Source organism: Ochrobactrum chromiisoli (genome assembly GCF_026241335.1).
GTDB lineage: Bacteria > Pseudomonadota > Alphaproteobacteria > Rhizobiales > Rhizobiaceae > Brucella > Brucella chromiisoli.
The window spans coordinates 56292-171634 of record NZ_JAPHAV010000006.1; the positions used below are offsets into that span (position 1 = coordinate 56292).

Consider the following 115343-nt stretch of genomic DNA (forward strand, 5'->3'; position numbering starts at 1 on the left):
CGATGGCCGCCAATCTGGTGAAAGCCGGGCATAAGGTCATTGGTTTTGATCTGCTGCCTGCTCATCTTGAAGAAGCGAAAGCCAATGGCCTTGAGATCGCAACCAGTGCTGCGGGCGCCGTTCAAACCGCAGATGCAGTGATCACCATGCTGCCCGCAGGCAAACATGTTCTTTCGGTTTATGAAGACATCATGCCTTATGCCCGAAAAGATTCCGTTTTTATCGACTGCTCGACAATTGATGTCGATTCTGCACGCAAGGCCCACGAGATTGCAGCAAGAAACGGCCAGCTTTCTGTTGATGCGCCTGTATCAGGCGGCACAGGCGGCGCTTCTGCCGGCACGCTGACCTTCATGGCAGGCGGCAGCGACGATGCCTTTGGCAAGGCCGAACCGCTGCTTCAGCCTATGGCCGGTAAAATCGTTCATTGCGGCGGTGATGGTGCAGGACAGGCTGCAAAGATCTGCAACAATATGATCCTCGGCATTTCGATGATCGGCGTCAGTGAAGCCTTCGTACTGGCTGAAAAGCTGGGGCTCTCGCATCAGGCGCTGTTTGATGTGGCTTCAACCTCATCAGGCCAGTGCTGGTCACTGACAACTTACTGTCCTGTACCGGGACCGGTCCCGGCATCGCCCGCCAATCGCGAATATAAACCCGGATTTGCAGCAGCCCTGATGCTCAAGGACCTCAAGCTTTCACAGGAAGCGGCAAAAAGTTCGGGTGCTGCAACACCATTGGGCGCACATGCAGAAGCGCTTTACAGCCGTTTCGACAATGAAGGCCATGGAGGGGAAGATTTTTCAAGCATCATCAACTTCCTTCGCGCAACAAAGACGGTTGATGAAAACAAAGCCTGATGCATTTTCTCTGAAGAAAGTTGAAAAAACTTCACTTGTTTAGATTTGCTTAAGTGTCTGATAACGGTCCGGTAACAATGTTGCGCTAGAAAGGAGCAAGAGACGGTTTACACCTTCTCGACGCTCCGGATCTGGTACTGCGTACCGGAGCTTCAGTCTCTTCCGCCTGTGTATTGTTTGGTGGAAGCGCCATGCGTATTTGGCAAGACCGTGCACCTGACGAGGCAGCGCGGTTTTCTGCCGTTGCTGATAATTCATAAATTATACGTGATGATATTGTAAGTTTTTACTTCCGTGATTGAAATCAGGCCATAATCCTGTGAGAGGTATTTCAATTGGAGTACCGTTCGGTCTATTTTGCCAGCTAGACTCCAAGATCTATCGAATTTAAGCATCGTATTTCTTGAAATGCGATTCAGATTTTGGGCAACAGCATTTTGACCACCCTCAAAGCAACCACAGCGCACACTGCAAATAAGTCACTCTTTGGCCTGCCTTTGGCAGTGGTCTTTGTGCTTTGCTATTTTGCTTTTCAGGCAATTCTTGTAACTCTTGTTTCCAATGGCGCTGGCCTTGATGATGCCGAACAGCTGGCCAATATCGGCTATCTGGACTGGGGATATGGCGGATCGCAGCCGCCTCTCTACACATGGATAACCAATATTGCAGCCTCCGTGCTTGGCACATCGATGCTCACGCTGCAAATCGTCAAATTCAGCATGCTTGCCAGCCTGTTTCTGAGCGTCTTTGGCGGAATGCGACTTTTGGGCTTCTCCCGTATGGTCGCTTCAGCATCCATGCTGGGACTGTTCCTCATTCCGCAAATCGGCTGGGAATCACAGCGCGCGCTGACCCATTCCATTGCAGGCACTGCGGGATGCGGCTGGGCATTTCTGGCTTTTGCATGGCATATGCGTGACCGACATGCCGTTTCCGCAGCAGCACTCGGCATTGCAATGGCAGCGGCCATTCTCGGCAAGTTCAACGCATCGCTGTTTGTGATTATGCTGATCGTCACCGGATTATCGGTTGCAGACTATCGCAAGGTCCTGCTTTCAAGGCTCTCTTTTATAACGATCACTGCATTTGCAATTTGCTTCACGCCAACAGCGAACTGGATGCTTGCACACAAGTCGAGTGTGATTGCGCGTTCCGAAAAGCTTCAGATCGGTGCATCCGGCAGTCTGATCTTCGATCGCCTGAATGGTGTGGGAAGCTTCATCGAAGCAGCTTTTCTCTTCGCTGTCGTGGTACTTGCAATCGCGGGCATCATATCTCTTGTTCATCGCTCCAAACGCACCGCGCCAAGCAGACCATTCACCAATGGTGAAGCGTTCATGCGGCGTCTTCTCGTAGTGGGAATGCTGATCGTTTTGGTGGGCGTGGTCGTTGCTGGCGTCAGCAACATAAAGGATCGCTGGCTGCAACCGGTGCTCTTCCTTACGCCAGCGGTCATGGCATGTCTTTTTGAACAATATCGCCGGAACACGCGCGCGCTTACCGAATTCGCGGCCATTAGCATTGCGCTATCGCTCGTTGTACCGCCTGTTCTTGGCTATTATCTGACCTATGGCTCTAGCACTCCGCCCTATGGTCAACTGGATTATCAAAGCCTTTATCAAGAGATACGCAAAGATGGTGATTTTAAAACAATCCTGACAGACAACGCGCAGATTGGCGGGAATTTCAGGCTCTTCGATCCATCAATCGAAGTGATCCACCCCGAAACACCTTATGGTGCATCACGCGCCTCAAAACCTGTACTGGTGATGTGGTTTGGTGATACTGCCCCAAATGCACGTGTATCCACGCTTATGCGTGAAGCAAATATCATGGCACCCGATACTGGCATCAAGACTGCAAACATCATCTACCTAACGCGTCCCGATCAGCATATGACGGTGAGCTACTTCTTGCAGAAGTAAAAAGGTTCGGGAGAACCCGAACCTTTTTTATCACTCAACGGTTTCCTGAACAGCGTGAGCCGTGCTCTTAACATCGCGCCCCACGCCGCGAACCGTATTGGCGCAGGATGCAAGTGTGAAAGCACAAAGAACGATAGCAACTGGAACAATACGAGATAGCTTCATAGGTGTCTCTCCATTTAGATGCAGTTCTAACAAGATGCCCCCAAACAATAGTCCCGCCTTGGCCAACGTCCTGATGGCGAGGCCATATTTTGGCTCTCACATTGGTCATTTAGCGTAGCTTTTCCTCCCGGCAAGAGCAGCGATTTAGCCGCACGCAACAACACTGCCCCACCCCGAACGCAACGTCTCAAACCGGCCGCTACGGCGATACGATTCAAAGACGTTACGCAGATGATCAGCAACCACCTGAATATGTTGCCTTGCATCGGGTTTAATGATCATGCCAAGCTGATAACGGCCAAGCTGCGGCAAATTATGTTCAGGGCCAAGAGGCACGATACCTTCCCCCAATAAGGTTTTGCCAAAAGGAGCGATCGCAAGATCCGCCTGTATCGCGGCGCGCTGGCCCGTAGAATGCGAACTCATATAGGCAATGCGGTAGGCCCGCCCCGATTTCTCAAGCGCCTCAAGTGCATTTCCGCGCCAAGCGCAGCCCTCTTCCCATATGGAAAGCGGCAAGGGATCACGGCGATAAGCAGTGCCGCATCTGGCACCCGCCCAAACCAGCTCCTCATCGAGCAATATCTCAACATCACCTTTGCTTGGGACTGTGTGTGAGAGATTGACCAGCGTAACATCAAGCCGTCTTTCATCAAGACGCTTGCGCAGATTAGCGCTCTGATCGATCACGACATCGACCGTAACACCCGGATGCGTTTCTGCAAAACGCTTCAAAACGAGCGGCAACACACATTCACCAATGTCATCAGGCGATCCGAGCCGAACAACACCAGTCACTGTCGGCGCGACAAATTTCGCCACAGCCTCACGATTGAGCGCCAGCAGTCGCCGCGCATAACCAAGCAGCACTTCGCCATCGCTGGTCAGCCTCACCGAACGCGCATCCCGTTCAAAGACCGCAGCGCCCAGTTGCTCTTCAAGCTTCTTGATCTGCATGGAAACAGCAGAAGGTGTGCGAAACACCACATTGGCAGCCGCCGAAAAACTACCCGTATCGGCAATGGCTGCAAATGTCCGCAGCACATCTATATCAAGCATTGGCAGAGGATGCTGTACGGGCGCTGTCATCGTGGGCTCCACATGAAGTTAGTTCAATTTTTCTGACTTTATACCTTTCTATATTTCGTTTGATTGAACGTCAAGATCGCGGCAAGCTTCAAGCATAGAGGTCAAGACACGTCAGAAAACACTTGATCTCAATTCTGCCTGGAGAACAAAAATGAGCATTCAGTGTGAACCCCTGCAAAGAGAATGTATCGCGCGCCCATTCATCATCACGCACTGGCTGCAAGCGAGCATGGCATCGGTCAGCGCATTTTACACCAACTGGACATATCAGCGGCGCATAAAGAAGAGCCGCAGAATTCTCGAAAGCCTGCCCGAGCACATTCGGCACGACATCGGCTGGCCTTGCGTGGATGACCGCCTTCCCGCCCCCGCGAGGAGAGGCCAAATGCAGTAAGGCATATTCGAATTGCGAGTTGGAATTTTCCGCCTTCAATTTAGCGACATATAGGGACCAATATACGGCAGGCATTTAGCCGCACTATTCAACCCGAAAGTTCTATGTCTCAATACGCCTATCCTGTTTGCGCCATGACCTATCCCCTGTAAAATAGGGCAGGAGCAATGGGACTACCGGTCAAAAAGCGACCGGATGACTGGGCCTTCTATAGTCCCGGTGTCATGACGGAGGCACAAAGCCGGAAACTGCGTCGGGAACCGCAGTTCGGGCTTTTGAGAATGGGAACGATCAGGCTATGAATCCAGCTTCATCGATTAAGCGGTCTATTGTTTTTTTTCTTGTCCCTGACTTCTCGATGATCGCATTTGCGACAGCGATAGAGCCACTGCGCATTGCCAATCGAATGCTGGGTTATGAAGCCTATCACTGGCGTTTGACGTCCACCGATGGCAAGCCGGTCAAGGCTTCAAATGGCGTGGAATGCGCGGTCAATGCGTCACTGGAGGATGAACGCCGCTATCTTCAAAGCGAACAACGCCCATCCATGGTCTTTGTCTGCTCAGGCGTCTATGTCGAGGATTTCCGCAACAAATCTGTCTTTGCCTGGCTGCGTGAAGAATATAACCGCGGCGTTGCGGTTGGCGGGCTCTGCACCGGTGCGCATATTCTGGCGGCTGCGGGCCTTCTCTCGGGCAAACGCTGCGCCATTCATTGGGAAAACCTGCCAGGCTTTTCGGAAGCTTTTCCGAAAGCTGAAGTCTATGCCGATCTTTTTGAAGTGGATAGCAATATCTTTACATGCGCAGGCGGAACCGCTTCGCTCGACATGATGCTGAAGCTCATCGGCGATGACTTCGATGATAATCTGGTCAACCGCATTTGCGAACAAGCCCTCACCGACCGGGTACGCAACCCGCACGACCGCCAACGCCTGCCACTTCGCGCCCGCCTTGGCATCCAGAATTCAAAGATTCTGACCATCATCGAAATGATGGAAGCCAACCTTTCCGAACCGGAAGCACTCATTAACGTAGCCCATAATATCGGGCTTTCGCGCCGTCAGGTCGAACGCCTGTTCCGTCAGGAAATGGGCCGTTCTCCGGCACGATATTATCTGGAAATACGCCTCGACCGGGCCCGGCATTTGCTGTTGCAATCCTCCTTGCCGGTGGTTGAAGTTGCCGTCGCCTGCGGGTTCGTTTCCGCGTCGCATTTTTCCAAGTGTTATCGCGAGCTTTATGGTCGCTCACCCCAGCAGGAACGGGCTGACCGGAAAATGCTGATTGCGGCATAATCCCGAGGATCATAACAAAACCCGCGCACTCAGAACGCGGGTTTTTCTTTTAAATCATAGTGATAGCCCTGCGTGATGAATCAAATCATCAACATGGAGCCACGATCTACCCTTCACGCACCAGCGCCATTTTGCAACGAAGATGTTTCGGTCGTCTCGTGCCGTGATTATGTCGTAGAATGACAATTGTGGGCCGGGCGCAGCCACTATGATTCCATCAAATACAAAATGGGATCGCATGAAATGGCAGAGTTTCCTAAAAAGGCAAAAGTGGTCATTGTCGGGCTTGGTGGAATTGTCGGAGCATCCGTCGTCCACCACCTGATCGAACGGGGATGGGACGACATTGTCGGCATCGACAAATCCGGCATCCCCACGGACATTGGTTCCACCGCACACGCATCTGATTTCTGCTATGCGACAAGCCATGATTTCCTGTCATGCTGGACGACGCTCTATTCCATCGATTTCTATGAAAAAATGGGCCATTACGCCCGCGTCGGCGGTATTGAAGTTGCCCGCGTCGGCGACGATGCCCGAATGGAAGAGCTCAAGCGCAAGGTCGCATCCGGCAAAGCCTTTGGTACGCGGGCTCGCCTGATGGAGCCATCCGAAGTCAAAGAAAAATTTCCACTGATCGAAGAAAGCCTTGTTCAAGGCGGTTTGTGGGACCCGGATGCAGGCCTTGTTATTCCACGCTCGCAAACAGTTGCAGGCAGATTGATTGATCAGGCGGAAAATGCGGGAAAGCTTAAAAGCTTTGCAAACACACCCGCTCAGTCGCTCATCGTTGAAAATGGACGCATCAAGGGCGTTGTCACCCATCGTGGTACAATCGAAGCCGACTATGTGGTGGTTTGCGCCGGTCTCTGGGGCCGGCTGATTGCCGAAATGGTTGGCGAAGACCTGCCCGTCATGCCCATTGATCATCCGCTGACCTTCTTCGGCCCCTATAATGCGTTTGCCGGAACCGGCAAGGAAATTGGCTGGCCACTTTTGCGCGATCAGGGCAATTCGGCCTATATGCGTGACACCGGCGACCCAAAGACCGCCGAAGGTGGTCAAATTGAGTGGGGCTACTACGAGGAAACCAATCCGCGCCTCTGCCACCCGCGTGACCTTCTTGAAAAACATGAAGCCCGTTTGTCGCCATCACAGCGTGATCTCGACATGGAGCAGGTTCTTGAACCACTCGAACGCGCCATCGAACTAACCCCCATTCTCGGCGAGCTGGGCTATAATGAAAGCCATTCCTTCAATGGTTTCCTACAGGTAACAACCGATGGCGGACCTTCAATCGGCGAAAGCCAGAAAGTCCGTGGCCTCTGGTATGCGGTTGCAATCTGGGTCAAGGACGGCCCCGGCATGGGTAAACTCATTGCCGACTGGATGACCGATGGTCGTACAAAAATCGATCATCACGCCATCGACTATTCGCGCTTCTATCCGCACCAGATGACCGAGCAATTCATCTGGGATCGCTGCACCGAAACCGCAATGAAGGTTTACAATCCGGCGGTGCATCCGCGTGAGCCCTTTTCCAAAGGCCGCAATATTCGCCGTTCACCGTTCTATGAACGGGAAAAGGAACTGGGTGGCCACTTCATGGAACTGGGTGGCTGGGAGCGTGCGCACGGCTATGCAGCCAATGAGCATCTGCTGGAAAAATATGGCGACCGTATTCCGGTGCGGGAAAATGAGTGGGACAACCGCCATTTCTGGCGCGTTTCCAATGCCGAGCACCTGGCATTGAGTGAAGATTGCGGCATCATCAATCTCTCGCATTTTGCGATGTACGACATAGAAGGCCCGGATCATGTCGCGCTGATGGAGTGGCTGTGTGCTGCAAAAATCGGCGGTGACGCCAATATCGGAAAGGGCATTTACACCCACTTTCTCGATGATGAAGGCATGGTGCGCGCCGATTTCACCGTAATGCGCATGGCTGACAGTATGCGTATGATCAACGGCGCCGATGCCGGTCCCCGCGACTTCCATTACATGCGCCGCGTTGCTGAAGATAAGGGTTTTGATGTCACCATCACCGATGTTACAGAAAAATACGCCACCATCGGCATCTGGGGACCAAACGCCCGCGATAATCTCAAGAAGGTTGTCGAAAATCCGGAAGGTCTTGATATTGACAACTTTGCCTTTGCCGCCATCAAGCCGATCCGTATTGCGGGCAAGGATGTAACCGCCTTCCGCATTTCCTATGTCGGTGAACAGGGTTGGGAATTGCACATGCGCTATGAAGACGGCCTCGCCATATGGGATGCGCTGCGTTCAACCGGCGCAATTGCGGTTGGTGTTGAAACCTATGCCAATAGCCGCCGGATGGAAAAAAGCCTGCGTCTCCAAAATGCGGATCTGCTCACCGAATATAATCTTCTTGAAGCGGATCTCGCTCGCCCAAAGGTCAAGGAGGCAGACTTCCGCGGCAAGGCAAAGCATCTGGAGTATAAGGCCCGCGATCATCAACCAGCCATGCTCTGCACGCTGGTTATGACAGAAAATGTCGATTCCAAAGGCGTCAAACGCTATCCGGTCGGCATTCTACCGGTCCTTGATCCTGAAACGGGAGAAACGCTGATCGATGAACTCGGTCGCCGGTCCTTCACCTCGTCCATCGCCTACGGCCCGAGCATCGGCAAGAACATCGCGCTTGCTTATCTGCCTTGGTCCTATTGTCAGCAAGGGCGAAAGCTGAATGTCGAATATTTCGGCGAAACGTATCCGGTGGAGGTTGTATCGATTGGCTATAAGCCACTCTACGATCCAGAAAATCTCAAGCCGCGAAGCTGATATAATCATTTAAAAGGTGCAAAAAGCCGGGGCAAACCCCGGCTTTTTATCAACGTAATCTGAACTTATTGAAACGATGCCTTGCCGCCAGAAATAACGATCTTTTCATCGCCCTTCAGCGCCTCACGGTCACCGTTCGGGAAGGTCACAAAGCAACCACCATCGCAAAAATCGACTGTTTCGGCTGGTGCTATCAGCATTTCACGCTTTGACGCGCCTTCAGTGACGACGATGGTCTGAGCGGCGCTATCATTGTTCGATACGGTTGCAGCATAAAGGCCTGGCATGGAAAACGAAAGTGCGAGCACCGCACCAAGCGCAACCTTGCCAGCATAATTGACCTGAGTTCTGTTCATATCGTTTCAGCGCTTCCGCTGCTCCCGCTATAAGCCGAAAATTCGGCCCCCTTGCTCTGAGACAGTTCAACTGCCTCTTTTCACGACCACTTATAAGACTTCAAAGCTGAACTGCAACTGAACGCACCTTCATACCTTGTCGTCATGCTGCGGCTTATCACCCTCGCCCGGCTTGTCCTTGCGCAGTTTTGCGCCGCGTGATCTGTCCTTCTCGATAATCTCGGAAACTCTTTCGATTTCAGAAACGCCAAGCACCAGATTGGTTGCAGACGACGAAAATGGAATTCCTTCAGCATGAAAACGTTCGACAATCTGGAATCGCAACTCGTTCTTGATGGAACCCGTAGACGTAATATCTGCGACATGCGCATAAACGTCGAAAATCATTAATGAATCCGTCACACTCTGAAAGGCCACAAACGGCTCCGGATTTTTCAAAATGGACGGATGACCGCGAATAATTTCAGACAGAAGTGCGTGAACACGGCGAGGATCGTCAGTGTAAGCGGCCTGCACATTGATATCAATGCGACCAAGCTTGTTGCGTAGCGTCCAGTTACCGACATTACCGTTGATGAGCGTAGAGTTTGGAACAACAATCGACTGCTTCTGGAAAGTTTCCACTTCCGTTGCGCGAACGCTGATTTTCTTGACAATACCGCTGACGGTACCCGCCTCGACCCAGTCACCAACCTTAAAAGGGCGCTCTGCAAGAAGAATAAGGCCGGAAACAAAATTCTGCACGATGTTCTGAAGGCCAAAACCGATACCAAGCGAGAGACCGCCGGCGATCAGGGCAAGGCTTGAAAGATTAAAACCCGCAGCCGACACTGCAATCAGCGCCGCCAACACCAACCCGACATATCCGACAACAGTACGGATCGAGTTACGGACGCCCGAGTCAACACGTCCACGCGCGAGAACTTTGCTATCCAGCCAGTTCTGAAACCAGTGGGTCAATAGATAGACGATGAAGAACAAGGAAATCCCGGTCAAAATCCCCATAAGTGATATGGAAATGCTGCCGATCTGGAAACCCGTCATCCAATGATAGAACGTGTTCTTAAGCTCGGACCACTGGAATCCGAACTGCATCAACACCAGCGGAATGCCAATCAGCGCCACCGCGAGATTGATGAGGATACCAACAACAAGACCGAGTTGGTCAAGCTTTGCCTCATCAAAATGAAACCGTTCGCGCAAAATCCGCCCAATGGGGCTGGATGCGAAAGCCTGCTCTTCGGAAATGGCGCGCCCCGTGAGAAAACCAAGATACATCGTCACAAGAAATGCGCCGGTAACCACAATCTGTTGCGCCATAAACCGGGCCAGGCCGATAAAGCCAAGTCCGGCCGCAACAATTGGTACAAGACCAAGAAGCAACAGAAATATCCTGAATGCTTTAGGCCAGGGACGAACAGCTTCTCCGGGGATCTTCTCAATCGGCTTGAGAAACGCAATAACCAGTATCAATACGCCAATAACAACAGTCGAAAGCAGGCTTTTCGCCATCGTCAGTGACAAGGGTGACGACAGCACCTGATTAACTTTGCTGAAAAACGAATCCAGCCCATTGATCAGTGCTATGCCGGTAATCAGCCAGACCAATGCCCGGCCCGGACGCGGAGCGATAGGCACCAAACGCCATGCAGGCGTATAAGGACTGATACACGCAAATGCCAACCGGCTGATAAAGAAGACAATGCCCAAGACGATAAACAGCGATTGCAGGAGTGCACCAATATCAGGTCTGAGCACATTAAAATAATCGAGACAAAAATAGGTCGTTGCAAGAAAAACAGCGACCGCCCCCGAAGGGATAGCGGTGGACCAGAAGGCAACCGATAAGCGGCTCAGATAAGAAGGGGCTTCATTGTTGACGTCACGTTCATAAAGCGAACCCAGAGCCCGCCGCGCGCCAAGCTGAATAATCAACGCCGCGATGAGCGCAAAGAACGCGGCAGCCAGAAATGAATTCAGCTTGAAGGTAAAAACGAAACGCCACCATGATTTCACGATGCTCCACAGCGAAATCATCTGATTCCCGGCAGCGGAAGACACTTCGGAGCCGAGTGTAAGATCAAGGTTGACACGCTGGGACAATGTTTGCGTGAAAAGATCACGCCGCATATTGCTGATTTTTGCCGACATCTGATTGACGGCCAGCGATGCATCTTCGGTTTCACCGATAACCGCGTTGATTTCGGCCTTTTCTGCAACCAGTCGCGCCCGCTCTTCAGCAACGATTGCAGGCTCTGCCGGTTGATCGCCGGAAGGTGCGGCACCCAGTTGCTCAAGACGTGTGTTGATTTCCGTCAGGCGAGGACGAAAAGCGACACCGGCATCAAGCAACTTCTTCGAAAGCGCATCGAGCTGAAGCTTAAAATTCGCAAGCGATTCATCGTTGGTTGCAGATTTCTGCAACTGATCACTGATCGTCTTCGTCTGCTGTTTCAGATCATTGATAACAGGCTTTTGCTGCTGAACGACACTGGATACAGGTGCACCACTATCCACCGTAGGGGCGGATGCGGGTGCGGACGATGGTGCCGTTTCGGCCTGCTCCGCTTGCGGCTGTTGCAGCTTGCTATCCTGAGCAAGAGCGTTATCGAACGCCCCAAGCAGAAAGGCAACACCAGTCACGGCAAAGGCAAAAGCACGGAACGTCGATAAATATGCCAATTTAGAACTCTGCTGTTTTACAAACACGGGGGAACAAAAAGCGTGCGATCGTGGAAGCGATACTAATGCATAATCCGACCGAAGTGAAACAAGGATCGATAAGATTATGCATCAAATAAAAGGGTTTAGAGCGCCGATTTGATTCAATCGACCAAACGCGCTCTCAAGCATGCATGCCCAAAGTGAGAACCGTTTTGGAACAAAGATATGCAAAAAACAAAAGCCAAACCGTGTCATCTTATCACCATAAAATACGGCGCGGATTGGGCCTTATAAAGAGTATGGCATTGGGCAGAAACAGAAAAGGATTCCAATTTGTGAAACGATGCTGTAGTTGTCTGGGCGAAGTCCCCAAAAGTCGGCAGACTTTTCAGGGTTGAGATTTACGGTAAAGCCGCTCCGGCACCAGGTCATTTTTGCGGAAAGACTTAAAGGGAAAGTCCAGGCATTTTGATAAAGGGCATGAAGAACAGGATTGAGCATATTGATCGTTACAAGCAGCATGGCTTCATGCTATTTGTAACGTGTGTCCTGTCATTTACTGCCTTTATTTTTGCTGTGGACCTCTCAGCGCTCGCCGATGACGCGGGGCAGAATACGCCAAAAAGCATGGCAGCACAGCAGGTTGCAGACGCACCTGCCATACCCACGCGCCAGCAATCGACGCCGGCGCCGCAGCCGATGCGCGCTGTCCTTGCTCAAGCAGCCGCGGCAAAAATTAAAGCAGCCCATTCCAGCGGCAAAAGCGCAGCGCTAGCGGCTCAGCCAAACCAGCTGGCCTTTTTTGACGCAAAACCCGTCGAAGCTGCAAGCGCCTCCAAGTTTTTAAGACTTTCACGAAGCACATATTCCCAAGTGCGCGCGCCACCACAAAGCGCCTGAAAACCATCATGGCGATTGGCAATATCCAATCCTGAATCATTTACGAAGAAATGCGCGCTAGGCTTTTGTATTCTATACGAAATTTACACGTGCTCAATATCTGGAATTTCAACTCATGCGTACTTCTAAATGGGTCGCTGTGCTTTATGGCCTGATCGTTTTGATCGGCGTCATCATCGCCTTGCCCAATTTCTTCACAAAGCCACAACTTGAGGCGTTGCCGTCGTGGTTCCCAAAGCGGCAGGTGACGCTTGGTCTCGATCTGAGTGGTGGCTCCTATCTCGTCCTTGAAGTGGATGCGGCCAGCCTCAAAAAAGATCGTATGCGGGCGCTGCTCGACGATGCACGCAGCAAGCTGCGCGCTGAACGCATTCAACCACAATCGATCCGTGCCGTTGGTGATGCGGTTATTGTCACAATCCCTGATGCCGATCAGCGTGCAAAAGCCGATACAGCGCTTAAAACACTGATTTCACAGGTCAACACCACAGGCTTCGGAACTGCGATCAACGATATTGATGTTACCACCAGTGACAATCAAATCCGCCTGACGCTGACAGAGGCCGGCTTCACCTATCGTCTTGATGCGGCATTGCAGCAGAGCCTTGAAATCATTCGTCAGCGTGTGGATCAGGTCGGTGTTGCCGAACCTTCAATCCAGCGCGTTGGCTCTGACCGTATCGTTGTTCAGCTTCCGGGCCTGCAGGACCCGGCCCATCTTCGTCAGCTTCTTGGAAGCACTGCGAAGATGAGCTTCCATATGGTCGCGGACGTCAATCCGAATGATCCGCCACCACCCGGTGTCACCATTCTGCCGGATTCCAAAGACCCGAACATCAAATACCCGATCGAAGATCAGATCGCACTTTCTGGCGAACGCCTGACCGATGCGCGTGCAGGCTTTGATCCGCGCACCAATGAGCCAATCGTGTCGTTCCGCTTCGACAGCCTTGGCGCGCGTCAGTTTGCGGACATCACGACCAAGAATGTGGGCCGTCCATTCGCCATCGTTCTTGACGACAAGGTCCTGACCGCACCGCGTATCAATGAGCCGATCACCGGCGGTTCAGGCCAGATTACCGGCAATTTCACGGTTCAGGACAGTGTCGTTCTGTCGGCGCTGCTGCGTGCAGGTGCTTTGCCTGCTCCGCTGACCGTGATTGAAGAACGCACCGTTGGTCCTGACCTTGGCGGCGACGCCATCAAGATGGGGCTTGTTACGGGCATCATCGGCTTCGTCCTCGTAGCCGTCTTCATCCAGCTCCTCTATGGCGTCTGGGGCACCATCGCCAACGTAGCACTGCTGCTCCATACCTTGTTGACGTTCTCGGCATTGAGCCTGATCGGAGCGACGCTGACACTGCCGGGTATCGCAGGTATCATTCTGGGTATCGGTATAGCGGTCGACGCGAACATTCTGATTAACGAACGCATACGAGAAGAAACACGCAGAGGTCTGGGCGCTATGGCGGCCCTCGACAAGGGCTTCCATGCGGCTTTCTCAACCATTGTGGACGCGAATGTCACCTCGCTGATCTCTACCGTGCTTCTCTTTACATTCGGCACAGGTCCGGTACGCGGTTTCGCGGTTACCATGATGCTGGGTATTGCGATTTCCATGTTCACCGATGTGACGCTCGTTCGCATGGCGATGGCCTGGTACGTTCGCAAACGTAAGCTCAAGACCCTTGTCATCGAACCATTCCTGAAATTCGTTCCTGAAAAGACGAATATCAGCTTCATGAATGCGCGTTTTATCGGCATCGCAGTCTCTATCGTGCTTTCGATTGCTTCCATTGGCCTGTTTTTCAAGCCGGGGCTCAATTACGGCATCGACTTCAAGGGCGGTATTCAGGCTGAAATCGTAACCTCTCAGCCAGCCAATCTGGCACAGTTGCGTGAAAAGCTCAGCGCACTCGGACTGGGCGAAGTTGCCCTTCAGTCTGCGGGAACTCCGAATGATGTCCTGATCCGCATCCAGCGTCAGGATGGTGGCGAAGAAGCGCAAACCGTTGCAGTCAACAAAATGCGCGATGCTGTGATGGAACTGGACCCTGGCACAAAGATCGAACGCAGTGAGGTTGTCGGACCGAAAGTCTCCGGTGAACTGGCACGTTCCGGCTTTATTGCCGTGATCTTGTCAGCGCTTGGAATGCTCGTCTATCTTTGGTGGCGCTTCGAGTGGTTCTTTGCGATGGGTGCGATCATCACGCTTATCCTCGACACCACAAAAATGGTCGGTTTCTTCGCGCTGTTCCAGCTCGATTTCAACCTGACGGCCATTGCAGCGCTTCTGACAGCGATCGGTTACTCGGTAAACGATAAGGTCGTGGTTTATGACCGCATGCGTGAAAACATGCGTCTTTATAAGTCAAAGCCTCTGCGCGAAATCGTTGACATGAGTATCAATCAGGTGCTGGTGCGCTGTGTTTATACCTCGATGACAACATTCCTGTGTATGCTCCCGATGGCAATCTGGGGCGGCAGCGCCGTTCATAATTTTGCCGTGCCTATGCTGTTCGGTATCTTTATTGCGACTTCATCGTCGATCTTCATCGCAGCACCAATCCTGCTGTTGCTCGGCAACTGGTGGCAGCATCGTCAGCACGCCCATCAGGCGATTGAAGACAGCGCCACAGCGCAGAAATAAACAACGTGCCGGGCATGGTCTCAATCATGCCCGGCATCTTGCAAAGCTTAATCAAACTGAAACCGCAAAGACATTCCTATGCCCCATGACACGCCTTTGATTGCAGCAATTGTCATCGGGTTATGTCTGGCATTTCTTTTCGGCACGATTGCCACGCGTCTTAAAATTTCTCCTCTCGTCGGTTATCTGCTGGCCGGTATTATTGCCGGACCCCATACGCCCGGCTTCGTCGTCGATCAGGATCTCATTCTTCAACTGGCCGAAATCGGCGTTATTCTGCTGATGTTCGGCGTGGGCCTGCATTTTTCCCTCAAAGATCTGCTTTCGATAAAGGCCATAGCGGTGCCCGGTGCGCTGGCACAAATCGCGACAGCCGCAGCCCTTGGGACCGCTCTTGGTTTAGCACTTGGCTGGGATGTAAAAGCCGGACTGGTTTTTGGCCTGGCCCTTTCCACTGCCAGCACTGTGGTGCTTTTACGCGCCATGCAGGACATGCGTCTCATCGATACAGACCGGGGCCGCATCGCAGTCGGCTGGCTGATTGTTGAAGACCTCGCCATGGTTCTGGCGCTGGTGCTGCTGCCAGCACTTGCCAGCTTAAGCAGTGAACAAGGTCACGCAGTCGCCAGCGATCCCATCGCCCAATGGCTGGGGCTCGGCATCACCGGCATCATTGTCTTCACCATTGCCAAGGTCGCGGTGTTTGTCGCTCTCATGCTGGTGGTTGGCCGCAAGGTCATTCCATGGCTGCTGAATGTCATTGTGCAGACCGGATCACGCGAATTATTTCGCCTTGGTGTTCTTGCAATAGCCCTCGGCGTTGCTTTTGGTGCGGCACATCTGTTCGGTGTGTCTTTTGCACTTGGCGCATTTTTCGCTGGCATGGTGATGAGCGAATCCGAACTCAGCCATCGCGCTGCCGAAGAATCCCTGCCTTTGCGCGATGCGTTCGCCGTTCTGTTCTTCATTTCAGTGGGTATGCTGTTTGATCCAATGAGCCTCATTCGCGATCCCCTGCCCCTGATCGCGACTCTTGCCATCATTCTGGTGGGTAAATCGGTTGCAGCTTTCTTTATCGTACGCGCGTTTCGCAGGCCAATCGGAACCGCCTTGACCATTTCTGCAAGCCTGGCCCAAATCGGTGAATTTTCTTTCATTCTGGCCGGATTGGGTGTCAGCCTCAATCTGCTGCCGCCCGATGCCCGTGACCTGATCCTTGCCGGTGCAATGCTTTCGATCTTTCTCAACCCATTGATGTTCATTGCTGCGGAGCGTATGCGGCCATGGCTTGAAAAGCGGCTGGGTGGAGAAATAGCTCATGACGAAAGCGTCCCATCCAGCGGCGATACGGATCGCTCCGAACCCCGGCCAATAAGCCCCCTCAAAGGGCATACGATCATCGTCGGCTATGGCCAGATCGGCAAACACATCGCTTCAAGTTTACAGGAAAGGCAGTTACCTTTCCTCGTTGTCGAAAATTCGCCCAAGATTTATTACAAATTGAAAGAAATCGGCATTGAAGCTATTGCGGGAAATGCCTCGGATGCTGAAATATGGGAAACGACGAATCCGGAATTCGCTCAACATATTGTCATTGCAATAGCCAATGCCTTTGAGGCAGGACGCATAACAAGTCTTGCCCGATCCGCGAATCCCGGCATCCGTATCATTGTGCACGTCTGCTCACCAGCAGAAGCGAAATATCTGGAGGACCTGGGTGCAGATGAGGTTATTCTAGGGGCTGCAGAAATTGCCAGCGCCATGGAACGCGCGATAAGCAGCGAGGCCAGCGCCACGCGGAAGCAATCGGTTAGGACACAGTCCGACGCCACGACAGATTTGAATGGGAATGCACCGGAACTGTCCTGAAAGGTACAACCGATGCGCCAAAAGGGGATGACATGCGAAATAAAGGTGCGGTGGCCAGTTAATGAAGTTTAAGGATTATATCTGGCCAATAATAGGCATTTGTGCAGTCGCTATTTCAGCATGGCTTCTCTATCGTGAATTGCGCAGTATCTCGCTTGATGACGTTCTGGACAGCCTTTACGCGATCCGCGCTCATCATTGGCTTCTTGCAACCGCCGCAGCACTCCTCGCCTATAGCTCGCTCGCTGGCTATGACCGCATCGCACTTCTTCATCTGCGCAGAAAAATATCCTGGCTCTTCATCGCGCTGTGCTCGTTCACAACTTACGCCTTATCGCACAATATCGGAGCCTCCGTTGTGTCTGGCGCTGTCGTGCGCTACCGCGCCTATTCCTCGCAGGGCATGCCCGGCAGTGAAATCGCCGTCCTCATCGCTTTCTGCTCTTTCACATTCGTGCTGGGCGTCATCATCACATCAAGCATCGTGCTTCTGCTCGAACCGCATATTCTCATGCGTTTCAACGAAGACCTGACGCCGACCGTTTCCACCATCATTGCTTTGCTGATGCTGGCATTCGTGTTGCTCTATATTTTTGGTAGCTGGCTCCAGCTTCGCCCATTGCAGATCGGTAAATTCCGTCTGGAATATCCGCGCCTTCCCGTGGTCACACAGCAGCTTATAGTGGCGCCACTCGAACTCATCGGCGCTGCAGGCATCATCTATTTTGCACTCCCAGAAGCGGGCAATCCCGGCTTTCTGATCATCCTTGGCATCTTTCTGGTATCGTTCTCGGCGGCGCTTATTTCGCATGCACCCGGTGGGCTTGGTGTGCTGGAACTGGTGTTTCTCACCGGCTTGCCGGACATGAATCAGGCTGATGTTCTCGCCGCACTGATTGTTTTCCGTCTCCTCTATCTGCTGATCCCTTTTGCCATCTCGCTCTTTGTGGTTCTGATTTTCGAAAAATCACAATTCGTATTGCGGTGGAACGAAAAGCAAAAGAAGTGAGACAGCGAGGCGGGTATAATTTTTACATATCCGCCTCAAATTGAATTCATTTTTCTTAAAAATAGGCATAATCACCCCTATCTTGGAAATTGCTTCGCATAACCTCCCAATGCAAAAGCAGAAACAGCCTTATCCCAAGGCACTTCCAAGAGGAACTTACGCATGCCTGCGACATTGATCATCCCCGGTTACAAGGGATCGGAAGCAGGCCACTGGCAGCGCCAATGGTTGCATGACGATCCGTCAGCAGTGCTTGTCGAACAGGACGACTGGCACTATCCGGTGCTATCCGACTGGATGCACGCGCTCGAAGCCAAACTCGCCGAGAATCCCGGTGCGGTTCTGGTTGCCCATAGTTTAGGTTGCATTCTTGTTTCGCATCTCGCAAGCCGTCCGGCTGCAGCTCACGTTGCTGGCGCACTTTTAGTCGCCCCGGCAGACGTTGAAACCATGTCCCGCCGCGACAGCCGCTTTGAAAGCTTTGCGCCGCTGCCGCGTCATGAACTGACTTTCCCGTCCATCGTCGTTGCCAGCCGCACTGACGACTATATGAGCTTTGCCAAGGCGGAAGCCATCGCCAATGTCTGGGGTGCAGGCTTTGTCGACATGGGTGACGCCGGACATATCAATGTGGAAAGCGGCTTCAGCCGCTGGCCGGAAGGCGCGATCCTCGCCTCGTCCCTGCATCGTGAACCCATAACACACACGCTCTCCCAAGCAGCGTGACCGCAAACCGCCCGCTTTTTTATAAGTCGGGCGGTTTCTTTTAACTATGCTGTCTGCGTTCCAGCCAGACTTTAAGAACGAGCGTCAACAACGCAATGCCCGCCAATGTCGAAGCCGCAGCAAAAGCCCCGGCAACATTATAATCGTTGAACAGAAGTTCAACCTGCAAAGGCAGCGTATTCGTCTTACCGCGAATGGCACCCGATACAACGGACACAGCGCCGAATTCACCCATCACGCGTGCATTGCAAAGGACTGCGCCATAAAGCAGCGCCCATTTGATATTGGGAAGCGTGACATAAAAAAATGTCTGCCACGCATTGGCTCCAAGCGTCAGAGCCGCTTCTTCCTCATCACTGCCCTGCACTTGCATCAATGGAATGAGTTCGCGCGCCACAAAGGGCGATGTCACAAACAGGCTCACCAGAAAGATGGCTGGAACGGTGAACATGATCTTGATGTCATACGTTTCAAGCAGCGGCCCGAGCAGCCCTTGCGAGCCATACAAAAACAGATAGGTCACACCCGCAACGATAGGCGACACGGAAAACGGGATCTCGACGAAGGTAATCAGCAGCCTGCGCCCGGGAAAGCGGAATTTCGTGACCAGCCATGCAACACAAATGCCGAATGCCATATTGATCGGCACAACGACAATTGCGGTCAAGACCGTCAACCACACTGCATGCAGCGTATCAGGCTTGAGGATTTCTCCAAAGAAGACATCCACGCCCTTGCTGAAAGCATAGGAGAAGATGACGGCCAGCGGCGCGCCAATGCAAATTGCCGACAGAATTGCAGCAAGCCCGATCAACAGGCTGCGCACAGGACCCGGCGCATTGCGCGCCTGTAAACTCGCACTACCGCTCTGCATAACGAAGCTGCCTTGCCTGAATGAGGTTGGTTATGAGCAGCATGAAAAACGCCATCACCAGCATAACAAAAGCAAGTGCGGCGGCTGCCGGATAGTCATATTCATCCAGCCTGATAAAAACGAGAAGCGACGTCACTTCCGTTTCAAAAGGCAGGTTGCCGGAAATGAAGACGATAGAGCCAAATTCTCCAAGACTACGTGCAAAGGACAATGATGCGCCGGCCAGAAAAGCGGGAAAGATCGTCGGCCAGATAATAAGCGAAAAAATCTGCCAGGGTGTAGCGCCAAGACTGCGCGCCGCCTCCTCCACATCCGCACTCATGTCCTCAAGCACCGGCTGCACCGTACGAATGACAAACGGAATACTAGTGAAAAACATGGCAATCATGATACCAAGCGGCGCGTAAGCAACTTTAATACCGATGGGTTCGAGAAAACGTCCAAACCAGCCATTTGGGGCAAACAATGTCACCAGTGCCAGACCGGCAATCGCCGTTGGCAGCGCAAAAGGCAAATCAACTGCCGCATCAATCAACCGCTTACCCGGAAACTGATAACGCGACAAAACCCACGCCAGCAGCAAGCCGAAAAGACCATTCAACACGGTGGCCACCGCTGCGGCACTGATTGTGATGCGAAACGTCGCCAGCGCACGATCGGAGGTAACAATTCTCCAGAAATCGCTCCAGCCGAGGCTGGCAGTTTTCAGAATCATAGCCAGAAGCGGCAAAGCGACAATGACCGCCAGATACAGCAAAGCGCAGCCGAGGGTCAGCCCGAACCCCGGCAACACCGAATTGCGTTTCATGCTCAGAAGCGACACTGGATTTTCCAAATGAAAGGCGAGCGCTGACTGCTCTCGCCGGATAATTGTTTTTACTTGGCAGTAAAGAGCTTATCGAGCACACCGCCTTCGGCGAAATGATCTTTCTGAACCTTCTCCCAACCGCCAAAAGCATCTTCAACCGTTACAAGACGCACATCTGGATAAATATCCTTGTGCTTTGCAATCACGTCCTTGTCATGCACACGATTAAAGTTCTGCGCAAGAATTTCCTGCCCTTCCGGCGAGTAAAGGTAATTCAGATACGCTTCGGCAATCTTGCGTGAACCGCGCTTATCGACGACCTTATCAATCACTGTCACCGGAAACTCAGCAAGCAGGCTGACTTCTGGCACAACCACATCATATTTATCTGCACCCAGAACCTTCTCAGTGCCGCGGGTTTCCGCTTCAAACGTCACCAGAACATCGCCAATGCCGCGTTCGGCAAAGGTCGTCGTTGCACCACGACCGCCCGTATCAAACACTGGAACATTCTTGAAGATTTTACCGATGAATGCGTGAACCTTTTCCTGATCACCCTTGAACGCTTCATTGGCATAGGCGGTGGCTGCGAGATAAGTGTAGCGCGCATTGCCGGAGGTCTTAGGGTTAGGGAAGACTACCTTCACATCGTCGCGAGCCAGATCGTCCCAGTTCTTGATGCCCTTTGGATTGCCTTCACGCACCAGAAACGCCGGGAATGAATAATAAGGCGAGGAATTATTCGGCAAACGCTTCTGCCAGTCAGCGGGGATCAAACCACCCTTGTCATGGAGAACCTGCACATCGGTTACCTGATTAAAGGTCGCAACGTCCGCTTCAAGGCCTTCCAGAATGGAGCGTGCCTGCTTGGATGAACCGGCATGAGACTGATTAACGGTGAGATCTTCCCCCGTCTTGGTTTTCCAGTCAGCCACAAAGGCCTTGTTCACCTGCTCATAAAGCTCGCGCGCAATGTCATAAGAAACATTGAGAATATCATGAGGCTGCTCTTGTGCCTGAACCGGGGCAGCACCCAAACCAAGCGCAACCGCCGCATATAGAATAATTTTCTTCATAATCCGCACCCTTCTCCCTTTGCGTACACAAAGGACCCATAACTCGGTCTTTATTGGGAAATAAATCTACATGGAGAAGAGCAATAAGCAACCTAAATCATTGATTTAAATATATAAACTACTTTTAAAACCATTCTTGGAAATCTTGCCTCTATGCAAAAAACGCATGAGAAAAATTTTCCATGAAAGCAACAAGAGGCGAAACAGAAATAGAGAAGCCGGAAGCTTTCGCCTCCGGCCTTCGAAATTTTTTCTTGGTTGAGAGCGCATCTGAGCCAAGGACTGTTTCACACTTTTCGGGATCTGCTCTCAATCTCACCAAAAACCGCGATGCTGCCAGCACCACAGAAAACTTTGCTCCCCGCGGTCAAGGCGATGGCGACGGCGTTCAGCAATTTCCTCAGCATTCAACTTCATCTTACCCCAGGGCTGTGCGAGACCGGCCGCCACGCCCAGCACAGCATTTTCTAAGCTTTGAGCCAGCAAGTTTAATTTGCGCTTCATAAATCCTCCAGTTCGCGCCCATTTCGCGAGCAGCTATTCAAAGCAGCGACTTGGAACTTACGTCCTATCCGAACGAAGCGAAGATCTGATTCAATCAGATCAAATCGCGCTCAAGCCGCAACAATGAACAATGTGTTAATTTTGAAGGCTTGCGCATTAAAGTCAATATCATACTGATTTTATCGGAGTTTACAGAACGAAATATTTTGCAAGCATCGCGAGGATGCCCGCAAAATTATTCCGGCTTACAGCGTATAATCGTCAACCGGCCTGATCCGTACTTTCTCGATGTGCCGCCCCGTCATGGCTTCAATAGAGAACTCATATCCATCTGCCACAAAATGTTCACCGCCAAGCGGCAAATGACCAAGGTGCCAGAGAATATAGCCGGCAAGCGTGGTGTAACGATCGCTGTCATCAACGAGATCACGCTGAAGTATGCTGCTAAGGCGGCGAATATCGGTAAAGCCATCAACAAGATAGCCGCCCATTCCGTCCGATTCCGCCACCGCGGCTTCCTCGTCCTCATCAGGGAATTCACCCGCAATGGCTTCCAGCACATCGGTCGGTGTCACCACGCCTTCGAACGAACCGTGCTCGTCGACCACCACGGCCAACTGGACCGGCGAAACACGAAGCTGCTCCATAACCCGAAGCACATTGGCATTTTCATGCACAACAAGCGGCTGCTTGACCACATTGTCCCAATTGATTGGCTTGCGATCGCTCATGTCGAGCAGCAAATCTTTCACCAGCACCACACCAACAAATTCATCGACCTGTCGGCGCGCCACCACAACACGCGAATGCGAAAGTCCACGGATCGCCTGATGCAGTTCATTTTCGTCTTCATCCAGATCAAGCCATTCGACTTCATTGCGCGGCGACATGATCGAGCGCACGGGACGATCAGCAAGATCGAGAACACCACGGATCATTTCCTTCTCTTCGGGCAGGAAAACGTCACTGGCAGCCGTTTGCTGGGCGATGACATCGACCGTATCCGAGAGCGGATTGTCATCGCGCTGACCCCCGAGCAGACGAAGCACAGCACCAGCGGTTCTCTCACGCAAGTCGTTGGTTGTCACCAGCTTCTCGCGGTTCTTGCGTGCCATCTGGTTGGCGGCCTCAATCAGCACCGAGAAGCCAATAGCGGCATAGAGATAGCCCTTTGGAATATGGAAGCCGAAACCTTCGACAACGAGGCTGAAACCGATCATCATCAAAAAGCCGAGACAGAGGATGACAACGGTCGGATGCTTGTTAACGAAATCCATAAGCGGACGCGAAGCCAGCATCATCACACCAATAGCGATAACAACGGCAATCATCATCACCGGCAAATGCTGCACCATACCAACAGCGGTGATCACGCTATCAAGCGAGAAGACGGCATCAAGCACGACGATCTGAACGATAACCTGCCAGAAGATCGCATGCACAACACGCGTATTCTTCGGACCATGCGCGCCCTCAAGCCGCTCATGCAGTTCCATTGTGCCCTTGGCGAGCAGGAAAAGACCACCAATAAGCATGATAATATCGCGACCGGAGAAAGAAAGCTCCATTACGGTAATCAATGGCTCGCGCAGCGTCACGATCCAGGAAATGGATGCAAGCAGCACAAGGCGCATCACAAGCGCCAGCGTGAGGCCGACAATACGCGCACGATTGCGCTGATGCGGCGGAAGTTTATCGGCCAGAATTGCGATAAAGACGAGATTGTCGATGCCAAGAACAATTTCAAGCACCACCAATGTCACCAGACCTATCCAGGCATTGGGGTCGGCAATCCAGTCCATGGACCAGTCCATGATGTGTCGGCTCCTATAAAATCAACGAAAAGAAAAAAGAGAAAAAACGCCGCATGCATTTCCCTTCCGAACCGCTGAAACGCAGAACGGTATGAGGAAATTGCAAACGGCGTGAATAAGTTCAAAGCCTTTTAGGTCCGATGCTCCCGGAATGGGAGCGGGACTTCGTGAAGACGAATCGTCAGGACTGTCGCCGGGCATAAAGCGCGATGAACCTTTTAAAAAGACATGAACCGGACACGTTGCGTGCCCCTCAATGCCATGTTGTCATTTGAACGTATGAGCGCTGTATTATGCAGACACAAAGCGCGCACGCAAGACCATATCTATTCAGCAGGAGAAACCTGCACGCCACGCTTACGTTCACGGCGTGGACGCGCCTTGAAGAATCGCATCCCGATCACCGTCGCGACAATCGTAACGGCGGTGATGCCAATAACGAACCAGAACATATGGTCACGGTCCATTTTGGCAAAAATACCCATTCCACGACCAGCCAGCCAGCCCGGCAGAAACATGAGCGGAGCCCAAACCATCGCAGAAAGCACATTCGCCGTCTGAAAACGTTTCTGATCCATCGACATCATGCCCGCCACCATCGGAACGGTACAACGCACGGGGCCAAAGAAGCGCCCAAGGAACACGGCAGAGAAACCATAGCGGCGGAACAGCAAACGCGCACGCGCAACACCGCTGCGGTGTTTATTCAATGGCCACTTATGAATAACACTGCGACCAAGCCACCAGCCAAGAAAATAGGAAACAATATCACCAATTACGGCACCGATGATTGCACCGATGATGATTGGCCAGGGTTCGACGATACCAGCGCCAACCAGACCGCCAATTGCGAGCATGATTGGCGTGGCCGGAATGAACATTCCAATAATAGCGAGAGACTCGCCGAAGGCTATCACGCCCACGATCGGACCCGCCCATACCCGATGATCGGAAATGAACTGTCCGAGATCGCTAATTATGCTTTCCATTCCGTCCTCAAAATGCCGCGAACCGGATTTTGAAGCACGCCCCGATCTTGGGGGCACTTCGAGTTTTCTGAAACGAGGATAACCCGGTGCATGAACCCCTCGCCTGCCTGCGCGTCACAAACGCTTTCGGCATTTTGCTCAATGATAAAAATCATATCAGTCAATCAAGTCTTTTATATCCTTAAGCATCCAGACAAACATCAAAAATTGATGACATACGTGCGACATTTGCAGCGAAAATCATGCCTGTTCTGCTTTTGAATAGCCAGATTGAGCCTTGTGGATATGGAAACTCCGCAGCGACGTTACAACGCCCGATCAAAAAAATGTTTCAAAACAGAATCATAACCAAATTGATTCCGCATAAAAGTCCGCTTTCAGCAATCAAGGCGATTGTTTATCATCTATACGCGAAATACGTGTAAGCCTAACCGATCACAAAACCGCGCATTTCCGGGCTTTCTAAAACCAAACCAATTTTTTTTCGATTTTTTTCGATTGAAGGCTAGACACAGACAAAAGCGGCCTTTATAGAACCGCTCACCTCACCGGGGCCGCTGCCTCGGAGAAGCGAGTGGGTGATTAGCTCAGTTGGTAGAGCAGCTGACTCTTAATCAGCGGGTCGTAGGTTCGATCCCTACATCACCCACCATTTTCTCCTCTTCTTTCAAAGAGTTACCGCTGATTACTTAAGTCACGAAAGTGTCTGAAGGTCATACTGTCGGAGCGCTACTCCCCTTTATATTTCTCGTTCTATATTCGTTATCCAGCGCCCCCTGAACCACGACCTCAGCCAGGCCTGCTTCCACAGCCATGGCAACAAGATCGCCAGAAATTCGAATTGATGGTTGAAACACGTCATTATCCAAAGCTCGCATGGAACCAGATCTGCCCGCAATCTTTTGCTTCCAATGAACAATTATAGGGCATGCACCTTTCGGCGCGATGCTATCAAGGAATACAGACGCGCCGGACACGAGCAGTCGTATCGACACTTTTCAACGCCTCACGCAATCCGCCAGCGAACAGTCCGCTGTGGTCGAAAGGTGGATTACAACAATTAGCCAGCTCGCCACCAAACGTATAAATTGAGCATTTCAAATAATTCAAAAATAATAAAACGTACTTACTTAAAACATAAACTTATCGACCCCCATTTCACTCTGGCAAGACTTATGTTTTAAAATTGCACGTCCACTGTTTTCACCCCAAAAATGCGCTTTAGCGCCACACAAGCAGAGTCCACATGGAGCAGCAAAACTCAGCCCCTTGCGATGATCGGCATCCGAACCAGCCGGCCAGTTTTCTGCGCGTTTTGGGGCCGGGACTGGTAACAGGGGCAGCAGATGATGACCCAAGCGGGATCGCAACCTATAGCCAGGTAGGGGCACAGTTTGGCTATTCACTCGGATGGACCATGTTGTTCAGCTATCCTTTAATGGTTGCAATGCAAGGTGTGAGTGCAGGTATTGGCGTTGTCACCGGACAAGGCGTTGCGCAAAACTTGCGCCGACATTATTCGCCGTGGCTATTGCGTGGCGCAGTTATGTTATTGTTCGTCGCAAATTTCATCAACATTGGGGTGGACCTTGCAGCGATGGGAGCCGCTGTCCGGCTGTTTGCCGATGGCCCCGAGATCCTCTACACTTTGGCTTTCGCAATTCTATGTGTAACGCTCGAAGTATTTGTGAGTTACAGGCACTACGCATCCGTTCTCAAGTGGCTGACGCTCTCACTGTTTACATACGCCGCTGTCGTAATGACGGTGAATGTACCGTGGACAACTGCCCTGCAAGGTGTACTCATTCCCCGATTTGTTTTCGACAAGGAGCATGCGATGGCTCTTGTCGCGATATTTGGTACAACGATCAGCCCTTACCTGTTTTTCTGGCAGGCGGGGGAAGAAGTTGAGGAATTGCATCGCAGACATGTCCGGCGGTTGATTGTTTCACCCGACACTGCTCGCACCGAACTTACCAGGATCAAAACCGACACTTTGATCGGAATGGCGATCTCCAATATCGTTGCGTTACTCATTATTGTAGCCACGGCATCCACACTCAATGCCAGCGGTATCACCAAGATAGAAACGTCTGCCCAAGCTGCGGAGGCCCTGCGACCCATCGCGGGAGAGCTCGCATTTGTCGCCTTCGCGATTGGTATTATCGGCACCGGATTGCTCGCAGTTCCCGTACTGGCTGGCTCCGCCGCCTATGCCGTTGCGGAGATGTTTCGATGGCCGGAGGGGCTGGATCGTCGGCCTCGCGAGGCAAAGGCATTTTACAGCACGATCGCGGTTGCAACGATCGGCGGTGTCGTTCTCAGTTTTAGTGCAATCGATCCGATACGCGCTTTATATTGGGCTGCATTTATCAACGGAGTACTGGCTACGCCACTGATGATAATTCTGCTGGCAATGGCTACCAACCGACGCATTATGGGACGACTGACAGCCCCCTTATGGATGGTTAGTCTGGGATGGCTGGCGGTTGTGGTTATGTCATTGGCGACAATCGGATTTCTGCTGCTATGATCCGGTTTACCATTTCTGTCTTGAAGACGGCCGGTTTTTCATTGAGCAGGCACAAATTGCCACAACCGTGGGGCAGCCGCGAATAGGTGTTCATTCCGGCGTCGCCTGCCCCACCATGAAAAACTGCCAGTTCCAGAGTTAGCCGATACCAGTCCAGTTACGATATAGGATATATGCGGCGACGATGAAGATTACCGCGGCGAATATGCGATTCAAGATGTTCCTGTATGCACTCAATCGCGTGGCAAGCATCATCCCAAACACCCCTCCTATAACGCCACCTCCAATAAACTCGGCGGCAAGCCACCAGTCCACCAGACCGGAACTGGCATAGTTCAAAGCCGTGGCCAGTCCGAAAGCACCTACCGAGAGAAGCGATGTTCCGATTGCATTGATCATCGGCATACCCGTTGCCAGCATCAGACCGGGCACAATCAAAAAGCCGCCGCCGATACCAAAGAAGCCGGATGCCGCACCGGAAGCGAGCGCTATGGCTGCCGTGACGAGGCACATTCTTAAGTCTATCGGACGGCTTTCAACGTTTGCTTTCTTTTTGGGCTTCAGCATGAATAGCCCAACAACGATCATGAGAATACCGAACAGAAAGATCAGACGATCGCCATCCAGCGCCTTGCCAAGGCTGGAACCTATCAGTGCACCGATGACGCCGAGCATGGAAAAGACGAGGCCGCAACGCCACCAGACATGCCCTTTTAACGCATGGCTCACAAAATTCGCGAATGCGTTGACGGAGACAGCAAGGGCACCGGTGCCAATGGCCACATGCGGCTGGCTTACACCAACAACATACAGGAGCAACGGCGTTGCAAGGATAGAGCCGCCGCCACCGAGCAACCCCAACATAAAGCCGACAACGCCACCGGAGCCTACTGCCGCAAAGATAGAATTACTCAACATATGCGCTCCCGATTCTGTCACGCATGATCAGGTCTGCTTTTTCTTGTCTGCGCAGAAGATTTCAAAAAGGCAGACGACCAATTGCGCTGCCTTTTCTTCTGTGAGCCGATAGCTTCCCGGATATTGCGGTGATCGACATTTTTTCTACAATATATAATTATATAAAATATAATAATTTATAATATTGGACTTTTCAACCCCACCCTAAAAGATTGTTTCCATGCCCTTCCCCGAAACGTTATCGAGAAGAATGAGGCGCTAGGTCATGATAAAGAATTAACTATTTGATTCAAACAACGATAACAGCGAGTCTGTCACGCAGAAGCGTCTATATCATAACCCCTGCCTGCCAACACAGCATTGGCCTCAATACCGCCCGCCGATAAGAGCGTGAGCGAAGGCAACATCATTACACTGGCCGGAACCTGCGATCAGGCGGATGGGAAGGCCTGGCGCTTCGGTGGTGAGACGTAGGTTTTGGTGCTCAAGCCTCCGCGAGACCGCCCCAGACCCCGCGCATCCGTCCCCGACTTTTGATCTTGCATGAGCCGCCGCGTGCAGGTGAGTGCACACGATAGTGCTATTGATCATCGGCCATTCATTCCAGATCGGTTTCTTGGGCAAGGGCTGAGAGCATATTGTCCAGAACAACCATCTAAATCCAGCGATAATAGCGCCGCTTTGCCGAACGCTATCCTCACCCAAACACGCCATCCCATAAAGAGCGTCCAGAAACGTTCGATTGTCAGTGCGGGAGCCACGCCTACCTTTTGTTCTGCCCGGCACAAAACCTTTGATCCGGTCCCATTGGGCACCACGATGCACGCAATTCCATCTTTAAAATGTAAACCAAAATAGAAGCAGCCGCGCGTAAATAGACATGGCGAAAACTGCGCTGTGGTATTATGAGTGCCGCATGACATCCAAAAGCCTCGGCTACACATTCACGCTTCTCGCGGTCACCATCTTTGCGACGCAGGATGGTATCTCGAAATATCTTGGAACACACTACTCGCCCATTTTCATAACGATGGTGCGGTATTGGGTGTTTGCGGCTTTTGTGATTCTGATTGCTATGCGCTCCGGAGGCATCGCGCGCGCGACATCAACCAAACACCCATTCCTGCAAATCCTTCGTGGGGTTTTGCTCGCGGCCGAAATTGTTATCCTTGTCTATGGCCTCAGCCGCGTCGGCATGGCCATGACGCAGTCCATCTTTCAGGCAGCCCCTCTGTTGATCACAATGCTCTCTGTGCCGCTGCTTGGCGAAAAGGTTGGCTGGCGCCGCTGGGTCGCCATCTTCGTCGGCCTGTTTGGCGTTATGCTGATTATCGACCCGACCCATGTCGAGTTTGGGTGGGAACTCATGCTCCCGATAACCGCTACGATCATGTTTGCTTTTTATGCCATCGCGACGCGTGCCGTAAGCAAAACGGACAGCTCGATGACCAGCTTCTTTTACACAGGCGTAGGCGGAGCGACTGTTCTGACCATGGTCGGTATCTTTCATATGGAGCCGCTTGCACCGCACGACTGGCCATGGATGGCTGCCCTCTGCGCCTGCGGTATGGCGAGCCATTACTGCCTCATACGCGCCTATGACATTCTGGAAGCGGTTGAAGTACAACCGCTCACCTATTTGCAGCTCGTTATAGGTGCTTTGATTGCTGTCGTCGTCTTTCATGAGAAGCTGAGCTGGAACATCATCGTAGGCGCGAGCATCGTCGTGGCAGCAGGCCTCTTTTCCATGTTCAGGGAAAGACTGCGTTCAAAGCGAGCATCATAACATTACGAATTATTAATTGGCCTGTTCACATCCAGTTCACCTAATATACCTCACATTACTCACACGCCAATCAATGGTGTTAAGTATAGAGTAATGGAGTCAAAAAACATGAAATCGAAGACATTGTATATCGCAGTAATTGCTTCTGCATTGCTTTCCACATCTGCCTTCGCTCAGGAAAAAGCAACAGAGGCGACAGACACGTCCGCGATGGATACTTCCATTACACAGAATGATGGACCTAAAGGCAAGCGCGAGCCTATCGACTTTGAAAAATTCTCCCGCATGGACGAACTGAAAGCTGCCGACACCAATGGCGACGGCGTGCTCTCGCGTGATGAAATCGAAGCGCTTGCGCTCAAGCGTATGGTCAGCCGTGCAGCTGATCGTATGGAGCGCCGTCTCGACGTCAATGGTGATGGAAAGATAACGCTCGAAGCCGTTGAAAAGCAGCGCCAGAAGGAATTTGCCGCTTTGGACCGCAACGAAGATGGCAAACTGGATCGCAAAGAATTGCGCGCGGCCAAGAAGTTCAATCATCATGGCCCCAAAGGACCGCATCATCACGACAAGGGCAAGATGGAGCACCATCAGCCCAAGCCACAGCAATAAAATAGCCATTAACAAAAGCCCCGCATTGCGGGGCTTATTTATTTTCAGTTACGAGCGAATAACGCCCTTCTTGAAAATGATATTGCCGTACAGGCGCTTTTCACCGGAACGAATGACGGCATAAGCACTGCTCGCACGGTCGTAAAAAGCAAAACGTTCAATCGGATCGACTGCAATCTTACGACCTTCAGCCTTTTCAATGATAGCCTCAAACTCGCTAAAGATCGCAGGCGTTTCGTTCGGTGCCTGCATCACGGCTGCTGGCTTATCAACAAAATCATCAAGCGGCAGAAGCGAAAGCACAGCCTCCGCCACATCGGTAGCGCTGATACCTGGAAGGTCGATCACTTGCACGCCGGAAGCCTGTGCAGGGTAATTGGCGTCAACAATCACCAGATCGTCGCCATGGCCCATATCCGCGAGCACTTCAAGAAGCGATCCGGTCAGCAATGGATTTATGTTTTTAAGCATTGAATGAATTCCGAATGATGGAGTTTTAAGAACTTTACCCTATCTGAAAACATTCAGAAAATGCAAACGCCGGCTGAATTCAGCCGGCGCTTTGTTTCTATCAAATGCAAAAGACTGTTAGTCAGCCTTAGCTTCGATATCGATCTTGTCGAGGATTGAAAATGGGTCTTGAGAAATCGCGACCATTTCCAGCGCACCAATTCCTCTCTCAGACTTTGACTTCGCGCTCATTTCAAAGACATTCGGTTTCGCAATGAATGCGTTAAGCGCTGTGACCACCGCATCCAGCTTGGGTTGATCAGCGGCCAATTCCTGCAAAACCGCACTCGCGATCAAAGTCAGCGTGCTACGTGCTTCTTCAACAGTCATGTTGTTTTCATCAGCGTAGAATTTAAGGCTCTTTTCAGCGAGGCCTTCATTTTCAATCTTGAGCTTCACTTCACGTGCCTTGAGACCAAGAAGTGCAACCTGGGCCAGCACCTTGTCACCGGAGAAAAACTCCTTGGTAAAGCCTCCCATCAGCCCGGACATAGTAACCTTGCCCATATCTTTGCCACTTAGCGAGAGATCCTTGATAATGAGGCTCTGACTCGCCTCGTCCCAATTGGCTTCAAGGTTGGATGAAAGCGTCACACGATCATAACCAAGCTTGCGCAGCTTCTGATAGGCCTCTTCGTTGCTGTCTGTAGGAACAGGCAAGGATACGTCTTCATAGGCAATGCGTATATCGGTTGGAATGCCGTTATAAGGATTTTTGAGCGCAAGCTCATAGCTCTTCAGACCAAACTTCAAGCGATGCGGCAACCCATCAGGCTTAGGCGCAGGATTGCCATCCTCGTCGGTGATGTCAATGTCATCATTGACATTGTTGTCATAGGGAAGATCGGCATCAATGCCTTTCAAGACCATTGTGCCGAATTCAGGCAACATGGTCGTGAATGGAAAGCTTTCCATTTCTTCCCTGCTAAGGCTGGCAAACTTTTTAAAGGCTTCAGCGGAAGGCGCCCAGTTGAAGCCTTTGAGTGAAAACTCGTCCAGCTTCACATAATCAGTGCCATTGCCCGCAGAAAATCCGTTCAAAGTCATATCGAACGTCTTATTATCGAACAGCATCGACATCTTTTCGATGTTGCTTTCACCCTTCTCAGGATCGCTCGGTTGAATCTTCATGCCGAGCAGTTCGACATCGCCCTTGCCGATCATATCAAAGATGCCGATCAGACTTGCAAAAAACTCTTTCCGCTCTTCAAGCGGAAGGGCATCGAGATCCTGTGTCGTCTCCAGCTTGCGCAATGTTTCCGTAAACGACTGCGCAGGCAGGCGCATCGTAAAGCCATTGCTGCGAACCTCATCATAGCTAAAGCTCGAATTGGTTCCCTTCACGACGATGTCTTTGGCAAAAAACGGCCCGTAAACCGGCTTCGCTTCGGAATCATTTGAACCTGCGGCCTCGGTATAAAGGCGGGCCATGAAAACGCCGTCGATATCCTTGCCTTCTGAAGTGCCTATGGTTCCCACCATACGCTCTTCCTTTATTTCCCCATTTTCACCGGGCAGCGAAAGATCGAGATCAAAGGTTGCGCCGCTCGAAGCATAGCGGGAAACATGACCATTCACGATATCTTCCAGTGTGACATCCTTATAAGACGTCTTCTGTTCCTTATCGTTCAATGTCTGAACAACATTGATTTCAGGAACTGAAACGCGCTTTGCGGAAAAACGGCCAACGCGCTCTGCAAGGGTCAGCTCACTATTACCAAACGTATCGCGCAGCATGCCGATATCGAAATTTGCATCCTCAATGCGCACACTTGGAAGCGCAATTTTGAACTGTGCAATCTCGGTCTTGACGTCCTTGGCATTCAACATACCACTCAGGAACAAAATTTTCGGGCGACCTTCAATCGAGCCAATTGTAATATTGGTGCCATCTTTCAACGGCAGAACAACGTCGGTCAGTTGAATATGGCCAAGAAAATCAGCATTAACAGAAGCCGCCTTTCCGCCACGTCTTTCAAGCTGAGCATTAACCGTCTTCTCGAGTGTGATCTTATATCCAACTGCACCTGCAGCGGCGATGGCGATGAGCGCTACAGCTGCCCAAAGCGCTTTACGTCCGCCTTTGCGTTTTCCGCTCGTTGCTTGCTCCACGATTTCTCACCCTTTCAGCGCAATTTCAACAGTATCTGATCGCTGATTGGTTAATCACAAGAAATTGTAAGAGCAAGCAGGTTTGATTAAAATTTGAGCTTTTTGGCTGTTCGGTGGAAAAACCCCACAGTTCCAAAAAGTTTTTGGAAAAAAATAGAGAGAACTAACGCATACGCTTGCGTGTGTGCAGCACAAATTCATCGTCTATCTTCATCAGTTGCGCATCGATTCCATAAACATCTTTCAGAAGTGAGCGATTGAGAACCTCTTCCGGCGCACCATCGGCAACAAGCTTGCCCTGATTAAGCACGATCAACCTTGTGCAATATTGCGCAGCCAAACCAAGATCATGCAACGAGGCGATCACTGTCTTCTTCTCGTTGGCCAATCCGGCAAACAGTTCCATCAATTCCAGCTGATGGGCTGGGTCCAGACCGGCGACCGGCTCATCGGCAAAGATGACGGGCGTGTTTTGCGCCAATACTCGCGCAATCAAAGCGCGCGCTCTTTCACCACCCGATAATTCATTGGCAGGACGCGACGCGAGCTCAACCAAGCCCATGCGCTGCATCGCGGTCTCAACCGCAGCTTCATCATCATGATCCAGCGCTACAAACACGGGCTTCAGTGCTGAGCGTCCAAGCGACACCAGCATTCTAACCGTTACCGGCCACGCCACATCGCGTTCCTGCGGCAGATAAGAGATTGTTTTGGCGCGATGCGCGACATGCATTCTTCTGAGGTCAGAGCCATCCAACAAAACATTGCCTGTTGAAGACGTCAGCCCCAAAAGCGCGCGCAGCAGTGTTGTTTTGCCTGCACCGTTCGGACCGATCAGACCAATAAATGCGCCCTCACCTGCCTCAAAACCAACGGCTTCAAGAATGGTTTTTCGCCCCAACGACACATCAAGATTGTGGACTGAAAGTGTGCTCATACCAGCCGCCTCCGATATTTGAAGACCAGCCCCAGGAAGAAGGGAGCCCCGATAATGGCCGTGAGAACACCCAGCTTCAACTCGCGCCCCGGCATCAATATCCTGACAAAAACATCGGCTGCGAGCAAAAGAGCTGCCCCGCCAAAGCCACTTGCAATCAGCAATCGCGATGGTCGCGCACCGACCAGCGGACGCAGAAGATGCGGCACCACAAGCCCAACAAAACCGATAGCACCCGCCACAGCCGTTGATGCGCCAACGCAAGCCGCAGTTCCCAGCACCGCCAGCATCTGCACGCGTGAAAGATTAACCCCCATACTGGCCGCGGCATCAGCCCCCAGTGTCAGGCTATCAAGCGCACGGCCGAGCGCCAACAGCATGACCCAGCCAATCAGAATGAAGGGGGCCGCAAGCCACACATGCGTCATCGAGCGATCCGCAAGCGAACCAAGCATCCAGAAAACAATTTCCATCGCGGCAAAAGGATTGGGCGAGAGATTAAGCGCCAATGCCGTCAGTGCGCCCGCAAGACTGGTAACGGCAACACCGGCCAGAATGACCGTCAAGGTTCCGGCATGACGTCCGGCAAGTGTCTTCACCAGGAACACCGAGATAAAAGCACCTATCAGTGCCAGCAACGGCAACGCCAAGGGAAAAACCTGCGAAAATCCGGTATAGATCGCAATCACAGCGCCCAGCGATGCCGAAGAACTCACGCCAAGCAAACCCGGTTCGGCCAGCGGATTGCGCAGATATCCCTGAAGAGCAGCCCCTGAAAGCCCCAGTGACGTACCGATCAGCAATGCGAGAATTGCACGTGGCAAGCGGATTTCACGCATCACCAGCACGATCACATCGCCCTGCCCCGTTAACAGCGCCTTGATGCTCTCGCCCACACCGATGGATGCTGGACCAATCAGCAACGACACGACAAACAATGCTGCCACCAACAAGCCAAGCAAAAGCAGCAGGAGATAAAAGCGAGCATTTTCAGTCACGCGCAGCCTCCGAAAGCTCTGTCACCGCATCAACGCTGAATGGCCCACCGCAGACTGTCAGATTATCGTTCAATGTTACGATTCTCGTCTCTTTCTCCAGAGCCCGCAAAGCCGGATGTTCAAAATTCTCAAAGGCCAGTGCGGGTGGTCGCCCGCGTGATCCCCGGACCAGAATATCTGGCTTATTCATGATCAGCATTTCCAAAGGCAGCATGCCAGAACCACGAATACCAGCTTTGTCTGCAAGATTATCAAGACCCGCAAGGCGTATAGCTTCGTCGATCAACGTGCCACGCCCCGACGTATAGCTATTGGCATAATAGAGGGCGACCGTTTGCCGATGCGCAGGCTTTGGAACTTCTGCCAAAGCGGCATTCATGGCCGCAATCTGCCTATCCGCCTGCTCTTCCCGGCCCAACAATGCCCCCATCCGCTTCATATGCGCGCGAATATCTTCAAAAGACCGTGCAGGGGCAAATTCCTCAACCCGAACACCCAGCTCGCGCAACAGTCCAACAGTCGCGCGCGAGGAAAATGTGCCTGCCAGCACCAGATCGGGTTTCGCAAGAAAAACCTCTTCCGCCTGTCCGTGATTGACCGGCAATTGCTGCGCTTTCGCGGTCATCACCGACAGAAGCGGATCACGCGAAAGATAGGATACCGATTGCAACTGCGTATCATCCGCCAGCAACATGGCGAGCTGATCTGTGCAAACATTGATCGACACCACGCGCTTGGGCTTCTCCTGTGCCAACGCCGGATGAAGGCCAGCCAGAAACAGGCCGGCCAACAGACCGAGCCTGATTTTCGATGCCAATAGCCGTTTATTCGCCCACATGATCCGCAATCAGAAATTCCGCGTCAGGCCAATAGTAAGGCTGCGCCCCGGTGCATTGTAACCCGACGTCGTCTGATAATCCTTGTTAAAGATATTTTCGACCGAAACTTTAAGCTGAGACTGGGTATCGATGTCATAGAGTGCGATGAAATCTCCCGTCACATAAGGATCAAGCTTTTTGGTATTCGCGGCAGTTGTGTAGCGCGAGCCACCATAAAGCAACCGAGCCGTCAGATCGAGCTTGTCGATGGGCTTGAAATTCACTTCGGCTGTTGCTTTGACACGCTCACGATATGGCAGATCGTTGTCGGTATCCTCATCAATTGGCTTCTTGAGGTCGAGCGAGCCTTTCACCGCCCAAACCTCGTTAAAACGATGAGACAGTGCCGCTTCAAACCCCGTCACTTCTGCACGCGCGATATTGTAGGGCAGATAAGACGGTGCCGTGCTCATAATCGCATCGCGCAGCCATGTTTGATAAAACGCCATATCAACGGTTGTTTTGTCTGTGACCTGCCAGTTCAGACCAACCTCGTAAGAGCGGGATTTTTCCGGTTGCAAATCGGGATTGGCATAGCCGGGATAATAAAGCTCATTAAATGTCGGCGCACGGAAACCCGTACCGAATGATGAGCGCAGCACCAGATCAGGCACAATTTCGTAGCTCGCGCCAAGATTATAAGTGACGACATCACCGAACTGCTCATTGTGATCGTAGCGAACACCACCATCAAACCGCAGCGCATCATATTCCAGCGAATATTGCCCAAAGACTGCCGCCAGGTCTCGGCTGGTTTCAGCATAAGACACGGTTGCATTGACATCCTCGCGATAAGCTTCAACGCCGCCCGTCAGGGTATGGCTAAAATCACCCGTTTCAAACTGCTTTTCCGTCGAGACGTAAACACCGTAGCGCGTGGTTTCAAACCGATCAGAACCACTCACACCTTTGCGAAAATTCCGGCTGTGATCGAGCCCGGAACTGACTTCAATCGTTGATGACCAGTCATCCGTATGATCAATGCGCACTCCGATCTTGCCATTGAAAGCCGTGGTATAGGCTTCGTTGAAAGACGGCGCTTTTCCATCATATTGATTGCGCCCGCGGCTCAACAAACCATCTGTATAAATCCTGCCCCAATCGAAATCTTTGGAGAGCGCGAAATTAAACGCGCCCTGCAGAAAACCATCGCGGTCCGGCTCATAGCCAAAAGCTTCAGGCGTCGTGAAATTATATCCCTGTGTACCGGTCACAACGGCACCAAAGGCATAGTCGATACCGTCTTGGCTGCGTCCCTGCAGCGAAGCAGATGCATATCCACCCCATGGATGGGTAACGCCCGTGCTCACACTCCCACAGAAGGAACGTTCGCCACACGCGCCGCCCTGTTTGGTGATGATATTGATAACGCCGCCCATCGCATCCGCGCCATATTGCGAAGAATGCACACCTTTGGCAATCTCAATGCGATCAATAGACATCAATGGAATATTGGCCAGCGCTGTTGCGCCAGTTGTGGCGGAGGCCGTGCGTACACCATTGACCAGCACCACCGTCTGCTTGGACGACATGCCGCGTATATAGAGGCTGGATGACGAACCCTGCCCGCCATTGGTGGTAATCGAAATACCCGGATAATATTGCAAAAGGGATTGCAGATCAGGGGCTGCGGATCGTTCGATATCAGCTTTATCGATCACCGTCACAGAGGAGGTTGAGCGTTGCAGCGACGTCGCCCTGCGAAGCGGTGTAACCACAATCGTATCGAGCACAATCCCGTCTTCATTGTCTTGTGCTCTTGCATCAAGTGGCATGGCAAACAGAAGACCCGATGCGAGAAACGCCGATAATTTGAGAGTTTGCATATATTTATTCTTCCTGCGCGCAAGCTTTGACTCACCGCAAGCGCCAGAAATCAGGGTGCCCCCCTTGTCTGTGTCCCACGGCAACATTTCACAATGTCACCGCTACGGACGGCCGCGACTGAACACCCCTCGTGTCAGCCATGGGTGACTGGATATGGCAGGTCTCCTGACTTCCGGGTCTTCATCGAACCTCCACCTTCCCAAAGCCTGAAACTTCAGTGGCTGTATCATGATACAAATCATGAGAGGACGACTCTCCGGTCACAGTTGCGGGGGCAGTCACGGCATTGATCGCAAGATCTCACCGTGTTCCCTTTTCATCCGCCGTGAAGGCGGAACCATGTCCTTTAAGAGCGATAGCAAGGCCGCAGTAAATTATCAACTGCAACAATGTGCCCCTTCTGAATCACATTCGGAGCAAAGCGATTGAGATGGTTGAATTATATAGATTTTTATCTCAGAAAATCGCGGAAACGACGAAGCGCAAAGAAGAAAAGAACGCTTCCGATGACAATCATAGCCAGCAATTGCGGCCATACGACACTCAGTCCCGCACCGCGGAACAGCACCGATTGCGCTAACATCACGAAATACGTATTGGGCGCTGCCAGCATGATATTCTGGATAATTTCCGGCATGCTTTCGCGCGGCGTTGTACCACCGGAAAGCACCTGAAGAGGCAACAGAACCAGCATAAGCAAAAGCCCGAACTGCGGCATGGAACCGGCAATCGTTGCAAGAAAAATGCCAAGGCTGGTGGTTGCAAAAAGCTGCAACGCAGCACCCGCTAAAAACAGCGTCAGCGAGCCATTAATCGGCACGGCCAGAATACCCTGCACAACCACAATAAGCGAAAAAGCCGTTGCCACCAGCACCACCATCCCCATCGACCATATCTTGGAGATCATGATCTCAAGTGGCGTCACCGGCATAACCAGCAGATGTTCGATTGTGCCATGCTCGCGTTCCCGGATAAGAGCCGCACCAGTCAGGATGATCGAAAGCATGGTCACTGATGAGATGACATTGGTGATCGCACCAAACCAGCCTTTGTTCAGATCCTGATTGAAGCGCGCACGTAAGTTAAGTCCAACTGGCGTTTGCGTGTCGCCACGATAGCGATTGAGAAACTCGTTCACTTCACTTGAGACAATCGACTGAACATAACCGCCGCCGGTGAAGGCCTGACTCATGCGCGTTGCATCGATATTCAGCTGGATCGTCGGCGAACGCCCGGCAAGCAGATCGCGCTGAAAATTTGGCGGAATATTAAGCGCGAACGTATCAAGCCCTGTGTCCATCCGCTTATCCATCTCATGCGATGAGATGAGCTTTGGAGGCACAAAATACGGCGGATAAAATGCAGTCGTAATACGTCCCGAAATCGGCGATTGATCCTCATCAACAATTGCGATCGCTGCATTGTTGAGATTTTCCGGCATGGCTTTTGCAGCCGTGTAAATCGCAAGCGTGAAGGCATAGACAATGAGCAGCAGAAGCATAGGATCGCGCGCCAATCCGCGCAGTTCTTTGATGCCAAGCTGGAATATATTGGAAATTCGCATCTCAGCCCGCCTGCTTCTTGAGAAGTACAATACCGAGAACGGTCAGAACCGGTATGGCGATCAGCAGCGGCAGGAACGATCCGGCAAGATCAGAGAAGCCGAGCGCTTTTGAGAAAGTCCCGCGCGAAATCGTCACGAAATACGTTGTCGGATATATCTTGCCGATGAAGGCGCCTGCTCCCTGAAGAGATGACACCGGATCGATAATGCCGGAATATTGCACTGCCGGAATGAGCGTCAACAATGCCGTACCGAAGATTGCCGCAATCTGGCTATTGATAAAGGTCGAAATCACCAGCCCCATACCGGTGGTGATGATGACATAAAGAAGCGCTGCCGTGGCATAGGTCAGGAAACTGCCCGTGAATGGCACGCGGAAGATGAAAACCGCAAACGCCGTCAGCATCAGGAAGTTAATAAAGGCAAGCGCGATATAAGGCAGCTGTTTGCCCAGCAGAAACTCGAACTTGGTCACCGGCGTCACATAAAAATTAATGATCGAGCCAAGTTCCTTCTCGCGCACGACACTGAGAACCGCCAGCATGGCCGGGATCATCAGCAAAAGCAGCGGAATAACCGCTGGCACCATGGCCACTAGGCTCTGCACGTCGGGATTATAGCGATATCGAATTTCCAGATTGAAATTCCCGACAGCGGCAGCATTTCCATAAAGCTCGCGCGCCTTTTGCGTCAGCCAATTGACATGCATACCCTGGACATAACCACGCACAGTTTCCGCACGCATCGGCATGGCACCATCGATCCAGGCACCAATTTCGACAGAACGACCATGCGCGACATTGCTGCCGAAATTCGGTGGGATTTCAATCGCCAGACTGATTTCACCTTCCCGCATACGCCGATCAAGATCATCATAATCAGTAATGGGTGTTTTTTCGATAAAATAGCGGGAACCGGCAAGTTGCTGCGTGTAATCCCGGCTGATTGTCGTATCGTCACGATCAAGAACCGCGAATGTCAGATCCTCGACATCAAGATTGATACCATAACCGATAACGAACATCAGGATGACAGTGCCCAGAATAGCCAGTGTCGCGCGGATCGGGTCGCGCTTGAGCTCCAACGCCTCGCGCCGCGAGAACGCCAGCATCCGCCGCGGATTTGGTAACCAGCTGGAGCTTGGCCTTTTGTCATTCTCAACCTTTTCAGGCTGAACCTTCGCCGCTTCCTGAACGTCTTTCTTAGGCGCTGTTTCGCCAATTGCTTCTTCGAGATATGCGATGAAAGCGTCTTCAAGTGTCGCTGCGTTGCGGCTTTCGGTGATGGCTTTTGGCGTGTCGCTGATCAACACCTTACCGGCATGCATCAAAGAGATCCGGTCACACAGTTCCGCCTCATTCATAAAATGGGTCGACACGAAAATCGTGACATTGTCGTTGCGTGAAAGATCGGCAAGGATTTGCCAGAATGCATCGCGCGCAACCGGGTCAACGCCTGAAGTAGGCTCATCGAGAATGAGAATATCCGGCGCGTGGATCAGCGCCACAGCCAGCGACAGGCGCTGGCGGATACCGAGCGGCATCGAGTCGGGTAAAACATCCAGAACTTCAGCCAAATCAAACCTTTGGGCCAGTTCCTTGATTCTGCTTTTGGTCTTGTCCTCGGACATGCCAAACAGCTTGGCGTGAAGCTCCAGATTTTGATGAACTGTGAGTTCGGAATAGAGCGAAAACGCCTGCGACATGTAACCAACATGACGGCGTATATCGATATCCTTTGGGTCGACCTCACGCCCAAACAGCCTTGCCGTGCCTTCACTTGCAGGCAAAAGCCCGGTCAAAACCTTCATCGTCGTCGATTTGCCGCAGCCATTGGAACCGAGAAATCCAAAAATCTCGCCGCGCGGAATGCGGAAACTCACATTGTCGACAGCCGTGAAATTGCCAAATCGCACCGTGACATGCCCGGCTTCGATAGCGATGTCACTATCTGACTGCATATTGCGCGGTGGCATCACAACTTCGCTGTGCCCCTGTCGAAGCTCCTCAGGCAAAAGCGCTATGAAAGCCGCATCAAGATTGGGTGTCTGGGTTTTCTCAAGCAACTCCTGAGGCGAACCAGTTGCCAGAATCTGGCCGTCATTCATCGCAACCAGCCAGTCAAAGCGTTGCGCTTCTTCCATATACGCTGTCGAAACAATAACACTCATCCCCGGACGATCCTTGCGGATATCGTTAATCAGTTCCCAGAACTGACGACGCGACAAAGGATCGACGCCCGTTGTCGGCTCATCAAGGATCAGCAGATCAGGATCATGGATCAGCGAGCAGCAAAGGCTCGTCTTCTGTTTCATGCCGCCGGAAAGCTTACCCGCCGGACGATCTACAAAAGGCGACATGCCCGTTCGCGCCAGAAGGTCTGCAATGCGGCGTTCGCGCTCGTGCTTGTCATGGCCAAACAGCCGTCCAAAGAATTCGATGTTCTCGAAGACAGAGAGCGTTGGATAAAGGTTTTTTCCCAACCCTTGGGGCATAAAAGCAATACGTGGAAAAGCCGCCTGACGATGACGCTTGTCAGCAATGTCGCCACCCAGCACTTCGATTCTGCCCTTCTGCATAACGCGAGCGCCAGCGATCAGTGACAGAAGACTGGACTTGCCCACACCATCAGGCCCAATCAGTCCGACCATACAACCGGCAGGCACGTTGAGCGAAATATCGCGCAAGGCTTCCGTCGATCCATAAGAAAGCTTCACACTGTCAGCGCGGACGACAAAACTGTCGCCGCTGAGGCCAGTCTGTATCGAAGCCATACTCATTTTACGGTTTCCGCAAGGTTCTTCGGCCACTCCACATTTGGATCAAGCTTGACATAAGCCATACCCGGAAGCCCGGTTTTGACCTGCTGAATATATTTCTGAAGCAATTCCTGCGGAATTTTGGCTTTAACGCGGAACATGAGCTTCTGACGCTCTTCTTCAGTTTCAACTGATTTTGGCGTGAATTGCGCGACATCGGCCACGAAGCTGATTTTGGCAGGGATCACATATTGCGGTGCGGCATCAAGAACGATCCGCGCGTCTGCGCCAATGGCCACCCGTCCGGCCTGCGAGGTCGGCAGGAAAAAAGTCATATAGACATCGCTGACATCAACCAGATTAAGCACGCGTCCGCCAGCGGAGAGCACTTCGCCCGGTTGTGCAACGCGATATTGCACTCGGCCCGGCTTTGGCGAACGCAAGGTGGCATCGTTGATATCCGTATCGATGGTGGCAATCGCAGCCTTTGCCGCCTCAACGGCCGCTTCAGCATCAATAACTTGCGCCTTAGCCGCACTGATCGCCGCAGCGGTCGCGGCCAATTGCGCTTTGGCAGCGCCGACGGCTGCTTCAGCGCCCTGAGCAGTTGCACGATCGTCATCCAGCACCTGCTGGGAAACTGTGCGTGATTCTGTCAGCTGTTGCGAGCGAGCCAGACGGCGATTGGCGGCATCCAGCTGCGCTTCGCGTTGCGCGACAGTAGCCGCAGCCGCAGTTTGCTCGGCTTCACGCTGAGCGACCAGACTTTTGGCTGTTTCAATGCTGATTTCAGCGCGTCGAAGCTGCGCTTCAGCTTGCCTGCGCTGGCTTTCGAGCTGGTCCGTATCCATGCGCGCTAAAACGGCATTGGCTTCAACAAACTGCCCCTCATCAGCCAGAATTTCGCGGATACGCCCTGGGCTTTTGGTGGATACGTCGATTTCGACGGCTTCGATGCGGCCATTTCCACCAGCAATGCCTTCCGGCAACCCCGGGTTGCTCAGCGCTTTCCAGGCATAGTAGCCTCCGACTGCCAGAGCCACAACAACACCAGTCACAATCCACTGCTTGCGATCAAACCCCATACCCAACAATCCTCTGCGTCATCATTTCTCTGGCCGCACAGTAAGCTCATACTCAACCAATCACTTTCAGATAGAAATATCTGTATTTTGCTTGAGAGTACGTACCTTGATTAAAATCAACTATACGCAAATGACCCACGATTCCATGCGATAAATCACATCAGAGCATAATTCCTGAAGCTTGGGTTTGTTGCGGTTAAATTATGCTCTGATTTTAAAGCGTTAGAGCGACCTTTGCGCATCCAGGAGGATGCGCAGCGCTCCAAAGCATGAGAAAATTCGCGGGTGCCGATTTTGAGAGATGGAGGGCAACGTTGACAGCACCCGCTGGCTGTCGACCGTACAACATTGCAAAAAGATCGCGCTACTGCGCTCGACAGATTCCTGAATGGGAAAAACTTAGCCGGGACGTTGCTTTGTTTGGGCCACAACGCCCCGGATCGCCGGATCTGGTGGACCCCGGCAACGCGCGATCAATAGCACCGGTTAGCGGGCGCTTTCTTTGATTTAAATCAATTAGATAATAATTATATGCGATTATGCGCTTTATTTTTTAGCGCGGCACTTGCTTCGGCTCTGACCCCAATTCTTTTTGAGATAATCAGACACGCTTTTCAATTTGGGATCAGATAAAAATCCCTGCCGAAAAAGAATACTGCCCTTCACCTCCGGCAGCGCAGTGTTCAACTCAAGCTGGCGCCTGATTTCATCGACCCCATTGCCGGAAAGCCATTCCGGTTCAGACCTGCTTGCCGATCCTGCCCGATAAAGCGCCATACCAATATAGAGGTCAGTTTTTGTGCCGCGCACCGTATCCGCCCACCATCTGACGATTGGACCATAGGGCACATCCTTGTGTCCTGAAGACCAGTAAACCTGTGGCGCGATATAGTCGACCAGGCCATCCTTGACCCAAGCGCGCGTATCGGCAAAATCGCCATCATAATTGGTCTTGCCAGCCCGCGTCGGCGAGCCACGCGGATCGTCAAGCTGGTTACGCCACACACCACCGGGACTAATCCCAAAGCGGACATGAGGCTTGATCGCTTTGATCCTGTCGGAAATTTCTTGCACCAGCGCGTACGTGTTATAGCGTCGCCAGTCATATTTATTGGAAAATTTTGTCCCGAAACGCTTGTAGGTCTTGTCGTCCTTGAGCGGCGAGCCTTGCGTTTCATAATAAAAATAATCGTCGAACTGGATGCCATCGACATCATATTTCTGGACCACTTCAGCGGTGATATTTGTCACCCACTGGCGCACCGCCGGAATGCCCGGATCAAGAACATACCGCTCTGCGGAAATCCCCACCCATTCCGGCTTCGTTTTATAAACACTTGCCGGAGAATCGCTGGACGCGTTTTTCAGTTCTTTTCGCGTTGCCGGTCGCACATCCATCGAAACACGATAAGGGTTGAGCCATGCATGAAGCTCAATCCCGCGCTTATGCGCTTCAGCAATCGCAAAACGCAGCGGATCAAAGCCCGGATCTTTTCCAAGCGTCCCCGTCAGATAAGATGACCACGGCAGATATTCTGATTTGTAAAAAGCATCGGCAGCAGGCGAAACCTGAAAGATCACGGCATTGATACCGTGTTGCGATGCTTCGTCAAACATGCGCACCAGTTCCTGTTTCTGGCGCTTTACCCGTTCTGAATCATTTTCAATCTGTGTCGATGCTTTGGACGGCCAGTCCAGATTAAGAACGGTTGCAACCCAGCTTGCATGAAACATATCGCAATCAAATGCCATGGATTACACAATTCCCATTGTATACTTATAGTGAGGCTATATTAGGTCTAGTATGACCAACTCACGACCTCTTTTAAAAGCGTATAAAGTCAAAGCGAGGGCACATGTATAAAAATATCCTGATCACCACCGATGGTTCAGAGTTTGCAGAACGCGGTCTTGTTCATGGCTTTGATACAGCCAAGGCCATGGGCAGCAAAGTTACTGTCCTCACCGTAACCGCGCCCTATTCGCTTTCCGGGCTGCCCGGTGGCTTTACCGACAGTCCGACCTTTATCGAGCGTTATGAAGAAGAATGGAATGAGTACGCCGATGCAGCCCTGGCGCGCGCGCGTGAACTGGCAAGCGAAGCGGGTGTTGAAATCCACACATTGCACGTCGTGGCGCAGCACCCGGCCGCATCGATTATCGATACGGCAAAAGAACTGCAAAATGACCTGATCGTCATGGCATCTCACGGTCGGCGTGGACTGAAAGGCATGTTACTCGGCAGCCAGACCTATGAAGTGGTTACGCGCAGCACGATTCCTGTTCTGGTCGTTCGTTAGCCATCAACACCGGCCTGATGCCCAGTGGCGCTTTCAATATCAACGCGGAAGAAAACAGGTTCGAGTTTGCGTTGCGCACCGCCACTGGTGATGGTCTTGGTATAGGCAGGCTCCCACCAGGTCGGCTCATTGGCCAACATATTGACGATTGCTGCCTTTTCGTCTTCCCGGTCAATTTCACGATAATGGCCATTCACAACCACACTGCGCCACTTTGTTTTCGAAACGATGTCGTCAAAGAGCACGCAGACGGCATCGTTCTTGCGCATGGCCTCGGTCTTCTGGCCGTCCGTTGTGAAAGAATAAAGTGACCCGCCGTTAAACCGGAACCCAAGCGGAACAACATAAGGACGGTTATTCAGAACATAACCCAACCGCCCGATCTGCGTATGCTGGATCATATCACGAATGTCATATTCCGACATTTCCTTGATTATCATGGCAACCGTCCTTCGTTCTTTATATCCGTTAAGCTTCGGTCAGACGAACAGGCGTCCTTCGGCAATCTTGACTGCCGTGCCGCCGATGCGCGCACTGGTCAGCATCTGCTTGGAAACATCCAGTTCAAGCCGGATACGTGATGGGCGCCCCATTTCCATACCCTGCTCTATCCACCACTGCGAACTGCCGTCCACCGGCTTATCCTTGGCAAGGATCATACCAGCAAAAGCCGCCGCGGCGGAACCGGTTGCCGGGTCCTCGTAAACATTGGAGCCCGTCACAAACATGCGCGCATGATAATTGCTGTCGAACAGAATGGTTTCGCGGCAATAAACATAAATCGGCAAAGGCCGGTCAGCGACATGCGGCAGGGTCTCGCTTACATACACCGGATCGATCGATACTTTGGCGGCAGCAATGAGATTATGCACCGGAACAAGAAGATAAGGCGTTCCAGCACTCCAGACAGCGGGCACGTGATTCTCAAAGCCGATTTCATGCGTACCAAGCCCGATGGCTGCGGCCGCTTCTTCTTTCTCGATCTTGATATCAAGTTTTTCCGGCAGGCGCGGCAGATCAAATTCTGCAAAGGCGCTGTTGTCGCCAAGAATAACGCCGCAGCGAACAACGCCGACTTTCTCTTCCAGCGTTACAAGCCGGTCCGACTCATCACCCGTCCTGCGATGACGCGCCAGCGACACAGCCGCGCCCACTGTTGGATGTCCAGCAAAGGGAAGTTCATAATCCGGCGTAAAAATCCGAACAGCAGCCTCGTGCACCGGGTTTTCAGGCGGAAAGATGAAAACCGTCTCGGACAGATTAAACTCGCGCGCAATGGCTTGCATGCGCGCATCCGTCAGCCCCTCACTGTCGTGGACAACAGCCAACGGATTCCCAGCCAGAGCCTTATCGGCGAAAACGTCGAAAATCTCATAATATCGGCCGGAACCGGCAGCTTCGGTCATCTTTACCCTCTCCCTCACAACACTCAGCAAACAGCACCAAAACACAATGCGCTCAATGCGGCGCATTGAATATTTGTCCGTGCGAGCATAGTCAATTTCGCGCCGCTGTCATCTGTAAGAAACAACTCTTAATGTTGATTTTGAAAATGCCAGTCTGCAAAGGCCCGAACATAGGACGGCGTTGCCTGTCCCATCATACCGGCCTTTGTGATGGGAATGATTTCACTCAGCTCCGGTTGCGTCTGTGCAGCAAGGTTGGCTTCGATCTGCTCAAGAATCTCTGCGGTCGAAAGATCAAAATAATAACGGCGGAAAAGCGCAATGCTACCATCAGCTGTCACGAGATGGAATTTCGGCTCTGCTTTCGCCTTGCCAAGATCGATCCCGGTCTCTTCGCGCACTTCGCGGGCCATATTGGCTTCATAATCGGCACGGTCTCCGACAATATCATTGTCATCAATAGAACCGGCTGGAAAATAAACGCGACCCGCAACGGCGTTATGCGCGCCCATACGCGCTGCAATCAGATGGTCTTCAGCCGACACGATCACCCCAACACCAAAGATGTGCCATGGCCTTTGCGATGCCCGGTCATGCCGCCAATACATCAGCGTTGCAAAACTCGTGCGTCTGAAACCGGCCTCCAATACGCCTTCATCAAAATGCGCCTGCGGTGCAAGATAAATCTCACCATCAAAAAGCATCGGATTGGCAGCCACCGCCCGTTGCCAGTTGGCAGCAATCGCTTGTCTGTTTGCCTCGCTATAGGAAAGCGCACCCGGCAAAACCCGGACATCAACGCGGTCCATCACGTAGACCGTGTTTTCTTTCACATTTCGCATCAGCAGCCTCTATTTCAGACGATATTCAACGTGACGGCCACAGGGCAGTGGTCGCTGGCTTTTGGTCGGTCCCATCCCGTGCGCGGATAACGATCAACATCCTGCCCCGGCGGGAAAATGGTCCGCCACGGCTGGCCGCGCCGAATAATCTGCGGAATGGCGCGCTCATTTTTATGCGCCAGCGATGGCGAGGCCAGAATGTAATCAAGCTGGCAAAGATGGCGTTCCTGTGGACCACGCGTGTGATAAAGCGTCCAGCGATCCATGACAGGGCGGCGCTCAACCAGATTGACGGCAAAACCATCACTCAGCAGCACATCCAGCGCGCTTGTCTCTTCCGAAGTCGGCGTAAACTGATAGCCATTCCATTCATCGCCCTCAATGACGATCCGCTCGCGATAATCATTGAAATCCCCGCAAATAAGCCAGCGCTTGTCTGCCGTACGACCGATGCCGAATTTTTCTTCGATAATGTGCCGAATGGCCCGCGTTTCCGCCTGCCGCACCGGCAGAGAAGCAGTCCGCCCGTCAAAACCATTGCGGGCACCGCTCATCGATTTGAGATGAACCACAAACAAAGACAAAGGCTTGCCATCGATGCGCAAATCGAGATTGAGGCAATCACGCTTAAAAATACGATCATGCGGCTCAAGTCCCAGTTCAGCCAGTACGGGCTGATAAAGGTCCAATTCCTTGTAGGTGAGATGCGCATGGCTTGTGACTTGCATCACTTCAATGCGTTGACCATGGCGCGTCGCATCTCGTGCCATAACAGCCACATCAATGCCGCGGCTGTCATTGCCATCAATCAAATATTTGTTGCGATAGCCCTGCCCGACCATCTTGAACAGATAGCCATATTCAAACGCATTCAGCGCAGCGAGATTATCGACCTCTTGCAGGCAAAGCACATCGGCCCGTGTTTCTGCGATAGCAAGAGCAGTCAACTGACGTGTGTCATCCGTATGGGCAACAGCACGCGACTGCTCCAACAAACGATATTGCGCTTCATCGCCAATCTCAAAAAGTTTAAGCGAACGATCCTGATGTAATTCATTGCGAAAGCCGGAAAAATCAAACCGGCGCATCAGATTTTCGACATTAAATGTGGCTATCGTAAACATGCCTGCGCAATCTCGCGGCTTGCGTCATGATTGGCAAGGGCTTCTTTTTAAAATTGCACAGCTGCGCTGGTTTTGATCGCAAATACCACCATATAATGTCTGCAAACCGGGATACCGAAAATGCTTGGAAAGATAAGACGCATCGCACTTTGCTCAGGTCTGTTCGCGGTAAGCCTTGCAGGTAGCGCTGCGGCGGTCGATCTGAACACGCCTTACGTGCCGTCTTTGCGCCCAAGCACGCCCCCTATCGCTGGCGGGTTGCCGCGAACTTATCAACCGCAAGCAGGATCAGGTAAGTGTTATGGTGTGGGCTGCCGTGACAGCGGAAACTACATCTCGCCCGAAGGCATCCCGATCTACAAAAATGGCGACCCGCTTCAGGTCCGCCCATCGGATCGCACAGCTGTTAAAACTCTCGGTCCAAGCAGCAACCATATTTCATGGTGCTCCAACCGTTATCGCAGCTATCGCACTTCGGACGACACCTATCAGCCTTTTGCGGGGCCACGCACAAACTGCAATTCACCGTTTCAATAATGAAAAAGCCGGACGATGTCCGGCTTTTAAATATTTTATGCAGCTTCCGATTTGGAATGCGTGCGGATCAAACGTCCAAGACGCATGATACCTTCGTCAATCATTTCGTCATTGGCGCATGAATAGCTCAAACGCAGGGTATTCGCGCCCGTACCATCGGCAAAGAACGCCTTACCCGGAACAAAGGCCACCTTCTCGCTCTCAATTGAGGCTGCGAGCAATGCAGCACCGTCCATGCCCTTTGGCAACGTGACCCAGATGAACATGCCACCTTCCGGCTTTGTCCATTCCGTGCCTTCCGGCATATACTTGGCAAGCGCTTCCAGCATCTTATCGCGGCGATGCTTGTAAACGCCATGCAGTTTAGCGACCTGTTTGTCAAAACCGCTTGAGGCGACGCGATGAACAACAATCTGGTTGATTGTTGAAGAGTGCAGATCAGCAGCCTGCTTCATCAAAACCAGTTTGCGGATGACTGACTGCGCAGCAACGACGTAACCAACGCGCAGGCCCGGTGCGAGGGTCTTGGAGAAGGAGCCGCAATAGATGGTACGGGTCTTTTCAATGTCGCCATCATGACGTGCGATATCCAGCGACAGGATCGGCGCAATCGCTTCGCCATTGTAACGCAGATACTGATAGGCCGCATCTTCGATGATCGGAATATCAAGTTCATCAGCTTCTGCAAGCAGCTTTTGCCGGCCGGCGAGACCAACCGTTTCTCCGGTCGGGTTGCTGAAGTCTGCGGAAAGATAAGCAAACTTGACCTGCCCGCCAGCGCTTTCCGCAGCCTGCTTATAGGAATCTGGTGTGCGGTTGCCGTTCAGCGAGAGCGTGTCGTAAGTCGGTTCATAGGCATTGAATGCCTGCAAGGCGCCGAGATAGGTCGGAGCTGTCACAAGAGCTGTGTCATTTGGCGAAATGAAAAGCTTACCGAGATAATCGAGCGCCTGCTGCGAACCGGACGTAATGAACACATTGTCCTCGGTGCAGGGAATACCGATCTTGGCAAGCTCACCCACCAACCAGGTGCGCAGCGGCTTATATCCTTCCGACACGGAATATTGCAGAGCTGCATTGGCTTCAGGACCACCAAAAATGTCCTGATAGGCGCTCTGGAATTCGGCATGCGGAAACAGCGCCGGGTCGGGAATGCCGCCAGCAAAGGAAATAATATCCGGACGTTCCAGCAATTTCAGAAGTTCACGGATTTCCGAAGCGCGCATGCGTTTCGAACGCGTTGCAAATACAGTTTCCCAGTCCAGCACCGGAAATCTCCTCAATTCGTTTGAAGGCAAAGCCTCCTCAAACTTCACCATAGAAGGGTAAAGCGATAGCGCAAATTTCAGCCAACGAGAACACCTCTTTCCATGTTCACATGGAATAAAGATATTCCGAATTGTTTTGGCTCAACCACGCACAAAACATAAATTCAAAAGGCGTTTGACGATCTTTTCGTGCGGGATAGCTTGCACTGAAAAACCAAATCATTGCCATGTATTAAAGGGGCGTAAGAAACGCCCCTCTTTTTCTCTGATCGGAAAGCACCTAAAATCTGATGGAGTTCAGACTTATCGCCTGGCGAAAATGGTGCTTTGCGAGAACCGGAGCGGAGCATACATAAAGGACGTACGCACTCGAAACGGAACAAAGCGCCATTGGCAGACGGCCAGAGCCTGAATATCGCAGATTTTTAGTTGCGTGCCTTGTCGACGAGCTTGTTGGCTGCGATCCATGGCATCATGCCGCGGAGCTTTTCGCCAACTTCTTCGATCTGGTGGCTGTCGTTGTTGCGACGGATACCCTTGAAGCGCGCTGCACCCGCACGGTATTCCTGCATCCAATCGGAAGTGAACTTGCCGGTCTGAATATCTTTCAGAACGCGCTTCATTTCTTCCTTGGTTTCAGCGGTGATGATGCGAGGGCCAGTGACATATTCGCCCCACTCAGCAGTGTTGGAGATCGAGTAGTTCATGTTCGCAATGCCGCCTTCGTAGATCAGATCCACGATAAGCTTCATTTCGTGCAGGCACTCGAAGTAAGCCATTTCTGGTGCATAACCAGCTTCAACCAGAACTTCAAAACCGGTGCGGATGAGTTCGACAACACCACCGCAAAGAACAGCCTGCTCACCGAACAGATCGGTTTCGCACTCTTCCTTGAAAGTGGTTTCGATAACGCCCGAACGACCGCCACCAACGCCCGAAGCGTAGGAGAGAGCAAGGTCATGTGCGTTGCCCGAAGCATCCTGATGGATAGCGATAAGGCAAGGAACGCCGCCACCCTTCTGGTATTCGCCGCGAACCGTGTGGCCCGGCCCCTTTGGTGCGATCATGACAACGTCAACGGTCTTCTTTGGCTCGATCAGGCCAAAGTGAACATTGAGGCCGTGAGCGAAAGCAATCGCTGCGCCGTCACGGATGTTGTCCTGAATGTGATCCTTGTAGATGTCAGCCTGCAATTCGTCAGGCGTTGCCATCATCAGAAGGTCGGCCCACTTGGCTGCATCCGCAACATTCATCACTTCAAAGCCATCAGCTTCGGCCTTCTTGGCAGTCGCCGAACCTTCACGAAGAGCGATGCGCACATTGGCAGCGCCGGAATCCTTGAGGTTGAGCGCATGAGCGCGCCCCTGGCTACCGTAACCGACGATAACAACCTTTTTCGACTTGATCAGATTAACGTCTGCATCACGATCGTAATAAACGCGCATTTCATATTCCCTTCATTCAGATTTCCCTGCGGCTTCCTCGTATCCGCAGACGATTATGCCCCGTAAAGAGCGAAAAACTGCTTTGTGGCGCGCCGGGCGTCCCGGATAACCACTTCGTCAGTCAGTTCCAGCCGATCGCCAAGCAGCAACCGGATCTGCATGTCCCGGACGACAAGTCCGAAAAATGCACGAAATGCTTCGTTAATGTCGTCAAAAGCCAGCAGCTTTGCTTCCTGACCAATTTCAAGAATGGGCTTGAGACGCTTTGCCATCGCAACCGGACCATTGGCAAGAACGATATCACCCAAAGCCGACTTGCCTGATGCTGTATGACTGACCGCCAGACGGTTCAACGCAATGGACGTCGGACCAGAGAGCACGAGCAGCCAATCGCGCGCAAAATGCTCAAGGCTGGAAAAGAGCGATTCCGCATCTAGCTTTTCGCGCGCAACAGGGACAACACGAACCTTCGACGCCTGCCAGCGAACCATTGCGGTGAGCAAACCGTCGCGATCGCCAAACCATTTATAGAGGCTTTCTTTGGAGCAATTGGCGGCGCGCGCAATGCTTGCCGTTGTCAAAGCGCGGTCACCGCCCTCAACAAGAAGACGCAACGCCTGCTCCAGAACTTCGTTCTGACGCGGCGAGAAAGACGGCTGCTTCTTAGCCTGCAATTCGTCGCTTTTATCAGTCACGGATCAATCCCTCCACTTTGTACCGTACGGTACGGTTCCGTTTATTAATCCCAGCTTGGATGACCGTCAAGCAGGATTTTTCACAACCAGGAAAGATTTTAGAATTGTCCTCCGGCCCATGTTTTGGGCAACAGGAAAGAAGCGAGCAAAATCAAAAACAAAGGGCGCATTCCAGAATCAAATTCTGAAATGCGCCCCGCAAATTGAAACCCGTAAAGATCAGATATTAACCTGCGTTCCGATCTCGACAACACGCCCCGTTGGTATCTGGAAATATTCTGTTGCATCCGATGCGGTACGCGCCAACAAAATAAACAGCTTATCCTGCCAAAGCGGCATGCCGGAATGCGCTGATGCTTTCAGCCAGCGGCGCGACAAAAAGAAAGACGTTGTCATAATATCGAACTTCCAGCCAAGTTTCCGGCATAAGCCCAACGCACGCGGAATATTGGGTTGCTGCATATAGCCAAAAGTCAGCGTCACCAGCATGAAGCGCTCATTATATTGCGAAACGCGCGCGCGATCCGCACTGGAAACCCATGGCTTTGAGGCCGTAACCACCGTGAGGATCACGTTGTTCTCGTGCAGAACCTTATAATGCTTGAGACTGTGCATCAGCGCTGTCGGCGCACTTTTCGGATCACCGGTCAGAAACACCGCAGTACCCGGCACAATGGTTGGCGGACGCTTGTTCATTTGCTCGACGATCAGATCAAGCGGCACTTCTGCCTTACGCGTCTTCTGGAACAGGTGTCGGGTGCCGCGCACCCATGTCCACATGATGATCACCAGAATGGCGGCAAACAGAATAGAGGCCCAGCCGCCCTCATGTACTTTGATGATGTTCGCGCTAAAAAACAGAAGATCAACGATAAAAAACCCTGCGATAACCGGCAAGGCACGGCTGACACGCCAGTTCCAGATACGTGTCATGACGAAATAAAGAAGACCGGTCGTAACCAACATATTGCCGGTAACAGCAATGCCATATGCAGATGCCAGATTGTTGGATTTCTCAAAGCCAAGCACCAGAATAATAACCGTCAGACCGAGCAGCAGATTGACGCGCGGGATATAAATCTGTCCGTGCAGTTTTTCGGACGTATGCTGGATTTCCAGACGCGGCAGAATATTAAGCTGGACAGCCTGGCGTGCAACAGAAAACGCGCCACTGATAACCGCCTGACTGGCAATCACCGTCGCAGCCGTTGCGAGCAAGACCATCGGCCACAGTGCAAATTTCGGCATCATCTCGAAAAATGGCAGCGCCGCAGCTTCACCGTGCGAAAGCACGAATGCAGCTTGTCCGAAATAATTGAGCAGCAAGCTGGGAAAAACGATCCACAGCCAGGCCCGCACAATCGGCTTTCGTCCAAAGTGCCCGAGATCGGCATAAAGTGCCTCTGCACCTGTCATGGCAAGAAACACGGCGCCAACAGTGATAAAGGCAACACCGGGGCTAACAGCCAAAAAGCGCACCGCATAATAAGGATTAAGGGCGGCCATAACTGTGGGATCATCAAAGATGTGCCAAAGCCCCAATGCACCAAGCGCCAGAAACCACACGGCCATAATCGGCCCGAAAACAATCGCAACCTTGCCTGTTCCGTATTTCTGGATTGAGAAGAGAACAACAAGAATGACGAGGGTAATCGGCACCACGAAGGGCGTCATGTGAGGTGCTACAATCTGAACCCCTTCAACAGCCGAAAGCACCGAAATGGCTGGCGTAATGACCGCATCACCAAAAAAAAGCGCCGCACCGCAAATCCCTGCCCCCAGAATAAGATCAGGCCGCCCTTTCAGGACAGACCGCACCAGTGCCATCAAAGAGAGAATGCCGCCTTCACCGTTATTGTCGGCGCGCAATACAAAGATCACATATTTAACCGTCACAACGAGCAGAAGCGCCCAGAAGATCAGCGAAACGACCCCGAGAATATCGGACCGCGAGAGAATACCATCCGAAGTTGCCGCATGCAGCGCCTCGCGAAAAGCATAGATCGGGCTGGTACCGATATCGCCGTAGACAACGCCCAGCGCTCCAAGCAGCAGCATTTTCATGCTGTCGTGTGAATGATCGTTTTCTTCCGAAACGGTGTTGTTCTCAGGAGAGATGCTAACGGGCAGCGTATTCGTCTCTATCGCATCGCCTGCGGATGAAACGCTCTTATCTGTATTCTCGCTGCTCATATGCAGACACCTTCATAAATATCGAAATGGAATATCAGAGAGTGTAGGGGCGAATAAGCCGTCAACGGCCATGTGCCGCATGTATAAAAATCAAACTTTTCAAAGAAAAATATACTGAGCCAACGCCATAGCACGGAACAAGGACAGTGGAAAACTTCATGTATGCTTCCCTCAAACGATCCTGTGCACGCAGCGCATGATCTGTGGCGCGCGGTTTATATCTTGTCGCGTCCGCGCACAAACGCGAAATTCGCACGGCTTGATTAGCAGCCATGCGTTTTAGGAGCCCCTTTTTATCCCGCAAGCGCAGCAATATAACGGCTGACGGTCACTGGCATACCATACATTAACGCATCTGCAGTCAAGCCGTGGCCAATCGACACTTCACTCAATTGCGGTACACGTTTGACCAGCGCGGGGAGATTTTCAACTGTCAGATCGTGCCCAGCATTGATTGCAAGCCCGAGCGCTGTTGCAGCATCCGCAGCTTTGCCAAGACGATTTATCTCATGCGATGCAGCCGCGGGATCGTCATAGGTCGCCCCATAAGGGCCGGTATAAAGCTCAATCCGGTCAGCGCCGATAGACTTGGCCTTTTCATAGCCAAGCGGATCGGGATCAGCAAAAAGCGATACACGCATACCGTTTTCCTTGAGCCGCTGAACAATAGGCGCCAGAAAATCCGACTTTGTTTCAAAGTCCCAACCATGATCGGATGTCGCCTGCATCGGATCATCAGGAACCAGCGTCACCTGTTGCGGCTGATGCTTTTCCACCAGTTCCAGAAAAGCTTCTGTCGGAAAGCCTTCGATATTGAACTCGGCCAGCGGGTATTCATCATCGATCAAAGCACGAATATCAGCAAGGTCGGAAAAGCGGATATGGCGCTGATCGGGGCGCGGATGCACTGTCAAACCAGCGGCACCGGCTGCAAGCGCTGCACGTCCAAGGCCGATAACACTTGGCCAGGGGAGATCACGCCTATTGCGCAACATGGCGATGGCATTAAGATTGACGGACAGTTTTGCAGGCATAGAGCGTGGCTCCCTCAAATAAGGATATGGCTTTATATCGTCCGTTGAGAAAAAATGTGAGTGTTTAAGACCGCATCTCACAAACAATTTCCAACAGCAGCCCGAATGGAAACTTTCATACGCTTTTTCGCAACTTTTGCCCCACCAGCAACGTTTTACCGAACAACAAAGCATTCAGAAACTGGAGGTCACCAATGCGCAATGAAGATATTCCGGTCATTCGACGCATTCCCACCAATCGCGAGGACGTCTTCGCTTTTGCAATCGAAGGGCATCTGGATGATGCAGCGCTGGAAAACCTCTATGGCCTGCTTGATGCGGCCTATGAAGGTCATGAAGAAATCGACCTGCTTATCCGGCTGACTGGCTATGAAGGCGTTGACTGGGGAGCTGCTTTTTCCGAAAGCATGCTCTCCATGCGCGCAAAATCGTTGCGACATCTGCGTCGTTACGCGATTGTCGGCGGTCCTTTGTGGATACAGGCCAGCGTCACACTGATGCAGCCATTTCTCTCGATAGAAATGCGCACATTTGAATCGGATGATGAGCCGAAGGCGTGGGAATGGCTGGACGCCAAGCCACAAGAACAATGATCACTTGAGCAATCACTTTACAATCGTCAACTGCTCCGCAGCACGCGTGATGGCCGTATAAAGCCAGCGCTCGCGCGTGTCGCGGAATGCATAGCTTTCATCAAACAGCACGACATTATCCCACTGCGAACCCTGCGCCTTATGCACAGTCAGCGCATAGCCATAATCAAAATCATCAAAGCGTTTTTTGGTCTGCCACGGAATTTCAGCATCCGGGTCTTCAAACTGTGCCTTGAGCAATTTGATTTTGGCAACGCCACGATCTTCATCTTCCGGCGACACCAGAAGATTGATTCCGGGTTTCACGGTTTCCTTGGATGAGGTCATCACTTTCCAAAGAGATCCGTTCAGCAGCCCCTTGGCCGGATCATTGCGTAAACAAACCAGCTTATCGCCAGCCTGCGGATAATCTGCGCTGAAACCTTTCAGCTCACGCAGCCGCTGATTATAGCGCTTACGTGTGCGGTTTGTGCCGACAAGCACCTGATCAGCCGCCAGAACCAGATCCTGATTGACTTGCGACTTGGAGATGACCTTCGCCCGGCCCTCATCGCAATAGCTCAACTCCCTGCCCTCACGCACATCAAGCGCCATGCGGATAATGGGGTTATCACGTGCCTGCCGATGAATTTCAGTGAGCAGATAATCCGGCTCATGTTCGGTGAAGAACCCACCGCCGGAGATTGGCGGTAACTGGCCCGGATCGCCCAACACCAAAATCGGCGTACCAAATGTCATGAGATCGCGGCCGAGCTGCTCATCGACCATAGAACATTCATCCACAACGATCAGCGCCGCTTTGGCCACAGGGCTTTGACGATTAAGCGAAAAAGTCGGCGAAATAGACGTCTTGCCCGTCGTCTCGTCTTCAATCGCTTCTTCACCACGCGGGCGATAGATCAGCGAATGCAGCGTGCGGGCATTGTTCGCGCCCTTCGAGCGCAATACCTGCGCTGCCTTGCCGGTGAAGGCAGCAAACTGCACTTCGCCATCGACATGCTCGGCAAAATAACGCGCCAGCGTCGTTTTACCTGTACCGGCATAGCCAAACAGCCGAAAAATGGGCGAACGCCCTTCTTTCAGCCATTGTCCAACGGCCTTCAAGGCCTGATCCTGCTCTGGAGAAAACTGCATATGCTGTTCAGACAGGATTCGCCGCCCAAACACAAGATCAAACCGTGATCAAACCTTTTGGCTTACCAATGCCGCAAACTTATCAAGATCAACATTTCCGCCGCTCACAATCACGCCAACCCGCTTGCCCTTCAGGCTTGATGCGATCTGTCTTGCACCGGCAAACGCCAGACAGCCGGTCGGCTCAACCACCATTTTCATACGGCTTGCGAAAAACTTCATGCCCTGCACAAGTTCATCGTCGCTGACACTCAAAATATCGCGAACAGTCTTACGGATAATAGCAAAGGTGAGCTCACCCAAAGCTTGTGACTGCGCACCATCCGCCAAGGTCTGCGGAACGTCAATATGGACGATCTTGCCTGAGCGGAACGACTGCTGACCGTCATTGCCTGCTTCTGGCTCCACACCATAAACATCGCAGGAAGGGGAAAGTGCTTTGGCAGCCAAGGCTGAACCCGCCAGCAGTCCACCGCCGCCAAGGCAGACAAACAATGCATCCAGCGGGCCAACCTCTTCAATCAGTTCCTTTGCTGCCGTGCCCTGCCCTGCAATAATATCGGGATGATTAAACGGCGGAATAAGCGTCAGCCCACCCTCCTCGGCCAGCGTCTTCGAAAGAGCGTCGCGATCCTCAGTATAACGATTATAGGTAACGACTTTTGCGCCATAACCCCGCGTTGCGTCGAGCTTGGCCGCTGGCGCATCTTCGGGCATGATAATCGTCGCACCAATATTTAATAATTTCGCGGCCAGCGCGATCGCCTGCGCATGATTGCCGGAAGAAAAGGCAAGCACGCCGCGCTTCTTCTGCTCATCTGAAAACCGCGACAAAGCATTAAACGCCCCACGAAACTTGAACGCGCCAATACGCTGAAAGTTTTCGCATTTGAAAAAGAACTCAGCCCCCGTTTCTCGATCAAGGATTGATGACGTGAAAACCGGTGTGTGATGCGCATGGCCTTCAATCTGTCTGGCAGCGGAGATCACATCGTCATAAGTGGGAAGTATGGACATCATTCACCTCTTCAACACGCTATTTCAGCATTGGCCAAAGGCTCAAAACCAACAACAACGCCATGATTAAATTGAACCATTTCAATCGAACAGGATCGGAGAGCCAGTTGCGCAACAGCGTACCGAACCCCGCCCAGACGGAGACACTCGGCAGGTTAACCATCGCAAAAGCAGCACTCACCAGAAGAACGGCAACATAATAATTGTCGTGGTTTGCATAGGTCGCAATACCGGTGATTGCCATCACCCAGGCTTTGGGATTGACCCACTGGAAAGCCAGTGCCTGCAAAAACGACATGGGTTTTGTCTTGTCGCGTCTTTTAGACTCACCGATGGAACGCGATGTGGCAATTTTCCACGCAAGATAGAGCATGTAAGCGCCACCCGCGAACTTCAGCGCCATATAGAACGACGGCACGGTTTCAATCAGCGCACCAAGGCCAAAACCCACGGCCAGCAACAGGATAAAAAACCCCACGCCAATGCCCAGCATATGCGGAATCGTGCGCCGGAAACCGAAATTCACACCGGATGCAAGCAGCATCAGATTGTTGGGACCGGGCGTGACCGACGAAACAAATGCAAAGACAACAAGCGCCAGAAATATTTCAAGAGACATAGTGATTTGACCTGAATTGTAGCTACAAATTAGCTCAATAAAAAACCGGCACAATCGAAACATTGTGCCGGTTTCAGCCGATATTGTCTCGATTAAGCTTGCTATTTACAGCCCCTGAGGCCCACGGTTCATAGCAGCCACACCCGTGCGACAGATTTCAACCAGACCAAGCGGCTTCATCAGCGAAATGAACTGGTCGATCTTGGCCGTCTTGCCGGTAATCTCCACAATGAAATGCTCGGTCGTTGCATCCACAATCTTGGCATTAAAGGCATCGGTCAGGCGCAGGGTTTCAGCACGCGCCTCGCCCTTTCCTGCAACCTTGATCAGCGCAAGCTCACGCTCAATCGGACGTTCATGGCCAAGTTCAACGGCGCGGTAGGTCATATCAACCACGCGGTGCACCGGCACGATGCGCTCCAACTGATGGCGGATCTGATCGAGAACATTTGGCGTGCCACGTGTCACAATCGTGATGCGCGACAGATGCTGCTCATGCTCGGTTTCAGAAACCGTCAGGCTTTCAATGTTGTAGCCACGGCCTGAAAACAGGCCAATGACACGGGCGAGAACGCCCGGTTCGTTATCAACGAGAACCGAAAGCGTATGGGTTTCCGGTGTCTGTGTATCCGCTGCAATAAAATATGCCGAGCCGGATGCTAGATTTTGTGCGTTCATGTTCTTTACTCCGGATCAGACTAGGGAACGGCCCTTGGCGTCAATGGCATTGGCAACAGCTTCATCGGTCGCTTCATCAGGCAACAGCATTTCATTATGTGCCTTACCAGATGGGATCATCGGGAAGCAGTTGGCGAGATTGGCAACGCGGCAATCAAAGATAACCGGCTTTTTGACTTCAATCATTTCCATAATCGCATCATCAAGCTTCTCTGGTTTATCGCAGCGAATACCATGCGCACCATAAGCTTCTGCCAGCTTCACGAAATCTGGCATTGCTTCCGTATAGGAATGTGACAAGCGATTGCCATGCAGCAACTGCTGCCACTGACGAACCATACCCATATATTGATTGTTCAGGATGAAAATCTTGATCGGCGCTTCATACTGGATGGCAGCCGACATTTCCTGAATGCACATCTGGATCGACGCATCACCAGCAATATCAATGACCAGCGCATCAGGATGCGCAATCTGAACACCCAGAGCCGCAGGCAAACCATAGCCCATGGTGCCGAGACCACCCGAAGTCATCCAGCGATTTGGTGCGTCAAAATCCATGAACTGTGCGGCCCACATCTGATGCTGGCCAACTTCGGTCGTGATATAAGTGTCACGATCCTTGGTCAGTTCATTCAAGCGCTGCAACGCATATTGCGGCATGATCACGTCTTTGTTCGGCGTATAGGCCAATGACTTTCGAGCACGCCAGCGGTTGATCTGATCCCACCAGGCAGCAATTGCGTTCTTTTCGGGCTTCTTTTCGGAAGCGCGGAACTGGCGAACAATATCTTCGAGAACATGCGCCACATCACCGATAATCGGCACATCAACGCGAACATTCTTGTTGATCGATGATGGATCAATATCGATGTGAATCTTGCGCGAATGCGGAGCAAAGGCATTGAGACGACCCGTGATACGGTCATCAAAACGCGCACCAACGCACAGCATGACATCGCAATCATGCATGGTCATATTGGCTTCGTATGTGCCGTGCATTCCGAGCATACCCAGCCAGTTCTTGCCCGATGCAGGATAGGCACCCAAGCCCATCAGGGTCGAAGTGATCGGGAAATCGCTGATTTCAACCAGCTCACGCAAAAGCTTCGTTGCAGCAGGACCGGAATTGATAACACCGCCGCCCGAATAAATGACGGGCTTTTTGGCGCTCAACAACATTTCAACAGCCTGCGCGATGGCCGACTTGTCACCCTCGATCGTTGGGCGATAGCTGGTGCGCGGTGCAGTCTGCGGCGGTGTATAAATACCGGTCGCAAACTGAATATCCTTCGGGATATCAACCAGAACCGGCCCCGGACGCCCTGTTGAGGCAATATGGAAAGCCTCATGCAAGACGCGCGAAAGATCGTTGACGTTGCGAACCAGCCAGTTGTGCTTGGTGCAAGGGCGGGTAATACCAACCGTATCGGCCTCCTGAAAACCATCAGAGCCAATGAGTGTGGTCGGAACCTGACCGGAAATACAGACCAGCGGGATCGAATCCATAAGCGCGTCCTGCAAAGGCGTGACAGCATTGGTAGCACCTGGACCAGACGTAACCAGCATAACGCCAACCTTGCCTGTCGAACGCGCATAGCCTTCGGCCGCATGGCCTGCGCCTTGCTCGTGACGAACAAGAATATGCTGAACCTTGTCCTGCTGGAACAGTTCGTCATAGATCGGCAGCACGGCACCACCCGGATAACCGAAAAGATGTTCCACACCATGATCAATCATAGCCTGAACCACCATTTCCGCGCCGGTCATTTCGCGTTGCCCTGCGGAGATCGTCGCCGCCTCGCTTTTTGCTGCCGTCATCGTCTTCACTTCCCGTCTGCTTTACTTAATCAATTCGTTGATGTTCAGATAACAAAAAAGGCCCCCGAGGGAGCCTGTCTTTCGCGCATGGGAGCTTTCGCCGGATGGTTACACCATCCTGCCCATGCGCGTTCGTACCACAAGAATAAGAGCTGTTCTGTTCATGCCGGGGAGACTAATCAGCGAAAATCGCGGCGTCAACGCGAAAATGCACAAAACACGATATTTTCTTATATAAAAGAGGCCATCTTGATAAGATTATTGCCCTGACAAGGCTTCTTCAGCAGAGCCATACCTCTTCCAGCTCTCATCAAGCTGGTTTCTAAACCATGTTGATTGCCGTTTCGCATATTGGCGCGTGGCGATAACGGAAAGCTCTATGGCTTCTTCGCGCGGTATTTCGCCAGAAAAAAATGCTGAAATCTCACGCACGCCGATCGCTTTTAAAGCCGGCAGTGCAGGATCAAGATTCAGAGCCATTAATGCACGGACTTCATCGAGCGCGCCCTGATCCCACATGAGTTTGAAGCGCCGCTCAATCCGCTCGCCCAACCATTTGCGATCCGGCAACAACACGATTTTGCGCGCGCTCGCATTATCGATCAGTGCCGTTCCGGTATTCCTCTGCCAATGCAACAGAGACTTGCCTGTTCCCTCAAACACTTCCAGCGCACGCACAATACGCTGGCTGTCTGTGGGGCGCAACGTGGCTGCAATCTCCGGGTCTCGCTCTGCAAGCAATCTATGAAGGGCCTCTGCGCCCTCCTCGCTCATTTTGTTGCGCCAATGCTCACGCACATCAACAGCCACTTCCGGCATCTGCGAAAGCCCGCCCAACAGCGCGCGGAAATAAAGCCCTGTACCACCGACAAAAATCGGTGTGCGCCCTTTCAGATCATCCCGCGCCAGCACAATTTCAACATCGGCAAACCATTTGCCCGTCGAATAGGAAACGGATGGAGCCACATGGCCATACAGAAAATGATCAGCTTCACGCAGTTCGTCAGCCTGCGGCCGTGCACTCAAAAGGTCGAGCACATCATAAACCTGCATGGAATCGGTGTTGACGATAAAGCCGCCTGTCTCCTTTGCCATATGAAGCGCAAGAGCCGACTTGCCGCTGGCCGTCGGTCCAGCTATCAGGATTGCACCCTTTACCGCTTCACTCATCGCAGGAAATGTTCCTCATGTCCCGATCCGCTTCCCTTATTGCTACACTGATTGCCAATCCGGCCAAAGCGTCGCTTATTCCATCTTTGGGGATTAAAGCCTCGGCGGCAGTCAATGCAACCGGACTTTACTGGCTGGCAGACGGTATTGCCTGCGACATACCGCTTCCATCCACAATCGGGCATGAAGAAGCAGATCAGGCATTGCGCGCCGCCCTTGATGGCGCCCCAGTCGATGTCGTGGTGCAGGAACAGGACAGCCGACGCAAGAAAATTCTGATTGCCGACATGGATTCCACAATGATCCAGCAGGAATGCATTGATGAACTGGCCGAAGAAGCTGGCCTGCGCGAGCATGTTGCGGCGATTACTGCCCGTGCCATGAACGGTGAAATCGAATTCGAACCAGCATTGCGTGAACGCGTTGCTCTGCTCAAAGGTCTGCCGCTTTCGGTGATCGACAAGGTTATCTCCACCCGCATTTCGCTGATGCCGGGCGGCGTTGAACTGGTCCGCACCATGCGCAAGCACGGCGCTTACACGGCACTTGTATCTGGTGGCTTCACATCATTCACAAAGCGCGTCGCAGAAATGATCGGCTTCAATGAAGACCGCGCCAATACGCTTCTCCATGATGGCGCGCATTTGAGCGGCACGGTTTCCGACCCTATCCTCGGCCGCGAAGCAAAAGTCGAAAAGCTCGTCGAAATTGCTGAGCGCCTCGGCCTCACCCCGCAGCATGCAATCGCCGTCGGCGATGGCGCCAATGATCTCGGCATGATTCAGCTTGCAGGCACAGGCGTAGCACTTCACGCCAAGCCAGCCGTCGCGGCACAGGCGAAGGTGCGCATTGATCATGGTGATCTCACCGCGCTCCTTTATATCCAGGGCTATCGAAAATCTGATTTTGTGGAATGAGGCCTTTCTGAATCATATTGAGAGCCAATGCGTGCAAGTGATTCAAACACCAAACAAAAAAGGCGTCGCAAATTCTGCGACGCCTTTTATTTTTATGTAAAATCAAAGCCTAATCGATGCGGATCGTGACAAAACGCAGCTCGCCCGAACGTGACGCCAACATCAAAAGCGCATTCTTACGTCCTTCACGACGAAGGGCATCGATGCGCTTCTTCACATCCGCTGGCGTTTTGACCGTCACCTGCCCAACGTCAACAATCACATCGCCTGTTTCGATACGTTTTTCGCTGGCAGCAGAACCCGGAGTGACGTAAAGCACGGCCACCCCTTCCACATCTTCCGCAATGCCGAACTCGCCACGCACATCATCATTGATCTCGGCAAGTTTCATACCCATGACTGCCGTCGTAGCAGTCTGTTCCTTCTGTTCTTTTTTCTGGGTATCAGACTTTGGTGCATCAGGTGCTGCTTCCCCGTCTTCCATATCCGGTGGCGGTGCCTGATCTTCAGTGGCGTCCTCGGTGCTCTTATCGTCTTCAACCAAACGACCGAGCTTGACCTTTACAGTCTTCTCTTCGCCGTCTCTGACCACAACGACTTCGACCTCATCACCGACAGCGCTTTCGGCCACAAGTCGCGGCAGATCACGCGCGCGCTCAACTGGCTTGCCGTCATACCGAATAACAACGTCACCCGGTTTAATCTCTTTGTTATCAACACCAGAGTTTTCGACGAGACCGGCAATCAACGCGCCTTTAGATTCTTTCAAACCGAGGCTCTGCGCAACATCATCGGTTACAGGCTGGATACGAACACCGAGCCAGCCACGGCGCACTTCGCCAAACTCTTTGAGCTGATCGATAACGCCAACAGCCATTTCAGCCGGAATAGCAAAACCAATACCAATCGAGCCACCCGATGGTGAATAGATTGCGGTATTGATGCCGATCACCTTGCCGTCCATATCGAACAGCGGACCACCGGAATTACCCCGGTTGATTGCAGCATCGGTCTGAATGAAATCATCATAGGGGCCGGACTGAATGTCGCGTTTGCGCGCGGAAATAATACCGGCTGTCACCGTACCACCAAGACCAAATGGATTGCCAATCGCCAGAACCCAATCGCCAATGCGTGCTTTTTCCGAGTTGCCAAACTCAACGGCCTTGAGCTTATGTTTCGTCGGATCAACTTTCAGCACCGCAAGATCGGTCTTTGTGTCCTTGCCAACCAGTTCCGCTTTCAGCTTGGAACCGTCAACGAAATTGACTTCGATCTCATCAGCATCGGCGATGACATGGTTGTTGGTGACGATGTAACCTTGTTTGGCATCAATCACAAAGCCGGAACCCAGCGACTGCACTTTGCGTGAATCGCTATTCTTGCCGCCATCCTTGTCATTGAAAAAATCTTTGAAGAGATCCTCAAATGGGGAGCCTTCCGGCACCTGCGGCATCGGCACGCCGCCGTCTTCCTCGCCATCGTCCTTGACGGTCTGCGATGTCGAAATATTTACCACCGCATCCAATAGCCCTTCGGCCAAATCAGCCACAGAGCCGGGGCCCTGCCGGATCGGTGCAGTTTGCTGGGCGAACGAAGGCGTGGCGCCAATTGCAACTGTCCCCGTAAAACTCATCGCTCCAAGAGCGACGGTTGCCAGAAGAGTGCGAGTAAAACTCGCCTTGGGTGCAATTGCCATGAAGCTCTGCTCCGTTTCTGTCTGCGGTAAGAAATCGAATAGATTAGATCGCTGCAAATTACGGCCTGTTTACGGCCCCGCATAGGGTAGAGATCAGAAATATAGCGTTTGAACTGGCTTATCCCCTGACAAGCCAGACAATGAACACACCAATTGCAAGCGCGCAAAGCCCGGCAATGCGCAACATGCTTTCAGGCGCCTCAGACGCATCACGCGCAAGTCTTTTTGCAAAAAATGGAAAGCCGCCGTAGAGCAGCCCTTCGAAGACGAAGAGAAGTCCTACGGCGGCCAGAAAATCGCTCATATGCGATAGTCTCTCTTACTTTGACGGTGTCGGCAATTGACCACCGGCATCACGGAAGAACCTAAAGAACTCCGAATCCGGTGAAATGACCAGCGTTGTATCCGGTGTTTCGAGTGCTTTGCGATACGCCGCCATCGAACGATAGAAAGCGTAAAAGCCCGGATCTTTCTTGGCCGCTTCTGCGAAGATCGCACTGCGCTCAGCATCGCCTTCACCACGAAGGATTTCCGATTCCTTACGCGCTTCAGCAAGCGTTTCGACAACCTGACGATCTGCAATAGCACGGATACGCTGTGCCGCTTCACGACCACGCGCGCGCAAACGCTCAGCTTCAGCAAGACGCTCGGCTTTCATGCGCTCATAGGTCTGCTGCGATACTTCTGCTGTCAGATCCGTGCGGCGAATGCGAACGTCTTCAATGGTGATACCAAGCGAATTCGCATCAGAACGAAGCTGGTTGGCAACTTCACGCATCATTTCACCACGCTCTTCCGAAAGCGCTGCCTCGAAGCCACGCTGACCGTAGACACCGCGCAATGCAGCATCAAGACGCGTGCGCAGACGCTGCTCAGCAAGGATCGTGGAACCGGAGACCGTTTCACGGAACTTGCTCGGATCAGTGATGCGATAAACGAGGAAAGCATCCACGTCGTAGAACTTACCGCCAGAAACCTGAACACGAATGTCATCAAGGTCAAAGCGCAAAAGGCGATCATCGATCAGCTGAACCGAGTCCGCATCCATGAAACCAAACGGCATTTTGAAATAGATACCCGGTTCGGTTTTCACGTCGACAATCTGACCAAAGCGCAGGACGATTGCCTGCTGACGTTCATTGACGATGAAAACCGAGGAATACAGAACGAAAGCCAGTACGGCGATGATACCGACAATAAACGGAAGCCTATTATTGGCCATGATCAGTTACCTCCGCTATTCGTCGTTGCATCGGCAGCACCTGAACGCGGCTGCTGGCGCATAAGTTCACTTAATGGAAGGTATGGAACAACATCCTTCCCCGCTTCCACGATAACCTTCTTGGTGCCGGCCAGCACCTCTTCCATAGTTTCGAGGAACAAACGATTACGCGTTACTTCGGGCGCATTCTTATATTCAGCGACAACCGAATTGAAGCGCTGCGCTTCACCGGTGGCATCCTGAACAACGCGGTTTTTATATGCAGCGGCCTCTTCGCGAAGCTGCGCTGCCTGACCACGTGCCTGACCAAGCCGCTGGTTTGAGTATTGATTGGATTCTTCTACGAAGCGATCTTCATCCTGCTCGGCACGCTGCACTTCATCGAACGCATCAGCCACTTCACGCGGCGGAGCTGCATCCTCAATGGAAACGGCATTGATCTGAATACCGGCATTGTAACGATCAAGTGTGGACTGAATGATTTCACGAACGCTCTGCGCAATTTCGGCACGATTGTCACGGAAAACATCCTGAGCCGGTCTGCGTCCGACGATTTCGCGGATCGCACTCTCGGAAACCTGCTGCACCATGGCATCCGGGTTTTCGACATTAAACAGATAATCACGTGGATTCGAAACACGATACAGCACGGAGAACTGAACATTGACGATGTTCTGATCGCCAGTCAGCATCAGGCCTTGCGTAGCAGTACGCGACCCCTGCCCACCAATATTGATCTGCTTTTCGACGATCTGCGCCTTTTCAACGGTTTCAACCGGCCAGAAAAGGAAATGCAGGCCCGGTTCGGAAACTTCTGCCTTTGGCTTACCAAAGACCAGTTCAACCGCAAGCTCATCCGGCTGGACGGTGTAAACAGACTGAAACAGCCAGAAACCAAGAACAGCCGCACCAATCAGATAATAGAACGGGCGATTGCTGTTGCCTTTTCCACCACCGCCACCGCTACCGGGGAAAACCTTTTTCAGGCGATCCTGGCCTTTGCGCAGAATATCCTCGAGATCAGGCGGTGTGTTGGGTCCGCCACCACGCGGGCCTTTGGGTCCTTGACCCCACGGGCCGCCATTATTGGAACCGTTATTATTATTGTTATCGCCGCCGCCACCCCATGGGCCACCGCCGCCGTTCTGATTACTCCAGGGCATCCTCACCTCTCGTCCGGGAGACTGAAAGTCTATTCAACTTCCTGTCATCAAATAATGTTACCGTTTTATAGGCATCGCGAGGGCCGCTTTCAACGTAAGGCAGCCAATTTCCTGCGTTATAATTTACGCATTATAGCGTTCGTACTGAATATAGCGCGTCGGATGGCTGTCTTTTTCTCCTTGAGGCACATCTTCGCTCGAAACGGCGCGCCAGATTTGCGAATCGATTTCAGGAGAATAAGTATCGCCATCAATGGTGGCGAGAACCTGTGTCAAATACACTTTGTCGGCGAACGGTAGCGCCTGCGCATAAATCTTGCCACCCCCAATAATGCAGACTTCACCCACGCCAAGCTCAGTCGCAAGCCTGTGCCCCAGAGCGATTGCATCCTCAAGCGAGCCGATAATCTGCGCACCTTCCGCATGAAAAGCTGCATCGCGCGTTATCACGATGTTGGGACGCCCCGGCAATGGGCGACCAATGGACTCCCATGTCCGGCGCCCCATAATCACAGGCTTTCCAAGCGTCAGCGCCTTAAAGCGTTTGAGATCGGTCGAAAGCTTCCACGGCATGTCATTGTCGCGGCCAATCACACCATTTTCGGATGCAGCCACAACAATCGATAAAAACGGCTTCTGATTATGCATATCTTACACCGCAATCGGCGCTTTGATCGTTGGATCGGCTTCATAACCGATAAGCTCAAAATCCTCGAAACGGAAAGCAAACAGATCCTTCACATCGGGATTAATACGCATGGTCGGCAATGATTTTGGCGTGCGGGTCAGTTGCAGACGTGCCTGCTCAAAATGATTGGAGTAGAGATGCGCGTCCCCGAGCGTGTGCACAAAATCACCCGGCTCAAGCCCGGCAACCTGCGCAATCATCATCGTCAAAAGCGCATAAGAGGCGATATTGAATGGAACGCCCAGAAAAATATCCGCCGAGCGCTGATAGAGCTGACAGGAAAGTTTGCCATCTGAAACATAGAACTGAAACAGGCAATGGCATGGCGGCAAGGCCATTTCATCGACCAGCGCCGGATTCCACGCCGAAACAATCAAACGTCTTGAGTTAGGATTTTCACGCAACATTTTGAGAAGATTCGCGATCTGGTCAATATGGCGGCCATCTGGCGCAGGCCATGAACGCCACTGATAACCATAGACCGGACCAAGATCGCCCTTCTCATCCGCCCATTCATCCCAGATCGAAACGCCATTTTCCTTGAGATAGGCGATATTGGTATCACCTTTAAGGAACCACAGCAGCTCATGAATGATGGAACGAAGATGCAGCTTTTTGGTGGTCAGAACCGGAAATCCCTCGGCCAGATTAAACCGCATCTGATAGCCAAACACTGAGCGCGTGCCTGTCCCGGTCCGATCGCCACGGTCAGCGCCATTATCAAGCACATGCTGGAGTAGGTCGAGATAGGTGCGCATAGGGGATACTTTCCGGGTCGATTCGTCAAAGCCCAATATAGGAAAAACCCCGGCGTTATGACACCGGGGTTTCGATTTGCCTGTGGACTGAAATTAAAGATCGCCAAGCTTACCCAGCTGTTTGGCAACCAGATAATAAAAGGTAACGCGATGCTTGTTACGATCACCCTTCATGACTTCTGCGACATGATCGACGACTTCGACAGCTTTTGCCTCGTCAGCGACACCAAGCTTCTTGTGCACCCAGCTATCGCGAACACGCTTCATTTCTTCAGGGTCAGTTGCCGAAACGAGGGAGGAATCACGATTGCGCAGGGCAATGCCAAGATGCTTTACGATCTTCTCGACAACGGCTTCATCAGCGCCAGCATCATAGCGACGGACATCCGCGATATAGTCACTCATCTATCCACTCTCCTTCGATTGGTTTTAGCCCCGGTTAAACCTCCGCTACAGCCGGACGATCGCAATCCTATTTCCGGCATGCACCGATAGTGTGGTGAGGATTGACCAGCCTGCCCTGCCTGTCAATGAAAATGAACGCAAAAAGCGAAGCCGGAAGACGGGCAACAACCTGTTAAATAACAACTACCCTCTTTCAATCGGAGAAAAGGACGCCTATATACAGGATGTCAGCGCAAGCTGACTATGGTGATAAACGGACGATGTAATAAACCTATTGGACCCGGGGGCGGTACCCGGCGCCTCCACCACAACGCAAGAAGCATTAAAGGCGCGTTGCGCTGTGGCGGGGGCGAAATAGGATCGACAAGGGTGTAAAGATCGCTCTTTTGCTCGGCATGATACCACCGTTATCGGGTCAATTGAGTAGTTGCAAATGACAACAAAGCTCAGGGTTACGCTCTCGCTGCTTAATCGCGGTGCGGGAAACCCACTCTAAGTCCTTCTGGTTAGCACCTTGAGGCGGGGTTCGGAGGCACCTGGCAACAGAAGCCTCCACTTTCCCTTCACTGCTTGATTAGATAGCTGCGACTTGCGTGCCGGGCTCTGATTTGCGTGCAAACACAATCAGCGCAAGCAGGAATGCCATCAGCGCACATATCGCAATTCCACCGATCATCGGCCGTGCCGATCCGTCAAAAAACGCACCGGTGATCGCGATCGCAATACCGCCAATGACAAAATGCAGCGTGCCGAGAAGAGCAGATGCCGTTCCGGCAATGTCTCCGTGATCATCCAGCGCAAGCACCGCTGTGGTGGGAATCACCAACCCCAAAAAGCCATAGCCCACGAACAAGAAGCTCGCGATCAGCCACAGGGAATTATGCCCCATCAAAACAGCCAGAAACATGATCAGCATGACAGCCGCAAAGCCCGATACAGCAACGCGCATTACGCGCCGCAACCCATACCGCGAACCAAGCCAGCCATTAAGCTGCGACACACTGAAGAACGACACCGCATTTATCGAAAACGCAATCGCATACTGGCTCGGGCTGAGGCCATAATGATCGATCATAATAAACGATGAATTCGCCAGATAAACGAAGAACGAAGCAACGCCGAAGCCGCCAATACAGGCAAGCCCCATAAAATAGCGATCCTTCAGCAACCGACCATAACCCGCCAGTGCACTGCTGATATTGCTTTCAAGCCGAGCCTCGCTGCACCGCGTCTCCTGAAGTGATGTTGCGATCAGCACAACACCGACAATTGCGGCCACCAGCACTGCCCAGAAAACACCACGCCAGCCAAAGAAATCGATCAGCACTGAACCGCTTAACGGTGCAAGAATCGGCGAAATCGAGAACACGAGCATCAAAAGCGACATAAGCCGCGCCGCATCCACACCAGTGTGAAGATCACGCACAATGGCCCGCGGAATCACACTGCTAGCCGCAGCACCCATCCCCTGAATAAAACGAAACAGCACCAGAATATCGATATCGGTTGCCAGTGCTGATCCGACACTGCCGATGGCAAAAAGGATAAGCCCACCATAAAGCGGCAGCTTCCGCCCGACCATATCTGACAGTGGCCCCACGAAAAGCTGTGCAAGCGCCAAAGCAATGAAAAATGCCAGCAGACTCATCTGCACGGCACTCGTCTCAGCATGCAGATCCGTTGCAATCATAGGCAAGGCAGGCAGATACATATCGATGGCAAACGGACCGATCGCCGACAACAGACCAAGAATGAGCGCATTGCGAAAAAGACCGGAAGTCATCAAGCCGGAAGGAGAGCCTGAGCGGGAACCTGAACGCATCGGGGGAGCACTTTCATCAATGTTTCGTGAGCTATCTTCTGCGATTTTGAACCCCCTTGGCCCGCGGCACCGCTTGGGAGGATGGAAAGACCAGGGTCCAAATATCGCAAAAGAATCTCTATCCACATGTTAATGCTGCATAATCTCAATCATTCCCACGATAGTTCTGCCCCCAGGCGCCCTATCGTAGCCCTTGTAAATAGTGCAGCAGCCCTCATAATGGACAGAATGTCAAAACCGATTTGACACAACTGTAAAATTAGACACCATTGTCCAACGCGTCAAGTCATCTTATGTTATGAATATGAAACCTACTGACATGCTCGATATAGCAATTTTGTCCGACCGGCAGTCCGCCCTTTCAAAGGGTGGCAATCCTGCGTCCGTGAAACCGGGACAATGCATGAAGCGCGACTTCATTCTGTGTGCCGCAGCGCGCGTTTTTTATCGCGATGGCTTTCAGGGCGCGAGCATCGATCTGATTGCAAGCGAAGCAGGCGTTTCCCGCCAGACGATCTATAATCACTATCGCGACAAGGAAGCGCTTCTTGCCGCCGTTGTTGATGATGCTTTTGACAGAATGACGTCCAGCCTTTTCGCCGTGCTTGCAACATTTCCGCAGTCCAGCGAAAATCTTGAAGAAGACCTGATCGCCTTTTCTATCCGGATGAGCCGCAACTGCGTGCATGATTCGTCCACGGCTTTCCTGCGCAAGCTGTTCCAATCCGATGAAGATGCTCTTCCTTTGCACGCCAATGTCTGTAGCAACAAAGGCCCAGCACAGGCGGTCCCCGCTATTGCAGCCCATCTCGCACGCCTCGCCCTTGCTGGCGATTTGGAAATCCAGGACCCGGACCTTGCGGCCTGTCATTATCTGGCGCTGATCAATGCCGATATTCACTACCATCTTCTGACAGGACAAAGTGTCGACGATTCCATCATCGAGAAAAGCTCGATCAATGGCGTCAGGACATTTCTGATGGCCTTTGGCAAACGCGCATAATTTCCAGGCCGAACGTTTGAAATTCACGCTTTGATTGTTCTTGGTAGGGCGCCAGCGCAAAGGTTGAGCTTTTTCCTGAGATAATTTTAAATTCTCTCTAGAACAAACTTGACATCAACCTGCGAATCCGTGGGATAAGCAAACTATGGTACAGGACCTGATCCGTTACGATATTTTAGCTCAGGAAGCCCTCCGCGGCGTCATTCGCAAGGTTCTTGCGGAAGTGGCGACGACTGGCTTGCCGGGAAACCACCACTTCTTCATCACGTTCCTCACTGGAGCGCCTGGTGTACGAATTTCATCGCGCCTCAAGGAGAAATATCCTGAGCAGATGACGGTGGTATTGCAGCACCAATTCTGGGATATGCTGGTTACAGACCAGCTGTTCGAAATTGGCCTGTCCTTTGGCGACGTTCCTGAAAAGCTGACAATTCCCTTTTCTGCCATTCGCGGCTTCTACGATCCATCGGTCAATTTCGAACTGGAATTCGATGTGTCCGTTGTGCAGCCGACGAGTGACAATGACGAAGGCAGCAATATCTCTTCGATAGAACTGATTTCTGCCGAAGAGACACCGGCTAAAAAGCCTAAGTCAAAGCCACGCAAAACGGCTGCTGAAAAGGCGGAATCGGCTGCAAAGGATAAAGAGGATGCCGATGGCGACGATACGGAACCAAAGCCGTCCGCCGATGTCGTGTCGCTTGATTCCTTCCGAAAAAAATAATGGTTCCCATCGTTTAAATCTTTTGCGCCGGTAGATGAAACATTTCTACCGGCATTTTGTTTTAGCCAAGTCAATTCAGCAAGATAGAGCATTTTCAATGGTGCAATCAAAACAGGAAATGCTCTAAACATCTCAGTTGACTTTGATCAATGCATGAAGAGTAATGTTTACCGTAATGTTTACCGTAATATTTTCTCGACGTGACACATCTGGATTGGCTCTATCATGCTACGTTTTGTTGCTCAGTTGGTCTTATGGTTTAGCGGAATTATCGCAGGCATATTTGTTGCAAAAGATGCACCAAATTTCCCGCTCTGGCAGATGACGTTCGGTCTGGTTCTGCTGATAATACTCTCGCTGATCATATGGTTTTTGACCAATCCCAAATCTCCAGACAAGTAGAGTTATCAAGACTTCGAAAGCTTGCAACACGGCAACCATTCATGAGCGAGATCGTCAACCTGCGTCAGTTCAGAAAGAACAAGGCACGCACATCCAAAGAAAAGCAGGCAGAGGAGAACCGCATCCTCTTTGGGCGCACCAAGGTCGAGAAGGATTTTGCGCGGCAAGAAGCCCGTAAGTCTGAGCGTTTTCTCGTAAACAACAAGCTTGAGCAAAGCAACAAGCCGGACGATGAGACGTGAATCCGTCATCGCGTCTGCGAAAGCGTTCAGTGAACATTCGTGGCCATGCCACCAGCTACACGCTTGAAGAGCCATTCTTCGAAATTCTTGAAGAAATCGCGCAGCAACGAGAATTATCCATGGCAGCATTGATTGCTGAAATCGACGGACAGCGTGACCGCACAATCAACCTTTCATCGGCCTTGCGTCTCAGCGTGCTCGACTGGCTGAAATCAAAACGAACGACCTAGGCCGTGTGGACTGCTATATTTTGGTTCATGGCATCGATAAAAATAGCCGGGCTTTGCGTCGCAAAACCGCTTCGCACTTTTTCTGGAAATGCTCTAAAGCTTGGGTCTTGCTGCGGGTGATTGTTCCAGATCTTTCAAAAACTCGTTCAGTGACTGGCCACCCTGTCCGTTCAAATTCGCAGGCGGCGCGCTTTCCACATCAGGCTTTTGCGCCTCTAGAGCCTCTCTGGCGGCCTGTTCCCGCGCCTGCGCTTCTGCCTTAAGCCGCGCTTCTTCCTGCAACCGCAAGCGCTCACGTTCCTGCGCGTCCGACAAAAAGAGGTCCAGTTGCCGCCGCAAACGCTGCTTTTCCATAATGCTGGCCTGCATCGCCTCGACCCGTTCCTGTTCACGCTCGAGCGCGCGCTGTGTCAGAAACTGCACGAGCGGCTGACGGTCAATGCTGACTGACGGATCATCGTAAGTTCCACCAACAACATATCGCAGACTGGCCGCACCGGCGGTATCCGTACCGTTGGCACCATCGAAAGCAAAGCTGCCATTGCCGCTTAGTCCCAATGTCGAAAGATCAATCTGCATATCGCCGGCAAAAAGCGTATCACCGCTTCTTAGATTGATGGGTCCCACCCGCACGATACCGCCTGCAATGGAGAAGTCGATCTTGCTGTTTCCTGCTGCAAAACGTCCCTTTCCAGATGCAGCCTCGGCAATGGAAACGAATTGCTTTGCATCCACCTGGGCGCCGCCTGATGGCTTGTCTGCAATCGTGTCAGCAGCCTTGAGCATTTCTGGAAAGGCTGTGGGATCAACGCCATTGATGACGAAATTCTCAACATCAACACTGCCAGATCCAGTCAGAGAGGCAACAAGTTCGGCCATGCTGGAACCGCTGCCGTTCAACGTCATGGCGGCCTTCGTTCCGCCCGCAAAAGGAGCGCCGCTCTCAGGCCGATAAATATTGACGAGGTCCGCCCCGCTCCATTTGAGGTCAGAATTCAGCAATGCAGCCTTGTCATTGTTGCGCAATGAGACATTGCCCACCAGATAGCCGCCTGCCCAGTTTCCCGTCAGCTCATTGAGACTAAGCTGATCCATACCCTTCTGGAGCCGCGTGGAAAAATCAGAAATGGTACCGAAACTGCCCATTTCAGCCTGCGCAACATTTAACTTCATATCCAGAAGCAGCGGCAGCGACGGGCGCACCGAAAAACTACCCATCGGCCAGATGGACTTCTTGCTGTTCCGCGAAGGCTCCAATGCGTCCTGCCCAAGCATAATGGCAGCCAGACTGTCCAAATCGAGCGAAGCAAGCTTGGCCTCGCCCTTGATTTGCGGCAATCCGCTATCGGCAAAATTGGCTTCGAGCCGTGCGCTCACATCGTCTCCGCCGAGCTTACCGGCAAAGTTCGGAAACCGTAACAAGCCTTTGGCAAACTGGAAATCGCTGGACAGATCAGCAGACAAGCCTTCGCCAAATCCCGGCAATGTATAGCCTGCCGTCGCAATGAATGGCTGCAGATCGGCCGATTTTATACTGGCCTTGCCGCTTGCAGCAATATCTCCGCCAACCAGCGACAGAATACCATCGGCGAGCGCTGTTCCGTCGGGCGCAGTCAATTTGAGTTGCGTGCGCATGCCGGCACTTGGCGCGCCCTGCATCGTCAGATCAGCGGTGAGTTCGCCCGCCAGCCCAAGCGGCAATGACGGCACGCCAAGCAAAGCAAGAACGGTTTCGCCATTTTGCGATGTGGCCGTTCCGTTCAACTGCATCTGCATCGGATCGCTCTCGGAACTGCCGCCGCTCGTTGTACCGGAGAGATCAAGTTTCATCCCACCCGCTTTGCCGGTCACACTAAATGAGGCTTCACCGCCCTTCGCGGGTGCTTTCGTGGGCGTTTCTTTGGTGCGCGCGCCCTTATCCTTGCCTGTTGCACGCACTGGCGCACCATCGCCGCTTGGAGCCGCAACGGCATTGGCTATGATATTTATCTGCGTATCATCAAACAGCCCCGGATAGTTGTCAGCACGTGCGGAAAGTGATCGTAAAAGTGGGATTTGCGGGTGACGATGCGCGGCCAATGTCAGAAAATGCGACAAATCAGCAGAAAGCAAAGTCGCATCAAGCGTACCTGAAGGTGCGGTGGCAAACGGTTCATAGGAGCCGGTGGCCGTCAGGGTTGTGCCCGCAACATCACTGATCAGCAGCCGGTCAAAATCAAAACGACCATTATGAACACGAACCGCAAGATCGACGGCACCCGCCTCCATGTCCTCATACTGAACCGGACCTGCTTTAAACGTAATATCAAGCGCTTGGCCACCAAGGGAAGCCATGCCCTGTCCGCTTGAGAAAAACCCGATAAATGCACGTAATGCGTTGCTGTCTACCGCACCGCCATCAAGGCGAAGCGTGATCGCGGGATCAGCCGAGCCGATAACCTGCCGCAGGAAACTACCTTTAAGCGCGGTTTTTCCCATGCCGATCTCAAGATCGTCAATGCTCTGCACACCTTCGCGCAGATTGACCTTGCCGGAGAACCCGACGCTATCAAGTTTACGGATCGATTCATCAACCGTTTCGTTGAGCCAGGAAGCAAGCCCGGAGGGCTGACGCGATGCCACAAGCATATCGCCCTCAAAACCGAAATCCCGCCCGACCGAGAGCTTGCCCTTGGCTTCAACCTTTGTCCGGCCCGGCAGATCAGCCGCAAACTGCCGAATATTCCAGCGATTGCCATCAGGCTCCGCACTGATCATGACCGAACGAATCGTGGTGCCGCCGGCAATCACTGCTGGCAGGCGCAAATCGACATTGCCCGGCATTCCGGGAATAGGCAGTTGCTCAAGCACGCGCCGCACCAGAGCCAGCCGTTCATTCACCGGAACAGGCGCAGCCAGCTGATCGACCGTCGTCTCAACCGGCCCCCAGAAAATCTGCTGCCCATCAGCGCTGATTTCAAAATGCGGCTTATCACCATAATCGATCAAAGCCTTGCCATTCACTACATATGGATTATCGGCAGGCCCCTGCTCCATACGAAATTCGCTGGCATCAAAACGGCTTCGATCAGCATCAAACTTACCGCTTACGCGCAGGTCACTGAAAAACGGCTTCTCAGTGGCAAGTTTCTGATTTTGACCAGTTGGAGAAACCGCATCGGCAGAACGCAACGAAAAATTGCCGGCATAGTTCAGCCGACCCTCATCAAGCGTGATGTCGCCATCCGTTTCAAACGATGCCGGCATGGCTTCAGGAGAAATCCGCGCACGCAGGCGCAAGGAACCCTCTGGCTTTGCTTCACCGCTGTTAAGATCAAGTGCGAACTTCTGACCTTCAATGAAAAGCGAACCCGTCGCCTGCCACGGCCCCGCGAGAGTATTGGCCGACAGCACAGCATTGATTGCAGTTGCCGCATAAGAACGACCGCTTGCTCTGTCAGCCAGCGTCGCAGTACCGTCAGTGATCGAAAGCCGCTCGATCTTGATTTTCGACGGATCAATCGGCGTTGAAGGACGGATTGCCCAGTCAACCTTACCGGCCTTATCCAGCGAAATGTTAACATTCGGGCGGTCAACCCGCATATCGAAGATCAAAAGCTCGCCGCGCAGAAACGGCATCAACTCCGCATCCATCGAAAACGTATCGACCGTCATGACCGGATGCGCGCTATCTGCACCCACACGCACATCAGAAAAAGCCACCGATGGAAAGGGCAGAAGCCGCGCACTGACATCGCCGGCCACATGAACCGGGCGACCGAGAATCTGGCTCGCCTCACGTTCAAACTCGGCACGATAGCCGCTCCAGTCGACAAATGGCGGCACGACCAGCGCTGCTGTCAAAAGCAGCACCAGCAGCCCACCAACGATGACGAATATGCGGCCCAAACGACGCTCCGATAAAATGCTTAATGCGCGCCGCATGAAACAAATGCTGAATCACGCGGTCTTTATCGGTGCAACATAACGGCATCGTTCCGGCGATAACAAGGCAAATTGCTTTTCACTGAAACGATTCATGAGCGATATTGAATCGCCTTCTCAAAAAGGCGGCTCAATTCACTGATTTGAATCATCAAATCAGAATTTTTCCGGGATTCATGATATTATCCGGATCAATCGCTTTCTTGATCATCCGCATGTAATCGATCGCTTCACCAAGCTCCATCGCGAGGTACTTCATCTTGCCCTGCCCGATGCCGTGTTCGCCCGAACACGTGCCTTCCATGGCGATTGCGCGCTTGACCAGACGATCCATGAAATCTTCGGCGCGCTCCATCTCCGCTGCATCATCCGTATCAAGCAGCAAAAGAAGATGGAAATTGCCGTCACCAACATGGCCAACGATAGGCGCGATAAGACCACTTTCAGCCAGATCTTTTTCCGTTTGCGCAATGCAATCCGCAAGCCGTGAAATCGGCACACACACGTCAGTCGAAACACCTTTTGCACCGGGACGCAGCAGGAAGGATGCAAGATAGGCATCGTGCCGCGCACGCCAGAGCCGGTCGCGTTCTTCGGGGTCGTTGGTCCAGCGGAACTCTCCGCCACCATTTTCTACGGCTATCTCACCAAAGATTTCGGCCTGTTCAGCGACGCCGGTTTCCGTGCCGTGAAACTCAACGAACAGATAAGGCTGCGCCTCATAAGGGAGTTTGGAATGCAAAATCAACGCTTCCATCTGAAGCTTGTTGACGAGTTCAATACGTGCAACAGGAATGCCCATCTGGATGGTTTCAATCACCGCGCGGCAGGCCTTCTCAATATCCGGAAACGGGCAGATGCCGCCCGATACCGCCTGCGGTATCCCCTGAAGCTTCAGGGTTAGCTCGGTGATGATACCGAGTGTCCCTTCAGAGCCAATCAGAAGCCGTGTCAAATCATAGCCTGCAGCGGTCTTCTTCACGCGCTTGGAGGTTTCAATCAGGCGGCCATCGGGCATAACAGCTTTGAGCGCCAGCACGTTCTCACGCATAGTGCCATAACGCACCGCATTGGTGCCGGACGCGCGCGTCGAAGCCATGCCGCCAAGCGTGGCATTCGCACCCGGATCAATGGGAAAGAAAAGCCCGGTATCGCGCAAATATTCGTTGAGTTCGCGACGTGTGACCCCCGGCTCGATAACGCAATCTAGATCTTCCGCATGAACTTTCAAAACGCGGTTCATCTGTGTAAGATCAATTGACACACCACCCGCAGGCGCATTCACCTGACCTTCAAGCGAAGAACCGGCACCAAAGGCAATCACCGGCACCTTATGCTCCGCACAGATGCGGACAACATCCTGCACGTCCTGCGTATTCTGCGCAAAAATAACGATATCAGGTGCCTGTGTCGGCACATAGGTCGTCGTATGGCCATGCTGTTGGCGGATTGCCTGCCCGGTCTGCGCGCGCTCACCAAATCGCTGTTTCAGGATTGCAACTGCGGCAGCAATGCCCTCCTCATTACGCTGAAGGGCAACCACATTCTGAAGCGACATTGTTCATTCTCCGTATTTCAAATTATGCAGCGCTCAAAGCCAGCGCGATGGGATCCTGCCCCAGATGCTCGGCAATCGCCCGCACAACAAGATTGTGATCTTCACGCTGCGGCAGACCGGAAACAATCGCTGCTCCCATCACCCCTGCACCTGTCACATGGATCGGAAAACCACCGCCCGCCAGCGCATAATCGGCAACATCAAGTGCCTTGTGAGCAGCAAACATCTTGTCGTCGCGGTTCTGTTCCAGAACAAGGCGATAGCTCGACGCTTGAAACCTGCGCACGACATTGAACTTGCGGCGCAGCCACTCACTGTTGTCCACAGTTGTTCCAGCCGTTGCAGCAAAGAACAGGCGACGATCCCAGAGCGAAATATCAATGGCAACTGAAAGCTTCTGCTTAATGGCCAGATCACGGATGCGCTGGCCCAGCGAAAACGCGTCATTCTCGTTGAAAGATGTGAAAATCAGCGCCTGTTCCTGCCGGATGATCTGCTTGATATCGTCGCGCTGCGGCATGATCCTTTTTCTCCCGAAAACTCTCGTAGCGTTCTTTTGCGCCCTCAATCACGTGATTGCAACAGATGAACCCTGCCTTCAAACTTGATTGATCGCGCGCGAAGCGCTAGTGGAGCCTTATGGCTGAGAACCCCAACATCGACATACCTGCTCAAGACGACCGGATACCGGAGTTTATTGAAACTGCCGTCTTTAAACGTGATGTGTTTTCCGAAACCCGCGCGGGCTATTTTATCGGCGATCCTGAAACGCGCATCATCCGCCGCGTGGTCAGCGCAGCACCTTGGTGGTCAAAGCCGCTGGCCTGGATTTTGGCGCGACGCGAAATCCGTGGCCTGAAAACAGTACGCGGCATCGAAGGCGTTCCACAGCTTCTTTATACTGATCGCGACGGGCTTTATCGTTCCTGGACCGAAGGCACCCCGCTGCATCTTGCGCGGCCCTCCGATCCCAAATGGTATCGCACAGCGCATCGAATCCTACGCGACATGCGCCGCATGGGGGTCACCCATAACGATCTCGCCAAGCCGCAAAACTGGCTGATGACACCGGAAGGCGAAGCTGCGGTCATCGATTTCCAGCTTGCAAGTGTGCATCGTCGTCGCGGCGCTTTCTACCGGCTGCTCGCCTATGAGGATTTCCGCCATCTGATCAAGCAGAAGCGCGCCTTTGCTGCCGATCTGATGACGCCGACGGAAAAGCGCATTCTGGCGCGCCGTTCGCTGCCATCGCGCATCTGGCTCGCAACCGGCAAGAAGGTCTATAATTTCGTCACCCGTGGCATCTTCAATTGGTCAGACGGTGAAGGCACAGGCGACCGCATCGACAATGAAGGCCCAGCCATCATGGCAGCCCTCAAGTCTGATCCACGCGTGAAAGATGTGGCGCTGGCGCTTTATTCGCTGCCCGCAAAGGGCGTTGGCCTTTATGCTTTCGTTGAAACGCTCAATGCGGACGAAAAAAGTCTGCGTGCGCGGCTCAAGGGCACCAAGCTTGAACTCATCCAGCCGGTTGCACATTTGCCGCGCCGGGCCGATGGAACGATCCGCGACGATATTCTGCGGCTGATCGCCATGAACCAGATGACTGAGCTCGACGACCTTCTAAGCCGCGAGCCGGAAATGCGCGATCTTGTCGAGGCACTTGCTTCGCATCGGCTCAATTTCACGGATCGCCGCGTAACTCAACTCGAATAGTTTCACGCTTTCGCTGGTTTTTCATCGGCGAATCACTACATTCGGTAGCAATGTCCGATTTCCCTGATGATATGCCGTTCTTCGGCGATGAAACACCAACTGACCGCGCCCCCGCGACAGGCAGCATTGCCGCACGCGCCATGGCAGCGCGCAACCAGCAACGTGGCGAACCTGATTATTTAAAGGGTCTCAACCCTGAACAGCGTCAGGCCGTCTTGACCACAGAGGGTCCGGTTCTGGTTCTCGCGGGTGCAGGCACTGGCAAAACCCGCGTTCTCACCACCCGCATTGCGCATATTCTGACAACCGGCCTCGCCTATCCGAGCCAGATTCTCGCCGTGACCTTCACCAACAAGGCTGCACGCGAGATGAAAGAGCGTATCGGCCATCTGGTTGGCGGCGCTGTGGAAGGTATGCCGTGGCTTGGCACGTTCCACTCCATCGGCGTAAAACTGCTGCGCCGCCACGCTGAACTGGTCAATCTCACATCTGATTTTACCATTCTTGATACGGATGATGTGATCCGCCTGATCAAACAGCTCATTCAGGCTGAAGGTCTGGATGACAAGCGCTGGCCTGCCCGCACCTTCGCCAATATGATCGATGGCTGGAAAAACAAGGGCTTTGGTCCTGCCGATATTCCGGAAGGCGATGCGCGTTCGTTTGGCAACGGAAAAGGCCGTGAACTTTATCAAGCCTATCAGGAACGGCTACGCACGCTGAACGCCTGTGACTTTGGTGATCTGCTGCTGCATCCGATCCGCATCTTCCGCAATCACCCGGATATCCTGCGCGAATACCACGCGAAATTCCGTTATATTCTGGTCGACGAATATCAGGATACCAACACCGCGCAATATATGTGGCTGCGGCTTCTCGCCCAGCGACCGCAATCGCGAAACGCAGCACCTGTGCCATTTGCGGCAGACGGCCCACAAGCGCCATCAGGCGCGAGCGAAAACAAAGTGAATCTGTGTTGCGTGGGCGATGACGATCAGTCGATCTATGGCTGGCGCGGTGCGGAAGTGGACAACATCCTCCGCTTTGACAAGGATTTTCCGGGTGCGGTCGTTATCAAGCTTGAACGTAACTATCGCTCGACGGCCCATATTCTGGGCGCCGCAGCACATCTGATTGCACACAATGAAGGCCGCCTCGGCAAGACGCTTTTCACGGAAGCGCCCAATCCAGACGATCCTCGGGTAAAAGTGCACGCGGCATGGGATTCCGAAGAAGAAGCCCGCGCCGTTGGCGAGGCCATCGAACAGGCGCAGCGTCAGGGTCATCTGCTCAACAATATGGCAATCCTCGTGCGTGCATCTTTCCAGATGCGCGAGTTCGAAGATCGCTTCGTCACGCTTGGCCTCAATTACCGGGTTATCGGCGGTCCGCGCTTTTATGAGCGCCTCGAAATCCGTGACGCCATGGCCTATATGCGCGTGGTTGCGCAGCCTGCCGACGATCTGGCACTTGAGCGCATCATCAACACACCAAAGCGTGGCCTTGGTGAAGCGGCAATCCGCCAGATTCACGATTATGCCCGTGCGCGCGACATCTCGATGTTTGCCGCTGCTTGTGATCTGGTTGAAACCGAAGAGTTAAAGCCAAAGCCACGTTCAGCGCTGCGCGAAGTGGTCGATAATTTCCGCCGCTGGCAGTCGCTTCTCGACAATACACCCCATACAGAACTTGCCGAAACCATTCTCGACGAGTCCGGCTACACCGCCATGTGGCAGAACGATAAGTCAGCAGAAGCGCCGGGACGCCTCGAAAACCTCAAGGAACTGATCCGTTCCATGGAAGACTACGAGAGCCTGCGCGGCTTTCTTGAACACGTTGCGCTCGTCATGGATGCCGAGAAAAATGAGGACATGGATGCCGTCAACATCATGACGCTGCATTCGGCTAAGGGTCTGGAATTTGAAACCGTCTTCCTGCCCGGCTGGGAAGAAGGGCTGTTTCCACATCAGCGCGCACTGGACGAAGGGGGGCGCTCAGGTCTCGAAGAAGAGCGCCGCCTCGCTTATGTTGGCGTCACGCGTGCCAAGAAAAACCTGCATATCTGGTTTGTTTCCAACCGCCGTATTCATGGCATGTGGCAATCGACCATCCCGTCACGCTTTCTGGAAGAGCTTCCTGAAGCACATGTCGAAGTGGCTGAAATGGAAGGCAATTACGGCGGTTATGGCAATAGCGGTTACGGGCAATCGCGCTTCGACAAGGCCGATCCGTTCCAGAACTCCTATTCGACACCCGGCTGGCAGCGCGCGCAGCAGAACCGCTCGGAAGCGACACGCAACAACTGGGGCTCGCGCTCCGGTGCCAATGTTGAACGCATTGGCTATGGCGAAACGGATTCAGGTTTCGGTGCGGGGCGTGGTTCTGTCAAAGGCCGTATGATTGACGGTGAACTGGTTGCAAAGTCGGTGGCTGACAAGCCGTCAGCCTTCTTCGTCGGCGACCGCGTGTTTCATATCAAATTTGGCAACGGAACAGTCGCGACAATCGATGGCAATAAGCTGACCATCGACTTTGACAAAGCCGGACAAAAGCGCGTTCTCGACAGCTTTGTTCAGCGCGCTTAAGTTTGAATAGACAGGAAGCCGGAGATTACTCCGGCTTTCCTTTTTCCCAGGTCACATCCCCCTTGAACAGCGGAACGGTTGAGAGTGCAGTCTTGGCCGAACCATCCTGAACCTGTGTCGCATGAGCGAGATAGAGCAGTGTGTTGTTTTTCTGGTCATAAATGCGGGTGATGACCAGCTTTTTCCAGATCAGGCTGGTGCGCTCCGAAAACACGCGCTCTCCGCCTTTACCAAGCTTGATGTCACCGATCGTAATCGGGCCAGACTGCTCGCAGGAAATCGAGGCATTGGATGGGTTTTCAAACCAGTTGCCCTTCTGCAAACGGTCGATAACGCCGCGTGAAAACGACGCCAGATAACAGGTTACGCCCTTTACTTTCGGGTCCTGAACCGCATCAATCACAACATCATTGCCCAGCCAGTCAACGCCGACCTGACCAACCTCCGCCGCCGATACGGCAGCAGAAGCGCCAAGCAGCAGCATTGGAGCAACAAACAACCCGGCAAGCTTATTCAATTTAGACATGAGAAATCTCCAGCAACTTCAACCTGGAAAGTGGAGAAGCGAACGAGTCATTGCAAGAGAGCAATGCCTAAACGCTCCATTTTTCAAGAAAAGCTTCGATGTCAAGCGTCTGAATATCAGGGACTGCCTCATAAAGCTTTTCCACCGGCCAGTCCCACCAGCAAAGCGCGAGCAATCTTTCAATAATCTTATCATCAAAACGCTTGCGAATGACGCGGGCTGGAACACCACCCACAACGTGATATGGCGCCACATCTTTTGTCACCACGGCATTCGCGCCAATCACCGCGCCATGGCCGATGCGCACGCCCGGCGTAATGACGGCACCATGGCCAATCCACACATCATTGCCAATGGTGACGCGCTTTGCCTGCCGTCTGGCGCGGAATTCACCATCGACACCCAGATAGCGAAAATATTCATTGGGCCGATAGCTCACCTTATGCGTGGTCAATCGTTCCATAGGATGCTCAAGCGCGTTAATCCGCACATTGGCAGCAATAGAGCAGAACTTGCCGATCTCGGCGTAAATGCCCTCACCGTTTCGCTCGAAATAGGTGAAGTCGCCAACCGTCACTTCACGCAAATTCACCCGTTCACCAATATCGGCATAACGACCGAGTTTTGACGATTTCAACTGGGCGGTCGAATGAATACGTGGTTCGCTATTCTGGAAGCGAAGGTCTTCACCCTGCGTCATTTCAAAACTTTCTGAAATCTTTGTACTCTGCTAGACTGACACGATCATTCCAACATAAGGTGCATCTGTTAAAGAAGCGCTGTCCTGTTGGAGATCGGCGTAGATCTACAAATAGCGCGCCTATGTGCGATAAATGCAAAACAAAATTCAAGGCTGACTGAATATGCAAAAATTCCTGCCCATCTTCATTGTTGCCTTCATCGTCGTGATCGTCGGCGCTGCTGGCTTCAACATGATCCGTGACAGAAATGCAGCAAACGAGCCATTTGGTGGCCCGTTCAACCTCGTCACCATGGACGGGAAGCCTTTTACCGAAAAAGACCTGCGCGCGACGCCGTCCGCCATTTTCTTTGGCTTCACCCATTGCCCGGATGTCTGTCCGACAACGCTTTACGAGCTGGATGGCTATTTGAAACAGCTTGGCCCGGAAGCCGCAGACATAAAAGCCTATTTCATTTCAGTTGACCCGGAGCGCGACACACAGGAAATCATGAAAACCTATGTGAGCAACGTGTCTGACCGTATTATCGGCATCACCGGCACACCTGAAAATGTTGCTGATGTGGTCAAGTCCTTCCACATCTATGCCAAGAAAGTTCCGACCGAAGACGGCGAATATACTGTCGATCACACTGCATCGGTGTTCCTTCTCGACAAGGGTGGACGCTTCCGCGGAACCATCGCTTATCAAGAAAACCCGGATACGGCTCTGGAAAAATTGAAGAATCTGGCCAAAGGCCGCACAAACGAGTAAACAGGGCTTCCAATTCGATTTGAGAGCTTATTATCCATGCCCCAGTCACGACTCTTCTTTTCGGCCGACAAGACGGAAGCCGAACGAATCTACAACATCCTCGAAGTCGCATTCGAGGATGACGGCTTTCCGGTCGCAATCACCGAGATTGATGAGGACCGCCAGATATTCGAAGTTTCCGTCTATACAGAAGATGAAGCGGATGAGCTTGCAGCCCGCATAGGTTCACTCGTAGGAAACGACAAGTTCGAAACAGAAGAACTCCCGGACATTGATTGGGTCACCCATTCACTCGAAGGCCTCAAGCCTGTTCGCGCAGGTCGTTTTTTCGTTCATGGCTCGCATGATCGCGACAAACTGCAATCCGCTGACATCCCGATTTTGATTGACGCGGGCTTGGCTTTTGGTACGGGCCACCACGGCACCACATCCGGTTGCCTTGAAATGATCGAAGAAGTAGTTGAGCGGGAGCATCCAACCAACGCGCTTGATCTGGGCACTGGCAGCGCTGTGCTGGCAATTGCGATCGCCAAGCTTGCACCGATCCCGGTTCTTGCCACCGATATTGACCCCATTGCCGTCACCGTCGCCGCTGAAAATACAGTTCTCAATAACGTAAGCGAACATGTCATCACCGCGACTGCTGAAGGTTTCGACCACCCGATCTTCCGCTCCTACACGCCGTTTGATCTGATCGTCGCCAATATTCTGGCCAATCCGCTGATTGAACTTGCACCGTCGTTGAAATCGCATCTGGCTCCAAGCGGCTCTATCATCCTGTCAGGCATTCTCGACAGCCAGCACGATATGGTGCTCGCCGCCTATCAGGCGCAGGGCCTCACACATATCAAAACGCTGCATCGTTCAGGCTGGGTCACAATTCATCTGAAATAACGCAGTTTCCTTATTTTTTACGAGTTACGCTCATGGCTTTTCAGACTTTTGATGTAACGACCGATCCGGCCAATGGCGCGCCACGCGTGGCTATGCTGCGTGAAAAACTTGCCGAACAGGGTCTCGACGGCTTTCTCGTTCCGCGTGCCGATGAGCATCAGGGCGAATATGTGCCGCCCCGTGCGCAGCGTCTCGGCTGGCTCACAGGCTTTACCGGTTCGGCAGGGGCAGCCCTTATCCTGAAAGATGCCGCCTATATTTTCATCGATGGGCGTTATGAGTTGCAGGTTCGCAATCAGACAGATGGCAACGTGTTTTCTTATGAAAGCCTTGTCACCAATCCGCCTGCAAGCTGGCTTCTTGAGCACGGCAAAGGTCTGACGATTGGCTTTGATCCATGGTTGCACACGATTTCCGAAGCAACAGCTTTGCGTGAAGCACTCGAAAATCAAGGCGGTAAACTTGTGCCGGTTGCGCATAATCTGGTTGATCTCATCTGGGATAATCAGCCAGAAGCCCCTCTTGCGCCCGTTACCATCCAGCCGGCCCGCTTTGCCGGACATGAAGCGCAAGACAAGATCAAGGAGATGCAAAAAGCGGTAACAGCGGCGGGAGCAAGCGCAACCGTTCTAACCGACCCTTCATCGGTTGCCTGGGTGTTCAACATTCGCGGCAAGGATGTCTCCAACACACCTCTGCCATTAAGCTTTGCAATCATCCCGGCAGAGGGTGAGCCTGAACTCTTCATTGACGAGCGCAAGCTTGCCATTGAACCGCGCGCCTATCTCACACAGCTCGCCAAACTCTGTGAACCCGCCAAGTTGGAAGGCCACCTGAGCGCACGTGCAGCAAAGGGTGAAACCATTCTGCTTGATCCGGCACTTGCCGCTGAAAAGCTCCGCCTCGCGGTGGATGCTGCTGGCGGTCATGTCATTCATGGTAAAGACCCGGCCCGCCTGCCCCGCGCAATCAAGAACAAGGCCGAGCTTGACGGTTCTCGCGCAGCGCATGAACGTGACGGCGTGGCTATGGTCAACTTTCTGTCCTGGCTCGACGAACAAAACCCCGGCACGGTTGATGAAATCTCGGCGGCGCAAAAGCTGGAGCAAAGCCGCGACAAGGCTGGTCGCGATTTCCAGATGCCGCTCGAAGATATTTCATTTGATTCGATTTCCGGCGCAGGTCCCGACGGCGCGATCATCCATTACCGCGTTAACACGAACACCAATCGCAAGCTCAACGATGGCGAGTTGTATCTGATCGATTCCGGCGCACAATATCGCGATGGCACGACAGACATCACGCGCACAGTTGCAATCGGGACAGTGACGCCAGAAACGATCCGCTCTTTCACACTCGTTCTCAAAGGCATGATTGCGATCACCACCGCCCGTTTTCCAAAAGGGACGCGCGGACAGGACATTGATGTGCTGGCGCGTATCGCACTCTGGAAGCAGGGCTTCGACTACGCACACGGCACCGGTCATGGCGTCGGCAGTTATCTCTCTGTCCATGAAGGCCCGCAGAGCATTTCAAAAAAAGGCGCACACGAGCTTCTGCCCGGTATGATCCTTTCCAATGAACCGGGCTATTACAAGCCGGGCGCTTATGGCATCCGCATTGAAAACCTGATCATTGTAAAGGAAGCGGAAGTGCCCGCAGGCGGCGAACTGCCAATGATGAGCTTTGAGACGCTCACCTTCTGCCCCATCGACCGTCGCCTGATCGACAAATCACTGCTCACGCCGGAAGAGCTTGATTGGCTCAACGCCTACCATGTAAGCGTGCGTGAGAAGCTGATCGGCCATCTCGAAGGCGCTCAGGTCGAATGGCTGGAAAAAGCGACTGCGCCGCTTTAAGCCGGAAAGAAATGGCGCAGCGTGATTAACAGCGCTGCGCACGCAAAAAAACAGCGTCATCATGCTGACACGCAGCGAAAGCAACAAGCAGCAACATTTCAGCATCACCTATCAGAATACGTGATGAATCGATGCATTATTCGGATGCTTGCGGAACAGTGCCTTCGATCTTCTTGATCCAGTCGATCAGTGGGCGTGCCTGCTCGGCAAATTTGACCAACCGATCGGCAAGGTCGGCGCGGGTAATGCTATCGGGATCGATTTCGAGGCGAACAGCAAAATGCCGGTTGCGAATGGCTTCAAGAAGATCGGCATCCGCTACAGTTTCAAAACCACGCGGCGTGCGCTTCAACCGATCATGATCGCTGATTTGCAGGCCATGCTTCTTAAGCTTTGCCACGACCGCACGATACGCATCCGGCTTTTCGACAATCGCTTTGCGGATAGCTTGCAGAAGCTCTTTCTTCGGCCCCCACCATGCAACACCTGCATAGCAATCGCGCACACCCGGCAAACCGATACAGACATAAAAGCAGCCGCTTTCATCCCATTTTGTGCCCGAATTGGACAGAAGGGCCGACAGATGCCGGTTATACGGAGCCTTGTCATGAGAGAAGCGCGTGTCCCGCTTGATGCGGAACTGTGACTTCACACGATCACCCTTGAACGGCAATCCGGCCTTTTCAAAACGCGCCGTCAGTTCTTCAACCAGATCACCAAGCGGCCCTTTCAGATGCTCTTCAAACAGGTCCTTGTTTTCAACAAACCATTCGCGGTTTTGATGAAAATCGAGCGCCTTCAAGAACGGAATAGCCTTGTCGCCAAAGCCCTTGAACGGAGCCATCAGCCTTCTCCAACCAGTTGAAGCCATGCATCTTCATCAATGACTTCGATGCCAAGTTCCGATGCTTTTGCAAGCTTTGAGCCAGCCCCCGGCCCTGCCACAACAAGATCCGTCTTCTTGGAAACAGACCCTGCCGTCTTGGCACCGTGACGCTCGGCCATGGCTTTTGCTTCATCACGTGACATGCGTTCAAGGCTACCCGTAAACACCACTGTCTTGCCCTCAACCGGCGATCCGGTTGCCACGCGGGCAACTTCATCAAGAGGCGTGACTTCATCAAGCAACGCTTTCAAGACCTGCACGTTATGCGGCTCGGCATAAAAATCGACCACCGCTTCCGCTACAATCGAACCAATGCCTTCAACTGAAATGAGATCCTGCCAGGCTTCATTGCCTTTATCGCTTCGGTCCCCCTCTTTTGGCGGGACTGCGGTTTTGGCTGCCTCAGCAAACTTGTCATAGCTGAGATAAGCCTTGGCAAAGCGCTTGGCGTTCACTTCGCCAACATGCCGGATACCAAGACCAAACAGGAAGCGATGCAAGGCAATCTCACGTCGGCCATTGATTGCGTCATAGAGCTTCTTCACGGAAACCGCACCAAAGCCCTCAATATTTTCGAGTTTCTTGAGCGACTTAGACTGACGAGCCTGTAGCGTGAAAATATCAACAGGGGATTTGATTTTCAGACTGTCATCGTCCGCATGGAAGAAGAACTCGACCTGCTTCTCGCCAAGGCCCTCAATATCGAAAGCATTGCGCGATACGAAATGGCGAATGCGCTCCACCACTTGCGCAGCACAGGTCAGACCACCTGTGCAACGATAAACCGCCTCACCCTCCTCGCGCACGGCATGACTGCCACAGACAGGACACACATGCGGGAAATGGAACTCCTCAGCATCGGCGGGACGCTTTTCCAGCACCACATCGACAATCTGCGGAATAACATCGCCAGCACGCTGTACGATCACCGTATCGCCGATGCGAATGTCGTGACCATCCTCGCGAATACGTTCACCCTTGAGACCAATGCCCTTGATATAATCTTCATTATGCAGCGTGGCGTTGGTCACAACCACGCCACCAACAGTAATCGGCTCAAGGCGTGCAACGGGTGTCATTGCACCCGTCCGCCCGACCTGAACATCAATGTCGCGCAGAATGGTGGTTGCCTGTTCTGCCGGGAATTTGTGCGCTATCGCCCAGCGCGGACTGCGCGAGCGAAAGCCAAGCCGCGTTTGCAGATCCAGCCGATCCACCTTGTAGACAACACCGTCGATGTCGTAATCAAGCTTGGCGCGTTCAAGGCCAATCGCCCGATAATGCGCGATCAGCTCATCGGCACTGTGCATTCGTTTCGTTAACGGATTGACCGGAAAACCCCACTCACGAAAAACCTCGACCATGCCGTGTTGCGTATCCGCCGGCATCTCCGACATTTCGCCCCAGGCATAGGCAAAGAACCTGAGCTTGCGGCTGGCCGTCACTTTCGCATCCAACTGTCTCAACGACCCAGCGGCTGTGTTGCGCGGATTGACGTATGTTTGTTTGCCCTCGGCAACCATCTGCTCATTGAGTGCAAGGAAGTCGCTCTTGGCCATATAGACCTCGCCGCGCACTTCAACGACCGCCGGCACACCTGCCGGAAGCTTATTGGGAATCTCGCTGATGGTGCGGATATTGGCAGTTACATTTTCGCCAGTCGTGCCATCACCACGGGTCGCGGCACTGACAAGAACGCCATTTTCATAGCGAATCGACATGGAAAGCCCGTCAATCTTCGGCTCTGCGGTGAAGGCAATGGAATTATCCGGCAATTGCCCGAGAAAACGATAAACGCTGCCGACAAAATCGCGCACGTCTTCATCAGAAAACGCATTGCCAAGTGACAGCATCGGACGTGCATGAACGATTTGTGCGAATTTGGAAACAGGTGCTGACCCAACGCGCAAAGAAGGGCTATCAGGGCGTACCAGATGTGGAAAGCGCGCTTCAATAGCATCGTTAAGACGCTTCAGTGCATCATAATCCGCGTCCGAAATCACCGGTCGGTCATGGGCATGATAAAGCTCATCATGATGAGCAATTTCACGCGCCAGCCGCTCCAGCTCTGCTGCTGCTTCAAGGTCGGTCAGTTTTTCGACGGAGATATCGGACATATGCGTGGCAAAACCTGCTGAATCAATTTTGCCCAACATAACCAAGAAATTGCGCCGCGCCTACAGCCACGCGTGGTTACGAACATGTGCTCCCCCTGACAGCGTTCTGTCAGGAGACAAGCGCATTGTTTTCAGCCAGCAAACGCTCGGCTGCGGCACGCGCTTCATCGGTAATGCTGGCACCGGCCAGCATACGCGCGATTTCTTCCTGCCGTTCATCAACACCAATTGAACGGATTGATGTGGACATGCGATCTTCATTGGTCGCTGATTTCGCAATGAGGAAATGGGTCGATGCACGCGCGGCCACCTGTGGTGCATGGGTCACGGAAAGCACCTGCACGCGCGATGATAACCGCGCCAGACGCTGCCCAATTGCATCGGCAACCGCACCGCCCACACCCGTATCAATTTCGTCAAACACAAGCGTCGGAGCCGAACCGCGATCAGCCAATGCCACTTTGAGCGCCAGCAGGAAGCGCGAAAGCTCACCACCCGATGCAACCTTCATCATCGGGCCTGCACGTGTGCCCGGATTGGTGCGAACCCAATATTCGACCGTATCAATACCTTCCGCCGCCCGTGCCTTGGTGTCGGTTGTCATTTCAACGATAAACTCGGCACGTTCCAGCTTCAATGCCGGAAGTTCGGCCATGACTGCCGCTTTGAGATGTTCAGCAGTGTCCTTGCGACGCTCTGACAAGACCTTCGCAGCAGCATCATAGGCTGCACGTGTTTCTGTGGCCTGTGCTTCCAGCTGGGTCAGCTTTTCTGCACCGGCATCAAGATCAGCAAGATCAGCATCCATCTTATCGCGCAGTGCGGGTAAACCCTCAACAGACACCGAATATTTGCGGGCGGCGGCTCTGAGCGCAAATAGCCGTTCTTCGACCTGTTCAAGCACCCGAGGATCAAAATCGATTTCTCGCATGGCGTGATCAATGCCGTCCTGCGCAAGCGCCAGGCTATTGAGCGCTTCATCTATCGCCTTGCAGACTGGCTCAAGCAGATGCGGCGCTTCCGGAATTTTACGCTCCAGACGGCGCACAAGGCTTGCCAGTGTCGGCACCGGCGAACCGTTACCCGACAGAAGCTCGCCTGCTTCGTTCACGTCGCCTGCAATCTTTTCCGACTTCATCATGATCGCGCGGCGCTCGGCAAGGTCGTCTTCCTCGCCCGGCTGCGGATCGAGCTTGGTCAGTTCTTCAACCGATGAACGCAGATAGTCGCCTTCGCGCTCGGCCTGCTCAACACGCGCACGATGCTTCGACAAAGCATTTTCGGCATCGCGCCACGCTTTGTAGCGCTCGCGAACAGCAACAGCCTCAGCATCAAGACCACCAAAAGCATCCAGCAATGTACGATGAAGATCGGTATCGATCAGCGCACGGTCGTCATGCTGACCATGGATTTCCACCAGCCGTTTGCCAAGCTCGCGCAACAGTGCAACGCTTGCCGCCTGATCATTGATGAAAACGCGTGTGCGGCCGTCCCCCATCTGAAGACGGCGCAGGATGACGTCACCGTCATCATCAAAACCATTTTCGCTAAGGAACTTGCGGGCGGGATGCCCAACCGGCACATCGAATACGGCAGTTACCTGCCCCTGATCAGCGCCGTGACGCACCAGAGAAGCGTCGCCGCGTGCACCAAGGGCAAGCGACAACGAATCAAGCAGAATCGATTTACCAGCGCCGGTCTCGCCCGTAAGCACGGACAAGCCGGTCTTGAACTCGATGTCGAGCCTTTCAATCAGAACAATATCGCGGATCGACAGGTGCGACAGCATGCAGGTATCGGCTTAATTGCCGCCTGTGATCAGCGACGAAGCCTTGGCCAGCCACGAACCACCGTTTTCGCGCGGCTCAAGACCGCCGCTCTGCAGAAGCTTGTAGCTATCCTTATACCAACGGCTGTCCGGGAAGTTCTTGCCAAGCACCGACGCTGCCATCTGCGCTTCCGACGTCAGACCAAGCGCATAATAGGCTTCGACCAGACGAGCCAGTGCTTCTTCGACCTGACGAGTGTTGGAATATTCCTCAACCACCAGACGGAAGCGCTTGATTGCAGCAAGATATTCCTTGCGCTCAAGATAATAGCGACCGACCTGCATTTCCTTACCAGCAAGCTGATCGCGGGCAACGCGGATCTTGGTCTTCGCGTCATCCACATATTCGGAATTCGGAAAACGATCGACCACTTCCTGCATCGCAGCAATGGCACGGCGGCTTGCAGCCTGATCGCGTGTCACGTCAGGGATCTGACGGAAATAGCTCAAACCAATAATGTAATAGGCATAAGCCGATTCAGGCGATGTCGGGTAAAGCGTGTTGTAACGCTTGGCCATGCTGATCGCTTCTTCATAATTACCCTGACGGTAATTGGTGAAGGCAGCCATAACGAGCGATTTACGCGCCCATTCAGTATAAGGGTGCTGACGATCAACCGCCGCAAACTTCTTTGCAGCTTCGCCAAGTCGTCCTGCATCAAGGTTTGCGAGGCCTTCATTATAAAGCTTATCCGCCGGATCGATCGTTTCCACATATTTGGTCAGATCAATATCGTCGTTTTTGCTGGCACATCCCGCAAGCGGAACAAAAACGGCAAGAGCGCTGGCAATCAGCGCGGTTTTCGTCTTCACCGGGAAATTCGAACTCGTCATGCGGTCTCCGGCCATCTGGCAACGTCTTTTCTGTCTGGAGCAACGTAAACATGTGCGTTCACGATTTTCTCCATTCTTCCCAATACATCAGCATCAGCACATAGGTAAACATAGCCGAGGCTGTTTTGGCAGTTCATAAACCACATGCTGGCGAAATCGGCAATCGTCTAGCTGATCAATCGTCAGAAATTGGCCTTAAACTACGGTCTGAAACTGTATCTATGCAAACCAATGGCTTTATCCTCACCAAATACGGAGGCTTGGCTGTCAGTTCATCATGAGTCTAACGACTCAACAGAAGAAAACCCGTCGATCACGGCCCAATTATGGCCATGAACGCCGACCTGCTCCACATGAGTTTCAAAGCGCCCAGGGTGCGGCAATATTAGGCTGAAGTGCAACCATATCCGAGCTGTCAGCATTGCGACGCACGCCACTGGCCTCAACAATATCGTAATTTGACTTATCGGCCAGAAGGGCCTTCACCGTCTCCGCATTCAATCGGTGCCCGCCACGATACGAGCGGAAGCAACCAATAAAAGGCAGGCCGGCCAGCGCCAGATCACCCACCGCGTCCAGCGTCTTATGGCGCACGAACTCATCCGTAAAACGCAAACCACCCGGATTGATAACCGAATTGTCGTCGCCAATGACAAGTGAATTGTCGAGCGACGATCCAAGTGCAAGACCAGCCGCCCACAACCGCTCGACATCTTTCATAAAGCCAAATGTACGTGCGGTGGATATGTCTTTTCTAAATATCACTTCATTGATATCGTTGGCATATTTCTGACGCCCGATCAGCGGACATTCAAAATCGATCTCGACTTCGTAGCGCGTACCCGAATAGGGCTGAAATTCACCCCACGAACCGCCAGCTTCGACGCGCACGGTTTTCAGAATGCGGATAAACCGGCGCTTGGCTTCCTGCGTGACAATACCTGCCTCATCGAATGCATCGATAAAACGCGCCGACGTGCCATCAAGAATAGGCACTTCCGGGCCTTCAACTTCAACAATCATGTTGTCGATGCCAAGGGCTGCTATCGCTGCCATCAAATGCTCGACGGTATTGATTCTCGCCTCTTTTGGTCCAAGAGCCGTACAGAGATCCGTCGCGCCGATTTCGGATGCATGCGCACGTATTGCGGGCGCTTCCTCGATGTCGGAGCGCTGAAATATAATTCCTGTGTTGGCGTCGGCTGGAACGAATGTCACCGATGCATGTGCGCCACCATGGACGCCCACACCGGACAAAGTCAGCACACGACCAATTGTCTTTTGATAAACGCTCAAAACAGGTCCAATCTATTCTTCATAAGTGCAGTCTGCTTAACCACAATCCAGCAGACCACCAGCCTCGCATCTTGACGCCGCTGGCTTCCGTCATGCTCTCTTTAATATAAAGAGATATGGCAAAATTAGTGGCAGATACACATAAGCAACCCGCATCTTTATACGAATTTATTGTCTATAAATAATGAGTGCCTCCTGGCATTCAAAATCACGCTTTCTTACAAAATTTAACGTATACCCCCAACAAAAAAGCCGCAGGATATATCCTGCGGCTTTGATTTTTAACACGGGGTCAGATGATCAGTTCGACTGACGGCGCAGGAATGCCGGAATTTCGAGCTGGTCTTCTTCCGAAGCAGCACGTGGCTGCGGACGGCCCTGATCGTCAAGCTGGCCACGACGTGGCGCATAGATTGACGCATCCTGCTGCATTGGGCGGCGCTGTTCTGGCTGGCGCATTGCAGGTTCACGATGCGCTGGTTCCAAACGTGCAGCTGGCTGCTCTTCTTCACGGCGCGTCAGACCACGGGTCAGGCGGGAAAGCAGACCCATTGGGCCGCGTTCTTCATGGACAGGCTGCTGCGGCGCTGCACGGCGTGCATTGATTTCAGCCTGTGCTACAGGCGGGAAATCCGAAACAGCTGGCATGCGTGGAGCAGGACGTGGCTCGCGAACAGGCTCTGAATGCATCTGCTGTGGCTGCTGATAAGCCTGTGGCTGCATAGCCTGAGCCGTTGCCTGATTGTTCATCATCTGCGGCTGTGGAGCGGCTGGACGTGCAACAGGTGCGCGCTCGAAGCTGTCAGCGGCTGGCGCCTGGAAAATGCGGCTCTGCGGACGGAATTCAGGAGCTGCCGAAGCTGCTGGAGCAGCAGGCGTTGCCGGAATTTCGTTTTCAATCGACTGAGCCGCAGGCTCGGCCTGGCGTGGCTGTTCAACAACCGGAGGACGCAGAGCGCCGTGCGGAGCCATCGGCTTGGTCTGGGCAGCAGGCTTTACCGGTTGGCGAAATTCCAGCGGCGCAGGCGCCGCATCTCCAATCTGCTTGTCGATGCCAGTCGCAACAACGGATACACGGATGACGCCTTCGAGGCCTTCATCAAAGGTGGCGCCAAGAATGATGTTGGCTTCTGGATCAACTTCTTCGCGGATACGGGTTGCAGCTTCATCGACTTCAAACAGCGTCATGTCGCGGCCACCGGTGATCGAGATCAGAAGACCCTTCGCACCGCGCATCGAGGTTTCATCAAGCAGCGGATTGGCAATTGCAGCTTCAGCAGCAGCCATCGCACGGCCTTCGCCTGACGCTTCGCCTGTACCCATCATCGCCTTGCCCATTTCGCGCATGACCGAGCGAACGTCAGCAAAGTCGAGGTTGATAAGACCTTCCTTGACCATCAGATCGGTGATGCAGGCAACACCCGAATAAAGCACCTGATCAGCCATTGCGAACGCATCGGCGAAAGTGGTCTTGTCATTGGCAATGCGGAAGAGGTTCTGGTTTGGAATGACGATCAGTGTATCAACATTCTTCTGCAGTTCTTCGATGCCCAGCTCAGCCGTCTTCATGCGGCGAGCACCTTCGAAATGGAAAGGCTTGGTAACAACGCCAACGGTGAGGATACCGCGTTCGCGTGCAGCGCGTGCCACAACAGGAGCAGCACCCGTGCCGGTACCGCCGCCCATACCAGCAGTAACAAAGCACATATGTGTGCCATTGAGGTGATCGACGATTTCGTCAATGCACTCTTCAGCAGCCGCACGACCAACTTCCGGCTGCGAGCCAGCGCCCAGACCTTCGGTGACAGCTGCACCAAGCTGGATCATGCGTTCGGACTTCGACATCGTCAAAGCCTGCGCGTCAGTGTTGGCCACAACAAAATCCACACCGCGCAGACCGGCATTGATCATGTTGTTGACCGCATTGCCGCCGCCGCCGCCAACACCAAATACGGTGATGCGAGGCTTGAGCTCGGTGATGTCCGGCTTTTGCAAATTAATGGTCATGGTTCTCGTTCCTCTTAAGCCTCTCACCGCTTCGCCGCCGCGGTGCTAATTGGTTATTACGCTGATGGTTACGCCCACATCACGCAATCAAATCACTCAATGTGTACTCAAAAACTCTCTTTCAGCCATTGGCTGACACGTTGAATTCGCCCCCCCGTACCGGTCATAAGACCGGAGGAAGCTGCTTTCACCGACCGCTCTTCAATACCTGCCACCTGGGGGTAAATCAGAAGCCCAACGGTCGCGGAGAAAGCCGCACCCTTAGCCGCCTCTGGCAATCCTGCTATGCCTAGCGGACGCCCGATGCGTACATTCCTTGCAAGAATCCGCCTGGCAGCTTCCGGCATTCCCGGCAACTGGCTTGCGCCACCGGTCAACACCACACGCTTACCAACAATATGGCCGAGGCCCGACTGGTTCAGCCTGTCGCGAACCAGTTCCAGCGTTTCTTCCACACGTGCACGGATGATCCGCGTCAAAACCGAACGCGGATATTGATTGGGTACATCACGCTCGTCATCGCCAATGGGCGGCACCGAGATGAGATCGCGGTCGTCAGCTGCACTTGGCAGCGCCGAACCATACATAACCTTGAGACGTTCAGCATCTTCCATACGCGTAGAGAAGCCGCGCGCCACGTCCATCGTGACATGCGATCCACCGATAGCGACAGCATCAGCGTGAATGAACTTGCCTTCGGAGAACACGGAGATCGTTGTTGTGCCGCCGCCCATATCGATGCAGGCCGCACCCATTTCCGCTTCATCACCCACGAGAGCGGCAAGACCGCTCGCATAAGGCGTGGCAACGATTGCTTCAACGGAAAGATGGCAACGATTGACGCAAAGCTCAAGATTACGCAAGGGTGCTGCATCAGCCGTCAACACATGCATATCAACGCCAAGGCTGTCACCCAGCATGCCAAGCGGATCGCGAATGCCGCGTTCTCCGTCAAGCGTGTAACCGACGGGCAGCGAATGCACGAGGTGGCGTTCGGCAGCAAGCGCCTGCTTGGCGCCAGCGGCCAGCACGCGGCGAATGTCAGTCTGCTCAACTTCATGACCGCCAAGATTAACGCTTGCGGTAAAGGTTTCGCTCTTGAGACGTCCTGCGGAAATATTGACGATCAGACTGTCGACGGTCAAACCGGCCATACGTTCAGCAGCATCAACCGCAAGGCGGATCGACTGTTCTGCGGCATCAAGATCGATAATGACACCGGACTTCACACCGCGCGAACGCTGATGACCAATGCCAAGAACTTCCATGCGATGCGTGCGCCCCGGAAGAAGCACACCGCTTTCATGCGGACGCAAGCGTGCAATCACGCAAGAGACCTTGCTTGAACCAACATCCAGAACGGTCAGTAGGCGCACCTTGCGCCCTGCCCCTCCAGCCTGTGTTGAACTTTTTCCGCCAAGAATACTCATACGCGCTTCCCCGTGCGGGCTAATTCTTTCTTACGATCAGCCAAGAACTTCTGGCGCTGCTCCATACCGCTTGCCGTCAACTGAACCGTAACACGATCATCAAGACGCATATCGACCGATGCGATATCGCGGGACAGAAGATGTTTTTCCCCATCAAGGCGTTCAATTTCCGCAAGAGCCTTCATCGGCTCATCTTCCGGCAGCATGATGCGAACGCCGTTTTCCAGCAGCAAATCCCACCGACGATCCGCAACCCGGATATAGGCCCGAACCTTGGAAGCCAAAGCAGGATAAGCCGCAACCTCGTCCACAAAACCCTTAACGCGCTTTTCAGCGCCTTCACCCACCACAAGCGGGAGAGCATTGTAACGACCCGGACGGAATGGAACGATTGTGTCGCCCGCCGAATCAATCAGCGAAAGCTCCTGACCATTCTGCCAGACGGCGAAGGCCTTGCGCTCTTCCAACGAAACCAGCAGCGTGCCCGGATAAACCTTGCGCACTTCAGCGCTCTCAACCCAAGGCAGCTTGGCAATCGCCTGACGCGCACTTTCCGCACTCAGGCCGATCAAAGAGGTCTCGCCGTCCAGTTCAAGCTGACCCAGAATATCAATATCTGACGTTTCGCTGTTACCAACGACCTTCACGTTTTCAATAGCAAAACCGAAAGTCGAAGCAGTCGCCTTGACCATATTCTCGGAATGTCCACCAAGCACCATGCCATAGATGCCGGTTGCACCAAGAAAGCTGAGCATACCAATCGTACCGGCATAACGCGGAACATTAATATTACCCTGAAACATACGGACAGCAAAGCGGAACGGCTTGCGCAGAAAGCGCGGCAGAACAAAGGCCGCACCCGATGCATCCCGCATCGCGCCCGAACGCCTGTATTCATGTGATCTGCCGTTTAACGCAAACAAGACGCGTCCTCCACCATCCAACTCAACAATTCACCAAAAGAGATACCTGCCGTCTTCGCGATGTCAGGTACGAGCGAGGTAGGAGTCATGCCCGGCTGAGTATTCACTTCCAGCCAGATAACTTCGCCTTCTTCAGAAAAACGATCATCGAAACGGAAGTCTGATCTGCTTACGCCCCGACACCCGATTGCCCGATGCGCCGTAAGGGCCATTGTTTGTATTTTTTGGTAAATATTTGGTAAAATTTTTGCCGGACATACGTGAGTTGATGCGCCAGGCACGTATTTTGAATCAAAATCGTAGAACTGATGCCCCACCGGAATGATCTCGCAGACATCCATCACGCGATCACCCATCACCGCGCAGGTCAACTCACGGCCGGGGATGTATTTTTCAACCAGAACTTCGGCACCATAATTCCATTCGGCAGAGCCGATGATCTGCGGCGCATGCGTCTGGTCTTCCTTGACGATAACAACACCGAAGCTGGAGCCTTCACGCACAGGCTTGACGACGTAAGGAGGCTGCATAGGGTGCTCGGAACCAATATCAAAACGGTTCATGAGACGCGAAGGCGCAACCGTGACGCCGGCCGCAGCAGCAACCTTTTTGGCGCGATCCTTGTCCATGGCAAGCGCTGAAGCCAACACGCCAGAATGCGTGTAAGGAATTTGAAGATATTCAAGAATCCCCTGAATAGTACCGTCTTCACCAAACGGACCATGCAGCGCATTAAACACCACGTCAGGCTTCAATTCAGCAAGAACGCTTGCAACATTACGATCAACATCAATGCGCGTGACGCGATAGCCGCATTCTTCGAGGGTCGCAGCACAGGCAATACCCGACGAAAGACTGACCGGACGCTCTGATGAGAAACCGCCCATCAAAACGGCAACATGCTTTACAGCCTTCTGTCCAGCCATGTCAGTCATCCCCTCTGCGCATTCCCTGCGCTCGAATCAAAAATAGAATCAGGATAGCCCACCCACATTACGCAGCAGACACCCAAGTCAGGAAAAACCCTGACGAATCAAATCACTGTACGGTTAACCATAAAGAATCAGAGAGTTGATTCCGTGGCAAGCCCCTATCAAAAGGGGAGCACGTTTCGAATCACTCAATAAGCACAAAAAAGCCCGGAATTTCAGTGGGAAATCCGGGCTTCTTAAGAATGGACTTTTTATAAGAATTCTTTCACTTCCCGCCCTTCGCGGAACAAGCCGAGCCGCTTAATCTCCCAATGAAGGCGAATGCCTGAATTCTCATAAACTTTAGCGCGAACTGTCTCGCCAAGCGTTTCAAGGTCATATCCGGTAGCGTCGCCGGTATTGATCATGAAGTTGCAATGCATCTCTGACATCTGCGCGCCACCCACGCGCAAGCCACGGCAACCAGCTTTATCAATTTCCTTCCACGCAGACGTGCCTTCAGGATTCTTGAAAGTTGAACCGCCCGTTTTTTCGCGCACAGGCTGCACCGTTTCGCGGTGATTCTGCACCGCATCCATAGCCTTCTGAATTTCGTCGCGGTCGCCCGGAATACCTTCAAACAGAGCCGAGGTGAAAATCAGCTCAGGCGATGCCGAGGAATAGCGATAGGCGTAGCCCATATCGGCGTTGGACAGGATATGCAGTTCACCCTTGCGATCCAGCGCACGCACTTCAACCACACGCTCGCGCGTTTCAACCCCATTGGCACCGGCATTCATGCGCAGAGCACCACCAATGCCACCGGGAATGCCATGGTAGAAGTGAAAGCCGCTGAGCCCCGCTTCAAGTGCTGCCGCTGCCACACGTTTATCCGGCGTCGCGGTCCCTGCTCTCAACTGTGTTTGCGAAACCTGCTCGACATGACCAAACCCCTTGGCAGACAGACGCACGACAAAGCCCGGGATTCCACCGTCACGCACCAAGAGATTGGAACCGATACCCACAACCAGAAGGGGAATCTCTTCCGGCACAGCCTTCAAAAATTCAGACAAATCTTCTTCATCAGCAGGCTGAAACAGAACCTGTGCAGGACCGCCGGCACGGAACCATGTAATCTTATCCATACCAGCATCCGGCGTCAGCTTGCCACGCAGTCCCGACAGCCTTCCATCAAGCTTCTTGAGAAGCGCCTCGCCGCTTTCCATTACTTTTTACCCTGTTCAGCCAGCTCTTTCGGCAATGCATAAGCCCATTGCGTGATACTGCCTGCACCCAGACAGACCACGAAATCCCCAGGTTCAGCAATCGATGCGACCAGTGGCGCCAAGGTTTCCGGCCCGCTTGCAAAACGCGCATCGCGATGCCCTGCCGTTTTGATACGAGAAACCAGCATTTCCGAATTCACACCCTCAATCGGGTCCTCACCTGCTGTATAAACCGGCATTACGATAACAGTGTCAGCATCATTAAAGCACGCTGCAAACTCATCAAACAGGCTATGCAAGCGCGTGTAGCGATGCGGCTGAACAATACCGATCACACGACCCTTGGTTGCTTCACGCGCAGCCTTCAGCACCGCGCGGATTTCAACCGGATGATGGCCATAGTCGTCGAAAATCTCAACGCCATTCCACGATCCCGTATGGGTGAAGCGACGCTTGACGCCACCAAATGCCCCAAGTCCACGACGAATATCGTCTGCCGAAATACCCAACTCATGTGCGACAGCAATCGCAGCCGTCGCATTGGAAACATTGTGCAGACCCGGCATTGGCAAGCGCAGATCCTTGATCTCGGTTGTTTCGCCCTTGCGCGAACGGATCAGGACGTCAAACAGGCTGACAGCGCCGTCCATGCGATGATTGACAAAACGCACATCAGCCTGCGGGTTCTGCCCATAAGTCACAATGCGACGATCTTCGATGCGGCTGACCAGAGCCTGCACTTCAGGATGATCAAGGCACATCACGCCAAACCCATAAAACGGCACATTCTCAACGAACTGCGCAAAAGCCGCGCGCACATTGTCGAAATTGCCATAGTGATCCAGATGTTCCGGATCGATATTGGTCACAACCGCAATATCGGCAGGCAGCTTAAGGAAGGTGCCATCGCTTTCATCGGCTTCAACAACCATCCAGTCGCCGTCCCCCATGCGTGCATTGGTGCCGTAAGCATTGATGATGCCGCCATTGATAACCGTCGGATCAAGATGACCAGCATCAAGCAGCGCTGCGACCATCGACGTGGTCGTGGTCTTGCCGTGCGTGCCGCCAATGGCAACCGCACGACGAAAGCGCATCAGCTCGGCCAGCATTTCCGCACGGCGAACGATCGGCAAAAGCTTTTCGCGCGCACTCACAAGTTCAGGATTGTTTTTGCGGATCGCCGTCGAGACAACGATGACTTCGGCATCGCCAAGGTTCTCGGCCTTGTGACCGACAAAGACTTCAATGCCCTTCTCGCGCAGACGCTGCACATTGGCGCTGTCCGACTGATCCGAACCCTGAACCTTATAGCCGAGATTGTGCAGCACTTCCGCAATGCCGCTCATGCCAATGCCGCCGATCCCGATAAAATGGACAAGCCCGATATTCAGCGGCATTTTCATGGCCGAGTTCCTTCTTTGAATTCCTGAACAGATTTACCTGCTGCAATAGCCTCTGCAAGATCGGCAAGCAACTGCGTGGCATCCGGCTTACCAACGCTTTTTGCCGCTTTTGCCTGCTGTTCGAGCCTTTCAGGCGCATTCATGGCTGAACAGATGATTTCGGCGAGCCGCTGCGGTGTAAGCTCTGCCTGACGCACGACCTCGCAACCTCCTGCCGCAGCAAGGGCCGCCGCATTCGCAGCCTGATCATGATCAAGCGCATGCGGAAACGGCACCAGCATGGCCGGACGGCCAATCGCCGCAATTTCTGAAACGGTGGATGCGCCTGAGCGCGAAATCACAAAATGCGCATCTGCAATGCGCGCGGGCATGTCGTTGAAAAAGGGTGCCACATCGGCTGGAATTTTCAGCCTCTGATAGGCAGCACGGACGGATGCCTCGTCCTCTTTACGCGCCTGTTGTGTAATCAGCAGCCGTGCGCGTTCGCTCTCCGGCATAAGCGCAATTGCTTCGGGAATAGCATTTGAGAAAAACTGCGCACCCTGACTACCACCGAATACCAGAAGGCGAAAACGCTGCCCCTCTTTGGCTGGCTTATAAGACGTGTTGGCAGCCGCAAGCACAGGCGGGCGAACCGGATTGCCGGTCGCAACGATCTTGTCAGAAAAAGCACCGCTTGTTTCTGGCAGGAACCCACCAGCAATCGCTTTCACGCGCGAAGCCAGTCCCTTATTGGCTCGGCCCATGACAGCGTTCTGCTCATGGACAAGCGTCGGAATGCCCATATTGCCTGCTGCATAAAGCGGCGGCAATGTCGGATAGCCACCAAAGCCTGCGACAAGCTTCGGCTTGAGGCGACGAAACAATTTGCGGCTGTCGAGATTACCCTGCCACAACGACCACAATGTGCGTGCCAGCGCAATTGGATTGCGTCCGGCGATGGTGGCAGAGCGGATCACGTGCACATGGTCCTCTGCAAAGGCACCGGCAAAACGCTGCGCCCGTGCATCGGTCGCCAGATGCACGTCCCATCCGCGAGACTTCAATTCGTGCGCCAGCGCTTCAGCTGGAAACAGATGACCGCCCGTTCCCCCGGCGGCCAATACGATTACGCCTTTTCCCATAATCCCCTCACAAAGCCGGAATGCGCTCGCCCATACCAACCGTATGCGTCATGCGCGCTTCCGGGCGACGACGGGTCAGCGCCAGCAAAATGCCCATCGTGATTGCAATAGCGACCAGCGAGGAACCACCATAAGAAATGAATGGAAGCGTCATGCCCTTGGCAGGCATCAGATGCAGATTAACGGCCATGTTAATAATCGACTGGAAGCCGAACAGAATCACGATGCCCGACACAGCCAGACGTGTGAATGCGTCACGCTCGCGAAGCGCAATCGAAAGCCCGCGGATCACGATAAAAGCGAAAAGCGCCATGATGATCATGCAGAGAATGATGCCATATTCTTCTGCGGCAACTGAAAAGATAAAATCGGTGTGACTGTCTGGAATACTGCGCTTGACGATGCCTTCACCCGGCCCCTGGCCGAACCAGCCACCGCGCAAAAGAGCCTCACGCCCCATATCCACCTGAAACGTATCACCTTCACCCGTCATAAAGCGATTAACACGGCCCGCAACGTGATCCAGTGTCATATAGGCACCGAAAGCACCGACCGCTGCAATACCGCCAAGGACCAGAATCCACAGCATCGGCAGACCGGCGAGGAAGAACATTGCGCCCCATGTGCCGGTGGTAAGCATGGTCTGACCAAAGTCGGGCTGCAACATCAACAATCCGGCCGTCACACAAAACAGCATCATCGCCAGAAAATAGCCCGGCATCTCACCACCGCGTTCACGCTCGGAGAAAAGCCAGGCGCAGATGACCACAAAGGCTGGCTTCATGAATTCAGACGGCTGAATAGACAAGCCTGCAAGGCTCACCCATCGACGCGCACCCTTGATCTCGATACCCACAAAAAGTGCGGCCGCCATCAAAAACAGCGACACACAAAGCAGCACCAGCGCAAAGCGCCGGATCTGGCGTGGTGTCAAAAACGACACGCCAATCATCACAATCAGAGCCGGGATCATGAAGAAGATCTGACGCTCAACAAAATGGAAGCTGTTAAGGCCAATGCGCTGTGCAACGGCAGGACTTGCCGCAAAGGACAACAGCACACCAAGCCCCATCAGAGCCAGACATGCAGCCAGAAAGTAACGGTCGATTGTCCACCACCAGTTGGCGACAGGACCACGGTCAACGCGACTTACCATCAGCTTTCCCTTCCAATTGGTTCAATACCGGGGAGCGTGAGAACGGTGGTGCGGAATGCATCACCACGTTTTTCAAAATTCTGAAACTGATCAAAGCTTGCACAAGCCGGTGAAAGCAGAACCACGGGTTCGCTTGCCGCATCATTGCCTGCATCGCGCGCGGCGTGCTCAACCGCAACAGCCAGCGTGTCGGAAATCTCAAATGGCACGGCGTCGCCCAGCGTCGCAGCAAACTGTGCTGCCGCTTCACCAATCAGATAGGCTTTTGTTATACGCGGAAAGAATTCCGACAAAGCGCTGATACCGCCAGCCTTGGGCACACCGCCGGCGATCCAGTAAATATGATCAGCAAAAGACGACAACGCCGGAGCTGTCGCCTCCGCATTGGTCGCCTTTGAATCATTGACGAACAGAACCTTGCCGCGATGGCCAACCTGTTCCATGCGATGCGCAAGACCCGGAAAAGTTTTCAAACCCGCACGAATTTCTTCAATTGATAGGCCCACCGACAAACAGGCCGCAATTGCAGCCAACGCGTTCTGCGCATTATGCGCGCCGCGCAAAGAGCCAATGCCTTCAAGGGAAGCCAGTTCTTCGGCTTTGCCATTTGTGGCACAATAAAGCTTTGCGCCTTCGGCGAAGCTTCCGTTTTCAAGCCGCTTATCCTTGGAGATCCTTGCAACGTTTACGCTGCTGCTTTCAAGACGATCTGCGATACCCGCACAATATGCATCATCCACGCCGATGATTGCCACGCCGCTATTCGCAACCAGCCGTTCTTTGATAGCGGCATAGTTTTCCATCGAGCCGTGGCGATCAAGATGATCCGGCGTCAGGTTCAGCAGAATACCGGCAGTCGGGTTCAGCGATGGTGCGAGATCAATCTGATAAGACGAGCACTCAACCACATAGAAACGGCCTGGCGCAGGCGCTTCCAATGTGAGGATTGCTGTACCGATATTGCCGCCGAGTTGCATGTCGCGGCCTGAAGCCTTGATGATATGGGCAATCAGTGCGGTTGTGGTGGATTTGCCGTTTGTGCCGGTGATGGCGATAAACGGACAATCGGGTGCAATATGATTGCGCTCGCGAACAAAGAGTTCGACATCACCAATAATTTCAACGCCATTTGCACGAGCCAGATCAACGCTCCAATGTGGCTTCGGATGGGTCAGCGGCACGCCGGGTGAAAGCACAAAGGCAGCGAACTGTGACCAGTCCGCCTGCCTCAAATCCCCCGTCGCAATGCCTGCGCTCTGCGCACGTGCCACACTGTCGGGATTATCGTCCCAGGCAATGATCTTCGCACCACCGGCAACGATTGCCTTGGCGGTGGCGATGCCCGACCCGCCCAGTCCGAAGAGGGCGATAGTCTTGTCTTTAAGGGCGGTGATCGGGATCATTCTGTTTGCCTTATCTCAGCTTCAATGTGGAAAGGCCGATCATGGCAAGGATAATTGCCACGATCCAGAAACGAATCACGACCTGACTTTCTGTCCAGCCCTTCTTTTCAAAATGATGATGAATCGGGGCCATCAGGAACACGCGCTTGCCAGTGAGCTTGAACGAACCAACCTGAATAATGACCGAAAGTGCCTCCATGACAAAGAGGCCGCCAATGATGGCAAGAACGATTTCGTGCTTGGTCGCAACAGCAACCGTACCAAGCATACCGCCCAATGCCAGCGAGCCGGTATCACCCATGAAGATTGCAGCCGGAGGCGCATTGAACCAGAGAAAGCCAAGCCCGGCGCCGATAACAGCACCAAGCACCACGGCCAGCTCGCCCGTACCCGGAACAAAATGGATCTGAAGGTAATCGGCAAAGATCGCATTACCCGAAAGATAGGCGATGAAGCCAAAAGATGCAGCCGCGACCATCACAGGCACGATAGCAAGACCATCAAGACCGTCAGTCAGGTTCACCGCATTGCCAGCGCCAACCATGACAAAGGCTGCCAATGGAATGAAGAACCAGCCAAGATTAAGCACAAACTGCTTCACAAACGGAAATGTCAGCGACGAGGAGAATGGCTCCTGCCCTGCCCGCATGATGATGAAGGCTGCAACGGCTGCAATCAGGAACTCGATAGCCAGACGTGATTTGCCGGAAAAACCTTTGTCCGACTGCTTCGTAACTTTCAGATAATCGTCATAAAAGCCGATGGCGCCAAAACCCACCGTAACCATCAACACAACCCAGACGTAGATACTGGAAAGGTTGGCCCACAAAAAGCAGGAGACCAAAATACCGGTCATGATCATCAGGCCGCCCATGGTAGGCGTACCGGCTTTTTTGAAATGTGTCTGAGGACCGTCAGCGCGGATCGGCTGACCTTTTCCCTGTCGCACGCGCAGCGCATTGATGATCGTGGGGCCAAAAAGGAACACGATCAACGCCGAGGTGATCATCGCGCCGCCAGTGCGGAACGTGATGTAGCGAAACACGTTAAACGGTGTCACATGCTCGGCGAAGATTGAAAGAAGCATCAACATGCGGAGAAAATTCCCTCAAAAACTGCTACTCGGCAGGCACCACTGGCGGAAACTGGCTGGTCAGCGCCTTGACGATTTTGGAGAAGCCAATCCCCTTGGATGATTTCACCATGACAACATCGCCGGGACGCACAGCCTTCGTCACCAGCGGCAACAATTCATCGGTGCTCTGCCTGTATTCGACGTGAATTTCAACCGGCAAAGCATTTTTGAGCACCGACATTTCGCGTCCGCCGATATAAACCGCGTTCACTTCTGCATCGACAATGGGACGCGCAAGATCAGCATGAAGCTTCCCGGACTGACGACCAAGCTCCAGCATATCACCAAGAACAGCGATGCGGCGTCCACGCGGTCCTTGCGGCGGGGTGGCCTGCAAAAGCGAAAGAGAAGCGCGCATCGAGGTCGGATTGGCATTGTAACTTTCATCGATCAGCGTGAAGGAACCACCGTCTGGATGTTCCAGCACATGGCGTGCACCGCGTCCGCCTTCAGCGGTCAGCGTTGCCATGGCGATGGCAACCTTGGCCATATCTGCACCAACGAGATGGGCCGCGCCAAGAACCGCAAGCATATTCTGCACAATATGCCGTCCCGGCATACCGACTTTGACGACGGCTTCTTCATCACCGATCTTCACCGTCATACAGGAGCAGGTCGGATGCATCTTCACTTCACGCAGGCGGTAGTCAGAACGGGCATTTTCACCGAAAGTCACCACATGTTCGACGCCTGCCTGCGCAGCGAGGTCTTCAAGCTGCTTGAAACGCTTGTCGTCGCGGTTGAGCAACGCATAACCGCCCGGCACAACACCTTCAAAAATCTCGGCTTTGGCTGTTGCAATTTCTTCAAGATTGGCGAAATGGCCAAGGTGGGCCGGAGCAATCAAAGTAATCAGTGCTACATGCGGACGAACCATTTTCACCAGCGGGCGAATTTCGTCATGATGGTTCATGCCGATTTCGAACACACCATAATCTGTATCGGCAGGCATACGGGCGAGCGTCAGCGGCACACCCCAGTGATTGTTAAATGACGCGACCGATGCGTGAACTTTGCCGCAATCAGCCAGCACATGACGCAATGCTTCCTTCGTCGTTGTTTTTCCCACAGACCCGGTCACAGCAATGATCTGCGCTTTGGAGCGCGCACGCGAGGCAATACCAAGCTTGATCAACGCTTCAAGGACATCATCAACCACGATCATCGGCACTTTGAGATTGCCAAGAGCAGGCAGACGGGATTCGTTGACCACCAGAAGACCAGCACCAGCAGCCATGGCCGCTGTTGCAAAGTCATGACCGTCAAACAATTCACCCTTAATTGCGAAAAACGCTTCGCCCTCTTTCAACGTGCGGCTATCAATAGAAATGCCGGTAATTCCGGCAGGCATGGTGCCAACAGGACGACCTTCCATGGCCTCGACCATATCGGCAGATGCCCAAAGCCAGTCACTCATTTCTTATTCTCCTCAAGACGTGCAGCAAGCGCTGCCGCCACTTCCGCATGATCGGAGAAAGGAAGCGTAAGGTCACCGACAATCTGGCCTTCCTCGTGGCCTTTGCCCGCAACAACCAGCGTATCGCCGGGCATCATCATCGACACAGCGGTAAAGATCGCTTCACGCCGATCACCAATTTCGGTCGCACCGGGCGCCGCAGCCATAATTTCCGAACGGATCTGTGCAGGCACTTCCGAGCGTGGATTGTCGTCAGTCACGATCGCAACATCCGCCAGACGCGCAGCGATTTCTCCCATGATCGGGCGCTTGCCCTTGTCGCGATCGCCGCCACAGCCAAACACCACGATGACGCGGCCAGTCGTGAATGGGCGCACCGATGTGAGAACATTTTCAAGTGCTTCCGGCTTATGCGCATAGTCCACATAGGCAGGAGCGCCCTCTTCCGTGGCACCAACCAGATCAAGACGGCCCGGCGCCCCTTTAAGGCGTTCAAGCGCACGCATGGCGGCTGCAACCGGAACACCTGTGACCATGGCAAGGCCAGCTGAAACAAGCGCATTGGCAACCTGAAAATCACCGGCCAACGGCAATTCAATCTCAAATATTTCATCGCCAATACGCACTTCAACGTGCTGGCGGAAGCGCTCATGCTCAACACGTTTGATGGTGATGAAATCACCCTTGCGGCCGACTGTCTTCACATCGCAACCAGCAGCTTTTGCCGCTTCTATTGCCTGGGGCGAGAACTGGTCATCTGCAAAAATGATTGCAGGCGATCCCTTTGGCAGCAAAGTGTCGAACAGGCGCATCTTGGCATGCAGATATTCTTCGATCGTCGCATGATAATCCATGTGATCGCGACCAAGATTGGTGAAAGCACCTGCGGCCAACTTCACACCATCAAGACGACGCTGATCAAGACCATGCGATGACGCTTCCATCGCGGCATGGGTCACACCTTCATCGGCCAGTTCTGCGAGCACAAGCTGCAACTCAACCGGATCCGGTGTTGTCAGCGAGTTGTAATCGCTGCGCGTTGGCGAAAATACGCCTGTGGTCCCGATATTGGCAGCCGGAAAACCCGCATAAGCCCAAATCTGGCGCGTAAACGAAGCGACAGACGTCTTGCCGCTGGTGCCTGTCACTGCAACCATGACCTCAGGTTGCTTGCCGTAAAACTGTGCGCTGGCAACCGCCAGCGCATGGCGTGGATCTTCCACATGCACAACGGGTACGGCTGCATTGCTAATAATCGTATCTTTACCGGCAATGATCGCAGCAGCGCCACGGCTGATAGCATCCGCAGCAAAAACAGCACCATCGGCCTTCACACCTTTGAGCGCGGCAAAAAGAAAACCGCGCTGCACTTTCCGGGAGTCCGACGTAACACCCGTGATTTCCAGATCACCCGCCGAACCGGAGGTAAGTTCCTTAAAAAGTGCGATGTCTTTCAACTTCATGGTCATACCAATTCCAGTTACAGTGTGCAGACGGTCAGGTTTTACATGCAATTGCACAAATCAGTCATTTGCAGAATCAGCAAAGGCCAATTCAGACTCTGCTGGCGCAAATTCGAGTCGAAAATCGGGCTTTACTCCCAAAAAAGTGGCTGAACGGCGAATAATGTCAGCCACCATTGGCGCAGCATTGAGACCGGCGGTTGCGCTATACTTGCCTTCTTCCGGTTTCGGTTCGTCGATAATCGTCAGAACGACATAGGTTGGATCGTCCATCGGAAAGGATGCAAGGAAGGCGTTGAAGCGCACATCTTTCGAATAACGGCCATGCACAACCTTTTCAGCAGTGCCGGTTTTGCCGCCAACGCGATAGCCCTGAACGGTGGCGCGCTTGCCAGAACCGCCGGGCGCTGTCGCGTTCAAACGATAGAGATAGCGCATATCGGCGGAAACCTGCGGATGGATGACCTGCTTTGCAACCTTATCGGCTTCAGCCTGGGTTCGGGTCAGGAAGGTTGGTTCAATCAGCTTGCCACCATTCATCAATGCTGCCGCACCCACTGCTGTCTGAAGCGGTGTCGTCATCATGCCGTGACCAAACGCAATGGTCATGGAGTTAACTTTCTTCCAGACGCGTGGTTCGACAGGACGGGCAACTTCTGGCAACTCCGTCTCCATGCGGTCCAGCAAACCCATTTTCTTCAAAAATGCGCGATGGCCTTCAATGCCCACAACATTGGCCTCATGACCAGAGCCAATATTGGAAGAGAAGATAAAAACCTCTGGCAGCGTCAACACACGGCCCTTACCGTGGAAGTCGCGGATCGTCTGGCGACCAATCACCAGCGGACGCGATGCATCGATGCGCGAATTAAGCGTAAATTTACCCGAGTCGAGCGCCATTGCCGTGGTGAAGCTCTTGATCGTCGAGCCCATTTCATAGGTGCCTGCCGACATACGGTTGAGGCGATCCTTATCAAGCGCATGCACGGGATTGTTCGGATCAAAATCCGGCACCGAAGCCATGGCGATCACTTCGCCGGTCTTCACGTTGAGAACGACCGCACCCGCTGCAATTGCACGATACCGTTCAACAGCCTTCACCAGCACGTCACGCATGATGTGCTGCACGCGAATATCAATGGAAAGTTTGACCGGTTCCAGCGATTGTGCCGTCGCCATACCCGCAGCGCGCAGATCGCTCAGGCCCTGACTGTCGATATATTTCTCCATGCCGGCAATGCCCTGGTTATCGACATTGACGAGGCCAAGAATATGCGAAGCGGTCGGACCACCGGGATAAAAACGACGCTTTTCGGTGCGAAAACCAATGCCCGGAACACCGAGCGCCATGATCTGGCTCTGCTGACGCGGTGTCAGGCCACGCTTGATCCAGACAAAACCCGCACCGCTCTTCAGACGACGATAGGTCGTTTCCCAATCAAGATCAGGAATGACCGTTGAAAGCAGTTCAATGGTTTCATCGGGATCGACAATCTTGCGCGGTTCGGCGAAAAGCGATGATGTTTTAATGTCAGTGGCAAGAATTTCGCCATTGCGATCCAGAATATCGGGTCGCGATGCAAGCTGATGCACTGCTGGACCGTTTGACTCCTCATCTTCGCCGCCGATCACACCAAAATAGACCAGCTTCCCACCGATCACACCATAAATGCCAACGAAGCAGACAATCGCCATCCAAAGACGATTGCGGGCACGGTTGCCGTTCTTTTTACGCGAGCCGACAAACGCCATATTGCCAGCCGGCTCCATGCCGTCATGAATGTTCTGTTTGTTCTTTTTGGAGAACCCGAGCTTCAGCCGCATGATCAGTGCCTCGCTCCATTTTTCTTGATGCTTCCTGTGGTCGTTGCGTCTGGCTTCAGAACACCGCTTGCGACCAGTTCGTCACTGCCGGAAATCAGCTTCTGAATGTCGTCCAGCTGACGCTCAGGAATATCTTCAACGCCCATAGCAAACTGTTCAGCTTCAATGGGTGCAAGTTTCAACTCGTCCGCATAAACACCAACAAGGCTCTGCAAACGGCCCGGCTGTCTCATCAATGCCCAATCCGCGCGCAACAGCGTAATCGTGTCCTTTTCGGAATCGATCTGACGCTTCAATTTTGCAATGACAGCGATCTGCCGTTCCGCATCATATTTGATGGTATAGGTGATCGTTGCTGCCACCAGCATCGCCGCTATCATGATGAGTTCAAAAGTACGCAGCACTCGTTCAACTCCGGGTCAGTTCATGCGTTTCAGGCAGCTTTGGCAGCCCGAACAGCGAAAGATCATCTTCAAGAGGCGGATTTTCAGTTCTCACACCCGCACGCAATTTTGCGGAACGGGCACGAGGATTGCGCTCTTCTTCTTCAACACTCGGCCCAACAGCCCCCTTCACCGCAGCCGTAAAGCTGGGAAGACGCACGTGGGTTTCCGGCAGATGCCGCGATCCGGCACTGCCACCGGCGCGATCTGCAAAGTAACGCTTGACCATCCGGTCTTCGAGCGAGTGGAAGGTTACGACAACCAAACGGCCACCCGGTTTAAGAACGCGTTCTGCCGCAAGCAGTGCACGCGCCAATTCACCAAGCTCGTCATTCACATAAATGCGCAGCGCCTGAAACACACGCGTTGCCGGATGAATAGGCACTTTCGGATTGCGCCCGACCAGCGCTTCAATGGCATTGGCGAGATCAAGCGTGCGTGTGAAAGGCTGCGCTTCGCGCCGCTTTTCAATCATGCGCGCGATACGCCCCGCATGGCGTTCCTCGCCAAGAAAATTAAAGATGCGCGCCAGATCACCCATCTTCAGACGGTTCACCACATCGGCAGCACTTGGCCCCTTGCGGGACATGCGCATGTCGAGCGGACCATCTTTCTGAAATGAAAACCCACGCTCAGCTTCATCGATTTGCATCGATGAGACACCAATATCAAGCACAACACCATCAACTTTCGCGCCGTCGCCCAGAACCTGCTCAACAGCCTGATCCAGCCTGGAAAACTGGCTTTCAACCAGCGTAAGCCGATCATCGAACTGCCTGACCATGGCCTGTCCGGCGTCAATCGCGGTGGGATCACGGTCGATTGCAATAACATTCGCCCCCTGCTCCAGAACGCACCGCGTGTAACCCCCTGCACCGAATGTGCCATCGACGATTATTTTGCCGGTTTCGGGCTTCAGAGCATCAATCACTTCGGAGATAAGCACCGGAACGTGACGGACCTGAGCCCCTTCGGCTTGAGATTGGTCTCCGCCGAGGCTAGCCATCATCACGGTCCTTTCCCGGGATCACGTCCCGCTATCCTGTGTTTTCTTTCGAATTCCGGCCAATTTCAGACGGCTGCCGATTTGACGGATTCGTTCAAACAGTTATCGGATATTAAGCTTAATGAACCGTTATGCTTTGCTCTGCCCAATCAAAAAACCGGAACTTATAGAAAAGTTTTGTTGCCCCGATTTCACGTGATTCAGGCATCCAAAACCGCGCTTCCGGCCTGCGGTCAATTCGTCCAATACCTAGATCGAACAATCACACTGATATGAAAACCGCTCAATGAACAGCAGTTGACGGCAAACCATACAAACGTTATTTATTGCAAATAATTCGCAATTGCATTTTGGAAACATGACGCATGGCATTTAAGATGCCCCTTCGGGGAAGTACGCCTCCCGCTCCGCAAGACGTTACATTTGAAGGCTGGCGTCGGGAACGGGGCGAAGCCTCAATGTCGGATGTCCACCGGTCAGTCCGTGTCAACCGCTCCGGCTCGAAATTTCGCCGTGCCATGGCCTTTTTCGGGCCTGGCTACCTGGTTG

General features: G+C 53.0%; 95 protein-coding genes, 1 tRNA gene, 1 other RNA gene, 1 pseudogene and 1 riboswitch (2 of these 99 cut by a window edge). Of the genes and pseudogenes, 28 read left to right on the plus strand and 70 right to left on the minus strand.

The window, feature by feature from the left end; all coding sequences use genetic code 11:
• Nucleotides 1–860: the 3' portion of a 3-hydroxyisobutyrate dehydrogenase gene (gene mmsB / locus OPR82_RS13170; protein WP_265985332.1), read on the plus strand. The gene continues 43 nt to the left of window position 1, outside the view; 860 of the gene's 903 nt are visible here — the last part of the coding sequence; its start codon lies off the left edge, out of view; it ends in the stop codon at nt 858–860.
• A 437-nt stretch (nt 861–1297) separates the two neighbouring features.
• A complete protein-coding gene (locus tag OPR82_RS13175) occupies nt 1298–2785 on the plus strand; it encodes a glycosyltransferase family 39 protein (RefSeq protein WP_265985334.1) in 1488 nt (495 codons plus the stop codon).
• A gap of 30 nt (nt 2786–2815) precedes the next feature.
• Here OPR82_RS13175 and OPR82_RS13180 read toward each other — a convergent pair whose 3' ends face one another.
• Both OPR82_RS13180 and OPR82_RS13185 read right to left on the minus strand, forming a co-directional pair.
• Entirely contained in the window at nt 2816–2950 is a 135-nt protein-coding gene (locus OPR82_RS13180; RefSeq protein ID WP_094539832.1) for an entericidin A/B family lipoprotein, read from the minus strand.
• A 144-nt stretch (nt 2951–3094) separates the two neighbouring features.
• A complete protein-coding gene (locus OPR82_RS13185) occupies nt 3095–4039 on the minus strand; it encodes a LysR family transcriptional regulator (RefSeq protein WP_265985335.1) in 945 nt (314 codons plus the stop codon).
• Nucleotides 4040–4731: 692 nt separating this feature from the next.
• Here OPR82_RS13185 and OPR82_RS13190 point away from each other — a divergent pair.
• On the plus strand, nt 4732–5730 hold the full coding sequence (locus tag OPR82_RS13190; protein WP_265985336.1) for a GlxA family transcriptional regulator: 999 nt from the start codon (nt 4732–4734) through the stop codon (nt 5728–5730).
• Between the two features lie 243 nt (nt 5731–5973).
• A complete protein-coding gene (locus OPR82_RS13195) occupies nt 5974–8535 on the plus strand; it encodes a GcvT family protein (RefSeq protein WP_265985337.1) in 2562 nt (853 codons plus the stop codon).
• A 65-nt stretch (nt 8536–8600) separates the two neighbouring features.
• Here OPR82_RS13195 and OPR82_RS13200 read toward each other — a convergent pair whose 3' ends face one another.
• Nucleotides 8601–8891 (minus strand): hypothetical protein, encoded by a 291-nt coding sequence (locus OPR82_RS13200; protein ID WP_265985338.1) that lies wholly within the window; start codon nt 8889–8891, stop codon nt 8601–8603.
• Nucleotides 8892–9020: 129 nt separating this feature from the next.
• Nucleotides 9021–11573 (minus strand): mechanosensitive ion channel family protein, encoded by a 2553-nt coding sequence (locus OPR82_RS13205; protein WP_265985339.1) that lies wholly within the window; start codon nt 11571–11573, stop codon nt 9021–9023.
• 462 nt (nt 11574–12035) lie between these two features.
• Here OPR82_RS13205 and OPR82_RS13210 point away from each other — a divergent pair, with 462 nt between their 5' ends.
• The 5 genes from OPR82_RS13210 (at nt 12036) to OPR82_RS13230 (ending at nt 18709) form a co-directional block, all read left to right on the plus strand.
• Nucleotides 12036–12455 (plus strand): hypothetical protein, encoded by a 420-nt coding sequence (locus OPR82_RS13210; RefSeq protein ID WP_265985340.1) that lies wholly within the window; start codon nt 12036–12038, stop codon nt 12453–12455.
• Nucleotides 12456–12570: 115 nt separating this feature from the next.
• Nucleotides 12571–15105, plus strand: coding sequence for a protein translocase subunit SecD (secD, locus tag OPR82_RS13215; protein ID WP_265985341.1), 2535 nt, complete (start codon nt 12571–12573; stop codon nt 15103–15105).
• Nucleotides 15106–15183: 78 nt separating this feature from the next.
• On the plus strand, nt 15184–16974 hold the full coding sequence (gene ybaL, locus OPR82_RS13220) for a YbaL family putative K(+) efflux transporter (protein WP_265985342.1): 1791 nt from the start codon (nt 15184–15186) through the stop codon (nt 16972–16974).
• A gap of 61 nt (nt 16975–17035) precedes the next feature.
• Nucleotides 17036–17983, plus strand: coding sequence for a lysylphosphatidylglycerol synthase domain-containing protein (locus OPR82_RS13225; RefSeq protein ID WP_265985343.1), 948 nt, complete (start codon nt 17036–17038; stop codon nt 17981–17983).
• 162 nt (nt 17984–18145) lie between these two features.
• Nucleotides 18146–18709, plus strand: a complete 564-nt coding sequence (locus OPR82_RS13230) for an alpha/beta hydrolase (protein WP_265985344.1) — start codon at nt 18146–18148, stop codon at nt 18707–18709.
• A 40-nt stretch (nt 18710–18749) separates the two neighbouring features.
• Here the strand turns inward: OPR82_RS13230 and cysW are convergent, their stop codons facing one another.
• The 6 genes from cysW to OPR82_RS13260 form a co-directional block, all read right to left on the minus strand.
• Nucleotides 18750–19583: a sulfate ABC transporter permease subunit CysW gene (gene cysW / locus OPR82_RS13235; RefSeq protein ID WP_265985346.1), complete on the minus strand. Its 834-nt coding sequence runs from the start codon at nt 19581–19583 to the stop codon at nt 18750–18752.
• Nucleotides 19570–20391: a sulfate ABC transporter permease subunit CysT gene (cysT, locus tag OPR82_RS13240; RefSeq protein ID WP_265985481.1), complete on the minus strand. Its 822-nt coding sequence runs from the start codon at nt 20389–20391 to the stop codon at nt 19570–19572. Before cysT ends, cysW begins: the two co-directional genes overlap by 14 nt.
• 68 nt (nt 20392–20459) lie before the next feature.
• Entirely contained in the window at nt 20460–21467 is a 1008-nt protein-coding gene (gene cysP / locus OPR82_RS13245; protein WP_265985348.1) for a thiosulfate ABC transporter substrate-binding protein CysP, read from the minus strand.
• Nucleotides 21468–21782: 315 nt separating this feature from the next.
• Nucleotides 21783–21971, minus strand: coding sequence for a hypothetical protein (locus OPR82_RS13250; protein ID WP_265985350.1), 189 nt, complete (start codon nt 21969–21971; stop codon nt 21783–21785).
• Nucleotides 21972–22216: 245 nt separating this feature from the next.
• Nucleotides 22217–23785: a TerC family protein gene (locus tag OPR82_RS13255; protein WP_265985351.1), complete on the minus strand. Its 1569-nt coding sequence runs from the start codon at nt 23783–23785 to the stop codon at nt 22217–22219.
• Nucleotides 23786–24111: 326 nt separating this feature from the next.
• Nucleotides 24112–24774: a DedA family protein gene (locus OPR82_RS13260; protein WP_265985352.1), complete on the minus strand. Its 663-nt coding sequence runs from the start codon at nt 24772–24774 to the stop codon at nt 24112–24114.
• Nucleotides 24775–25350: 576 nt separating this feature from the next.
• On the opposite strand from OPR82_RS13260, the gene OPR82_RS13265 reads away from it, so the two are divergent.
• Both OPR82_RS13265 and OPR82_RS13270 read left to right on the plus strand, forming a co-directional pair.
• Nucleotides 25351–25426, plus strand: a tRNA-Lys gene (locus tag OPR82_RS13265).
• Nucleotides 25427–26020: 594 nt separating this feature from the next.
• A complete protein-coding gene (locus OPR82_RS13270; RefSeq protein ID WP_265985353.1) occupies nt 26021–27307 on the plus strand; it encodes an NRAMP family divalent metal transporter in 1287 nt (428 codons plus the stop codon).
• A gap of 138 nt (nt 27308–27445) precedes the next feature.
• On the opposite strand, the gene OPR82_RS13275 is transcribed toward OPR82_RS13270, so the two are convergent.
• On the minus strand, nt 27446–28225 hold the full coding sequence (locus OPR82_RS13275) for a sulfite exporter TauE/SafE family protein (protein ID WP_265985354.1): 780 nt from the start codon (nt 28223–28225) through the stop codon (nt 27446–27448).
• 332 nt (nt 28226–28557) lie between these two features.
• A pseudogene (locus OPR82_RS13280) lies at nt 28558–29050 on the minus strand (IS5/IS1182 family transposase); the annotation flags it as partial.
• 91 nt (nt 29051–29141) lie between these two features.
• On the opposite strand from OPR82_RS13280, the gene OPR82_RS13285 reads away from it, so the two are divergent.
• Nucleotides 29142–30011, plus strand: coding sequence for a DMT family transporter (locus OPR82_RS13285; RefSeq protein ID WP_265985356.1), 870 nt, complete (start codon nt 29142–29144; stop codon nt 30009–30011).
• 108 nt (nt 30012–30119) lie between these two features.
• Nucleotides 30120–30623: an EF-hand domain-containing protein gene (locus OPR82_RS13290; protein ID WP_323054553.1), complete on the plus strand. Its 504-nt coding sequence runs from the start codon at nt 30120–30122 to the stop codon at nt 30621–30623.
• Nucleotides 30624–30671: 48 nt separating this feature from the next.
• On the opposite strand, the gene OPR82_RS13295 is transcribed toward OPR82_RS13290, so the two are convergent.
• From OPR82_RS13295 to OPR82_RS13340, 10 genes are all read right to left on the minus strand, one after another.
• A complete protein-coding gene (locus tag OPR82_RS13295) occupies nt 30672–31094 on the minus strand; it encodes an RbsD/FucU family protein (RefSeq protein WP_265985358.1) in 423 nt (140 codons plus the stop codon).
• 117 nt (nt 31095–31211) lie between these two features.
• The gene (locus OPR82_RS13300; protein ID WP_265985359.1) at nt 31212–33245 is read right to left on the minus strand and encodes a hypothetical protein; all 2034 of its coding nucleotides are present in this window, start codon (nt 33243–33245) and stop codon (nt 31212–31214) included.
• 163 nt (nt 33246–33408) lie between these two features.
• Nucleotides 33409–34182, minus strand: a complete 774-nt coding sequence (locus OPR82_RS13305; protein WP_265985360.1) for an ABC transporter ATP-binding protein — start codon at nt 34180–34182, stop codon at nt 33409–33411.
• Complete coding sequence (locus OPR82_RS13310; protein WP_265985361.1) at nt 34179–35180, minus strand: FecCD family ABC transporter permease; 1002 nt, start codon at nt 35178–35180, stop codon at nt 34179–34181. Before OPR82_RS13310 ends, OPR82_RS13305 begins: the two co-directional genes overlap by 4 nt.
• Entirely contained in the window at nt 35173–36018 is an 846-nt protein-coding gene (locus OPR82_RS13315; RefSeq protein WP_265985363.1) for an ABC transporter substrate-binding protein, read from the minus strand. Before OPR82_RS13315 ends, OPR82_RS13310 begins: the two co-directional genes overlap by 8 nt.
• 9 nt (nt 36019–36027) lie before the next feature.
• Nucleotides 36028–37884 (minus strand): TonB-dependent receptor domain-containing protein, encoded by a 1857-nt coding sequence (locus OPR82_RS13320; protein ID WP_265985364.1) that lies wholly within the window; start codon nt 37882–37884, stop codon nt 36028–36030.
• 139 nt (nt 37885–38023) lie between these two features.
• Nucleotides 38024–38242: riboswitch (cobalamin riboswitch) on the minus strand.
• A gap of 94 nt (nt 38243–38336) precedes the next feature.
• Nucleotides 38337–39449, minus strand: a complete 1113-nt coding sequence (locus OPR82_RS13325) for an ABC transporter permease (RefSeq protein ID WP_265985365.1) — start codon at nt 39447–39449, stop codon at nt 38337–38339.
• 1 nt (nt 39450) lies between these two features.
• Nucleotides 39451–42228, minus strand: coding sequence for a ribosome-associated ATPase/putative transporter RbbA (gene rbbA / locus OPR82_RS13330; RefSeq protein WP_396998223.1), 2778 nt, complete (start codon nt 42226–42228; stop codon nt 39451–39453).
• The gene (locus tag OPR82_RS13335; protein ID WP_265985366.1) at nt 42225–43292 is read right to left on the minus strand and encodes an HlyD family secretion protein; all 1068 of its coding nucleotides are present in this window, start codon (nt 43290–43292) and stop codon (nt 42225–42227) included. The genes rbbA and OPR82_RS13335 overlap by 4 nt, the downstream gene beginning before the upstream one ends.
• 546 nt (nt 43293–43838) lie before the next feature.
• Nucleotides 43839–45044: a glycoside hydrolase family 10 protein gene (locus OPR82_RS13340; protein ID WP_265985367.1), complete on the minus strand. Its 1206-nt coding sequence runs from the start codon at nt 45042–45044 to the stop codon at nt 43839–43841.
• A gap of 104 nt (nt 45045–45148) precedes the next feature.
• Between OPR82_RS13340 and OPR82_RS13345 the strand changes: the two genes are divergently transcribed.
• On the plus strand, nt 45149–45592 hold the full coding sequence (locus OPR82_RS13345; RefSeq protein ID WP_265985368.1) for a universal stress protein: 444 nt from the start codon (nt 45149–45151) through the stop codon (nt 45590–45592).
• Here the strand turns inward: OPR82_RS13345 and OPR82_RS13350 are convergent.
• From OPR82_RS13350 to OPR82_RS13365, 4 genes are all read right to left on the minus strand, one after another.
• The gene (locus OPR82_RS13350; RefSeq protein WP_265985369.1) at nt 45589–46032 is read right to left on the minus strand and encodes a pyridoxamine 5'-phosphate oxidase family protein; all 444 of its coding nucleotides are present in this window, start codon (nt 46030–46032) and stop codon (nt 45589–45591) included. The two genes, OPR82_RS13345 and OPR82_RS13350, sit on opposite strands and share 4 nt — an antisense overlap.
• Nucleotides 46033–46071: 39 nt before the next feature.
• Nucleotides 46072–46998 (minus strand): PhzF family phenazine biosynthesis protein, encoded by a 927-nt coding sequence (locus tag OPR82_RS13355; protein WP_265985370.1) that lies wholly within the window; start codon nt 46996–46998, stop codon nt 46072–46074.
• 128 nt (nt 46999–47126) lie between these two features.
• Nucleotides 47127–47840: an NUDIX hydrolase gene (locus OPR82_RS13360; protein ID WP_265985371.1), complete on the minus strand. Its 714-nt coding sequence runs from the start codon at nt 47838–47840 to the stop codon at nt 47127–47129.
• A 14-nt stretch (nt 47841–47854) separates the two neighbouring features.
• Complete coding sequence (locus OPR82_RS13365; protein ID WP_265985372.1) at nt 47855–48964, minus strand: endonuclease/exonuclease/phosphatase family protein; 1110 nt, start codon at nt 48962–48964, stop codon at nt 47855–47857.
• A gap of 120 nt (nt 48965–49084) precedes the next feature.
• On the opposite strand from OPR82_RS13365, the gene OPR82_RS13370 reads away from it, so the two are divergent.
• Nucleotides 49085–49501 (plus strand): BA14K family protein, encoded by a 417-nt coding sequence (locus OPR82_RS13370; RefSeq protein WP_265985374.1) that lies wholly within the window; start codon nt 49085–49087, stop codon nt 49499–49501.
• Nucleotides 49502–49536: 35 nt separating this feature from the next.
• Here OPR82_RS13370 and OPR82_RS13375 read toward each other — a convergent pair whose 3' ends face one another.
• The 5 genes from OPR82_RS13375 to OPR82_RS13395 form a co-directional block, all read right to left on the minus strand.
• Nucleotides 49537–50769 carry an aminotransferase-like domain-containing protein gene (locus OPR82_RS13375; protein ID WP_265985375.1) on the minus strand — a complete coding sequence of 411 codons (1233 nt, stop codon included), beginning with the start codon at nt 50767–50769 and terminating at the stop codon, nt 49537–49539.
• Between the two features lie 425 nt (nt 50770–51194).
• Nucleotides 51195–52214 carry a ketol-acid reductoisomerase gene (gene ilvC, locus OPR82_RS13380; protein ID WP_265985376.1) on the minus strand — a complete coding sequence of 340 codons (1020 nt, stop codon included), beginning with the start codon at nt 52212–52214 and terminating at the stop codon, nt 51195–51197.
• A 53-nt stretch (nt 52215–52267) separates the two neighbouring features.
• Complete coding sequence (locus tag OPR82_RS13385; protein ID WP_265985377.1) at nt 52268–52909, minus strand: TetR/AcrR family transcriptional regulator; 642 nt, start codon at nt 52907–52909, stop codon at nt 52268–52270.
• Between the two features lie 219 nt (nt 52910–53128).
• Complete coding sequence (locus OPR82_RS13390) at nt 53129–54973, minus strand: potassium transporter Kup (protein ID WP_265985483.1); 1845 nt, start codon at nt 54971–54973, stop codon at nt 53129–53131.
• A 422-nt stretch (nt 54974–55395) separates the two neighbouring features.
• The gene (locus OPR82_RS13395; protein WP_265985378.1) at nt 55396–56136 is read right to left on the minus strand and encodes a pyridoxine 5'-phosphate synthase; all 741 of its coding nucleotides are present in this window, start codon (nt 56134–56136) and stop codon (nt 55396–55398) included.
• 194 nt (nt 56137–56330) lie between these two features.
• Between OPR82_RS13395 and OPR82_RS13400 the strand changes: the two genes are divergently transcribed.
• A complete protein-coding gene (locus OPR82_RS13400; protein WP_265985379.1) occupies nt 56331–56729 on the plus strand; it encodes a SpoIIAA family protein in 399 nt (132 codons plus the stop codon).
• Between the two features lie 12 nt (nt 56730–56741).
• Here OPR82_RS13400 and OPR82_RS13405 read toward each other — a convergent pair whose 3' ends face one another.
• The 6 genes from OPR82_RS13405 to miaA form a co-directional block, all read right to left on the minus strand.
• Nucleotides 56742–57863 carry an ATP-dependent DNA helicase gene (locus OPR82_RS13405; RefSeq protein ID WP_265985381.1) on the minus strand — a complete coding sequence of 374 codons (1122 nt, stop codon included), beginning with the start codon at nt 57861–57863 and terminating at the stop codon, nt 56742–56744.
• A 48-nt stretch (nt 57864–57911) separates the two neighbouring features.
• Complete coding sequence (locus OPR82_RS13410; RefSeq protein WP_265985382.1) at nt 57912–58880, minus strand: threo-3-hydroxy-L-aspartate ammonia-lyase; 969 nt, start codon at nt 58878–58880, stop codon at nt 57912–57914.
• 19 nt (nt 58881–58899) lie between these two features.
• Entirely contained in the window at nt 58900–59499 is a 600-nt protein-coding gene (locus tag OPR82_RS13415) for a LysE family translocator (protein ID WP_265985383.1), read from the minus strand.
• Nucleotides 59500–59604: 105 nt separating this feature from the next.
• Entirely contained in the window at nt 59605–60177 is a 573-nt protein-coding gene (gene ilvN / locus OPR82_RS13420; RefSeq protein WP_265985384.1) for an acetolactate synthase small subunit, read from the minus strand.
• A gap of 15 nt (nt 60178–60192) precedes the next feature.
• Nucleotides 60193–61998 (minus strand): acetolactate synthase 3 large subunit, encoded by a 1806-nt coding sequence (locus OPR82_RS13425; RefSeq protein ID WP_265985385.1) that lies wholly within the window; start codon nt 61996–61998, stop codon nt 60193–60195.
• Between the two features lie 258 nt (nt 61999–62256).
• Entirely contained in the window at nt 62257–63168 is a 912-nt protein-coding gene (gene miaA, locus OPR82_RS13430) for a tRNA (adenosine(37)-N6)-dimethylallyltransferase MiaA (RefSeq protein ID WP_265985386.1), read from the minus strand.
• A 17-nt stretch (nt 63169–63185) separates the two neighbouring features.
• On the opposite strand from miaA, the gene serB reads away from it, so the two are divergent.
• Nucleotides 63186–64085 (plus strand): phosphoserine phosphatase SerB, encoded by a 900-nt coding sequence (gene serB, locus OPR82_RS13435; RefSeq protein ID WP_265985387.1) that lies wholly within the window; start codon nt 63186–63188, stop codon nt 64083–64085.
• A 109-nt stretch (nt 64086–64194) separates the two neighbouring features.
• Here serB and OPR82_RS13440 read toward each other — a convergent pair whose 3' ends face one another.
• From OPR82_RS13440 to OPR82_RS13470, 7 genes are all read right to left on the minus strand, one after another.
• Nucleotides 64195–65784 carry a Do family serine endopeptidase gene (locus tag OPR82_RS13440; RefSeq protein WP_265985388.1) on the minus strand — a complete coding sequence of 530 codons (1590 nt, stop codon included), beginning with the start codon at nt 65782–65784 and terminating at the stop codon, nt 64195–64197.
• Between the two features lie 118 nt (nt 65785–65902).
• A complete protein-coding gene (locus OPR82_RS13445; protein ID WP_265985389.1) occupies nt 65903–66088 on the minus strand; it encodes a DUF2065 domain-containing protein in 186 nt (61 codons plus the stop codon).
• Between the two features lie 15 nt (nt 66089–66103).
• A complete protein-coding gene (gene hflC, locus OPR82_RS13450; RefSeq protein ID WP_265985390.1) occupies nt 66104–67006 on the minus strand; it encodes a protease modulator HflC in 903 nt (300 codons plus the stop codon).
• A 2-nt stretch (nt 67007–67008) separates the two neighbouring features.
• Entirely contained in the window at nt 67009–68169 is a 1161-nt protein-coding gene (gene hflK, locus OPR82_RS13455) for an FtsH protease activity modulator HflK (protein ID WP_265985391.1), read from the minus strand.
• 123 nt (nt 68170–68292) lie between these two features.
• Nucleotides 68293–68817, minus strand: coding sequence for a dihydrofolate reductase (locus tag OPR82_RS13460; RefSeq protein WP_265985392.1), 525 nt, complete (start codon nt 68815–68817; stop codon nt 68293–68295).
• 3 nt (nt 68818–68820) lie between these two features.
• Nucleotides 68821–69615 (minus strand): thymidylate synthase, encoded by a 795-nt coding sequence (locus OPR82_RS13465; protein WP_265985393.1) that lies wholly within the window; start codon nt 69613–69615, stop codon nt 68821–68823.
• Between the two features lie 93 nt (nt 69616–69708).
• The gene (locus OPR82_RS13470; protein WP_265985394.1) at nt 69709–70020 is read right to left on the minus strand and encodes a DUF2853 family protein; all 312 of its coding nucleotides are present in this window, start codon (nt 70018–70020) and stop codon (nt 69709–69711) included.
• Nucleotides 70021–70207: 187 nt separating this feature from the next.
• On the opposite strand from OPR82_RS13470, the gene ssrA reads away from it, so the two are divergent.
• Nucleotides 70208–70577: a transfer-messenger RNA gene (ssrA, locus tag OPR82_RS13475) on the plus strand.
• Between the two features lie 17 nt (nt 70578–70594).
• Here the strand turns inward: ssrA and OPR82_RS13480 are convergent.
• Complete coding sequence (locus tag OPR82_RS13480; RefSeq protein ID WP_265985484.1) at nt 70595–71803, minus strand: multidrug effflux MFS transporter; 1209 nt, start codon at nt 71801–71803, stop codon at nt 70595–70597.
• A 337-nt stretch (nt 71804–72140) separates the two neighbouring features.
• On the opposite strand from OPR82_RS13480, the gene OPR82_RS13485 reads away from it, so the two are divergent.
• The 4 genes from OPR82_RS13485 to OPR82_RS13500 all read left to right on the plus strand — a co-directional run bounded on the left by OPR82_RS13485 (nt 72141) and on the right by OPR82_RS13500 (nt 74443).
• Entirely contained in the window at nt 72141–72845 is a 705-nt protein-coding gene (locus OPR82_RS13485; protein WP_265985395.1) for a TetR/AcrR family transcriptional regulator, read from the plus strand.
• 145 nt (nt 72846–72990) lie between these two features.
• The gene (locus OPR82_RS13490; protein WP_265985396.1) at nt 72991–73569 is read left to right on the plus strand and encodes an SspB family protein; all 579 of its coding nucleotides are present in this window, start codon (nt 72991–72993) and stop codon (nt 73567–73569) included.
• 443 nt (nt 73570–74012) lie between these two features.
• Nucleotides 74013–74213 (plus strand): DUF4169 family protein, encoded by a 201-nt coding sequence (locus OPR82_RS13495; protein ID WP_265985397.1) that lies wholly within the window; start codon nt 74013–74015, stop codon nt 74211–74213.
• A complete protein-coding gene (locus OPR82_RS13500) occupies nt 74210–74443 on the plus strand; it encodes a ribbon-helix-helix domain-containing protein (protein ID WP_265985399.1) in 234 nt (77 codons plus the stop codon). Before OPR82_RS13495 ends, OPR82_RS13500 begins: the two co-directional genes overlap by 4 nt.
• 93 nt (nt 74444–74536) lie before the next feature.
• Here OPR82_RS13500 and OPR82_RS13505 read toward each other — a convergent pair whose 3' ends face one another.
• From OPR82_RS13505 to OPR82_RS13515, 3 genes are all read right to left on the minus strand, one after another.
• Nucleotides 74537–78331: an AsmA family protein gene (locus tag OPR82_RS13505; RefSeq protein ID WP_265985485.1), complete on the minus strand. Its 3795-nt coding sequence runs from the start codon at nt 78329–78331 to the stop codon at nt 74537–74539.
• Nucleotides 78332–78518: 187 nt separating this feature from the next.
• On the minus strand, nt 78519–79925 hold the full coding sequence (locus tag OPR82_RS13510) for an FAD-binding oxidoreductase (RefSeq protein ID WP_265985400.1): 1407 nt from the start codon (nt 79923–79925) through the stop codon (nt 78519–78521).
• A gap of 22 nt (nt 79926–79947) precedes the next feature.
• Nucleotides 79948–80445, minus strand: coding sequence for a heme-degrading domain-containing protein (locus tag OPR82_RS13515; RefSeq protein ID WP_265985401.1), 498 nt, complete (start codon nt 80443–80445; stop codon nt 79948–79950).
• A 119-nt stretch (nt 80446–80564) separates the two neighbouring features.
• On the opposite strand from OPR82_RS13515, the gene OPR82_RS13520 reads away from it, so the two are divergent.
• Both OPR82_RS13520 and OPR82_RS13525 read left to right on the plus strand, forming a co-directional pair.
• Nucleotides 80565–81641: a serine/threonine protein kinase gene (locus OPR82_RS13520; protein WP_265985403.1), complete on the plus strand. Its 1077-nt coding sequence runs from the start codon at nt 80565–80567 to the stop codon at nt 81639–81641.
• Nucleotides 81642–81691: 50 nt separating this feature from the next.
• Nucleotides 81692–84226, plus strand: coding sequence for an ATP-dependent helicase (locus tag OPR82_RS13525; protein WP_265985404.1), 2535 nt, complete (start codon nt 81692–81694; stop codon nt 84224–84226).
• Between the two features lie 25 nt (nt 84227–84251).
• Here the strand turns inward: OPR82_RS13525 and OPR82_RS13530 are convergent, their stop codons facing one another.
• On the minus strand, nt 84252–84752 hold the full coding sequence (locus OPR82_RS13530) for a CreA family protein (RefSeq protein WP_265985405.1): 501 nt from the start codon (nt 84750–84752) through the stop codon (nt 84252–84254).
• 67 nt (nt 84753–84819) lie between these two features.
• The gene (locus OPR82_RS13535; protein ID WP_265985406.1) at nt 84820–85452 is read right to left on the minus strand and encodes a DapH/DapD/GlmU-related protein; all 633 of its coding nucleotides are present in this window, start codon (nt 85450–85452) and stop codon (nt 84820–84822) included.
• Nucleotides 85453–85615: 163 nt separating this feature from the next.
• On the opposite strand from OPR82_RS13535, the gene OPR82_RS13540 reads away from it, so the two are divergent.
• From OPR82_RS13540 to OPR82_RS13550, 3 genes are read left to right on the plus strand one after another with little or no spacing between them, the layout of a single operon-like run.
• Complete coding sequence (locus OPR82_RS13540) at nt 85616–86206, plus strand: SCO family protein (protein WP_265985407.1); 591 nt, start codon at nt 85616–85618, stop codon at nt 86204–86206.
• A 36-nt stretch (nt 86207–86242) separates the two neighbouring features.
• Complete coding sequence (locus OPR82_RS13545; protein ID WP_265985408.1) at nt 86243–87100, plus strand: 50S ribosomal protein L11 methyltransferase; 858 nt, start codon at nt 86243–86245, stop codon at nt 87098–87100.
• 32 nt (nt 87101–87132) lie between these two features.
• Nucleotides 87133–88959 carry an aminopeptidase P family protein gene (locus OPR82_RS13550; RefSeq protein ID WP_265985409.1) on the plus strand — a complete coding sequence of 609 codons (1827 nt, stop codon included), beginning with the start codon at nt 87133–87135 and terminating at the stop codon, nt 88957–88959.
• Nucleotides 88960–89095: 136 nt separating this feature from the next.
• Here the strand turns inward: OPR82_RS13550 and OPR82_RS13555 are convergent, their stop codons facing one another.
• The 20 genes from OPR82_RS13555 to rsmH form a co-directional block, all read right to left on the minus strand.
• Nucleotides 89096–89803, minus strand: a complete 708-nt coding sequence (locus OPR82_RS13555) for a DUF2461 domain-containing protein (RefSeq protein WP_265985410.1) — start codon at nt 89801–89803, stop codon at nt 89096–89098.
• Nucleotides 89803–91962, minus strand: coding sequence for an NAD-dependent DNA ligase LigA (ligA, locus tag OPR82_RS13560; RefSeq protein WP_265985411.1), 2160 nt, complete (start codon nt 91960–91962; stop codon nt 89803–89805). Before ligA ends, OPR82_RS13555 begins: the two co-directional genes overlap by 1 nt.
• Nucleotides 91963–92071: 109 nt before the next feature.
• The gene (gene recN, locus OPR82_RS13565; protein WP_265985412.1) at nt 92072–93751 is read right to left on the minus strand and encodes a DNA repair protein RecN; all 1680 of its coding nucleotides are present in this window, start codon (nt 93749–93751) and stop codon (nt 92072–92074) included.
• A gap of 12 nt (nt 93752–93763) precedes the next feature.
• On the minus strand, nt 93764–94624 hold the full coding sequence (locus OPR82_RS13570; RefSeq protein ID WP_265985413.1) for an outer membrane protein assembly factor BamD: 861 nt from the start codon (nt 94622–94624) through the stop codon (nt 93764–93766).
• Nucleotides 94625–94984: 360 nt separating this feature from the next.
• Complete coding sequence (gene lpxC / locus OPR82_RS13575; RefSeq protein WP_265985415.1) at nt 94985–95920, minus strand: UDP-3-O-acyl-N-acetylglucosamine deacetylase; 936 nt, start codon at nt 95918–95920, stop codon at nt 94985–94987.
• Between the two features lie 300 nt (nt 95921–96220).
• Complete coding sequence (gene ftsZ, locus OPR82_RS13580) at nt 96221–97927, minus strand: cell division protein FtsZ (protein ID WP_265985416.1); 1707 nt, start codon at nt 97925–97927, stop codon at nt 96221–96223.
• 107 nt (nt 97928–98034) lie between these two features.
• On the minus strand, nt 98035–99357 hold the full coding sequence (gene ftsA, locus OPR82_RS13585; protein ID WP_265985417.1) for a cell division protein FtsA: 1323 nt from the start codon (nt 99355–99357) through the stop codon (nt 98035–98037).
• The gene (locus OPR82_RS13590; protein WP_265985419.1) at nt 99354–100280 is read right to left on the minus strand and encodes a cell division protein FtsQ/DivIB; all 927 of its coding nucleotides are present in this window, start codon (nt 100278–100280) and stop codon (nt 99354–99356) included. Before OPR82_RS13590 ends, ftsA begins: the two co-directional genes overlap by 4 nt.
• On the minus strand, nt 100268–101206 hold the full coding sequence (locus tag OPR82_RS13595) for a D-alanine--D-alanine ligase (RefSeq protein ID WP_265985420.1): 939 nt from the start codon (nt 101204–101206) through the stop codon (nt 100268–100270). Before OPR82_RS13595 ends, OPR82_RS13590 begins: the two co-directional genes overlap by 13 nt.
• 257 nt (nt 101207–101463) lie before the next feature.
• Nucleotides 101464–102417 carry a UDP-N-acetylmuramate dehydrogenase gene (gene murB / locus OPR82_RS13600; RefSeq protein ID WP_265985421.1) on the minus strand — a complete coding sequence of 318 codons (954 nt, stop codon included), beginning with the start codon at nt 102415–102417 and terminating at the stop codon, nt 101464–101466.
• Nucleotides 102417–103823 (minus strand): UDP-N-acetylmuramate--L-alanine ligase, encoded by a 1407-nt coding sequence (gene murC / locus OPR82_RS13605; RefSeq protein WP_265985422.1) that lies wholly within the window; start codon nt 103821–103823, stop codon nt 102417–102419. Before murC ends, murB begins: the two co-directional genes overlap by 1 nt.
• Nucleotides 103820–104947 (minus strand): undecaprenyldiphospho-muramoylpentapeptide beta-N-acetylglucosaminyltransferase, encoded by a 1128-nt coding sequence (gene murG / locus OPR82_RS13610; protein ID WP_265985423.1) that lies wholly within the window; start codon nt 104945–104947, stop codon nt 103820–103822. The genes murC and murG overlap by 4 nt, the downstream gene beginning before the upstream one ends.
• Nucleotides 104948–104954: 7 nt before the next feature.
• On the minus strand, nt 104955–106103 hold the full coding sequence (gene ftsW, locus OPR82_RS13615) for a putative lipid II flippase FtsW (protein WP_265985424.1): 1149 nt from the start codon (nt 106101–106103) through the stop codon (nt 104955–104957).
• Entirely contained in the window at nt 106103–107506 is a 1404-nt protein-coding gene (murD, locus tag OPR82_RS13620) for a UDP-N-acetylmuramoyl-L-alanine--D-glutamate ligase (RefSeq protein ID WP_265985425.1), read from the minus strand. The genes ftsW and murD overlap by 1 nt, the downstream gene beginning before the upstream one ends.
• Nucleotides 107507–107516: 10 nt before the next feature.
• Entirely contained in the window at nt 107517–108599 is a 1083-nt protein-coding gene (gene mraY / locus OPR82_RS13625) for a phospho-N-acetylmuramoyl-pentapeptide-transferase (RefSeq protein ID WP_265985426.1), read from the minus strand.
• Between the two features lie 25 nt (nt 108600–108624).
• Nucleotides 108625–110058, minus strand: a complete 1434-nt coding sequence (locus tag OPR82_RS13630; protein WP_265985427.1) for a UDP-N-acetylmuramoylalanyl-D-glutamyl-2,6-diaminopimelate--D-alanyl-D-alanine ligase — start codon at nt 110056–110058, stop codon at nt 108625–108627.
• Nucleotides 110055–111527 (minus strand): UDP-N-acetylmuramoyl-L-alanyl-D-glutamate--2,6-diaminopimelate ligase, encoded by a 1473-nt coding sequence (locus OPR82_RS13635; RefSeq protein WP_265985428.1) that lies wholly within the window; start codon nt 111525–111527, stop codon nt 110055–110057. The genes OPR82_RS13630 and OPR82_RS13635 overlap by 4 nt, the downstream gene beginning before the upstream one ends.
• A gap of 54 nt (nt 111528–111581) precedes the next feature.
• A complete protein-coding gene (locus OPR82_RS13640; protein ID WP_265985429.1) occupies nt 111582–113345 on the minus strand; it encodes a peptidoglycan D,D-transpeptidase FtsI family protein in 1764 nt (587 codons plus the stop codon).
• Nucleotides 113346–113347: 2 nt separating this feature from the next.
• Nucleotides 113348–113749: a cell division protein FtsL gene (ftsL, locus tag OPR82_RS13645; protein WP_265985430.1), complete on the minus strand. Its 402-nt coding sequence runs from the start codon at nt 113747–113749 to the stop codon at nt 113348–113350.
• Between the two features lie 4 nt (nt 113750–113753).
• Nucleotides 113754–114797, minus strand: a complete 1044-nt coding sequence (rsmH, locus tag OPR82_RS13650; RefSeq protein WP_265985486.1) for a 16S rRNA (cytosine(1402)-N(4))-methyltransferase RsmH — start codon at nt 114795–114797, stop codon at nt 113754–113756.
• A 374-nt stretch (nt 114798–115171) separates the two neighbouring features.
• Between rsmH and OPR82_RS13655 the strand changes: the two genes are divergently transcribed.
• Nucleotides 115172–115343 carry the beginning of an Nramp family divalent metal transporter gene (locus OPR82_RS13655; RefSeq protein WP_265985487.1) on the plus strand. The gene runs 1199 nt beyond the window's last position, so 172 of the gene's 1371 nt are visible here — the first part of the coding sequence; the start codon lies at nt 115172–115174; its stop codon lies off the right edge, out of view.

What these genes read in the sequence shown, in the direction of transcription:
- OPR82_RS13180 (WP_094539832.1), bottom strand. Translation starts at nt 2,950, where the DNA reads ATGAAGCTATCTCGTATTGTTCCAGTTGCTATCGTTCTTTGTGCTTTC.
- OPR82_RS13185 (WP_265985335.1), bottom strand. Translation starts at nt 4,039, where the DNA reads ATGACAGCGCCCGTACAGCATCCTCTGCCAATGCTTGATATAGATGTG.
- OPR82_RS13190 (WP_265985336.1), top strand. Translation starts at nt 4,732, where the DNA reads ATGAATCCAGCTTCATCGATTAAGCGGTCTATTGTTTTTTTTCTTGTC.
- OPR82_RS13195 (WP_265985337.1), top strand. Translation starts at nt 5,974, where the DNA reads ATGGCAGAGTTTCCTAAAAAGGCAAAAGTGGTCATTGTCGGGCTTGGT.
- OPR82_RS13200 (WP_265985338.1), bottom strand. Translation starts at nt 8,891, where the DNA reads ATGAACAGAACTCAGGTCAATTATGCTGGCAAGGTTGCGCTTGGTGCG.
- OPR82_RS13210 (WP_265985340.1), top strand. Translation starts at nt 12,036, where the DNA reads ATGAAGAACAGGATTGAGCATATTGATCGTTACAAGCAGCATGGCTTC.
- secD (WP_265985341.1), top strand. Translation starts at nt 12,571, where the DNA reads ATGCGTACTTCTAAATGGGTCGCTGTGCTTTATGGCCTGATCGTTTTG.
- ybaL (WP_265985342.1), top strand. Translation starts at nt 15,184, where the DNA reads ATGCCCCATGACACGCCTTTGATTGCAGCAATTGTCATCGGGTTATGT.
- OPR82_RS13225 (WP_265985343.1), top strand. Translation starts at nt 17,036, where the DNA reads ATGAAGTTTAAGGATTATATCTGGCCAATAATAGGCATTTGTGCAGTC.
- OPR82_RS13230 (WP_265985344.1), top strand. Translation starts at nt 18,146, where the DNA reads ATGCCTGCGACATTGATCATCCCCGGTTACAAGGGATCGGAAGCAGGC.
- cysW (WP_265985346.1), bottom strand. Translation starts at nt 19,583, where the DNA reads ATGCAGAGCGGTAGTGCGAGTTTACAGGCGCGCAATGCGCCGGGTCCT.
- cysT (WP_265985481.1), bottom strand. Translation starts at nt 20,391, where the DNA reads ATGAAACGCAATTCGGTGTTGCCGGGGTTCGGGCTGACCCTCGGCTGC.
- cysP (WP_265985348.1), bottom strand. Translation starts at nt 21,467, where the DNA reads ATGAAGAAAATTATTCTATATGCGGCGGTTGCGCTTGGTTTGGGTGCT.
- OPR82_RS13250 (WP_265985350.1), bottom strand. Translation starts at nt 21,971, where the DNA reads ATGAAGCGCAAATTAAACTTGCTGGCTCAAAGCTTAGAAAATGCTGTG.
- OPR82_RS13255 (WP_265985351.1), bottom strand. Translation starts at nt 23,785, where the DNA reads ATGGACTGGTCCATGGACTGGATTGCCGACCCCAATGCCTGGATAGGT.
- OPR82_RS13260 (WP_265985352.1), bottom strand. Translation starts at nt 24,774, where the DNA reads ATGGAAAGCATAATTAGCGATCTCGGACAGTTCATTTCCGATCATCGG.
- OPR82_RS13270 (WP_265985353.1), top strand. Translation starts at nt 26,021, where the DNA reads ATGGAGCAGCAAAACTCAGCCCCTTGCGATGATCGGCATCCGAACCAG.
- OPR82_RS13275 (WP_265985354.1), bottom strand. Translation starts at nt 28,225, where the DNA reads ATGTTGAGTAATTCTATCTTTGCGGCAGTAGGCTCCGGTGGCGTTGTC.
- OPR82_RS13285 (WP_265985356.1), top strand. Translation starts at nt 29,142, where the DNA reads ATGACATCCAAAAGCCTCGGCTACACATTCACGCTTCTCGCGGTCACC.
- OPR82_RS13290 (WP_323054553.1), top strand. Translation starts at nt 30,120, where the DNA reads ATGAAATCGAAGACATTGTATATCGCAGTAATTGCTTCTGCATTGCTT.
- OPR82_RS13295 (WP_265985358.1), bottom strand. Translation starts at nt 31,094, where the DNA reads ATGCTTAAAAACATAAATCCATTGCTGACCGGATCGCTTCTTGAAGTG.
- OPR82_RS13305 (WP_265985360.1), bottom strand. Translation starts at nt 34,182, where the DNA reads ATGAGCACACTTTCAGTCCACAATCTTGATGTGTCGTTGGGGCGAAAA.
- OPR82_RS13315 (WP_265985363.1), bottom strand. Translation starts at nt 36,018, where the DNA reads ATGTGGGCGAATAAACGGCTATTGGCATCGAAAATCAGGCTCGGTCTG.
- OPR82_RS13320 (WP_265985364.1), bottom strand. Translation starts at nt 37,884, where the DNA reads ATGCAAACTCTCAAATTATCGGCGTTTCTCGCATCGGGTCTTCTGTTT.
- OPR82_RS13325 (WP_265985365.1), bottom strand. Translation starts at nt 39,449, where the DNA reads ATGCGAATTTCCAATATATTCCAGCTTGGCATCAAAGAACTGCGCGGA.
- rbbA (WP_396998223.1), bottom strand. Translation starts at nt 42,228, where the DNA reads ATGAGTATGGCTTCGATACAGACTGGCCTCAGCGGCGACAGTTTTGTC.
- OPR82_RS13335 (WP_265985366.1), bottom strand. Translation starts at nt 43,292, where the DNA reads ATGGGGTTTGATCGCAAGCAGTGGATTGTGACTGGTGTTGTTGTGGCT.
- OPR82_RS13340 (WP_265985367.1), bottom strand. Translation starts at nt 45,044, where the DNA reads ATGGCATTTGATTGCGATATGTTTCATGCAAGCTGGGTTGCAACCGTT.
- OPR82_RS13345 (WP_265985368.1), top strand. Translation starts at nt 45,149, where the DNA reads ATGTATAAAAATATCCTGATCACCACCGATGGTTCAGAGTTTGCAGAA.
- OPR82_RS13350 (WP_265985369.1), bottom strand. Translation starts at nt 46,032, where the DNA reads ATGATAATCAAGGAAATGTCGGAATATGACATTCGTGATATGATCCAG.
- OPR82_RS13355 (WP_265985370.1), bottom strand. Translation starts at nt 46,998, where the DNA reads ATGACCGAAGCTGCCGGTTCCGGCCGATATTATGAGATTTTCGACGTT.
- OPR82_RS13360 (WP_265985371.1), bottom strand. Translation starts at nt 47,840, where the DNA reads ATGCGAAATGTGAAAGAAAACACGGTCTACGTGATGGACCGCGTTGAT.
- OPR82_RS13365 (WP_265985372.1), bottom strand. Translation starts at nt 48,964, where the DNA reads ATGTTTACGATAGCCACATTTAATGTCGAAAATCTGATGCGCCGGTTT.
- OPR82_RS13370 (WP_265985374.1), top strand. Translation starts at nt 49,085, where the DNA reads ATGCTTGGAAAGATAAGACGCATCGCACTTTGCTCAGGTCTGTTCGCG.
- ilvC (WP_265985376.1), bottom strand. Translation starts at nt 52,214, where the DNA reads ATGCGCGTTTATTACGATCGTGATGCAGACGTTAATCTGATCAAGTCG.
- OPR82_RS13390 (WP_265985483.1), bottom strand. Translation starts at nt 54,973, where the DNA reads ATGAAAATGCTGCTGCTTGGAGCGCTGGGCGTTGTCTACGGCGATATC.
- OPR82_RS13395 (WP_265985378.1), bottom strand. Translation starts at nt 56,136, where the DNA reads ATGCCTGCAAAACTGTCCGTCAATCTTAATGCCATCGCCATGTTGCGC.
- OPR82_RS13400 (WP_265985379.1), top strand. Translation starts at nt 56,331, where the DNA reads ATGCGCAATGAAGATATTCCGGTCATTCGACGCATTCCCACCAATCGC.
- OPR82_RS13405 (WP_265985381.1), bottom strand. Translation starts at nt 57,863, where the DNA reads ATGCAGTTTTCTCCAGAGCAGGATCAGGCCTTGAAGGCCGTTGGACAA.
- OPR82_RS13410 (WP_265985382.1), bottom strand. Translation starts at nt 58,880, where the DNA reads ATGTCCATACTTCCCACTTATGACGATGTGATCTCCGCTGCCAGACAG.
- OPR82_RS13415 (WP_265985383.1), bottom strand. Translation starts at nt 59,499, where the DNA reads ATGTCTCTTGAAATATTTCTGGCGCTTGTTGTCTTTGCATTTGTTTCG.
- ilvN (WP_265985384.1), bottom strand. Translation starts at nt 60,177, where the DNA reads ATGAACGCACAAAATCTAGCATCCGGCTCGGCATATTTTATTGCAGCG.
- OPR82_RS13425 (WP_265985385.1), bottom strand. Translation starts at nt 61,998, where the DNA reads ATGACGGCAGCAAAAAGCGAGGCGGCGACGATCTCCGCAGGGCAACGC.
- miaA (WP_265985386.1), bottom strand. Translation starts at nt 63,168, where the DNA reads ATGAGTGAAGCGGTAAAGGGTGCAATCCTGATAGCTGGACCGACGGCC.
- serB (WP_265985387.1), top strand. Translation starts at nt 63,186, where the DNA reads ATGTCCCGATCCGCTTCCCTTATTGCTACACTGATTGCCAATCCGGCC.
- OPR82_RS13440 (WP_265985388.1), bottom strand. Translation starts at nt 65,784, where the DNA reads ATGGCAATTGCACCCAAGGCGAGTTTTACTCGCACTCTTCTGGCAACC.
- OPR82_RS13445 (WP_265985389.1), bottom strand. Translation starts at nt 66,088, where the DNA reads ATGAGCGATTTTCTGGCCGCCGTAGGACTTCTCTTCGTCTTCGAAGGG.
- hflC (WP_265985390.1), bottom strand. Translation starts at nt 67,006, where the DNA reads ATGGCCAATAATAGGCTTCCGTTTATTGTCGGTATCATCGCCGTACTG.
- hflK (WP_265985391.1), bottom strand. Translation starts at nt 68,169, where the DNA reads ATGCCCTGGAGTAATCAGAACGGCGGCGGTGGCCCATGGGGTGGCGGC.
- OPR82_RS13460 (WP_265985392.1), bottom strand. Translation starts at nt 68,817, where the DNA reads ATGCATAATCAGAAGCCGTTTTTATCGATTGTTGTGGCTGCATCCGAA.
- OPR82_RS13465 (WP_265985393.1), bottom strand. Translation starts at nt 69,615, where the DNA reads ATGCGCACCTATCTCGACCTACTCCAGCATGTGCTTGATAATGGCGCT.
- OPR82_RS13470 (WP_265985394.1), bottom strand. Translation starts at nt 70,020, where the DNA reads ATGAGTGACTATATCGCGGATGTCCGTCGCTATGATGCTGGCGCTGAT.
- OPR82_RS13480 (WP_265985484.1), bottom strand. Translation starts at nt 71,803, where the DNA reads ATGACTTCCGGTCTTTTTCGCAATGCGCTCATTCTTGGTCTGTTGTCG.
- OPR82_RS13485 (WP_265985395.1), top strand. Translation starts at nt 72,141, where the DNA reads ATGAATATGAAACCTACTGACATGCTCGATATAGCAATTTTGTCCGAC.
- OPR82_RS13490 (WP_265985396.1), top strand. Translation starts at nt 72,991, where the DNA reads ATGGTACAGGACCTGATCCGTTACGATATTTTAGCTCAGGAAGCCCTC.
- OPR82_RS13495 (WP_265985397.1), top strand. Translation starts at nt 74,013, where the DNA reads ATGAGCGAGATCGTCAACCTGCGTCAGTTCAGAAAGAACAAGGCACGC.
- OPR82_RS13510 (WP_265985400.1), bottom strand. Translation starts at nt 79,925, where the DNA reads ATGTCGCTTCAGAATGTGGTTGCCCTTCAGCGTAATGAGGAGGGCATT.
- OPR82_RS13515 (WP_265985401.1), bottom strand. Translation starts at nt 80,445, where the DNA reads ATGCCGCAGCGCGACGATATCAAGCAGATCATCCGGCAGGAACAGGCG.
- OPR82_RS13520 (WP_265985403.1), top strand. Translation starts at nt 80,565, where the DNA reads ATGGCTGAGAACCCCAACATCGACATACCTGCTCAAGACGACCGGATA.
- OPR82_RS13525 (WP_265985404.1), top strand. Translation starts at nt 81,692, where the DNA reads ATGTCCGATTTCCCTGATGATATGCCGTTCTTCGGCGATGAAACACCA.
- OPR82_RS13530 (WP_265985405.1), bottom strand. Translation starts at nt 84,752, where the DNA reads ATGTCTAAATTGAATAAGCTTGCCGGGTTGTTTGTTGCTCCAATGCTG.
- OPR82_RS13535 (WP_265985406.1), bottom strand. Translation starts at nt 85,452, where the DNA reads ATGACGCAGGGTGAAGACCTTCGCTTCCAGAATAGCGAACCACGTATT.
- OPR82_RS13540 (WP_265985407.1), top strand. Translation starts at nt 85,616, where the DNA reads ATGCAAAAATTCCTGCCCATCTTCATTGTTGCCTTCATCGTCGTGATC.
- OPR82_RS13545 (WP_265985408.1), top strand. Translation starts at nt 86,243, where the DNA reads ATGCCCCAGTCACGACTCTTCTTTTCGGCCGACAAGACGGAAGCCGAA.
- OPR82_RS13550 (WP_265985409.1), top strand. Translation starts at nt 87,133, where the DNA reads ATGGCTTTTCAGACTTTTGATGTAACGACCGATCCGGCCAATGGCGCG.
- OPR82_RS13555 (WP_265985410.1), bottom strand. Translation starts at nt 89,803, where the DNA reads ATGGCTCCGTTCAAGGGCTTTGGCGACAAGGCTATTCCGTTCTTGAAG.
- ligA (WP_265985411.1), bottom strand. Translation starts at nt 91,962, where the DNA reads ATGTCCGATATCTCCGTCGAAAAACTGACCGACCTTGAAGCAGCAGCA.
- recN (WP_265985412.1), bottom strand. Translation starts at nt 93,751, where the DNA reads ATGCTGTCGCACCTGTCGATCCGCGATATTGTTCTGATTGAAAGGCTC.
- OPR82_RS13570 (WP_265985413.1), bottom strand. Translation starts at nt 94,624, where the DNA reads ATGACGAGTTCGAATTTCCCGGTGAAGACGAAAACCGCGCTGATTGCC.
- ftsZ (WP_265985416.1), bottom strand. Translation starts at nt 97,927, where the DNA reads ATGACCATTAATTTGCAAAAGCCGGACATCACCGAGCTCAAGCCTCGC.
- ftsA (WP_265985417.1), bottom strand. Translation starts at nt 99,357, where the DNA reads ATGAGTATTCTTGGCGGAAAAAGTTCAACACAGGCTGGAGGGGCAGGG.
- OPR82_RS13595 (WP_265985420.1), bottom strand. Translation starts at nt 101,206, where the DNA reads ATGGCTGGACAGAAGGCTGTAAAGCATGTTGCCGTTTTGATGGGCGGT.
- murB (WP_265985421.1), bottom strand. Translation starts at nt 102,417, where the DNA reads ATGGAAAGCGGCGAGGCGCTTCTCAAGAAGCTTGATGGAAGGCTGTCG.
- murC (WP_265985422.1), bottom strand. Translation starts at nt 103,823, where the DNA reads ATGAAAATGCCGCTGAATATCGGGCTTGTCCATTTTATCGGGATCGGC.
- murG (WP_265985423.1), bottom strand. Translation starts at nt 104,947, where the DNA reads ATGGGAAAAGGCGTAATCGTATTGGCCGCCGGGGGAACGGGCGGTCAT.
- ftsW (WP_265985424.1), bottom strand. Translation starts at nt 106,103, where the DNA reads ATGGTAAGTCGCGTTGACCGTGGTCCTGTCGCCAACTGGTGGTGGACA.
- murD (WP_265985425.1), bottom strand. Translation starts at nt 107,506, where the DNA reads ATGATCCCGATCACCGCCCTTAAAGACAAGACTATCGCCCTCTTCGGA.
- mraY (WP_265985426.1), bottom strand. Translation starts at nt 108,599, where the DNA reads ATGTTGATGCTTCTTTCAATCTTCGCCGAGCATGTGACACCGTTTAAC.
- OPR82_RS13630 (WP_265985427.1), bottom strand. Translation starts at nt 110,058, where the DNA reads ATGAGTGACTGGCTTTGGGCATCTGCCGATATGGTCGAGGCCATGGAA.
- OPR82_RS13635 (WP_265985428.1), bottom strand. Translation starts at nt 111,527, where the DNA reads ATGACCATGAAGTTGAAAGACATCGCACTTTTTAAGGAACTTACCTCC.
- OPR82_RS13640 (WP_265985429.1), bottom strand. Translation starts at nt 113,345, where the DNA reads ATGCGGCTGAAGCTCGGGTTCTCCAAAAAGAACAAACAGAACATTCAT.
- rsmH (WP_265985486.1), bottom strand. Translation starts at nt 114,797, where the DNA reads ATGATGGCTAGCCTCGGCGGAGACCAATCTCAAGCCGAAGGGGCTCAG.